This is a genomic window from Mycobacterium sp. IDUB_9 (assembly GCF_055419505.1).
Window position 1 is genome coordinate 168,781 of the sequence record NZ_JBVAXU010000005.1, and the last position, 113,568, is coordinate 282,348.

General features: G+C 67.1%; 111 protein-coding genes and 1 tRNA gene (1 of these 112 only partly in view). 74 read left to right on the plus strand and 38 right to left on the minus strand.

Features of this window, described 5'->3' with window-relative positions; translation table 11 throughout:
• Positions 1–109: 109 nt before the first annotated feature.
• The 19 genes from mraZ (at position 110) to ACZY08_RS22095 (ending at position 21,406) form a co-directional block, all read left to right on the plus strand.
• Positions 110–538, plus strand: coding sequence for a division/cell wall cluster transcriptional repressor MraZ (gene mraZ, locus ACZY08_RS22005; RefSeq protein WP_463746742.1), 429 nt, complete (start codon positions 110–112; stop codon positions 536–538).
• On the plus strand, positions 516–1,703 hold the full coding sequence (gene rsmH, locus ACZY08_RS22010; RefSeq protein ID WP_463746743.1) for a 16S rRNA (cytosine(1402)-N(4))-methyltransferase RsmH: 1,188 nt from the start codon (positions 516–518) through the stop codon (positions 1,701–1,703). Before mraZ ends, rsmH begins: the two co-directional genes overlap by 23 nt.
• Positions 1,700–2,857, plus strand: coding sequence for a cell division protein FtsL (gene ftsL, locus ACZY08_RS22015; protein WP_463746744.1), 1,158 nt, complete (start codon positions 1,700–1,702; stop codon positions 2,855–2,857). The genes rsmH and ftsL overlap by 4 nt, the downstream gene beginning before the upstream one ends.
• A complete protein-coding gene (locus ACZY08_RS22020) occupies positions 2,854–4,782 on the plus strand; it encodes a peptidoglycan D,D-transpeptidase FtsI family protein (RefSeq protein WP_463746745.1) in 1,929 nt (642 codons plus the stop codon). Before ftsL ends, ACZY08_RS22020 begins: the two co-directional genes overlap by 4 nt.
• Before the next feature lie 52 nt (positions 4,783–4,834).
• On the plus strand, positions 4,835–6,376 hold the full coding sequence (locus ACZY08_RS22025) for a UDP-N-acetylmuramoyl-L-alanyl-D-glutamate--2,6-diaminopimelate ligase (protein WP_463746746.1): 1,542 nt from the start codon (positions 4,835–4,837) through the stop codon (positions 6,374–6,376).
• Positions 6,373–7,995, plus strand: a complete 1,623-nt coding sequence (locus ACZY08_RS22030; protein ID WP_463746747.1) for a UDP-N-acetylmuramoyl-tripeptide--D-alanyl-D-alanine ligase — start codon at positions 6,373–6,375, stop codon at positions 7,993–7,995. The genes ACZY08_RS22025 and ACZY08_RS22030 overlap by 4 nt, the downstream gene beginning before the upstream one ends.
• On the plus strand, positions 7,992–9,071 hold the full coding sequence (gene mraY, locus ACZY08_RS22035) for a phospho-N-acetylmuramoyl-pentapeptide-transferase (RefSeq protein WP_358023394.1): 1,080 nt from the start codon (positions 7,992–7,994) through the stop codon (positions 9,069–9,071). Before ACZY08_RS22030 ends, mraY begins: the two co-directional genes overlap by 4 nt.
• Position 9,072: 1 nt before the next feature.
• A complete protein-coding gene (gene murD, locus ACZY08_RS22040) occupies positions 9,073–10,563 on the plus strand; it encodes a UDP-N-acetylmuramoyl-L-alanine--D-glutamate ligase (RefSeq protein ID WP_463746748.1) in 1,491 nt (496 codons plus the stop codon).
• 5 nt (positions 10,564–10,568) lie between these two features.
• Positions 10,569–12,194 (plus strand): putative lipid II flippase FtsW, encoded by a 1,626-nt coding sequence (gene ftsW, locus ACZY08_RS22045; RefSeq protein WP_463746749.1) that lies wholly within the window; start codon positions 10,569–10,571, stop codon positions 12,192–12,194.
• Positions 12,191–13,381 carry an undecaprenyldiphospho-muramoylpentapeptide beta-N-acetylglucosaminyltransferase gene (murG, locus tag ACZY08_RS22050; protein ID WP_463746750.1) on the plus strand — a complete coding sequence of 397 codons (1,191 nt, stop codon included), beginning with the start codon at positions 12,191–12,193 and terminating at the stop codon, positions 13,379–13,381. Before ftsW ends, murG begins: the two co-directional genes overlap by 4 nt.
• Before the next feature lie 38 nt (positions 13,382–13,419).
• Entirely contained in the window at positions 13,420–14,838 is a 1,419-nt protein-coding gene (gene murC / locus ACZY08_RS22055; protein ID WP_463746918.1) for a UDP-N-acetylmuramate--L-alanine ligase, read from the plus strand.
• 167 nt (positions 14,839–15,005) lie between these two features.
• Positions 15,006–15,869, plus strand: coding sequence for a cell division protein FtsQ/DivIB (locus tag ACZY08_RS22060; protein WP_463746919.1), 864 nt, complete (start codon positions 15,006–15,008; stop codon positions 15,867–15,869).
• Positions 15,870–16,058: 189 nt separating this feature from the next.
• Positions 16,059–17,219, plus strand: a complete 1,161-nt coding sequence (ftsZ, locus tag ACZY08_RS22065) for a cell division protein FtsZ (RefSeq protein WP_358023374.1) — start codon at positions 16,059–16,061, stop codon at positions 17,217–17,219.
• Positions 17,220–17,253: 34 nt separating this feature from the next.
• A complete protein-coding gene (gene pgeF / locus ACZY08_RS22070; RefSeq protein WP_463746751.1) occupies positions 17,254–17,967 on the plus strand; it encodes a peptidoglycan editing factor PgeF in 714 nt (237 codons plus the stop codon).
• A 41-nt stretch (positions 17,968–18,008) separates the two neighbouring features.
• Positions 18,009–18,842, plus strand: coding sequence for a YggS family pyridoxal phosphate-dependent enzyme (locus ACZY08_RS22075; RefSeq protein ID WP_463746752.1), 834 nt, complete (start codon positions 18,009–18,011; stop codon positions 18,840–18,842).
• Positions 18,839–19,477, plus strand: coding sequence for a cell division protein SepF (locus ACZY08_RS22080; protein WP_463746753.1), 639 nt, complete (start codon positions 18,839–18,841; stop codon positions 19,475–19,477). Before ACZY08_RS22075 ends, ACZY08_RS22080 begins: the two co-directional genes overlap by 4 nt.
• Positions 19,478–19,652: 175 nt before the next feature.
• Positions 19,653–19,943: a YggT family protein gene (locus ACZY08_RS22085; protein WP_003880337.1), complete on the plus strand. Its 291-nt coding sequence runs from the start codon at positions 19,653–19,655 to the stop codon at positions 19,941–19,943.
• A gap of 207 nt (positions 19,944–20,150) precedes the next feature.
• Positions 20,151–20,975 (plus strand): DivIVA-like cell division protein Wag31, encoded by an 825-nt coding sequence (gene wag31 / locus ACZY08_RS22090; RefSeq protein ID WP_463746754.1) that lies wholly within the window; start codon positions 20,151–20,153, stop codon positions 20,973–20,975.
• A gap of 71 nt (positions 20,976–21,046) precedes the next feature.
• Positions 21,047–21,406: a hypothetical protein gene (locus ACZY08_RS22095; RefSeq protein ID WP_463746755.1), complete on the plus strand. Its 360-nt coding sequence runs from the start codon at positions 21,047–21,049 to the stop codon at positions 21,404–21,406.
• On the opposite strand, the gene ACZY08_RS22100 is transcribed toward ACZY08_RS22095, so the two are convergent.
• The 5 genes from ACZY08_RS22100 to ACZY08_RS22120 all read right to left on the minus strand — a co-directional run bounded on the left by ACZY08_RS22100 (position 21,403) and on the right by ACZY08_RS22120 (position 26,496).
• Positions 21,403–22,083, minus strand: a complete 681-nt coding sequence (locus ACZY08_RS22100) for a phosphoribosyltransferase (RefSeq protein WP_463746756.1) — start codon at positions 22,081–22,083, stop codon at positions 21,403–21,405. The genes ACZY08_RS22095 and ACZY08_RS22100 overlap by 4 nt on opposite strands.
• A 44-nt stretch (positions 22,084–22,127) precedes the next feature.
• A complete protein-coding gene (locus ACZY08_RS22105) occupies positions 22,128–22,850 on the minus strand; it encodes a type 1 glutamine amidotransferase (protein ID WP_463746757.1) in 723 nt (240 codons plus the stop codon).
• Positions 22,851–22,907: 57 nt separating this feature from the next.
• Positions 22,908–24,116 (minus strand): cytochrome P450, encoded by a 1,209-nt coding sequence (locus tag ACZY08_RS22110; RefSeq protein WP_463746758.1) that lies wholly within the window; start codon positions 24,114–24,116, stop codon positions 22,908–22,910.
• 114 nt (positions 24,117–24,230) lie between these two features.
• Positions 24,231–24,881: a response regulator gene (locus tag ACZY08_RS22115; RefSeq protein WP_463746759.1), complete on the minus strand. Its 651-nt coding sequence runs from the start codon at positions 24,879–24,881 to the stop codon at positions 24,231–24,233.
• On the minus strand, positions 24,874–26,496 hold the full coding sequence (locus ACZY08_RS22120; RefSeq protein ID WP_463746760.1) for a sensor histidine kinase: 1,623 nt from the start codon (positions 26,494–26,496) through the stop codon (positions 24,874–24,876). Before ACZY08_RS22120 ends, ACZY08_RS22115 begins: the two co-directional genes overlap by 8 nt.
• Before the next feature lie 67 nt (positions 26,497–26,563).
• On the opposite strand from ACZY08_RS22120, the gene ACZY08_RS22125 reads away from it, so the two are divergent.
• The 5 genes from ACZY08_RS22125 (at position 26,564) to ACZY08_RS22145 (ending at position 34,138) form a co-directional block, all read left to right on the plus strand.
• Positions 26,564–27,547 (plus strand): Bug family tripartite tricarboxylate transporter substrate binding protein, encoded by a 984-nt coding sequence (locus tag ACZY08_RS22125; protein WP_463746761.1) that lies wholly within the window; start codon positions 26,564–26,566, stop codon positions 27,545–27,547.
• Positions 27,544–28,029, plus strand: a complete 486-nt coding sequence (locus ACZY08_RS22130) for a tripartite tricarboxylate transporter TctB family protein (protein WP_463746762.1) — start codon at positions 27,544–27,546, stop codon at positions 28,027–28,029. Before ACZY08_RS22125 ends, ACZY08_RS22130 begins: the two co-directional genes overlap by 4 nt.
• Positions 28,030–29,571, plus strand: a complete 1,542-nt coding sequence (locus ACZY08_RS22135; protein ID WP_463746763.1) for a tripartite tricarboxylate transporter permease — start codon at positions 28,030–28,032, stop codon at positions 29,569–29,571. It abuts the gene before it with no gap.
• Entirely contained in the window at positions 29,568–29,957 is a 390-nt protein-coding gene (locus ACZY08_RS22140) for a universal stress protein (RefSeq protein WP_463746764.1), read from the plus strand. Before ACZY08_RS22135 ends, ACZY08_RS22140 begins: the two co-directional genes overlap by 4 nt.
• A 134-nt stretch (positions 29,958–30,091) precedes the next feature.
• Positions 30,092–34,138, plus strand: a complete 4,047-nt coding sequence (locus ACZY08_RS22145; protein ID WP_463746765.1) for a molybdopterin-dependent oxidoreductase — start codon at positions 30,092–30,094, stop codon at positions 34,136–34,138.
• Positions 34,139–34,159: 21 nt separating this feature from the next.
• Here the strand turns inward: ACZY08_RS22145 and ACZY08_RS22150 are convergent, their stop codons facing one another.
• The 3 genes from ACZY08_RS22150 to ACZY08_RS22160 all read right to left on the minus strand — a co-directional run bounded on the left by ACZY08_RS22150 (position 34,160) and on the right by ACZY08_RS22160 (position 39,877).
• Positions 34,160–36,760: a LuxR C-terminal-related transcriptional regulator gene (locus tag ACZY08_RS22150; protein ID WP_463746766.1), complete on the minus strand. Its 2,601-nt coding sequence runs from the start codon at positions 36,758–36,760 to the stop codon at positions 34,160–34,162.
• Between the two features lie 121 nt (positions 36,761–36,881).
• Entirely contained in the window at positions 36,882–38,000 is a 1,119-nt protein-coding gene (locus ACZY08_RS22155) for a catalase family protein (protein WP_463746920.1), read from the minus strand.
• A 29-nt stretch (positions 38,001–38,029) separates the two neighbouring features.
• Positions 38,030–39,877 carry a peroxidase family protein gene (locus ACZY08_RS22160; protein ID WP_463746767.1) on the minus strand — a complete coding sequence of 616 codons (1,848 nt, stop codon included), beginning with the start codon at positions 39,875–39,877 and terminating at the stop codon, positions 38,030–38,032.
• A gap of 211 nt (positions 39,878–40,088) precedes the next feature.
• Here ACZY08_RS22160 and ACZY08_RS22165 point away from each other — a divergent pair, with 211 nt between their 5' ends.
• Positions 40,089–41,921 carry a S8 family peptidase gene (locus tag ACZY08_RS22165; RefSeq protein WP_463746768.1) on the plus strand — a complete coding sequence of 611 codons (1,833 nt, stop codon included), beginning with the start codon at positions 40,089–40,091 and terminating at the stop codon, positions 41,919–41,921.
• 16 nt (positions 41,922–41,937) lie between these two features.
• Positions 41,938–43,287: an alpha/beta fold hydrolase gene (locus ACZY08_RS22170; protein WP_463746769.1), complete on the plus strand. Its 1,350-nt coding sequence runs from the start codon at positions 41,938–41,940 to the stop codon at positions 43,285–43,287.
• 5 nt (positions 43,288–43,292) lie between these two features.
• Here the strand turns inward: ACZY08_RS22170 and ACZY08_RS22175 are convergent.
• A tRNA-Leu gene (locus ACZY08_RS22175) sits at positions 43,293–43,378 on the minus strand.
• 87 nt (positions 43,379–43,465) lie between these two features.
• Here ACZY08_RS22175 and ACZY08_RS22180 point away from each other — a divergent pair.
• Positions 43,466–44,800, plus strand: a complete 1,335-nt coding sequence (locus ACZY08_RS22180) for a M20/M25/M40 family metallo-hydrolase (RefSeq protein WP_463746770.1) — start codon at positions 43,466–43,468, stop codon at positions 44,798–44,800.
• 27 nt (positions 44,801–44,827) lie between these two features.
• Positions 44,828–45,352, plus strand: coding sequence for a YbhB/YbcL family Raf kinase inhibitor-like protein (locus ACZY08_RS22185; RefSeq protein ID WP_463746771.1), 525 nt, complete (start codon positions 44,828–44,830; stop codon positions 45,350–45,352).
• A 56-nt stretch (positions 45,353–45,408) separates the two neighbouring features.
• On the opposite strand, the gene ACZY08_RS22190 is transcribed toward ACZY08_RS22185, so the two are convergent.
• Genes ACZY08_RS22190 through ACZY08_RS22200 form a run of 3 tightly spaced genes read right to left on the minus strand, consistent with a single transcriptional unit; the run spans position 45,409 to position 47,776 of the window.
• Positions 45,409–46,482, minus strand: a complete 1,074-nt coding sequence (locus ACZY08_RS22190) for a quinone-dependent dihydroorotate dehydrogenase (RefSeq protein WP_463746921.1) — start codon at positions 46,480–46,482, stop codon at positions 45,409–45,411.
• Positions 46,482–46,751 (minus strand): DUF5703 family protein, encoded by a 270-nt coding sequence (locus ACZY08_RS22195; RefSeq protein WP_463746772.1) that lies wholly within the window; start codon positions 46,749–46,751, stop codon positions 46,482–46,484. The genes ACZY08_RS22190 and ACZY08_RS22195 overlap by 1 nt, the downstream gene beginning before the upstream one ends.
• On the minus strand, positions 46,748–47,776 hold the full coding sequence (locus ACZY08_RS22200; RefSeq protein ID WP_463746773.1) for a YncE family protein: 1,029 nt from the start codon (positions 47,774–47,776) through the stop codon (positions 46,748–46,750). Before ACZY08_RS22200 ends, ACZY08_RS22195 begins: the two co-directional genes overlap by 4 nt.
• Positions 47,777–47,898: 122 nt before the next feature.
• Here ACZY08_RS22200 and ACZY08_RS22205 point away from each other — a divergent pair, with 122 nt between their 5' ends.
• The 5 genes from ACZY08_RS22205 to ACZY08_RS22225 are packed head-to-tail and all read left to right on the plus strand — an operon-like array spanning position 47,899 to position 51,250.
• On the plus strand, positions 47,899–48,210 hold the full coding sequence (locus ACZY08_RS22205) for a hypothetical protein (protein WP_463746774.1): 312 nt from the start codon (positions 47,899–47,901) through the stop codon (positions 48,208–48,210).
• Positions 48,211–48,265: 55 nt separating this feature from the next.
• Entirely contained in the window at positions 48,266–49,096 is an 831-nt protein-coding gene (locus tag ACZY08_RS22210) for an undecaprenyl-diphosphate phosphatase (protein ID WP_463746922.1), read from the plus strand.
• Between the two features lie 54 nt (positions 49,097–49,150).
• Positions 49,151–49,822, plus strand: coding sequence for a histidine phosphatase family protein (locus tag ACZY08_RS22215; RefSeq protein ID WP_463746775.1), 672 nt, complete (start codon positions 49,151–49,153; stop codon positions 49,820–49,822).
• Positions 49,823–49,857: 35 nt separating this feature from the next.
• Positions 49,858–50,445: a DUF3090 domain-containing protein gene (locus ACZY08_RS22220; RefSeq protein ID WP_463746776.1), complete on the plus strand. Its 588-nt coding sequence runs from the start codon at positions 49,858–49,860 to the stop codon at positions 50,443–50,445.
• Positions 50,429–51,250, plus strand: a complete 822-nt coding sequence (locus tag ACZY08_RS22225) for an SCO1664 family protein (protein ID WP_463746777.1) — start codon at positions 50,429–50,431, stop codon at positions 51,248–51,250. Before ACZY08_RS22220 ends, ACZY08_RS22225 begins: the two co-directional genes overlap by 17 nt.
• 7 nt (positions 51,251–51,257) lie before the next feature.
• Here the strand turns inward: ACZY08_RS22225 and ACZY08_RS22230 are convergent, their stop codons facing one another.
• Entirely contained in the window at positions 51,258–51,665 is a 408-nt protein-coding gene (locus ACZY08_RS22230; RefSeq protein ID WP_463746778.1) for a DUF2628 domain-containing protein, read from the minus strand.
• Between the two features lie 69 nt (positions 51,666–51,734).
• Between ACZY08_RS22230 and ACZY08_RS22235 the strand changes: the two genes are divergently transcribed.
• The 3 genes from ACZY08_RS22235 (at position 51,735) to ACZY08_RS22245 (ending at position 54,768) form a co-directional block, all read left to right on the plus strand.
• Positions 51,735–52,496, plus strand: coding sequence for a 3'(2'),5'-bisphosphate nucleotidase CysQ (locus tag ACZY08_RS22235; RefSeq protein WP_463746779.1), 762 nt, complete (start codon positions 51,735–51,737; stop codon positions 52,494–52,496).
• Positions 52,497–52,612: 116 nt separating this feature from the next.
• Complete coding sequence (mshC, locus tag ACZY08_RS22240; RefSeq protein WP_463746780.1) at positions 52,613–53,851, plus strand: cysteine--1-D-myo-inosityl 2-amino-2-deoxy-alpha-D-glucopyranoside ligase; 1,239 nt, start codon at positions 52,613–52,615, stop codon at positions 53,849–53,851.
• A 38-nt stretch (positions 53,852–53,889) separates the two neighbouring features.
• Entirely contained in the window at positions 53,890–54,768 is an 879-nt protein-coding gene (locus tag ACZY08_RS22245; protein WP_463746781.1) for an SDR family oxidoreductase, read from the plus strand.
• Between the two features lie 52 nt (positions 54,769–54,820).
• Here ACZY08_RS22245 and ACZY08_RS22250 read toward each other — a convergent pair whose 3' ends face one another.
• On the minus strand, positions 54,821–55,699 hold the full coding sequence (locus ACZY08_RS22250) for a PAC2 family protein (protein ID WP_463746782.1): 879 nt from the start codon (positions 55,697–55,699) through the stop codon (positions 54,821–54,823).
• Positions 55,700–55,800: 101 nt separating this feature from the next.
• On the opposite strand from ACZY08_RS22250, the gene ACZY08_RS22255 reads away from it, so the two are divergent.
• Entirely contained in the window at positions 55,801–55,953 is a 153-nt protein-coding gene (locus ACZY08_RS22255; protein WP_463746783.1) for a hypothetical protein, read from the plus strand.
• 109 nt (positions 55,954–56,062) lie between these two features.
• Complete coding sequence (gene metH / locus ACZY08_RS22260; protein WP_463746784.1) at positions 56,063–59,803, plus strand: methionine synthase; 3,741 nt, start codon at positions 56,063–56,065, stop codon at positions 59,801–59,803.
• Positions 59,804–59,859: 56 nt separating this feature from the next.
• Here the strand turns inward: metH and ACZY08_RS22265 are convergent, their stop codons facing one another.
• Complete coding sequence (locus ACZY08_RS22265) at positions 59,860–60,657, minus strand: SDR family oxidoreductase (protein WP_463746785.1); 798 nt, start codon at positions 60,655–60,657, stop codon at positions 59,860–59,862.
• A 45-nt stretch (positions 60,658–60,702) separates the two neighbouring features.
• Here ACZY08_RS22265 and ACZY08_RS22270 point away from each other — a divergent pair, with 45 nt between their 5' ends.
• The 6 genes from ACZY08_RS22270 (at position 60,703) to ACZY08_RS22295 (ending at position 66,137) form a co-directional block, all read left to right on the plus strand.
• Positions 60,703–61,386, plus strand: coding sequence for an HAD family hydrolase (locus ACZY08_RS22270; protein WP_463746786.1), 684 nt, complete (start codon positions 60,703–60,705; stop codon positions 61,384–61,386).
• Between the two features lie 100 nt (positions 61,387–61,486).
• Positions 61,487–62,962 (plus strand): sugar porter family MFS transporter, encoded by a 1,476-nt coding sequence (locus ACZY08_RS22275; RefSeq protein WP_463746787.1) that lies wholly within the window; start codon positions 61,487–61,489, stop codon positions 62,960–62,962.
• Between the two features lie 71 nt (positions 62,963–63,033).
• The gene (locus ACZY08_RS22280; RefSeq protein ID WP_039321463.1) at positions 63,034–63,315 is read left to right on the plus strand and encodes a phosphoribosyl-ATP diphosphatase; all 282 of its coding nucleotides are present in this window, start codon (positions 63,034–63,036) and stop codon (positions 63,313–63,315) included.
• Between the two features lie 15 nt (positions 63,316–63,330).
• On the plus strand, positions 63,331–64,185 hold the full coding sequence (gene hisG, locus ACZY08_RS22285; protein ID WP_463746923.1) for an ATP phosphoribosyltransferase: 855 nt from the start codon (positions 63,331–63,333) through the stop codon (positions 64,183–64,185).
• A gap of 89 nt (positions 64,186–64,274) precedes the next feature.
• Positions 64,275–64,757 carry a DUF4126 family protein gene (locus tag ACZY08_RS22290; RefSeq protein WP_463746788.1) on the plus strand — a complete coding sequence of 161 codons (483 nt, stop codon included), beginning with the start codon at positions 64,275–64,277 and terminating at the stop codon, positions 64,755–64,757.
• A 3-nt stretch (positions 64,758–64,760) separates the two neighbouring features.
• Positions 64,761–66,137: an FAD-containing oxidoreductase gene (locus ACZY08_RS22295; RefSeq protein ID WP_463746789.1), complete on the plus strand. Its 1,377-nt coding sequence runs from the start codon at positions 64,761–64,763 to the stop codon at positions 66,135–66,137.
• Here ACZY08_RS22295 and ACZY08_RS22300 read toward each other — a convergent pair.
• From ACZY08_RS22300 to ACZY08_RS22310, 3 genes are read right to left on the minus strand one after another with little or no spacing between them, the layout of a single operon-like run.
• Positions 66,103–66,735 carry a flavodoxin family protein gene (locus ACZY08_RS22300; protein WP_463746790.1) on the minus strand — a complete coding sequence of 211 codons (633 nt, stop codon included), beginning with the start codon at positions 66,733–66,735 and terminating at the stop codon, positions 66,103–66,105. The genes ACZY08_RS22295 and ACZY08_RS22300 overlap by 35 nt on opposite strands.
• Positions 66,736–66,746: 11 nt before the next feature.
• Positions 66,747–67,262 carry an SRPBCC family protein gene (locus ACZY08_RS22305; RefSeq protein ID WP_463746791.1) on the minus strand — a complete coding sequence of 172 codons (516 nt, stop codon included), beginning with the start codon at positions 67,260–67,262 and terminating at the stop codon, positions 66,747–66,749.
• Positions 67,259–67,576, minus strand: coding sequence for an ArsR/SmtB family transcription factor (locus ACZY08_RS22310; RefSeq protein ID WP_463746792.1), 318 nt, complete (start codon positions 67,574–67,576; stop codon positions 67,259–67,261). Before ACZY08_RS22310 ends, ACZY08_RS22305 begins: the two co-directional genes overlap by 4 nt.
• Positions 67,577–67,813: 237 nt before the next feature.
• On the opposite strand from ACZY08_RS22310, the gene ACZY08_RS22315 reads away from it, so the two are divergent.
• Complete coding sequence (locus ACZY08_RS22315) at positions 67,814–68,050, plus strand: hypothetical protein (protein ID WP_463746793.1); 237 nt, start codon at positions 67,814–67,816, stop codon at positions 68,048–68,050.
• On the opposite strand, the gene ACZY08_RS22320 is transcribed toward ACZY08_RS22315, so the two are convergent.
• The 3 genes from ACZY08_RS22320 to ACZY08_RS22330 are packed head-to-tail and all read right to left on the minus strand — an operon-like array spanning position 68,047 to position 70,180.
• Positions 68,047–68,562 carry a DinB family protein gene (locus ACZY08_RS22320; protein WP_463746794.1) on the minus strand — a complete coding sequence of 172 codons (516 nt, stop codon included), beginning with the start codon at positions 68,560–68,562 and terminating at the stop codon, positions 68,047–68,049. The two genes, ACZY08_RS22315 and ACZY08_RS22320, sit on opposite strands and share 4 nt — an antisense overlap.
• Entirely contained in the window at positions 68,559–69,356 is a 798-nt protein-coding gene (locus ACZY08_RS22325; RefSeq protein ID WP_463746795.1) for a thioesterase family protein, read from the minus strand. Before ACZY08_RS22325 ends, ACZY08_RS22320 begins: the two co-directional genes overlap by 4 nt.
• Positions 69,353–70,180 (minus strand): RecB family exonuclease, encoded by an 828-nt coding sequence (locus ACZY08_RS22330; RefSeq protein WP_463746796.1) that lies wholly within the window; start codon positions 70,178–70,180, stop codon positions 69,353–69,355. The genes ACZY08_RS22325 and ACZY08_RS22330 overlap by 4 nt, the downstream gene beginning before the upstream one ends.
• A gap of 85 nt (positions 70,181–70,265) precedes the next feature.
• Between ACZY08_RS22330 and ACZY08_RS22335 the strand changes: the two genes are divergently transcribed.
• Positions 70,266–71,126 carry a tRNA (adenine-N1)-methyltransferase gene (locus ACZY08_RS22335; protein ID WP_463746797.1) on the plus strand — a complete coding sequence of 287 codons (861 nt, stop codon included), beginning with the start codon at positions 70,266–70,268 and terminating at the stop codon, positions 71,124–71,126.
• 111 nt (positions 71,127–71,237) lie between these two features.
• Here the strand turns inward: ACZY08_RS22335 and ACZY08_RS22340 are convergent, their stop codons facing one another.
• Genes ACZY08_RS22340 through ACZY08_RS22350 form a run of 3 tightly spaced genes read right to left on the minus strand, consistent with a single transcriptional unit; the run spans position 71,238 to position 72,600 of the window.
• Positions 71,238–71,531, minus strand: coding sequence for a DUF503 domain-containing protein (locus ACZY08_RS22340; RefSeq protein WP_463746798.1), 294 nt, complete (start codon positions 71,529–71,531; stop codon positions 71,238–71,240).
• An 8-nt stretch (positions 71,532–71,539) separates the two neighbouring features.
• Positions 71,540–72,088 carry a lipoprotein LppK gene (gene lppK, locus ACZY08_RS22345; RefSeq protein ID WP_463746799.1) on the minus strand — a complete coding sequence of 183 codons (549 nt, stop codon included), beginning with the start codon at positions 72,086–72,088 and terminating at the stop codon, positions 71,540–71,542.
• 8 nt (positions 72,089–72,096) lie between these two features.
• Complete coding sequence (locus ACZY08_RS22350) at positions 72,097–72,600, minus strand: MTB12 family secreted protein (RefSeq protein ID WP_463746800.1); 504 nt, start codon at positions 72,598–72,600, stop codon at positions 72,097–72,099.
• A gap of 145 nt (positions 72,601–72,745) precedes the next feature.
• Here ACZY08_RS22350 and arc point away from each other — a divergent pair, with 145 nt between their 5' ends.
• Both arc and ACZY08_RS22360 read left to right on the plus strand, forming a co-directional pair.
• Positions 72,746–74,587 carry a proteasome ATPase gene (arc, locus tag ACZY08_RS22355; protein WP_463746801.1) on the plus strand — a complete coding sequence of 614 codons (1,842 nt, stop codon included), beginning with the start codon at positions 72,746–72,748 and terminating at the stop codon, positions 74,585–74,587.
• Between the two features lie 59 nt (positions 74,588–74,646).
• Positions 74,647–75,144: an adenosine-specific kinase gene (locus ACZY08_RS22360; RefSeq protein WP_463746802.1), complete on the plus strand. Its 498-nt coding sequence runs from the start codon at positions 74,647–74,649 to the stop codon at positions 75,142–75,144.
• A 4-nt stretch (positions 75,145–75,148) separates the two neighbouring features.
• On the opposite strand, the gene ACZY08_RS22365 is transcribed toward ACZY08_RS22360, so the two are convergent.
• Together ACZY08_RS22365 and ACZY08_RS22370 are read right to left on the minus strand one after the other, a co-directional pair.
• Positions 75,149–76,297 (minus strand): hypothetical protein, encoded by a 1,149-nt coding sequence (locus ACZY08_RS22365; RefSeq protein WP_463746803.1) that lies wholly within the window; start codon positions 76,295–76,297, stop codon positions 75,149–75,151.
• Positions 76,298–76,393: 96 nt separating this feature from the next.
• Positions 76,394–77,296 carry a LysR family transcriptional regulator gene (locus ACZY08_RS22370; protein WP_463746804.1) on the minus strand — a complete coding sequence of 301 codons (903 nt, stop codon included), beginning with the start codon at positions 77,294–77,296 and terminating at the stop codon, positions 76,394–76,396.
• Between the two features lie 73 nt (positions 77,297–77,369).
• Between ACZY08_RS22370 and ACZY08_RS22375 the strand changes: the two genes are divergently transcribed.
• The 9 genes from ACZY08_RS22375 to prcA all read left to right on the plus strand — a co-directional run bounded on the left by ACZY08_RS22375 (position 77,370) and on the right by prcA (position 85,434).
• Positions 77,370–78,308: a DMT family transporter gene (locus ACZY08_RS22375; RefSeq protein WP_463746805.1), complete on the plus strand. Its 939-nt coding sequence runs from the start codon at positions 77,370–77,372 to the stop codon at positions 78,306–78,308.
• Between the two features lie 473 nt (positions 78,309–78,781).
• Entirely contained in the window at positions 78,782–79,327 is a 546-nt protein-coding gene (gene ectA / locus ACZY08_RS22380; protein WP_463746806.1) for a diaminobutyrate acetyltransferase, read from the plus strand.
• 48 nt (positions 79,328–79,375) lie between these two features.
• Positions 79,376–80,662: a diaminobutyrate--2-oxoglutarate transaminase gene (ectB, locus tag ACZY08_RS22385; protein ID WP_463746807.1), complete on the plus strand. Its 1,287-nt coding sequence runs from the start codon at positions 79,376–79,378 to the stop codon at positions 80,660–80,662.
• A gap of 13 nt (positions 80,663–80,675) precedes the next feature.
• The gene (locus ACZY08_RS22390; RefSeq protein ID WP_463746808.1) at positions 80,676–81,068 is read left to right on the plus strand and encodes an ectoine synthase; all 393 of its coding nucleotides are present in this window, start codon (positions 80,676–80,678) and stop codon (positions 81,066–81,068) included.
• Positions 81,065–81,997 (plus strand): ectoine hydroxylase, encoded by a 933-nt coding sequence (thpD, locus tag ACZY08_RS22395; RefSeq protein WP_463746809.1) that lies wholly within the window; start codon positions 81,065–81,067, stop codon positions 81,995–81,997. Before ACZY08_RS22390 ends, thpD begins: the two co-directional genes overlap by 4 nt.
• Before the next feature lie 9 nt (positions 81,998–82,006).
• On the plus strand, positions 82,007–83,515 hold the full coding sequence (dop, locus tag ACZY08_RS22400; protein WP_463746810.1) for a depupylase/deamidase Dop: 1,509 nt from the start codon (positions 82,007–82,009) through the stop codon (positions 83,513–83,515).
• Positions 83,516–83,620: 105 nt separating this feature from the next.
• Entirely contained in the window at positions 83,621–83,815 is a 195-nt protein-coding gene (locus ACZY08_RS22405) for a ubiquitin-like protein Pup (RefSeq protein WP_019343292.1), read from the plus strand.
• A gap of 59 nt (positions 83,816–83,874) precedes the next feature.
• Positions 83,875–84,672: a proteasome subunit beta gene (gene prcB, locus ACZY08_RS22410; protein WP_463746811.1), complete on the plus strand. Its 798-nt coding sequence runs from the start codon at positions 83,875–83,877 to the stop codon at positions 84,670–84,672.
• Complete coding sequence (prcA, locus tag ACZY08_RS22415) at positions 84,673–85,434, plus strand: proteasome subunit alpha (protein WP_463746812.1); 762 nt, start codon at positions 84,673–84,675, stop codon at positions 85,432–85,434.
• On the opposite strand, the gene ACZY08_RS22420 is transcribed toward prcA, so the two are convergent.
• The gene (locus ACZY08_RS22420) at positions 85,423–86,133 is read right to left on the minus strand and encodes an SDR family NAD(P)-dependent oxidoreductase (protein WP_463746813.1); all 711 of its coding nucleotides are present in this window, start codon (positions 86,131–86,133) and stop codon (positions 85,423–85,425) included. The two genes, prcA and ACZY08_RS22420, sit on opposite strands and share 12 nt — an antisense overlap.
• 55 nt (positions 86,134–86,188) lie before the next feature.
• On the opposite strand from ACZY08_RS22420, the gene ACZY08_RS22425 reads away from it, so the two are divergent.
• Positions 86,189–86,818 carry a TetR/AcrR family transcriptional regulator gene (locus ACZY08_RS22425; RefSeq protein WP_463746814.1) on the plus strand — a complete coding sequence of 210 codons (630 nt, stop codon included), beginning with the start codon at positions 86,189–86,191 and terminating at the stop codon, positions 86,816–86,818.
• Here the strand turns inward: ACZY08_RS22425 and ACZY08_RS22430 are convergent.
• The gene (locus ACZY08_RS22430; RefSeq protein WP_463746815.1) at positions 86,747–87,184 is read right to left on the minus strand and encodes a hypothetical protein; all 438 of its coding nucleotides are present in this window, start codon (positions 87,182–87,184) and stop codon (positions 86,747–86,749) included. The genes ACZY08_RS22425 and ACZY08_RS22430 overlap by 72 nt on opposite strands.
• Before the next feature lie 81 nt (positions 87,185–87,265).
• Between ACZY08_RS22430 and ACZY08_RS22435 the strand changes: the two genes are divergently transcribed.
• Positions 87,266–87,949 carry a TetR/AcrR family transcriptional regulator gene (locus ACZY08_RS22435; protein WP_463746816.1) on the plus strand — a complete coding sequence of 228 codons (684 nt, stop codon included), beginning with the start codon at positions 87,266–87,268 and terminating at the stop codon, positions 87,947–87,949.
• Here ACZY08_RS22435 and ACZY08_RS22440 read toward each other — a convergent pair.
• The gene (locus ACZY08_RS22440) at positions 87,929–89,053 is read right to left on the minus strand and encodes a baeRF11 domain-containing protein (RefSeq protein WP_463746817.1); all 1,125 of its coding nucleotides are present in this window, start codon (positions 89,051–89,053) and stop codon (positions 87,929–87,931) included. The genes ACZY08_RS22435 and ACZY08_RS22440 overlap by 21 nt on opposite strands.
• Before the next feature lie 145 nt (positions 89,054–89,198).
• Between ACZY08_RS22440 and pafA the strand changes: the two genes are divergently transcribed.
• The 7 genes from pafA to ACZY08_RS22475 all read left to right on the plus strand — a co-directional run bounded on the left by pafA (position 89,199) and on the right by ACZY08_RS22475 (position 97,511).
• A complete protein-coding gene (gene pafA / locus ACZY08_RS22445; protein ID WP_208301349.1) occupies positions 89,199–90,557 on the plus strand; it encodes a Pup--protein ligase in 1,359 nt (452 codons plus the stop codon).
• Positions 90,558–90,575: 18 nt separating this feature from the next.
• Positions 90,576–91,565 (plus strand): helix-turn-helix transcriptional regulator, encoded by a 990-nt coding sequence (locus ACZY08_RS22450; protein WP_463746818.1) that lies wholly within the window; start codon positions 90,576–90,578, stop codon positions 91,563–91,565.
• Complete coding sequence (locus tag ACZY08_RS22455; RefSeq protein WP_463746819.1) at positions 91,562–92,551, plus strand: helix-turn-helix transcriptional regulator; 990 nt, start codon at positions 91,562–91,564, stop codon at positions 92,549–92,551. Before ACZY08_RS22450 ends, ACZY08_RS22455 begins: the two co-directional genes overlap by 4 nt.
• A gap of 30 nt (positions 92,552–92,581) precedes the next feature.
• Positions 92,582–92,842 carry a Sec-independent protein translocase subunit TatA gene (tatA, locus tag ACZY08_RS22460; RefSeq protein WP_463746820.1) on the plus strand — a complete coding sequence of 87 codons (261 nt, stop codon included), beginning with the start codon at positions 92,582–92,584 and terminating at the stop codon, positions 92,840–92,842.
• Between the two features lie 76 nt (positions 92,843–92,918).
• Positions 92,919–93,875 (plus strand): twin-arginine translocase subunit TatC, encoded by a 957-nt coding sequence (tatC, locus tag ACZY08_RS22465; RefSeq protein WP_463746821.1) that lies wholly within the window; start codon positions 92,919–92,921, stop codon positions 93,873–93,875.
• Positions 93,865–96,660, plus strand: coding sequence for a DEAD/DEAH box helicase (locus tag ACZY08_RS22470; RefSeq protein WP_463746822.1), 2,796 nt, complete (start codon positions 93,865–93,867; stop codon positions 96,658–96,660). Before tatC ends, ACZY08_RS22470 begins: the two co-directional genes overlap by 11 nt.
• 38 nt (positions 96,661–96,698) lie before the next feature.
• Positions 96,699–97,511 (plus strand): DUF4333 domain-containing protein, encoded by an 813-nt coding sequence (locus ACZY08_RS22475; protein WP_463746823.1) that lies wholly within the window; start codon positions 96,699–96,701, stop codon positions 97,509–97,511.
• Between the two features lie 142 nt (positions 97,512–97,653).
• Here ACZY08_RS22475 and ACZY08_RS22480 read toward each other — a convergent pair whose 3' ends face one another.
• Positions 97,654–98,637, minus strand: a complete 984-nt coding sequence (locus ACZY08_RS22480; protein ID WP_463746824.1) for a 5'-3' exonuclease — start codon at positions 98,635–98,637, stop codon at positions 97,654–97,656.
• Positions 98,634–99,509, minus strand: a complete 876-nt coding sequence (locus ACZY08_RS22485) for a hypothetical protein (protein ID WP_463746825.1) — start codon at positions 99,507–99,509, stop codon at positions 98,634–98,636. The genes ACZY08_RS22480 and ACZY08_RS22485 overlap by 4 nt, the downstream gene beginning before the upstream one ends.
• Before the next feature lie 52 nt (positions 99,510–99,561).
• Here ACZY08_RS22485 and ACZY08_RS22490 point away from each other — a divergent pair, with 52 nt between their 5' ends.
• Positions 99,562–100,689, plus strand: a complete 1,128-nt coding sequence (locus ACZY08_RS22490) for a M24 family metallopeptidase (RefSeq protein WP_463746826.1) — start codon at positions 99,562–99,564, stop codon at positions 100,687–100,689.
• Between the two features lie 12 nt (positions 100,690–100,701).
• Here the strand turns inward: ACZY08_RS22490 and ACZY08_RS22495 are convergent, their stop codons facing one another.
• Positions 100,702–101,181 (minus strand): TetR/AcrR family transcriptional regulator, encoded by a 480-nt coding sequence (locus ACZY08_RS22495; protein ID WP_463746827.1) that lies wholly within the window; start codon positions 101,179–101,181, stop codon positions 100,702–100,704.
• Between the two features lie 227 nt (positions 101,182–101,408).
• On the opposite strand from ACZY08_RS22495, the gene ACZY08_RS22500 reads away from it, so the two are divergent.
• Both ACZY08_RS22500 and ACZY08_RS22505 read left to right on the plus strand, forming a co-directional pair.
• Positions 101,409–102,989, plus strand: a complete 1,581-nt coding sequence (locus ACZY08_RS22500; RefSeq protein WP_463746828.1) for an LVIVD repeat-containing protein — start codon at positions 101,409–101,411, stop codon at positions 102,987–102,989.
• Positions 102,986–103,588: a DUF305 domain-containing protein gene (locus tag ACZY08_RS22505; protein ID WP_463746829.1), complete on the plus strand. Its 603-nt coding sequence runs from the start codon at positions 102,986–102,988 to the stop codon at positions 103,586–103,588. The genes ACZY08_RS22500 and ACZY08_RS22505 overlap by 4 nt, the downstream gene beginning before the upstream one ends.
• Here the strand turns inward: ACZY08_RS22505 and ACZY08_RS22510 are convergent.
• Entirely contained in the window at positions 103,585–104,010 is a 426-nt protein-coding gene (locus tag ACZY08_RS22510; RefSeq protein WP_463746830.1) for a F420-dependent biliverdin reductase, read from the minus strand. The two genes, ACZY08_RS22505 and ACZY08_RS22510, sit on opposite strands and share 4 nt — an antisense overlap.
• A 35-nt stretch (positions 104,011–104,045) precedes the next feature.
• Here ACZY08_RS22510 and ACZY08_RS22515 point away from each other — a divergent pair, with 35 nt between their 5' ends.
• From ACZY08_RS22515 to ACZY08_RS22535, 5 genes are all read left to right on the plus strand, one after another.
• A complete protein-coding gene (locus tag ACZY08_RS22515; protein ID WP_463746831.1) occupies positions 104,046–104,822 on the plus strand; it encodes an SDR family NAD(P)-dependent oxidoreductase in 777 nt (258 codons plus the stop codon).
• A gap of 64 nt (positions 104,823–104,886) precedes the next feature.
• A complete protein-coding gene (gene cbiE, locus ACZY08_RS22520) occupies positions 104,887–106,065 on the plus strand; it encodes a precorrin-6y C5,15-methyltransferase (decarboxylating) subunit CbiE (protein ID WP_463746832.1) in 1,179 nt (392 codons plus the stop codon).
• Positions 106,062–106,817 (plus strand): precorrin-4 C(11)-methyltransferase, encoded by a 756-nt coding sequence (gene cobM, locus ACZY08_RS22525; RefSeq protein ID WP_463746833.1) that lies wholly within the window; start codon positions 106,062–106,064, stop codon positions 106,815–106,817. Before cbiE ends, cobM begins: the two co-directional genes overlap by 4 nt.
• Entirely contained in the window at positions 106,817–107,557 is a 741-nt protein-coding gene (locus tag ACZY08_RS22530; RefSeq protein WP_463746834.1) for a cobalt-precorrin-6A reductase, read from the plus strand. Before cobM ends, ACZY08_RS22530 begins: the two co-directional genes overlap by 1 nt.
• A gap of 19 nt (positions 107,558–107,576) precedes the next feature.
• Positions 107,577–109,118: an adenylate/guanylate cyclase domain-containing protein gene (locus ACZY08_RS22535; protein ID WP_463746835.1), complete on the plus strand. Its 1,542-nt coding sequence runs from the start codon at positions 107,577–107,579 to the stop codon at positions 109,116–109,118.
• A 10-nt stretch (positions 109,119–109,128) separates the two neighbouring features.
• Here the strand turns inward: ACZY08_RS22535 and ACZY08_RS22540 are convergent, their stop codons facing one another.
• The 5 genes from ACZY08_RS22540 to cobG all read right to left on the minus strand — a co-directional run.
• The gene (locus ACZY08_RS22540; RefSeq protein ID WP_463746836.1) at positions 109,129–110,190 is read right to left on the minus strand and encodes a phosphotransferase family protein; all 1,062 of its coding nucleotides are present in this window, start codon (positions 110,188–110,190) and stop codon (positions 109,129–109,131) included.
• Positions 110,187–110,843, minus strand: coding sequence for a TetR/AcrR family transcriptional regulator (locus tag ACZY08_RS22545; protein ID WP_463746837.1), 657 nt, complete (start codon positions 110,841–110,843; stop codon positions 110,187–110,189). Before ACZY08_RS22545 ends, ACZY08_RS22540 begins: the two co-directional genes overlap by 4 nt.
• Before the next feature lie 95 nt (positions 110,844–110,938).
• A complete protein-coding gene (locus ACZY08_RS22550; protein WP_463746838.1) occupies positions 110,939–112,483 on the minus strand; it encodes a precorrin-2 C(20)-methyltransferase in 1,545 nt (514 codons plus the stop codon).
• Complete coding sequence (locus ACZY08_RS22555) at positions 112,480–113,106, minus strand: precorrin-8X methylmutase (RefSeq protein ID WP_036451160.1); 627 nt, start codon at positions 113,104–113,106, stop codon at positions 112,480–112,482. Before ACZY08_RS22555 ends, ACZY08_RS22550 begins: the two co-directional genes overlap by 4 nt.
• A 9-nt stretch (positions 113,107–113,115) precedes the next feature.
• Positions 113,116–113,568, minus strand: partial view of a precorrin-3B synthase gene (gene cobG / locus ACZY08_RS22560; protein WP_463746839.1) — the 3' end only. 666 nt of this gene lie beyond the right edge of the window; only the last 453 of its 1,119 coding nucleotides appear in the window; its start codon lies beyond the right edge, outside the window — the gene reads right to left on this strand; it ends in the stop codon at positions 113,116–113,118.

Here is a 113,568-nt window from a genome sequence, read left to right on the forward strand (position 1 = left end):
GTAAAGTGGCGGCCAACGGGGAAATCGGAGCCCCGTTCGGAGGGCAGAAAGCCTGGCCTGGATCTCACAAGCGACTCGGGATCCGAACCGGGTGGCGGGAGGTGTCCAGATGTTTCTGGGTACCTACACGCCCAAGCTCGACGACAAGGGGCGGCTCACGCTGCCCGCCAAGTTCCGCGACGTACTGGCAGGAGGGTTGATGGTCACGAAGAGTCAAGATCACAGCCTGGCCGTGTACCCGCGGGACGAGTTCGAGGAACGCGCACGCAAAGCGGTGGAGGAGGCCAAGGCGCATCCGGAACGTCGCGCGCAGTTGCGGGTATTCGCCGCGGCCGCCGACGAACAGCGCCCGGACAGTCAGGGTCGGATCACCCTGTCGGCGGATCACCGTCGCTACGCAAACCTGTCCAAGGAATGTGTGGTCATCGGGTCGGTCGACTACCTGGAGATCTGGGATGCCGACGCGTGGCAGTCCTACCAGCAGACCCACGAAGAAAACTTCTCCGCGGCCACCGATGAAACTCGTGACGTTCTCTGATGGTGCCGCTGATACGGCCCGTCAACCGGCGGCCGGCCTGGACTTAGCCCGTGCAGCGAGGCCTCTGCCCGAATTGGCCCTGGCGTACTTCCCCGACGCCAGGTCCGTTAATTCGGTCAGAGACCCCGGTGCAGGGGCCATTCCGAGCGGAGGTGTTTCAGCGGTGCCAGATTCCCCAGATCAGTCCGACTCCCGGGGCCACGGCCACATCCCGGTTCTGCTCGACCGCTGCGTCGAGTTGCTGGCCCCCGCGCTCACCCGTCACCACACCGACGGGACGGACGCAGTGTTGGTGGACGCCACGCTCGGCGCGGGCGGCCACTCCGAACGCTTTCTGACCGACTTTCCCGGTCTCCACGTGATCGGCCTGGACCGTGACCCCAACGCGCTCGGCATCGCCGGTGCCCGCCTGGCGCCGTTCGGTGACCGGATGCGGCCGGTGCGGACCCGCTATGACGGAATCGCCGGGGCGATCGCGGAATCCGGCTTCACCCGAATCGACGGCGTGCTGTTCGACCTGGGCGTTTCCTCGATGCAGCTCGATCAGACCGAACGCGGCTTCTCCTACTCGACGGACGCGCCGCTGGACATGCGGATGGATCCCGACGCGCCGTTGACGGCCGCGGACATCCTCAACACCTACGACGCCAAGTCGATCGCGCGGATTCTGCGTGACTTCGGCGAGGAGCGCTTCGCCGGCCGCATTGCCGACAAGGTCGTCAAACGGCGTGCACTGCAACCATTTTCGACAACCCGTGAGCTGGTGGAGCTGCTCTACGAGGCGATCCCGGCACCGGCCCGCCGTACCGGAGGGCATCCGGGTAAGCGCACCTTCCAGGCGCTGCGGGTGGCGGTCAACAGCGAACTGGATTCGCTGCGCGTCGCACTGCCTGCCGCGCTTGCCGCGCTGACCGACGGCGGACGGATCGTGGTGATGTCGTATCAGTCGCTGGAGGATCGGATAGTCAAGCAGGCGTTCGCCGCGGCGACGGCATCGCGGACCCCACCCGGCCTGCCCATCGAACTACCCGGCCATGAACCCGAATTCGTCACGTTGACCCGCGGAGCCGAGAAGGCCCGCCAAGTCGAGATCGATCGCAATCCGCGTAGCGCTCCGGTGCGGCTGCGGGCACTGGAAAAGGTTGGGGGAGAGGGCAACTCATGAAGGTCAAACGGCCCGAACAGCTGCGCGAGGCAGACCGCAGGCGTCCGGTGCGTCAACCCGCGCGAGGTGGCGGGCGGCGCACCGATCAGGCCCCGCCGCGCAAGCGGCGGCCTGGTTCCGAACAGCGGCCCGCGCGTACGGCACCGAATGCCGGGCCGATTCAGCGGCCGGGCACCCGTCCGGCCCGGCCCAAGAGTGCCAGCCAGGCCAAGGCACGGGCGAAGGCCCGTAAAGCCAAGGCTCCGAAGGTAGTCCGTCCGCCACTGCGGGTTCGGCTGAGGGAACGTCTGCTGGTCCGGCTAGCCTCGATCGAGCTGAACCCGCGCGTGCTGGTCTCCCGTGTCCCGTTCGTCGTGTTGGTGATCGCGGCGCTGGGTCTGGGACTCGCGGTCACGCTGTGGCTGTCGACCGGTTCGGCCGAGCGGTCCTACCAATTGGGCCATGCCCGCCAGGTCAATCAGGGCCTGCTGCAACAGAAAGAAGCGCTGGAACGTGATGTGCTCGAGGCGCAGGCCGCACCGGCGCTGGCCGAGTCTGCCCGCAATCTGGGAATGATCCCGTCGCGCGATACCGCACACCTGGTGCAGGATGCTGCCGGCAACTGGACCGTCGTCGGCACCCCCAAGCCGGCCGAAGGGGTGCCTCCACCCCCGTTGAACACCCCGCTGCCCGAGGAAGCCCCGCCGGCCCCGCCCGCGGCCCCGGCTCCGCGGGTGGTCGATCCGCGGGAGCTGACGGTACGGACGCCGCGCCCGGGTTCCCTTGCTATTCCGGGTATCCCGGTCCCGCCGGCCGACGCACCTCATGGTGTGCCGGGAGCCGTTCCGCCGGTGCCGGGGCCGGTCCTACCGGGACCGACTGCGCCGGCACCGAACGTTCTCGCGATGCCGGCGCCCTTGGCAGCGCCCGCGCCGGTTGACACAGCGCAGCTTGCACCGCAACAGATCACCGATCCGACGCACATGCCCACCGCCGGCGTGCCGACCGCGCCCGGACCGGTCCTGCCGGAACCGGCCGTGCCTGCACCGGTCGCGCAGGCACTTGCCGCTCCGGCCCCAGGCCCCGCCGTTCCGCTGGAGCAGTTCAGCCCACCGGCGGCCCCGGCGGCACATGTCCCGGCTGCCGGCGTCAACGCGCAGGCGCCGGCCGCATGAGCCGCCGCCCGGGCCGCCAGGGTCAGTCGCCCAAGCCGCAGCGGGCCAAGAAGGCCTCGCCTGGTCCAGGGCATGAGGCCCGCGACCGCCGTACGCGGGTTGCTGCCGCCGAAACAGGCTTGCGCAGCTCGTCGTTCGTGTTCCGGCATCGCACCGGGAACCTCGTCATGCTCGCGGTGTTGGTGATCGCGGCGGTGCAGCTGTTCACGCTCCAGGTGCCCAGGGCGGCGGGCCTGCGCGCCGAAGCGGCCAGCCAGCTCAAGGTCACCGACGTGAACCCGGCAATGCGAGGCAGCATCGTCGACCGCAATGACGACAAGCTGGCGTTCACCATCGAGGCCAAGGCGCTGACATTCCAGCCGGTCCGGGTCCGCAAGCAGCTCGCCGAGGCCAAGGCCAAATCCAGTGAGGCGCCGGACCCGGATCGCCGGCTCTCGGACATCGCCAAGGAGATCGCCACCCGGCTGGACAACCGGCCGGACGCCAAGACGGTGCTCAAGAAGCTCAAGAGCAACGAGACTTTCGTGTATCTGGCCCGCGCGGTGGATCCCGCGATCGCCGGCGCCATCATGGACAAGTTCCCCGAAGTCGGTGCCGAGCGCCAGGATCTGCGCCAGTACCCGGGAGGTTCGCTGGCCGCCAATATCGTCGGCGGCATCGACTGGGACGGTCACGGCCTGCTGGGACTGGAGGATTCGCTCGACGCGGTGCTGGCCGGCTCCGACGGTTCGGTCACCTATGACCGGGGTTCGGACGGTGTGGTCATCCCGGGCAGCTACCGAAACCGGCACGACGCGGTCAACGGCTCCAATGTGCAGCTGACCCTCGATGACGACATCCAGTACTACGTCCAGCAGCAGGTGCAGCAGGCCAAGGACGCCTCGGGCGCCAAGAATGTCTCGGCGGTGGTGCTCGACGCGAAATCCGGTGAAGTACTGGCGATGTCGAACGACAACACGTTCGACCCGAGCCAGGATCTCGGTCGGCAGGACAGTCGGCAGATGGGCAACCTGCCGGTGTCCTCACCGTTCGAGCCCGGCTCGGTGAACAAGATCATCACGGCCTCCGCCGCGATCGAGTACGGTCTGGCCAATCCGGACGAGGTGCTGCAGGTACCCGGATCGATCGACATGGGCGGCGTCACCGTCCGCGACGCGTGGAACCACGGCGTGATGCCGTACACGATGACCGGCGTGTTCGGGAAGTCGTCCAACGTGGGCACCCTGATGTTGGCCCAGCGCGTGGGCCCGGATCGGTTCTACGACATGGTGCGCCGGTTCGGGCTGGGTCAGCGCACCGGCGTCGGCCTGCCGGGCGAGAGCTCGGGTCTGGTGCCGCCCGTGGATCAGTGGTCGGGCAGCTCGTTCTCCAACCTGCCCATCGGACAGGGTCTTTCGATGACGCTGCTGCAGATGACCGGGATGTACCAGACGATCGCCAACGACGGGGTGCGCATGCCGCCGCGGATCATCAAGTCCACGATTGCCCCCGATGGCACCCGGACCGATGAGCCACGGCCCGAAGGGGTTCGGGTGGTCACACCGGAGACCGCCCGCACGGTCCGCAACATGTTCCGCGCCATCGTCCAGCGTGATCCCATGGGCGCGCAGCAGGGGACCGGCCCGCAGGCCGGGGTCGAGGGCTACCAGATCGCCGGCAAGACCGGTACGGCGCAGCAGATCAATCCGGCGTGCGGCTGCTACTACGACGACGTCTACTGGATCACCTTCGCCGGCTTGGCGCCTGCCGATGATCCGCGCTATGTCGTCGGCATCATGATGGACGCACCGCACCGCGCCGCGGACGGCTCACCGGGATCCTCGGCGGCACCGTTGTTCCACAACATCGCCTCGTGGCTGCTGCAACGCCACAACGTCCCGTTGTCGGCCGATCCGGGGCCGCGGTTGACGCTGCAGGCGACCTGACCGCGATAGTCGTGGGTGGTGCGGTCGGCGGACCGCAGATGGGTACTGTGGCATGGCCATGAAGCTGCGTCCCAGCCGTCCCGCCGGCCAATACCTCGTGCCGCTCGCCGAACAGGTCCAAGCGGTGTCCGCCACCGGAAATCCCCTGCCGGAACTTCGGGTGACAGGAGTGACGCTGCGCGGCCAGGATGCCCGGCCCGGGGATCTGTTCGCCGCGCTGCCGGGATCAGCGGTACACGGCGCGCGTTACGCGGCCGACGCGGTCGCCGCCGGTGCGGCGGCGGTGCTCACCGATGCTGACGGTGCCGCGGATCTGGGTGACCTCGACGTCCCGGTCCTGATCCATCCCGACCCTCGTTCGGTGCTCGGTGAGGTGGCGGCCGAGGTGTACGGGCGGCCGTCGGAGCAGCTGAGGGTCATCGGGGTGACCGGAACCTCGGGTAAGACCACCACGACGTATCTCGCCGAGGCGGGGCTCCGGGCTGCCGGCCGGGTGGCCGGACTGATCGGCACAGTGGGCGTGCGCATCGCCGGACGCGATGTGCCGAGCGCGCTGACCACGCCCGAGGCGCCGGACCTCCAGGCGTTGTTGGCTGTGATGGTCGAGAGTGGTGTCGACACCGTCGTGATGGAGGTGTCGAGCCATGCGCTGACGCTGGGCCGTGTCGACGGGATCGTCTTCGCGCTCGGTGGGTTCACCAACCTGTCGCGCGACCACCTGGATTTCCATCCGACGATGCAGGACTACTTCGAGGCCAAAGCCGGTCTGTTCGATCCCGGGTCGCGCAACCATGCCGCCGCCGCGGTGATCTGTGTCGACGACGAGGCGGGGGCGGCGATGGCCGGCCGCGCCGAGAAGGTGACGACCGTCAGCGCCGCGGGCGTGCCGGCCGACTGGCAGGTGCGCAACGTCTCGGCGGTCGGCGTCGGGTCCCAGGAGTTCACCCTCGTAGATCCGGCCGGGTCGGCTCACGAGATTCGGATCGGGCTGACCGGTGCCTACAACGTCGCCAATGCGGCGCTGGCGATCGCACTACTGGACGGCGCCGGGGTGTCGCCCGAGGAGGCGGCTCCGGGACTGCGCACGGCGACCGTGCCCGGGCGGCTGCAGCCGATCGACCGCGGGCAGCAGTTCCTGGCACTGGTCGATTACGCGCACAAGCCCGGCGCTCTGCAGGCGGTGCTGGAGACGCTACGTGCGGCGGGGCAGGGCCGCATCGGGGTCGTGTTCGGGGCCGGCGGCAACCGGGATACGGGCAAGCGAGCTCCGATGGGGCGGGTGGCGGCCGAACTGGCTGATCTCGTCGTCGTCACCGACGACAATCCCCGCGACGAGGACCCCGCACTGATCCGCGCGGCGATCATGGCCGGGGCCGCCGAAGCGCAGGCGGGCGCCGAGGTCGTGGAAGTCGCCGACCGGCGGGCGGCGATCGACCGCGCGGTGGCCTGGGCCGGGCCCGGCGACATCGTGCTGATCGCCGGCAAGGGGCACGAGAGCGGCCAGACCGGGGGCGGCCACACCAGGCCGTTCGATGACCGTGACGAGTTGGCGGCGGCGCTGGAGGCACGTAAGGAAGGGGAGCCGGGCACGTGATCGAGATGACCATCGCCAGGATCGCCGAGATCGTCGGTGGCGAGTTGGCCGACATCAGCGCCGAAGAGGCGGCCGCCACCACCGTCACGGGCACCGTCGAATTCGACTCCCGCGCGATCGGCCCCGGCGGATTGTTCCTGGCGCTGCCAGGTGCCCGATCCGACGGCCATGACTTCGCGGCGAGGGCGGTCGAGTCCGGGGCCGTGGCGGTGCTGGCCGCCCGCCCGGTCGGGGTGCCCGCAGTCGTCGTCAAGCCCGAACCGGGTGCGGCTGACGCCGATTCTGGCGCTTTGGAATTCGACACCGACGGCTCCGGTGCGGCAGTCCTGGCCGCCCTGGCCGCGCTGGCAGCTGCGGTGGCAGCTGAGCTGGTCGCCGAGGGGCTGACGATCATCGGTGTGACGGGATCCTCGGGCAAGACCTCGACCAAGGATCTGCTGGCCGCGGTGCTGGACCCGCTCGGGCAGGTGATCGCGCCGCCGGGCTCGTTCAACAACGAGCTGGGTCATCCGTGGACCGTGCTGCGCGCGACACCCGAGACCGATTACCTGATCCTGGAGATGTCGGCCCGGCATCCCGGCAATATCGCCGCCCTGGCAGCCATTGCCCCGCCCCAGATCGCGGTGGTGCTCAACGTCGGCACCGCGCACCTCGGCGAGTTCGGCTCGCGCGAGGCAATTGCGAATACCAAAGCCGAGTTGCCGCAAGCTGTTCCGGATTCGGGCGTGGTGATCCTCAACGTCGACGACACCGCGGTCGCGGCCATGGCCGGTAAGACCGCGGCCCGCGTCGTGCGCGTGTCACGTGAGCCCGGCTCCGAGGTCGACGTGTGGGCAGGTCCGGTGGCCCTCGATGAGCTGGCCCGCCCGCGGTTCACGCTGCACGCGGGCGGAGGGGAAACTGAGGTGGCGCTCGCGGTGCACGGTGATCACCAGGTCGGCAATGCGTTGTGTGCGGCCGCGGTCGCGCTGCAATGCGGCGCCGGCCTGGAACAGGTGGCGACGGCGCTGGCGGGCGCCGGCCCCGTCTCGCGGCACCGGATGCAGGTCGCTACCCGCGCCGACGGTGTGACGGTGATCAACGACGCCTACAACGCCAACCCGGATTCGATGCGCGCCGGTCTCAAGGCGCTGGCCTGGATGGCCCGCAAGAACGCCGGTGACCTGCAGGGAAAGCGCCGTAGCTGGGCGGTGCTGGGGGAGATGGCCGAACTCGGTGACGACGCGATAACCGAGCACGACGCCATCGGACGGTTCGCGGTGCGCTTAGATGTGTCTCGGTTAATCGTCGTCGGAACCGGGAGGACTATGAACGCCATGCATCACGGCGCGGTGATGGAGGGTTCGTGGGGATCTGAGTCCACGATGGTCGACGACGTCGATGCCGCGCTGGCCCTGCTGGAGGCTGAGCTGGAGCCCGGGGACGTGGTGCTCGTGAAGGCATCCAACTCAGTGGGGTTGGGTGCGCTGGCCGATGCGCTGGTTGCCGCTGAGGCTGGATCGCCGTCTCCGACGGCAGAAGCCGGATCGCCGTCTCCGACGGCAGAAGCCGGATCGCCGTCTCCGACGGCAGAAGCCGGATCGCCGTCTCCGACGGAAATGGGGAACGCCGACCGATGAAGCTCATCCTGATCGCCGTCGGTATCGCACTGACGGTCTCGATCCTGCTCACCCCGGCACTGATCCGGTTGTTCACCAAGCGCGGGCTGGGGCACGAGATCCGTGAGGACGGACCGGCCAGCCACGCGAAGAAGCGCGGGACGCCGTCGATGGGTGGCGTGGCGATCGTGGCCGGCATCTGGGCGGGCTACCTGGGCACCCATCTCGTCGGGGTGGCGCTCGGCGGTGACGGTCCGTCGGCTTCGGGGCTGTTGGTGCTGGGGCTGGCCACGATGCTCGGCCTGGTCGGCTTCGTCGACGACCTGATCAAGTTGCGTCGTTCGCGCAACCTGGGTCTGAACAAGACCGCCAAGACAGTCGGCCAGCTGACCGCTGCGGTGCTGTTCGGTGTGCTGGCCCTGCAGTTCCGCAACGGCGACGGTCTGACCCCGGGCAGCCCGGAGCTGTCCTATGTCCGCGAGATCGCCACGGTGACGCTGGCGTCATGGGTATTCGTGTTGTTCTGCGTCGTGATCGTCAGTGCCTGGTCGAACGCGGTGAACTTCACCGACGGCCTGGACGGGTTGGCGGCGGGTGCCATGGCGATGGTGACCGCGGCCTACGTGTTGATCACGTTCTGGCAGTACCGAAATGCCTGCGCCACGGCGCCGGGTCTGGGCTGCTACAACGTGCGGGACCCGCTGGACCTGGCGATCATCGCGGCCGCGACCGCGGGCGCATGTATCGGCTTCCTGTGGTGGAACGCGGCGCCGGCCAAGATCTTCATGGGTGACACCGGTTCGCTGGCCTTGGGTGGCATCATCGCCGGGCTGTCGGTGACCAGCCGCACCGAGATCCTCGCGGTCGTTCTGGGCGCACTGTTCGTGGCCGAGGTGACCTCGGTGGTGGTGCAGATCCTGGCGTTCCGTACGACGGGTCGCCGGGTGTTCCGGATGGCGCCGTTCCATCACCATTTCGAGTTGGTGGGTTGGGCCGAGACCACGGTCATCATCAGGTTCTGGCTGCTGACGGCGATCGCCTGTGGTCTGGGCGTGGCCCTGTTCTACAGCGAGTGGCTCACCGCAGTCGGGGCCTGACGTGACCGGCCCATTCGGCGGCCGCGGCGGTGACGACGATCTCTCGCTGCTGACCCCGGGTGCCCCGGTGTTGGTGACCGGTGCGGGCGTGACCGGACGGGCGGTGCTGGCGGCGCTTGCCCCGCTGAACGTGGCTGCGACGCTGTGCGACGACAATGCCGAGGCCCTGCGTGCACTCGCCGGGCAGGGCACCGCTGTCATCGATCCGGCCGGGGCCATCGCCGCCATCGCCGACTATGCGCTGGTGGTCACCAGCCCGGGATTCCCGCCCACAGCTGCCGTTCTGGCCGCGGCGGCCGGGGCCGGGGTGCCGATCTGGGGCGATGTGGAGCTGGCCTGGCGCCTCGACGCCGCGGGCCGTTACGGTCCGACCCGGCGCTGGCTGGTGGTCACCGGAACCAACGGCAAGACCACCACCACGTCGATGCTGCACGAGATGCTGCTGGCCGATGGGCGTCGAAGCCTGTTGTGCGGCAACATCGGTGACCCGGTGCTGGCCGTTCTCGACCAGCCCGCGGAGTTGCTGGCGGTCGAGCTCTCCAGTTTTCAGCTGCACTGGGCTCCCTCGTTGCGCCCGGATGCCGGCGTAGTGCTCAATGTCGCCGAGGACCACCTGGACTGGCACGGTTCGATGGCCGGCTATGCCGCCGACAAGGCCCGGGCGCTGGCCGGTCGGGTGGCGGTGGTGGGGCTCGACGATCCGGTGGCCGCCGGTCTGTTGCCGGCCGCCGAGGCTCCGGTTCGGGTCGGATTCCGGTTGGGCGAACCGGCGGCGGGCGAACTCGGGGTGCGTGCCGGCAAGCTCGTCGATCGCGCGTTCGACGACGACGTCGAGTTGGCTGATGCCGCGACGATCGGTGTGGCCGGTCCGGTCGGGGTGCTCGATGCGTTGGCGGCCGCGGCGCTGGCCCGTGCGGTCGGTGTGGCCCCGGCTTCGATCGCGAGCGCGTTGGCCTCGTTCCAGGTGGGCAGGCACCGTGCTGAGCTGGTCGGGGAGTCCGACGGGGTGCGCTACGTCGATGATTCCAAGGCCACCAATCCGCATGCCGCGCAGGCCTCGATCACCGCATTCGACCGCGTGATCTGGATCGCTGGGGGCTTGCTGAAGGGCGCTTCGGTCGATGAATTGGTGCGTCACGTGGCGAATCGCCTGGTTGCTGTGGTGCTGATCGGGCAGGACCGGCAGATGGTTGCCGATGCGTTATCGCGACACGCCCCGGATGTCCCCGTTGTCGAGGTTGTGACGGGGGAGGATTCTGGGGTGCTTGAGACAAATGAGTCTATTGGTGATCATGTGACTCGTGTGATCCACGTCGGCGACCGTCCGGTCTCCGACGCGGTCATGGCGGCGGTCGTCGATGTCGCCCGCGGGCTGGCCGGTGCGGGTGACACCGTGTTGCTGGCCCCGGCAGGCGCGTCCTTCGATCAGTTCAGCGGCTACGGCCAGCGTGGCGATGCGTTCGCCGGCGCCGTCCGCGCCGCGATCGGGTAGCCGACGTGGCCGGCATCCTGGCCCGGCTGCGCCGCCGTGACGGTGACGCGACCGGTAAAACCTCCGATTCAGCCGCAGGCGGATCATCTGAGGCCGCACCCAGCTCGAAGGCCACGGCTGGATCGTCCGAGGCTCCGCGGACCCGGTTCGGCGCCTGGCTGGGCCGTCCGATGACCTCGTTCCACCTGATCATCGCGGTCACCGCACTGCTCACCACGCTCGGCCTGATCATGGTTCTCTCGGCATCGGGCGTGTATTCCTACGACTTCGACGGGTCGCCCTGGGCAGTGTTCGGCCGCCAGGTGATGTGGACGGGCGTCGGGCTGGTCGCGTTCTACGTGGCCCTGCGGATGCCGGTACGCACCCTGCGCCGGATCGCGTTCCCCGGGTTCGTCTTCACCATCGTGCTGCTGATCCTGGTGCTCATCCCCGGAATCGGCAAGGTGGCCAACGGCTCTCGCGGCTGGTTCGTCGTTGCCGGCTTCTCGATGCAGCCCTCGGAGCTGGCCAAGATCGCTTTCGCCATCTGGGGTGCGCACCTGCTGGCGGCCCGGCGTCTGGAGCGGGCGTCCTTGCGGGAGATGCTGATCCCGCTGGTGCCCGCCGCGGTGATCGCGCTGGCATTGATCGTCGCCCAGCCCGACCTCGGACAGACGGTCTCGTTGAGCATCATCCTGCTCGGTCTGCTGTGGTACGCGGGCCTCCCGCTGCGGGTGTTCCTGTCCTCGCTGCTGGCCGCGGTTCTGGCGGCCGGCGTGCTGGCGCTGTCCGCGGGCTACCGCTCCGACCGGGTGCAGTCCTGGCTCGACCCGGCGGCCGATTCACAGGGGATCGGATACCAGTCCCGGCAGGCCCGGTTCGCCCTGGCCAACGGGGGTATCTTCGGTGACGGGCTGGGCCAGGGGACGGCCAAGTGGAACTACCTGCCCAACGCCCACAACGACTTCATCTTCGCGATCATCGGCGAAGAGCTCGGATTCGTCGGCGCGCTGGGCCTGCTGGCCCTGTTCGGACTGTTCGCCTACACCGGGATGCGCATCGCGCGACGGTCGGCCGATCCATTCCTGCGTCTGCTGACGGCCACCACCACCCTCTGGGTGGTCGGTCAGATGTTCATCAACGTCGGCTACGTGGTGGGTCTCCTACCGGTCACCGGGCTGCAGCTGCCGCTGATCTCGGCCGGCGGATCTTCGCAAGCCACAACACTTCTGATGATGGGTCTGATCACCAACGCCGCGCGGCACGAACCCGAGGCCGTGGCGGCGCTGCGGGCCGGGCGCGACGACCGGGTGACCCGGCTGCTGCGGCTGCCGCTGCCCGAGCCCTACGTCCCCACCCGCCTTGAGGTTGCCCGCAACCGGCTGCACGATCGCCGGAAGTCGCCGTCGCGCGGTGCGGGGAAGCCCAACGGCAAGGCCGGCGCCAAGCCCACCGGTAAGCAGGCGGCCAAGCAGGCTCAGACAGGAGCCCGCCGCCGCGCACCCCATGGCGGTGACCGGCCGGTCCGCCGGTCCGGACGCGCCGCTGGTCAACAGCCGGGCGGAGGCGGGAAGTCCGCGGTCCGATATCCTGCAGGCCAGCGGAAACAGGGCCAACGGGCCCGGACTTTGGAAGGTCAGCGTTACGGGTGAGCGAGGGTAAGACGGGCCGCGGGCTATCTGGTCCATCGGGGCAGGAGCACAGCGCCCGGGCAATATCCGTGGTTCTGGCCGGTGGCGGCACGGCAGGTCACGTCGAACCGGCGATGGCGGTGGCCGACGCATTGCGTGAACTCGATCCACAGGTGCGGATCACTGCTCTCGGAACCGCCCGGGGGCTGGAAACCCGCCTCGTCCCGCAGCGCGGCTATGACCTGGAGCTGATCACCCCGGTGCCGCTGCCCCGCAAGCCGTCGGGAGATCTGGTGCGGTTGCCGCTGCGGGTGCGTGCCGCGATTCGCCAGACCCGTTCGGTGCTGGCTGGTGTGGAGGCCGATGTGGTGATCGGCTTCGGCGGGTATGTCGCGCTGCCTGCCTATCTCGCGGCGCGTGGTGGCTTCGGCATGCACGGGCGTCGGCGTGCCGTCCCGGTGGTGGTCCACGAGGCCAACGCCAGTGCCGGCCTGGCCAACCGGGTCGGCGCGGTGTCGGCCCGCCGGGTGCTCTCGGCGGTGCCCGAACCGGGGCTGCGCAAGGTCGAGGTGGTCGGGGTGCCGGTGCGGGCGGCGATCACGTCGCTGGACCGTGCGGCGTTGCGCGCCGAGGCCAGGGCGTACTTCGGATTCGCATCGGATGCCAAGGTGCTCTTGGTGTTCGGCGGTTCGCAGGGAGCGCAGTCGATCAACCGCGCGGTCTCGTCGGCTGCCGAAGCCCTTGGGACTGCCGGTGTTTCGGTGCTGCATGCGCACGGGCCGAAGAACACCCTTGATCTGCCGCCCGCTGCGCCGGGAACACCGCCGTATGTCGCGGTGCCGTACCTGGACCGGATGGATCTGGCCTATGCCGCAGCCGATCTGGCGATCTGCCGGTCCGGGGCGATGACGGTTGCCGAGGTGACCGCTGTCGGGCTACCCGCGGTGTACGTCCCGCTGCCGATCGGCAACGGTGAGCAGCGGCTCAACGCCCTGCCGGTCGTCTCGGCCGGTGGCGGCATCGTCGTCGACGACGCCAGGCTCGACGGTGGATTCGTGGCTGATACGGTCGCCGGCCTGATGACCGACGACGCACGGTTGGTGGCGATGACGGCCGCTGCCTCGTTGTCGGGCCATCCCGACGCCGCTCGGCGGGTGGCTCAGGTCGCCCTGGATGTCGCCCGCGCTCAACGAAAGAGGCTGCAGTGAACGGTAATTCACTTCCGGCTGAGCTGCAGCGAGTGCACATGGTCGGGATCGGGGGCGCCGGGATGTCGGGCGTGGCCCGGATCCTGCTGGACCGGGGCGGCCTGGTGTCCGGATCGGACGCCAAGGAGTCACGCGGTGTCGTGGCCCTGCGGGCCCGCGGCGCCGAGGTCACAATCGGTCATGACGCATCGTCGCTGGACCTGTTGCCGGGCGGGCCGACAGCGGTGGTGACCACCCACGCCGCGATCCCCAAGACCAATCCGGAACTGGTCGAGGCCCGACGCCGCGGAATCCCGGTGATTCTGCGCCCGGTGGTGCTGGCCAAGCTCATGGACGGCTACACCACGCTGATGGTGACGGGCACTCACGGCAAGACCACGACAACCTCGATGCTCATCGTGGCGTTGCAGCACAGCGGTTTCGACCCGTCGTTCGCGGTGGGCGGCGAACTGGGCGAGGCGGGCACCAACGCCCATCACGGCAGCGGGACATGCTTCGTCGCCGAGGCCGACGAGAGTGACGGCTCACTGCTGGAGTACACCCCGAATGTCGCGGTGGTCACCAACATCGAGGCCGACCACCTGGATTTCTTCGGCAGTGAGCAGGCCTACACCGCGGTGTTCTCCGCATTCGTCGATCGCATCGCACCCGGCGGCGCGCTCGTGGTGTGCACCGATGACCCGGGGGCTGCGGCGCTCGCCGAACACACCGACTCACTCGGGATCCGCGTGCTGCGCTACGGCAGCACGCCCGCCGGCGACCTGGCCGGCACCTTGCTGAGCTGGGAACAGCAGGGGACCGGGGCAGTGGCACATATCCAGCTCGCCGGTGAACCGCATCCGCGCGCGATCCGGCTTGCGGTACCCGGCCGGCACATGGCGCTCAACGCGCTCGGTGCGCTGTTGGCCGCCATCGAGGTGGGCGCGCCGGCGGAGGCCGTGCTCGACGGGCTCGCCGGGTTCGAGGGGGTACGGCGGCGGTTCGAGCTGGTCGGGTCACTCGGCGGCGTCCGGGTCTTTGACGACTATGCGCACCATCCCACCGAGGTACGGGCCACCCTCGAGGCTGCCAGGACGATAGTGGACCAGACCGGTGGCCGGGTCGTCGTCGCTTTCCAGCCGCACTTGTATTCGCGCACAGCGACTTTCGCAACAGAGTTCGGCGCGGCCCTCAGTGCTGCCGACGAGGTCTTCGTGCTCGATGTGTACGGCGCGCGTGAGCAGCCGCTGCCCGGTATCAGCGGTGCCACGGTCGCCGAGCATGTCAGCGCGCCGGTCACCTATGTCCCCGACTTCTCGGCGGTGGCCGCCGCAGTCGCCGCTTCGGCCCGCGGCGGTGACGTGGTGCTCACGATGGGTGCCGGTGACGTCACCATGCTGGGCAAGGAGATCGTGACCGAGCTCGGAATCAAGGCGAATCGCAGCGCACCGGGCAGTTCATCGACGGATTCGCCGTGACCGAAACGGGCCCCGGCGGTTCCGACGAAGCGGCCGAGGAAACCGTTCCGGTCGAATCCGGCCCGGTTCAGGAGGAACCCGGCCCGGCCGGGCCCGGCGAGCCCGCGGCCGGATCCGATGTGCCGCCCGCGGCCGGGCCTGATGTGCCGCCCGCGGCCGGATCCGATGTGCCGCCCGCGGCCGGGCCTGATGTGCCGCCCGCGGCAGAAGCCGACTATGAGGGCCCCCGCCGCCGCGCCCGCCGCGAGCGCGAGGAGCGCCGGCTTGCGCGCGACCGGGCCGTGGCGATCGAGCATGCCCGCCGCGAAGCCAAGCGTAAGGTGAACGGTCAACCTTCGGACGCGCCGAATGCGGTGGCCCGCAGCACTATTCGTGGCCTTAAGGTGCTGCTCTGGTCGGCATTGGCCAGTGTGGTCGCGGTGGCTTTGGGTCTGGTTCTGTACTTCACGCCTGCGATGTCGGCGCGCAATGTGGTGGTCAGCGGAGCGGCCGCTGTGCCGCAGGAGCAGGTGCTGGCGGCCGCCGCGGTGGCATCCGGCACGCCGCTGTTGCAGATCGACACGGACGCCGTCGCCGAGAGGGTGGCCCTGATCCGGCGGGTCGCCACCGCCCGGGTGCAACGCGAATATCCGTCGACCCTGCGGATCACGGTGGTCGAGCGGGTGCCGGTGGTCGTCAAGGATTACCCCGACGGCCCGCATCTGTTCGACCGCGACGGCGTCGACTTCGCCACCGAACCGCCGCCGCCGACGTTGCCGTATCTGGACGCCGACAATCCGGGCCCGGCCGATCCGGCCACCAAAGCTGCGCTCGAGGTGATGCTGGCGCTGCCGCCGGATGTGGTCGCGCAGGTGGGTCGGATCGCGGCGCCGTCGGTGGCCTCGATTGCGCTGACGCTGACCGACGGCCGGGTGGTGGTGTGGGGGACCAACGATCGGACCGACGAGAAAGCGCTGAAGCTGGCTGCCCTGCTGACCCAGCCGGGTCATACGTACGACGTGTCCAGCCCAGATCTGCCCACTGTCAAGTAGTTCGACGAAAAATTGCCGTGCGGCGCGTCGGCGCGCCTGCGGCGATCACCGCCGTCGGCCCCCTACCGTTCTGTTTGCGCAGAACTACTTGACATAACTCTAAGCCTATGGTTGAGGTTGAGGGTTTGCCCCGGGGAAGATTCGGCGCCAGGAACACTTTGAACACCCAACCTGGGAGGAAGACGAACCATGACCCCCCCGCATAACTACCTCGCGGTAATCAAGGTGGTTGGTATCGGCGGCGGCGGTGTCAACGCCGTCAACCGGATGATCGAACAGGGCCTCAAGGGCGTCGAGTTCATCGCCATCAATACCGACGCACAGGCACTGCTGATGAGTGACGCCGACGTCAAGCTCGACGTCGGCCGCGACTCGACCCGTGGGCTCGGCGCAGGTGCGGACCCCGAAGTGGGCCGCAAGGCTGCCGAGGACGCCAAGGACGACATCGAGGAGCTGCTGCGCGGCGCCGACATGGTGTTCGTCACCGCCGGTGAGGGTGGCGGCACCGGAACCGGTGGCGCACCCGTCGTCGCGTCGATCGCACGCAAGCTCGGTGCGCTCACCGTCGGCGTCGTGACGCGACCGTTCTCGTTCGAGGGCAAGCGCCGAAGTAACCAGGCCGAGAACGGTATTCAGACGCTGCGTGAGAGCTGCGACACGCTGATCGTGATCCCCAACGACCGGCTGTTGCAGATGGGTGACGCCGCAGTCTCGTTGATGGACGCGTTCCGTAGCGCTGACGAGGTGCTGCTCAACGGCGTCCAGGGCATCACCGATCTGATCACCACGCCCGGTCTGATCAACGTCGACTTCGCCGACGTCAAGGGTGTGATGAGCGGTGCGGGTACGGCGCTGATGGGCATCGGCTCGGCGCGTGGCGACGGCCGGGCGCTCAAGGCCGCCGAGATCGCGATCAACTCGCCGCTGCTGGAAGCCTCGATGGAAGGCGCACAGGGTGTGCTGCTCTCGGTGGCCGGTGGCAGTGACCTCGGCCTGTTCGAGATCAACGAGGCCGCCTCGCTGGTGCAGGACGCGGCCCATCCCGAGGCCAACATCATCTTCGGCACGGTGATCGACGACTCGCTCGGTGACGAGGTGCGGGTCACCGTCATCGCGGCCGGCTTCGACATGGCCGGGCCGAGTCGCAAGCCGGTGGTCAGCCCTAGCGCGGCGCCGACTCAACCGATCGCCTCGGCCCGCTCCGGCAAGGTGACGACGTCACTGTTCGAACCGACGGATGCGGTGAGCGTCCCGGCACACACGAATGGCGCCACCGTCAGTGTCGGTGGCGACGGAGACGGCGGGATCGCCGACGACGATGTCGACGTGCCGCCGTTCATGCGGCACTGAGCGGGGCCCGGCGGCCGGTTCGGATACTGGGATTGTGAGTGTTCGTATTCGGCGGGTGACGACAACCCGCGCCGGTGGTGTCTCGGCACCGCCCTTCGATTCGTTCAACCTCGGCGACCACGTCGGCGACAATCCGGGGGCCGTGGCCCAGAACCGGCGTCGCTTGGCTACCGCAGTCGGAGCCGATGCGCTGGTCTGGATGAACCAGGTGCACAGCGATCATGTCGTCACGGTGGACGGACCGCGCGACACCGCGGTCGAAAATGCTGACGCATTGGTGACGGCGACCCCGCGTTTGGCATTGGCTGTGGTGACCGCTGATTGTGTCCCGGTATTAATGGGCGATGCACATGCCGGGGTGATCGCCGCGGTCCATGCCGGACGGGTCGGCGCACAAAAGGGCATCGTCGTCCGGACGGTGGAGGCGATGCTGGCCGCCGGCGCACATGTCGGGGATATCTCGGTTCTGCTCGGGCCTGCGGTCAGCGGCGCCAACTACGAGGTACCCGAAGCGATGGCGGCCGAGGTGGAATCGGTCCTGCCGGGTGCTCGCACGACAACCTCGCGCGGCACGCCCGGCTTGGACCTGCGGGCCGGAATCTCCCGGCAGTTAAAGGATTTGGGTGTCACCGCGATCGACGTGGACCCCCGCTGCACGGTCGCCGACCGTGCGCTGTTCAGCCATCGCCGGGATGCACCGACCGGCCGCCTGGCGAGTGTGGTGTGGATGGAGCAGCGCCCCGGATGAAGCCTGGAACGAGCCCCCGATGAGCCTGGAGTGGGTGTGAGATGAGCACCGTGCAGCGCGGGCGTGACGTCGACCGGACAGCCCAGTTGACCGCCGCACTCGGTGCCGCGCGGGCGCGTCTGGCGCGGGCCGCAGAATCGGTCGGGCGAAATGTCAATGAAATTGAATTACTTCCGATCACGAAATACTTTCCGGCCTCCGATGTCATTATTCTCAACCAATTAGGGTGCTTCGCATTTGGTGAATCCCGCGAACAAGAGGCCGCCGAGAAAGTCGATTCTGTTCGGGCGGAATTAACGGACGTTCCGATTCGCTGGCACATGGTGGGGCGCATCCAGCGGAAGAAGGCGCGGGCTGTCGCGGGTTGGGCCCACACCGCGCACTCGGTCGACAGCATCCGCCTGCTGACCGCACTGGACCGGGCCGTGGGTGAGGCGCTGGCCGCCGGCACGCGGACTCAGCCGCTGCGCGTGTACATCCAGATCAGTCTCGACGGCGATACCGAACGTGGCGGCGTGGATGTGAATGCCCCCGACGAGGTCGACGAAATCTGTGGGTCAGCGAACTCCGCCGAAGCGTTGGAGTTCGCCGGTCTGATGGGAATCCCGCCGCTGGCATGGGATCCCGACGACGCGTTCGCGCGGTTGGCCGCCGAACGAGAGCGGGTGCAGCGCGACTACCAGCACCGGCTCGAACTGTCGGCGGGGATGTCCGGGGATCTCGAAAGTGCCGTCAAACATGGATCGACGTGTGTGCGTGTCGGAACCGCGCTCATGGGGCAACGCCCGCTAACGTCACCGGAAGTAGTCACACCAGTCACATCTTCATCACAGACACCACCACCCCCATCGTCAGCAGAAGGGTCGCCGAGATGAGCACACTGCACAAGGTCAAGGCCTACTTCGGGATGGCGCCGATGGAGGACTACGACGACGAGTACTACGAGGACGACGATCGAGGGGCGGCCCGCAGCTACGCCCGTCGCCCCCGTGACGAGCGTTTCGAAGAGGACAGCTACGGGTACGAGGGCCCCGAGTACGACGAGGGTCCGGCGTATCGGGGCGGTTATCCGGGTGGTTTCGCCGAGGAGCCGCGGTTTGACGCGCGGATGCGTGCCCCCCGCGAATTCGACCGTCCCTCACCACGTCTCGGTGCACTGTCCGGATCCACCCGGGGTGCGTTGGCGATGGATCCTCGCCGGATGGCAGAGCTGTTCGAGGCGGGCAGCCCGCTGGCGAAGATCACCACGCTGCGGCCCAAGGATTACAGCGAGGCCCGCACCATCGGTGAGCGGTTCCGCGACGGCACCCCGGTGATCATGGACCTGGTGTCGATGGACAACGCCGACGCCAAGCGCCTGGTCGACTTCGCCGCCGGTCTCGCGTTCGCATTGCGCGGCTCGTTCGACAAGGTGGCCACCAAGGTGTTCCTGCTGTCGCCGGCTGACGTCGACGTCAGTGCCGAGCAGCGGCGTCGGATCGCCGAGGCCGGCTTCTACGCATATCAGTAGAGCCGCGACGCCGCAGCTCCGTGGCGCCGCCGCGCACGCCCGATGCTCCGCAAGGGGCCCGGGTAGGCTGGCGGCGTCGCACTATCGGTTGACCACGTCTTCTGTGTGAGATGTGTCCGACCTACGGCGACCTGTATCCAATGTCACACATCCTGCTGTAGTGAGGTCGGCTCAGTTGTCGCTGTTCTTCGAAATTCTCGGTTTCGCGCTGTTCGTCTTCTGGCTGCTGCTCATCGCGCGCGTCGTCGTCGAGTTCATCCGGTCCTTCAGCCGCGACTGGCACCCCAAGGGGCTGACCGTCGTGGTCCTGGAGCTCATCATGACCGTGACCGATCCGCCGGTGAAACTTCTGCGACGGCTCATTCCCCAGCTCACGATAGGCGCCGTGCGCTTCGACCTGTCGATCATGGTGCTGCTGCTCGCGGCCTTCATCGGGATGCAATTGGCGTTCAGTGCGGCGATGTAGAACGTCATTGCGGGTCCGTGGGGGAGACTCGCTCTCGGCGTTTGCCGAATGGTCCACAATTGCGTAAGAAGATTGAAATTCGTTCTTAAAAATAGGCCTCCACTGCAACCGCCGGGTCTGGTGTGACAGGATGGACTCCAGTTGCGATCAAGCGAGGCTTTACACTTTGAGATCGGTTGACGGTCCAAGACTTCAAGGGGGCAGACAATGCCGCTCACACCAGCGGACGTCCATAACGTCGCGTTCAGCAAGCCGCCCATCGGCAAACGTGGCTACAACGAGGACGAGGTCGATGCCTTTCTCGATCTGGTTGAGAACGAGCTGACTCGGCTCATCGAGGAGAACGCCGACCTTCGGCAGCGCGTGTCCGAGCTCGATCAGGAGCTGGCATCGGCGCGGTCCGGAGCGGGCGGCTCGCAGTCCACTCAGTCCATCCCGCTCTACGAGCCGGAGCCCGAGCCCACCCCGGCCCCGCAGCCGGTGTACGAGGCCCCGGCGGCACCGGTGGCCCCTGCCGCGCCGCCCAGCGAGGACACCGCCGTACGTGCCGCCCGGGTGCTGAGCCTGGCGCAGGACACCGCTGACCGCCTGACCTCCACGGCCAAGGCCGAGTCGGACAAGCTGCTGTCGGATGCGCGGGCGCAGGCCGACGCCATGGTCAGCGACGCCCGAAAGACCGCCGAGACCACAGTCTCGGAGGCCCGCACCCGTGCCGATGCGATGTTGGCCGATGCGCAGACCCGTTCGGAGACGCAGCTGCGTCAGGCTCAGGAGAAGGCCGATGCTCTGCAGGCCGACGCCGAGCGCAAGCATTCCGAGATCATGGGCACGATCAATCAGCAGCGCACGGTCCTGGAGGGCCGCCTGGAGCAGCTGCGCACGTTCGAGCGTGAGTACCGGACACGTCTGAAGACGTACCTGGAGTCTCAGCTGGAGGAGCTGGGCCAGCGCGGTTCTGCCGCGCCGGTGGATTCCAGCGCCAACAACGACTCGGCGGGCGGTTTCAGCCAGTTCAACCGCGGTAACAACTAACCGCCAAGACGGACTTTCTCGCACTGTCGTGAACCGGCCCGAGCACGGGCCACCACACTTAGGGTTGAACGATGTTGATCATTGCGCTCGTGCTTGCCGTCATCGGCCTGGCCGCGCTGGTGACCGCCGTGGTCACCAGCAATGAGTTGATCGCCTGGGTCTGTATCGGTGCCAGCGTGATCGGCGTGCTGCTGCTGATCGTCGACGCGTTGCGGGAACGCTCGCGCGGCGCGAAGGCCGGCGACGATACCGTGGCCGCCGACGAGGCCAATGCCACCGAGACGACCGAGACCTTCGACGCGGTCGAGGCGCCCGTGGATTATCCCGACGAGTTGGTGGCCGAACCTGAATCGGACGTGGCGGTGGAGCCCGACGCCGCAGAGGTGGACGTCGAGGCCGACGACTCCGCCGAGAAGTACAACAAGAACTAACCCTCGCGGGGCTCCGTGGTGGGCTCTGCCAGCAGGCGGCGAACTTCGTCGTCGCTGACCTGGTGGAAGTCTGCGAACGCCTGGCCCACCGCTTCGAACTGGGGTGGGGTGCTGATGCACACCACGTCATCGGCCTCTTCCAAGAGCTGACTGCTTACCGTCGGCGGTCCGACCGGTACCGCCACCACGACCCGTCGGGCCGCCCGCACGGCACGGACCGCGGCCAGTATCGTGGCCCCGGTGGCGATGCCGTCGTCGACCAGGATCACTGTTCGATCGGTGAAGTCCGGCGTCGGGCGCCCGCCTCGATACGCTTGTTCGCGTCGCTCGATCTCGGCGGTCTCGTGCCGGATCGTCTCGACGATGGTGTCGTCGTCGATGCGGAGGCGGTTCACCAGCTCGTCGTTGATCACCAACCCGCCCCCCGAGGCCACCGCGCCCATGGCGAGTTCCTGCCACTGCGGCACGCCCAGCTTGCGGACCACGAAGACATCCAACGGGGCGTGCAGGTACGAGGCGACTTCCCGGGCGATCGGCACTCCGCCGCGGGCCAGGCCCAGAACGAGTACCTCGGGTCGGTCGCGGTAGGACACCAGCTGCTCGGCCAGGACCCGGCCGGCCTCGTGGCGGTCCTGGTAGGTGCGTTCCCTGCTCGCTCGCAGATTCCAGGCGTTCATCAGCATTGTGGCCGGCTGAAGCAATTGCACCGGCTGATGCCAGCCTACGTCGATGGTTGAGCCCGGACCACCCGACTGAGGAACCCCCGGACCAGCATGCGCAGCCGGGCTGCCGCGTCGTCGATGAATTCCGTTGTTTGCAAGCGTAATTCGTCGGGGCTGCGGCCGATGCCGGCTACGTCGCCGTCGCGGTCGTGGGCCAGCCAGATCTCCAGCAGCCCGGAGTCGAGTTCGGGATGAAACTGCAGCGCCAACGCCGTGCCCAGCACGAAGGCCTGCGAGGCAGCGGGCGTTCGGGCGATCTCGGTGGCACCGGGCGGAAGTGTCCAGCGGTCGAAATGCCACTGGAACCATCGGCCGCCGGGAACCAATTGCTCGTCATCGGTGGCGACGTCATACCAGCCCACCTCGGGCGCCGGCGACCTGGTGACCGATCCGCCGAGGGCCTGGGCGACGAGCTGTCCGCCGAAGCACACGCCGAGTACGCCGACGCCGGTGTCGACAGCCCGGCGCACCATGGCCATCTCGGCTCCGACCCAGCTGTTGCGCAGGGCCTCGTCGTACACCGCCCAGCGGGCGCCCAGCGGAACGATGACGTCATAGTCGGTCGGGTCGGGGAAGGTCTCCTCGCCGGCGGGATCGTCGTCCCGCTCGGGTGCAACGACGTCGAACGTGTCGATGTCGAATCCGCATTCGGTGAAGACGTCGGCCAGCATGGCCTCGGTGGCCGTGCTGTCGTTGCGCAGGAACAGAACCTTCGATGTCACGCCGTCATTATTTCGCCACCCGGTGCCGGCCGCATTTCAGGTCCAATTATTGGACCTTCAGGCGGCCTCGAAGATCAGCGGCAGTGACGCGGGGCCGGTGATCCCGGTCATCGGCTTCCACGGGGCACGTCCCTGGCACCGGGGATTGTGCAGCTTCCGCGTGAGCACGCGCAATGCCTCGGCGAGCTCGATCCTGGCCAGGTGTACCCCCAGGCAGTAGTGCAACCCACCGCCGAACGTCATCATGGCCGGCGGTCCGATGCGGTTGACGTCGAATTGTTCGGGTTCGTCATATACCTGTGGATCCCGGTTGGCCGCAGCGAAGTTCACCACCACCTGGGTTCCGGCCGGGACAGTGAGGCCGCCCAGTTCGGCGTCCTCGCGAGCGATCCGCACGCTGCTCAGTGCGATTGGTGTATGACGCAACAACTCGTCGACGAAAAGTGGTGCCATATCAGGATTCTCGGCCAGCATCAGCCACTGGTCAGGGTAGTCGCACAGCACCTGGACGGCCGCTGCGAGTTGATTGCGGGTGGTATCGGTACCGGCCAGTATGACGCCGCCGGCCAGCATCAGCAGCTCGGAATGGGTGAGGCGGTCACCGTCGACCTCCGCCCGGATCAGATCCGAGAGCAGATCGTCGGTGAGGCTGGAGTTCCGTCGCACCACCATGGCGTCGACGTAATCGTCGAGCCGCAGCCATGCCGCTTCGACCGTGTCGGCGTGGTCGCCGAGGTTCCAGCTGAACATCTTGAAGATGTCATCGGCCCACTGGGAGAACAGATGCCAGTCCTGGCGCGGGGCGCCGAGCAAGGCGCAGATCACCGGGATCGGATACTGCACCGCGATGTCGGCAACCACGTCGCAGTGTCCTTCGGACAGGTGCGGGTCCGTGAGTTCGGTGACGATGTCGACGCAGGTCTCCCGGAGCCGGTCGGCGCTGCGGGGTGCGAACGCCTTGGCCACCAGGCGGCGCAATCGGGCGTGTGAGTCGCCATCGACACCCAGCAGGCTGGTGTTCGCCCGGTCCCACAGCGGGCCGGAGGTGATGCCCTGCGCGGCCAGAAACACGCCCTTGGGGACCTCGAAGCGCGCATCGCGCAGGGTGGCGCGGACCAGGTCGTAGCTCAGCAACTCCGGACCGTGCGGCCCCATCGCGATCGGGCCTTGGGCGCGGGCCTGCGCGATCAGCCGGTGTACTGCCTCCGGGTCGGTCTCGTGCTCGTAGTCGAGCTGGGGAAGGTCGGCATCGGTTACCAGAGTCATGACGGCCTCCGCGTGATCGGGCGAGAACCTGCTGATAGTGATGCTGGTCCGGTTGACCCCGCGGGTCGTGAGTAGCGGGCTACCTCAGTTCGATTCCGGACACCGGCCGAGCCTTCACCTTGCCCGGTAGCGCCGTTCGGGCCTGCCGGTGCCGTACTGCAACCGCAGCTCCAAACTGCCGGTGCTCAGGAAGTACTCGAGGTAGCGCCGTGCGCTGACGCGTGAAATGCCCACCAGCTCAGCACATTCCATCGCCGAAACCTCGCCCGCGGTGCGTACCGCGGCCATGACGAGCCGCCCGGTCTCGGCGCCGAGCCCTTTGGGCAGGACAACCGCCGAGCCGCCGAACAGCGCGTCGATGGTCGATTGATCGGCACCCCCGGCCCTCGCCAGCGCCTCAGCGCGGGCGGCGAAAGCCGCCAACTTCGTCTGCAACTGATCGAAGTCGAACGGTTTGACCAGATAATCGGCGGCTCCGCCGTCCAACGCACCCCGTACCGTGTCGAGTTCACGGGCTGCGGTGACCATGATGACGCCCACGCGGTTGCCCTGGGCACGCAGCCGCCGGAGCACCTCGAGCCCGGTCATGTCCGGCAGATAGACGTCGAGCAGGATCAGATCGGGGCGCAGCTCGGCCGCTGCTGCCAGGGCGTCGGTTCCGTTGCGGGCCACTCCGACCGGGCGATACCCGTCGACGCGCTCGACGAAGCGGCGGTGGATCTCGGCCACCATGAAGTCGTCGTCGACCACCAGTACGTCACGCATACAGCCTCACCACGAACAGGGCTCCGCCACCCGGGGCGTCGGTGACCTCGACGTCGCCGCCGTGCTGGGCCGTCACCAGGCGCACCAGTGCCAGTCCGATGCCTCTCCCGCCGGGCACCTCGGCCTTGGAGGTGACACCACGGGAGAAGATGGTCTCCCGAAGGTGTTCGGGCACGCCGGGTCCGGAGTCCGACACCGCCAGCGTCAGCCCGGCCGAATCGTCGATGCGCACATCCACCCGGGCGGCCGGTGAGCCTACCGACACGTCGACGGCGTTGTCGATCAGGTTGCCCAGCAACGTGATCACGTCGGTGGCCAGGGCCGGGTCGAGTGCCTTGAGGTGGCTGTCGTCGGTCAGGCCGAGGGTGACTCCGCTCTCGGCGGCCAGGGACGTCTTGGCGATCAGCAGCGCGGCCACCGCCGGGTCTGAAACATGGTGGGTCACCGCGTCGTTGATCTCGGCTCGGCGCCGGGTCAGGGTGCCCACCAGAGCGCGGACGGCGTCGAATTCGCCCAACTGGGTCAGCCCGGAGATGGTGTGCAGCTGATTGGAGAACTCGTGGGTCTGGGCCCGCAGCGTGTCGGTCACGCTCCGGTGTGAGGACAGTTGAGCCTGGAGTGCGGCGAGCTCGGTGCTGTCGCGCATGGTGGTCACCGTACCGATCCGTTGCCCCTGGCTGCGGGCGGCGCGGCGGTTGAGTGCCAACACCCGCGTGCGCGTGGTGATCACCACGTCGGATTCGTCGGCGCGAGTTCCCTCACCGGACAACAGGAATGCGACCACCGCCGGTTCGAGGCCGACGGCGTCGGCCCGGCGGCCCACCGCATCCGCGCCGATGCCCAGGAGATCGGATGCGCTGTCGTTGATCACGGTGATGACTCCGTGGTTGTTCACCGCCACGACACCTTCACGGATGCTGTGCAGCAGCGCTTCTCGGTGATCGGCCAGGTCGGCGATCTCCGCGATGTCCAGGCCACGGGTATGACGGTTGATTCGGCGCGACAACAACCACGATGCCAGCATCCCGAGCGTCGCACCCAGCCCGAGGTAGATCAGCAGACGCTCACCGGCCCCGCCCAACAACTCCCACAGCGACGGGTAAGGCTCGCCGACCGAGACGATCGCCAGCACTGCGCCGTCGACGGCCAGGATGGGCACCTGTCCCACCAAGCGGCGTGTGCCGTCGACGTCGGTATCGCCGGACCAGGCACGACCCTCGTCGGCCCGGCTGCTGCTCAGGTCGAGTCGCCGGCCGATACGGTCCGGGTCCGTCGACACCCGCACATTCCCGGCGGGATCGGTGATCTCGGCCCGGCCGGCACCGGACAGTGCCACCGCGCGCTCCACCTCCGGTGCCAGCACCGAAGCGGCCAACGGGTCGTCGTAGCGGTCCCGGACGATCGGCGTCGACGCCACGTTCTCGGCGACCGCGATCATCCGTTGCCCGCGGACATCACGGAATTCCCGGGTGGATTGCGTCACCGACACCGCGGCCACCGCGATCAGCACCACCGCGACCACCAGAAGCTGGAACACCAGGAAGCGCGCGGCCAGGCTGCCATTGGGCAGCAACCACGCCCGTGCCCGCGGTGAATCCGCGCTTGGTGAACTCAACGAACAAAACTTCCTTTGCGTCCGAATAGGTGACCTGCGTCACGTCATGGGTCCAGTATTGCTGACCATGAGGTTTCGACGACTAGGTGCCGGGCTGATGGTGGCCGTTGTCGCGCTGATGCCGGTGACGGCCTGCGGCGTTACCCGCGGCGACGATTCCCGGAGCCTGCATCGGCTGCGCATGATGGTGCCCAACAGTCCGGGCGGCGGCTACGACCTGACCGCGCGCACCGCGGTGAAGATCATGGAGGACACCGACATCACCGGGCGCATCGAGGTGTTCAACGTCATCGGCGCCGGTGGGACCGTGGCGATGGCCCGGCTGATGAACGAAAAGGGCAACGACGACCTCATGATGATGATGGGGCTCGGCGTGGTGGGCGCCGTTTACACCAACGGTTCCTCGGCGCGTGCCTCGGACGCCACCGCACTGGCCAAGATGGTCGAGGAGCAGGAAGGCATTCTGGTGCCGGGGGATTCGCCGTTCCGCACCATCGGTGACCTGGTCTCGGCGTGGAAGTCCGATCCGGCGAAGGTCACCATCGGCGGCGGGTCCTCACCGGGCGGCCCCGATCACCTGTTCCCGATGGAAACCGCACGCGCTGTGGGCGTCGACCCGCGCAAGGTCAACTACATCACCTACGACGGCGGCGGTGATCTGCTGACGGCCCTGCTGGGCAAGAAGATTGCGGCGGGCACCACCGGGCTCGGCGAGTTCGTCGACCAGATCGAGGCCGGGCAGGTTCGGGTGCTGGCGGTATCGGGTGCCAAACGTGTGGAGGGGATCGATGCGCCGACCCTGACCGAGGCCGGTGTCGACCTCACGTTCACCAACTGGCGCGGAATACTGGCGCCGCCAGGCGTTTCCGGTGAGGCCAAGGATGCGATGGTCCGGGCACTGGCCGACCTGCACGGCACCGACCAGTGGCGTGACGCGCTCGTCAAGAACGGCTGGACCGACGCGTTCAGCACCGGCGCGGAATTCGAACAGTTCCTGCGCGATCAGGACAACCGCGTCTCGTCGACGCTGAGCGAATTGGGGTTGTTGTGAAGGTCGACAAGGCCCAGTATCTGGTCTGCGCAGTCCTGGTGGCCGTGGGCACGTTCCTGATCTATGACGCGCTCACGCTGACCGGGGGATTCGCCAAGGTCGACCCCGTTGGGCCGCGGGCGTTTCCGCTTGGCATCGGGATCGTCCTGATCGCGCTCGCGATCGTTCTGGCGATCGCGATCCCGCGCGGATCGGTCGGCGAGGCGGACGCCGGCGAGGATGTCGACCCGAACATGCCGGGGGACTGGCGCACCGTCGGATTGCTGGTCGGACTGTTCGTGCTGGTGATCGTCGGAGTCAAGCCGCTGGGCTGGGCCATCATGGGAGCACTGCTGTTCGCCGGGGCGGCAACGATTCTCGGCAATCGCCACTACCTGCGAAACCTGGCGATCGGCACGGTGCTGTCGGTTGCGAGCTTCTACGCGTTCTACTCCGGGCTCGGAATCCCGCTGCCCGCAGGCATTCTGGACGGGATTCTGTGAATGGGTAACTTCGAATGGTTGCTGCAGGGATTCGCCGAGGCGGCCACTCCCATGAACCTGCTGTACGCGGTGATCGGGGTGCTGCTGGGCACCGCGGTCGGGGTGCTGCCGGGTATCGGCCCGGCCATGACGGTGGCCCTGCTGCTGCCGGTGACCTACAACGTCAGCCCCAGCGCAGCGTTCATCATGTTCGCCGGGATCTTCTACGGTGGGATGTACGGCGGGTCGACCACGTCGATCCTGCTGAACACGCCCGGTGAATCGTCGTCGGTGATCACCGCGATCGAGGGCAACAAGATGGCCAAGGCCGGCCGGGCCGCCCAGGCCCTGGCCACCGCCGCCATCGGCTCGTTCGTCGCCGGCGCCATCGGCACCGCACTGCTGGCCGCGTTCGCACCGCCGATCTCGCGGTTCGCGGTGACTCTCGGCGCGCCCTCGTACCTGGCGATCATGCTGTTCGCTCTGGTCGCGGTCACCGCGGTGCTCGGCTCCTCCAAGTTGCGCGGGGCGATCTCACTGTTTCTCGGACTGGCGATCGGTGTCGTCGGCATCGACTTCCTGACCGGGCAGCCACGCGCCACCTTCGGCCTGCCGCAGCTGTCCGACGGCATCGACATCGTGGTGATCGCGGTGGCGATCTTCGCCCTCGGGGAGGCACTCTGGGTGGCGGCGCACCTGCGCCGCCGGCCTGCCGATGTGATCCCGGTGGGGCGGCCGTGGATGAGCCGCCAGGACTTCGCCCGGTCCTGGAAGCCGTGGCTGCGCGGTACCGCCTACGGGTTCCCGTTCGGAGCGCTGCCGGCCGGTGGCGCCGAGTTGCCGACGTTCCTGTCCTACATCACCGAGAAGCGGCTGTCGAAGCATCCGGAGGAGTTCGGCAAGGGCGCCATCGAGGGTGTCGCCGGGCCGGAGGCGGCCAACAACGCGTCGGCGGCGGGAACGCTGGTGCCGATGCTGTCGCTCGGTCTGCCCACCAACGCCACCGCCGCGGTGATGCTGACCGCCTTCGTTTCCTACGGAATTCAGCCGGGGCCAACGCTTTTCGAGAAGGAACCATTGCTGATCTGGACACTGATCGCCAGCCTGTTCATCGGCAACTTCCTGCTACTGGTCCTCAACCTGCCGTTGGCGCCGCTGTGGGCCAAGCTGCTGCGCACCCCGCGGCCCTACCTGTACGCGGGCATCCTGTTCTTCGCCACGCTGGGGGCACTGGCCGTCAACGTACAGCCGCTGGATCTGGTCCTGCTGTTGGTGTTCGGGCTGCTGGGTTTGATGATGCGCCGATTCGGATTGCCGGTGCTGCCGTTGATCATCGGGGTGATCCTGGGTCCGCGCATCGAGCGGCAACTGCGCCAGAGCCTGCAACTCGGCGGCGGTGACTGGACGAGCTTGTTCACTGAGCCCGTCGCGATCGTCACCTACGTACTCATGGCGATCCTGTTGCTGGCGCCGCTGGTGCTCAAGCTGATGCACCGTAGTGAGGAGACGTTGTTGATCGTCGAAGATGATGCGGATCAGCAGCAGAAGGCGGCCCGACAATGATTGTCATCGGCTACACCGCTGACGCGTTCGGTATTGCCGCGCTCGAGCACGGCATCGCCGAGGCCGCCTTGCGGGGCACCGGACTGCTGGTGGTCAACGCGACCGCGGGTGAGTCCTACGTGGATGCCCGGTTCGCCCGTTCCGGTCAGGTCCACGATGTCGAGGAGCGGTTGCGGGAGAGCGGCGTGCCATTCGAGTTGCGTCAGCCGGTGGGTGTCGACGCGGCGACCGAATTGCTCGATGCGATGGACGCGCCCGAGGCCGAGTTGCTGGTGATCGGTATCCGGCATCGCAGCCCGGTGGGCAAGCTGTTGCTCGGCAGTGTGTCGCAACAATTGCTGCTGGAATGCCCGAAACCGGTGCTCGCAGTCAAGCCCGCTGGCTGAGCCCCGGCCGCGAGAGGCGGCGTGACCTGGGAAAATCAACCTCACGGGAGCCGCTCACCCTCGGTGAGGATCAGTTTTCGTCCCGATAACGTCGCCGGAAAGATCCGACAACACCCTCACCGCACGATGGGGGCATGGCAGACGGCGCGGGCCCGGACACGACACTGCGGACGGCGTGTTCGTACTGTGGCGTCGGCTGCGGCATCGAGGTCACCACCAGGGTCGACGACGGCCGTACGGTGATCGCGCGGGTCAGCGGTGACAAGCTGCACCCCACGAATTTCGGGCGGCTGTGCACCAAGGGGGCGATGCACGCCGAGATGATGGCCGCCGACGACGACCGGCTCACGTCCGCTTTGCTGCGGCCCTCCCGTTCCGATGAACTGCTGCCGACGCCGGTGGACGACGCGGTAGCCGAGGCCGGACGCCGACTGCGGGCCGTCGTGGACGAGCACGGACCCGACGCCGTCGCACTCTATGTGTCCGGCCAGATGACGCTGGAGGCGCAGTATCTGGCCACCAAGCTCGCCAAGGGCTTCCTGCGTACGGTGCACATCGAATCGAATTCACGGTTGTGCATGGCGAGCGCGGGCACCGGATACAAGCAGTCGCTCGGCGCCGATGGGCCGCCCGGTTCCTACACCGACTTCGACCGGGCCGACCTGTTCTTCGTCACCGGTGCCAATATGGCCGACTGCCATCCGATCCTGTTCCTGCGCATGGCCGATCGGCTCAAGGCCGGCGCCAAACTGATCGTGGTGGATCCGCGCCGGACCGCAACGGCCGAACGGGCCGATCTGTTCCTGCAGATCAAGCCGGGTACCGATCTGGCGTTGCTCAACGGCCTGCTGCACCTGCTGGTGGCTCGCGGCGATATCGACGAGGAGTTCATCGCCGAGCACACCACGGGTTGGGAGGCGATGCCGGAATTCCTGGTGGACTACCCACCGGCCCGGGTCGCCGAGATCACCGGAATCCCCGAAGCCGACATCCGCACCGCGGCAGCGATGATCGCCGAGGCCGGGGAGTGGATGAGCTGCTGGACCATGGGGCTCAACCAGAGCACACACGGAACGTGGAACACCAACGCCATCTGCAACCTGCATCTCGCCACCGGCGCCATCTGCCGTCCCGGCAGTGGCCCCATGTCGTTGACGGGTCAGCCCAACGCCATGGGCGGCCGCGAAATGGGGTACATGGGTCCGGGTCTGCCCGGCCAGCGGTCGGTACTCGCCGCCGATGACCGAGCCTTCGTCGAGACCCAGTGGGACGTCGAACCCGGCACCATCCGCTCGGAGGTGGGTCCCGGAACTGTCGGCATGTTCGAGCAGATGGAGCAGGGCCTGATCAAGGCCTGCTGGATCATCTGCACGAATCCCGTTGCCAGCGTGGCCAACCGCAAGTCCGTGATCAACGGTCTGGAGTCCGCCGAGCTGGTCGTCGTCCAGGATGCCTACCGTTCCACGGCCACCAATCACTACGCCGACATCCTGCTGCCGGCGGCATTGTGGGCGGAATCCGAAGGCGTCATGGTCAATTCGGAGCGCAATCTGACCCTGCTTTCCCCGTCGGTCACCCCGCTGGGGCAGGCCCGGCCGGACTGGCAGCTGATCTGCCAGGTGGCCGCGCACCTGGGCTTCGCCGCACATTTCGATTACTCCTCGGCGGAAGAGATTTTCGACGAGATCCGCCGGTTCGCCAATCCGAAGACCGGATACGACCTGCGCGGCGCCAGCTATGAGAGGTTGCGCCAGACGCCGTTGCAGTGGCCGGTTCCAGCAGTCGAGGGATCCGGTGGCGGCGACCGGCACCCGATCCGCTACCTCAACGACGGCGTGAGCCAGGACCTGTTCGTCGACGCCGACGGGCACCGGCCCCAGCTCGCCTTCGCGACCCCGTCGCGGCGAGCCGTCTTTCACGCCCGCCCGCACATGGATGCCGCGGAGCTGCCCGACGACGACTATCCGATGGTGCTCAACACCGGGCGGCTGCAACACCAATGGCACACGATGACCAAGACCGGAAAGGTGGACAAGCTCAACAAGCTCAACCCCGCGCCGTTCGTCGAAATCCATCCGCTGGACGCGCTGGACCTCGACATCGTCGAGGGGCAGCCGGTCGAGTTGACGTCCCGGCGCGGTCGCGCGGTGCTGCCTGCGGTGCTGTCCGACCGGGTGCGGCCCGGCAACTGCTTCGCGCCGTTCCACTGGAACGACGAACACGGCGAGTACCTCACCGTCAACGCCGTGACCAACGACGCCGTCGACCACGATTCACTACAGCCGGAGTTCAAGGTGTGTGCAGTCAGCCTGCGCCCGGTCCGGTCGATCGACGGCACACCCGCGTTGCATCCGCTGGCGGCCGAGATGGGACTGAGTGCTACGCACAAGCCTGCGCTGAGCCAGGATGAAAAGGTATATCTGGCCGGCTTTTTCACCGGCCTTCCCGATGAACCCGTAGGTGTGCCGGTGCTTCCGGGCGCGGCACCGGTCAGTGCCAAGGTACGGCTGTGGGTGGATGGGGTACTGGCCGGACGCTATTCGCGGGCCGGTGACGGTGAGCCAGACGCGCGGTCCCTCCCCGGTGGGCCGCTGGTGTTGTGGGCCTCACAGACCGGCACCGCCGAAGAGTTTGCGGCGGGCGTGGCGGGCCGCATCGCCGGGGCGTCATTGGTGAACATGGACGAACTGGCGCTGGCCGACCTGGCCGCCGCGCGCGACATCCTGGTTGTCACCAGTACGTTCGGCGATGGCGGGCCACCCGACAACGGTGCCGACTTCTGGAGCCGGCTGCAGGGGCCAGGCGCTCCGCAGTTGCACGGGCTTCGCTACGCGGTGCTCGGCATCGGGGACAAGTCGTACGACAACTTCTGCGGACACGCCAAATCTCTGGATCAGCGGTTGGCCGATCTGGGTGCCACCAAGCTGCTCGACCGCACCGACTGCGAGGCCTACGACGACGAACCGATGCGGTGCTGGGCCGATGCGGTCACCACGGCGCTCACTGGTGCGCCACCCGTCCCCACGGTCGTCGGCGGCGGCATCCGCACTGTCATCCCCACCGAGCCGGACGAATTCACCAGGGCCAAGCCGATTCTGGCCGCACTGGCGCGCAACGAGCGGCTGACGACGCCGACCGCGGCCAAGGAGGTGCGTCAGTTCGGCTTCGACATCTCCGAGTACGACGTGAGTTATTCGGTGGGTGACTCACTGGGCGTCTATGCCGGCAACGATCCTGCTGTGGTCGACTCCTGGCTGGCGGCGACCGCGCTCAACCCGGACTCGGTGATCGAGGTCGACGGTGTCGAGCAGTCGTTGCGCGATGCTCTCATCTCGTCGTACGACATCTGCCGGGTTACGCCCGACCTGTTGCGGTTCGTCGCTGACTCCTGCACCGACCGATCTGCGGCCAAGATCCTGCGCAATTCCGGTGAGCGGCGCAGCAATTGGTTGCGGAACCGCAACGGTCTCGATGTCGTGACCGAGTTCGCGGTGCACGCCGAACCCGAAGAATGGCAGGACGTCCTGGTTCGGTTGACCCCGCGCAACTACTCGATCTCGTCGAGCCCGCTGGTCAGTCCGCACGAGGTTCAGCTGACGGTGTCGGTGGTGCGCTACCGCGGCCCCGGCGGCGCGGCGCGCGGTGGGGTGTGTTCGACGTTCATGGCCGACCGTGCTGCGGCCGCACCGGTGTTCCTGCAGCGGTCACCGCATTTCCGTCCGCCCGAAGAGGCAGGCACGCCGATGATCATGGTCGGCCCGGGTACCGGCGTGGCGCCCTTCCGGGGATTCCTGCAGGAGCGCCGGGCGCTGGGCCACGGCGGCCGCAACTGGCTGTTCTTCGGCGATCAGCACCGCCGCGAGAACTTCTACTATCGAGACGAATTTGAGGAGATGGCTGCTGATGGATTCTTAAACAGGTTGGATCTGGCATTCTCCCGCGATCAGGCGGACCGGGTGTACGTGCAGCACAAGATGCTGGACCGTGGGGCCGATCTGTGGCGCTGGCTGGACGACGGCGCCCACTTCTACGTCTGCGGCGACGCCGCCCGCATGGCCAAGGACGTGGACGCCACGCTGACCACGATCCTGCGCACCCACGGGGGGATGTCCGAGGACGCCGCGCGTGACTACAAGCGGGAGCTGGTCGCCCAGAAGCGGTACGTGCGCGACGTGTATTGAGCTCCGCTCATTGGGCTCGCGTCATTGGGCCAAGTCGTTCCAGACGATCTTGGCGAGCTCGTCACGGTCGGCCACCCCGAGCTTGATGCAAGCGCGGTAGATGTGGCCCTCCACGGTGCGGACCGAGACTGTCAGTCGTTCGGCGATGTCGCGGTTCGACAATCCCTGGGCAACCAGACCGGCCACCTCGCGTTCGCGCCCGGTCACCGGCAGGGGCCGGGCGGCCGATCGAATCGCCGGGGTGGCGGCACCCCCGCACTTGGACGCCAATTGCAGTGCGTGCGCGGCAGATTCGGTGCTGTTTCGGCGGTGTCCGGCCTTGTCGTGCAGGGGCACCGCCTGGGCGGCGGAGTCTGCCGCCGAGAGCAGCAGGCCCGCCTCCTCAAATGCACCGGCCACCTTGTCCAGTGCGTTCGGGTCGGCGGCGGCCACTGCGGCGGCGTGCCGGGCGTACAGGGCGGGCAGCGGGCCGTCCGCCCTGTCGACGAGGTCCTGTAGGCGACGGGTGACACTGCGGTCGCCGAAGCGTGCCGCGCTGTGCAGCGCCTCGGCCTCGACCGCGTACTGGCCGGAGGAATGTGCCGCATCGGCGGCTGCCCGGGCCAGGTCGATCGCCGAGCGGTGCCCGCCCTTGGCGGCGGCCAGCCAGGCCTTGGCGAGCATCCGGAGGGGCTCGTGCAGCGCCATGAATTCGCCCGAGTGCTCCTTGGCGTCCTCCAGTACCCGTTCGGCCTCGGCGGGGTTACCCACCCCGGCGTAGGCGCGGGCCAGTAGCAGCCGGCCGGGGAGCTGCCAGGGCAGAGAGCTCTCGGCGTTCAGCGCGGCCAGTGCCTGTTCGATGGCCAGGATGGAATCGCGGAAGCGGCCACGGTGGGTAGCGGCGACGCCTTCCATGATCTTGGCGATCGCCCAGCCGGCGAACTGACCGGCCGAGGAGAATTCGGCGTACTCGGTGGCCCGCCGCTGGGCCAGGTCGAGTTGGCCGGTGTACGCGAGGGCCAGCACCTCGCCGTAGAAGACCATGATCCGGACCATGCCGTCGGTGGTCTTGCGCTCTGCGCGGCATCGCGATGCGATCGGCAGGAAATCGTTTCCCCGGCCCACCAGCGGCATCGACAAGCCGGCGGCGAATGCCGCGAAATCCACGGCCTGCCGCGGCGCCTCGGGGTTCGCCAGGATCCGTTCGGCGATTTCGAGCCCTTCGGGGATCTTGTTCTGGTGCACGGCCATGCCAGCGCCGAACGCGTCGACGATCAGTCGGAGGGTCGGATGGGTAACCCGTTCCTGCAGCAGGGTGAGCACCTGGCCGGCGCGTGCCACCTCGCCCATGGACCAGAACAGGTTGGACAGCCGTGGAACGCCCCACTGCACGAGTTCCATCTCGTTGAGGTCAGCGGGGGAAAATTGTTCCAGGATGCTGTCGGCCTGTGCCGGATGGCCCTGCCATAGCAACGCGCGGGAAAGCAGCGCGGCCGCGCTCAGTCCACCGCCGTGCGCGAAGGCGGCACGCGCCAGCTTCTCGCCCAGCGGCAGGTTGGACAGGAACACCGCGTCCTTGGCCGCGGTGATCAGCAGTTCGATGTCGGTGCCCTGGTCGCTCTCGATGGCCAACTCGGCCAACTTGATTCGGCTGGCGGGCGAGTCGAGGTTGCGCTCGTGCAGGATCTTGGTGATCCGGCCCCGCAGCTTCCGGGCCGACGCGGTGCCGACCCGGCGGCGCACCGCCTCGCCGAACAGCGGGTGGCTGAAACGGACGTTGATCTGGCCGTCGTCGGCGACGATCCGGATCAGGCCGCGCATCTCGGCCGCATCGACCGCGTCCTCGCCGGCCAGTTCTGCCAGCGCATCGATATCGAGCGGTTCGCACAGCGACAGCAGCTTCAAAGCGTGCAGGACATCCTCGCCGGCATGCGCCAGACGTTCGTCGAGCAGCTCGACCAGCCCGGAGGGAATGACGGTGGGTCCGCGGAACTGCCACACCCCGTTGACCTTGGCCAGCGTGCCTGCGTCGACCGCGCCCTCGACCATGTTGCGCAGGAACAGTGGGTTGCCGCCGGAGGTCTCCCACATCACGTCGGCGCTGAGCCCCTCCAGCGTTCCGCCCAGGACGGTTTCGATCAGTGCGATGCTCTGCTGTTTGGTGAACGGGTGGAGTTCGAAGCGCTGGAGGTAGCCGTCCTTCCACAGCGAGGTGACGGCATCGGGGACCGGCTCACCACTACGCACGGTGGCCACCACGTGGCCCGAGCGCTCCACGGCGATCTGGTGCAACAGCGTCGCCGACAACTGGTCCAGCAGATGCGCATCGTCGATCCCGACGATGGTGTCGCCGTCGGCCACAAGCGATTCGCGTGCCGATCCGATGAGGGCGATGGGGTCGCGTGATCCCGATGACGACACCCAGTGGGCGAATGCGCCGAGCGGGATGCTGCGTGACGATTCGGTGCACGCGGCCCAGTGCACCTTGCGGCTCAACGATGCGGTGACCGTGCGCGCCAGCGTGGTCTTGCCGACGCCGGCGGCTCCGACGAGCACGACTCCGCAGCTGTCCGTCCCGCTGAGGGCGGCCCGAATGGCCTCGTGCTCGACGGGCCGGTCCAAAAGCTGCCACTGACCAGGCATGAATCCTGAGTCTAGGGGCACCGGGCCCGGAACGGTGCCGAACAGAGGGTCGACGGGGCGTTTCGCGTCGGCCTCAGCGGCGAATGTTCTTCCCATTGCAAGTATTTCCCGTTCGCTCGGGTCAATCCGGAAGTTCGGCGATATCGGTGGGCTCGTGCCGGTCGATGTGATTCATCTTGTGCCGGAAGTCGCTCGATGCTTCGTATACCTTGAGCTTCAGCCGGTTGATGGACCCCAGCGGCCGGTGGGCCTCCAGGCCGCGCCACGAGTTGAACGACAGCACGTCGTCGCCATACGCACGGCGTAACGCGCTGTACGGGTTCTGCTGGGGGAACACCACCTTGGCCACTGGCAGGTACGGGGATGACTTCCAGGGTTTCGTGGCGTCCTCGATCGGCATCTTGTCCTTGTCGAGACACAGTTGCACGCTGAATGTGTACTCCGCGGAGTGTTTTTCGAAGAATGCCATGATCAGATCGCGGTGCTCGTCCTGACCGGGATTGCGCGGAAGGGTCTGATCGGCAAGCGCTTTGGCCTCCGGCGAGGTCGGTTCGTATTTGAAGCGGGCCACGTAGTCGCCGTACCGGATCGGGGCGGAGGAGTAGAACGTCTCGCCCAGGATGGGACGGTTGGGCGCGGCGAACACGGCCAGGTTCTCCGGTATCGGCAGGCGGATCTTCTTGAGCGCGCCGAGCAGTTCGCTCACCGCCCACAGCGTGCCGTCGGACAGCCGGGCCAGCAGAGTGGCGCTCAGCATCCCCAGCTTGCGGTACGCGTGGGCGTCGGCGAACAGGAATTCCTCGTGGGTGACGAGCACGAAGTCCTGCGTGACATTGTGTTCGTCCTTCGGGTCCTTCATCGCGCGCTCGCCGTGCACGCCGATGGCCTTGATGCCGAGTCCGCGCACGCCGCGGTTCTTGTCGCTGCGCAGTACCCCCGAGGTGGTCGAGATGCGGGCGATCACCGGGTAGCTGCGCGCTGCGGCGAACATCCCCTGGGCGAGTACCTCGGGGAGGTCGGGATTGACGATGAGTTCGCCGCGCAGGACGGCGTGGCTCTTGGCATGCGCGTCACGCAGCCCGTGCTTGAACTTCTTGTAGGCCCGTTCGTTGTTCTTGTGCAGCGACTTGATGATCTTCTCGATGTCCTGGGCCTCGCCCGCCTTGGGCTGCTCGAGGTCGTCGCGGTAGGGAACCGGGTTGAGGCTCTCGGCGATGCGGCGTACGTCGGCGGTGGACATGGCTGCGGTCATGCGGATGCCTTTCTGATTCAGCGGGGTGCTGCGACTTTCCAGGGGGCAAACGGGTTGGCCACACCGGACAGGGCGGGGGCCAGTTCGGGGAAGTGGCGCAACAGCACCGAGCGCATGTCGTTGTCGCGAACCCACTTCATGCCGGCAACGGTGTACGTCTCGTCACGGAAGTCGGTGGTGAAGAAGCGGTCGCTTTCCAGGCGGCGGGTGGCCATCAGGATGAAGACCCGGAATGCGGTGTCGCTGAATCCGAATCCGGGTGGTTTGGGCTCGGCGTACAGGCCGATCACCAGGTCGACGAGGTCTACGTCGTCGTCGTAGATCTCGCGCAACTCGGCGGCCAGCGCGGAGTCACCGGTCAGCTCCTCGAACGTCTGCACCGGCTTGAGTCGGAACAGCTTCCGGAACTCGTTGTAGCGCGGGACACCTCGTTCCCGGCACCGGATCAGGTCGATCGTGGCCAGGTCGATCAGGGTGCCGTCGACGCGGTGCATGTGCTGCAGGTGCCGCGGGAAGTTGTGCAGCGACAACGCCCCGGGATGGGCGCGGCCGAAGGAGTAGAACAGGTCGGCCATCGGGCTTTCGCTCAGCCGGGCACGCACATTGAGCACCGACAGTTCGGGTAGTTCGTGCCGTGCGGTGACGCGGTCGTCGGCCAGCGAGCGGAAGGTGAACTCGTCGGGGATCAACGGGTGCATCCGGTACACCGCGACGAACTCCTCGGTCAACGAATACGGAACACCGTGATGGGTGGTCGGTGAGCCGGGGATGCCGTACAACAACGGGCTGCTGCTGAGGCGTCCGGAGCTTCGTCGGAGCCGGGGTCCCAGCTTGTTGCCCAGCAGCCCGAACCAGTTGATGCGCATGGCCGTCACCGTCGTCGGGTGCGCGATGATGGCCGGCGTCCAGTCCACGGTGTGGATCTTGGCCATCAATGCGGAATTGACCAGCCGTGCCTTGTCGTAGAGCTGTTGGCCGGTCAGATAGGGGTACACCTGCGCCAGCCGGTCGCAGATGGCGTTGTGCTCGCGCATGAACAGCGAGTGCAGCAGGGCCAGGCCCACCCAGAAGTTCCCCGCGGTGCCGGTGAGGTCGGCGGTGTCCTCGACGTCGGGTGGCACCAGGCCGGACTCGTCGATGCGCAGCTTGCCGCCCTCGGGTGCGCGCAGCGCACTGGCGAATGCGGGTGTGGTGCCGTAGATCTGGGAGGCATCCCACCAGTGCGACTCCTGGGTGACGAAGGTGGGCGGGCCGGCCGGACTGGGGTGCGGGTCGGGCGGGGTGCGCTCGACGTGCATCGGCCGCAGCGGCCACGGATCATCGTCGTGCAGCGGCACCACCCAGGGCTGGGTGGTGACCGAGCCATGGGCGAACCAATCGTGTACCTCGAACTGAATCCACGCTGCGGCCAGGAGGTTCAGTGTGGTCGCGGGCTGAAAAATGTCACGGGTCAGCAAGGTGCGACTGATCAGCCGCGGGTTGGGGTCGAGCAACCGCTGGGCGGATTCCGGGCGGGAGTGTTCGGGTGGGACGTTGCGGCCGAACCGGCAACCGACGGCACCCATCCGCGGGTCGTTCAGGTCGTTGTAGGAACCGTCGCGGGTACGGGCGCCCAGATAGTTGCCCACGCCCGCCGGACCGGCCGGCGGGATCGGGGCGGGTTCGGCGGCATACAGATTCGACGTTCGCAGCTGATGGCGCAGTCCGATCAGGACGACCAGCCCGATCGCCCTGGGCAGTCGGGCCCAGCCGACCGTCTGGTCGATCTGCTGGGCGACCCGGGCCGCGAGGGTGGCCGTCAACGATCGCGACCAGGACCAGACAGCAGCGACGAACGCTGGTGCCTGTCTTGCCGTGGTCACCATTCGTTGTTTCCCTCCGGCCGCTATATCGAGCCTGTCGGCCACGATTGTTGTGCACGGAAGCAGAAATGACATGAGTAGTGGGCTACTCGATCCGATCCGTGAGGTTCCTCCGCCTTTCGAGTAGTCGAATACGCGTGTGTGCATGGCTCGGCTGAGCGACGATCAATCGACGCAGGAAAACCTGGAGTGGCTGAGTATTCCGAGGAGCGTGGTGAGTTCAACGGGGGAAGTCTGGGCAGATCGGGTGCTCAGTGCACTGGGGGAGCTGGATCAGGCCGGCAGAACCGCGGACATGACACTGCTGACCGAGACGGTCGCCGCCAAATTCGCGTCGAGATTCGATGAGCGCGACCGGCAGTATGAGAACGACAAACCGTACTGGCACAACCGTGTTCACGACGCGGTCGCCGGACTGCGCCGGAGGAGGCTGGTTGCCGCGAAGGCGCCGAAGACCACAAGGGTGCAATTGACCGATACCGGTCGTGCCGCTGTTGCGGGTGCCCGCGAACGGGCCGAGGCCGTGACCGAGCCGGCGGTGCGGGGCGTGGCTCCCTCGGATGCACCACCACCACAGGTCGGGACTCCCGAACCACCCAAACGCGACCCGGTTCTGGCCGGGGTGGTGACCGCGCCCCTGCGCACGGCGATGGCGCGGGAGGGTGCCGCCACGCCCATACCGATCATGGTCGAGCTCAACCTCACCTTTCAGCCGTCGGTGGCGGCCGCGATCGAGAGGGTCGAACGGCTGTGGGAGATGGTGGGCGGGGCGGGTACTCCGGTGCCGCTGGCCGATCAGTTCATGGCCGGCGATCTCACGTCGGACCAGATCAAATCGCTCGTGTCCGCCGATGCCGTCCCGCAGACCTGGGCTCAGCGGGCGGTCTACCGGATCTGGCCGGACTTCGAGGTGCACCCGCAGATCGACGCCTCCTCGACCACCATCAAGGCCGTCGCGGCGCAGCGGTCGTTCGCCAGCTTCGGCGAGGGGATCGTCTGGGCCGTGGTTGATTCCGGTATCGACGAGACGCATGCGCACTTCGCGGAGTACCAGAACGTGCGTGATCCGTCGGTCATCGATCTACACCACGACTTCACCGGAGGTGACGCTCCGCTGACCGACACCGACGGGCACGGCACGCACGTGGCCGGGATCATCGCCGGGGGTTTGGTGGGCCGCAAGCCCGCGGACGTCGTGGTGGTCGAGAAACGGCTCAATGACCCTGAGCGCGGCGGTGATCCGATCACCGCGCCGCGGACCGTCGCTGATCCGGACCGCTTGGCGGGCATGGCACCCAAGGCCAAGCTGGTGAGCCTCAAGGTGCTCGGGCCCGGGGACCAGACCTCGCGGGTGAGCCGGGTGATGCAGGCACTGGCCTACGTCCGGAAGCTCAACGCCGGAAGTGAGCGGGTGCCGCGGATACACGGCGTGAACCTCAGCCTCGGATACGAGTTCGATGCCGAGTGGTACGCCTGCGGGCAGAGCCCGATGTGTATCGAGGTCGACAAGACCGTGCGCTCGGGCGTGGTGGTGGTAGTGGCCGCGGGCAATTCCGGCTACGTGTCACTGAATACGGCCTTCGACAAGGATTCGGTGAAGTTCACCGCGGACATGACGATCAACGATCCGGGCAACACGGAGAGCGCGATCACCGTCGGTTCCACGCACCGCAGTTCTCCGCACACCTTTGGTGTCTCGTACTTCTCCTCCCGCGGCCCCACCGGCGACGGGCGACGTAAGCCAGACCTGGTCGCACCGGGTGAGCGCATCACCTCGGCCGCGGCCGGGGAGCGCCGGGAGGCCGTGACCAACCAGATCGACGTCGAGCCGGGCGTGCCGGTGTACGTCGAGGAAAGCGGCACCAGCATGGCCGCCCCGCATGTGTCCGGTGCGATCGCGGCGTTCCTGTCGGTGCAGCGCGAGTTCGTCAGTGAACCCGAGGCCGTCAAACGCATCTTCGTCGAATCGGCGACCTCCCTGAACCGCGACCCCGCCTTCCAAGGCAGTGGGATGGTCGATCTCATGCGTGCACTGCAGTCCGTCTGACCTGAAAGGAACTCCGATGACCAACGATGTGGCAGGACGGATCTGGCGGTTGGTGTTCGACGCCGAGGGTGATCCCGAGCCGGCGGTGCTCGCCGATCTCAAGGCCCGGATCGGCGCCGCGGGGCTGACCGATCTGATCATCTTCTCCCACGGCTGGAACAACGACGAAGCGGCCGCGGCGTCGTTGTACGAGCGGTGGTTCGGTCTGTTGGCACCACAACTCGACCCGGCCCGCGCGGTCGGCTTCGTCGGTTTGCGGTGGCCGTCGCAACTCTGGCGTGACGAGCCGATCCCGGACTTTTCCGGGCCGGCGGTGCATGACGATGGGGGCGCGGCCGCCCTCGGTGACGAGGTGGAGGTGGTGCCGGCTGGTCCGGCGACCATCGATCCGGCCCAGCTCGACGAGCTCAAGGACCTGTTTCCGGACGGCAAGGAGCAGTTGGACACGATCGCCGGTCTGCTGGCGGTGCCGCCGAGCAGCGACCGCCTACCGGAGCTGCTCGATGCGCTGCGCGCGTTCAGCGCCGCCACCCAGACCGGGTTCAACGACGGTGAGGTCGCCGCCCCGGACGCAGGGCCGGGGATGCTCGACGGACATCAGGACCCGGAACAGTTGTTCACCACCTTCGCTGACGAATTGGCCTCTGCCGGTGTGGAATTCGATGAAGTTGGGGGCGGGGGAGCGGCTGGCCTCGGTGACATCGCCGGGCGGCTGTGGCACGGCGCCAAGGAGGCGCTGCGCCAGCTGAGCTACTGGAAGATGAAGAACCGTGCCGGGGTGGTGGGCCGGCGCGGGCTGGGCCCCGTCATCGATGCGCTGCACACCGATTTCCCCGAGCTGCGGATTCATCTGGTCGGACACAGTTTCGGGGCCCGTGTGGTGTCCTACGCCATCGCGGGGATGAGTGAGGTCCAGCCCTCACCCGTCAAAGCGGTGACCCTGCTGCAGGGCGCGTACTCCCGCTTCACCTTCACCGATCGGTTGCCGTTCCGGAAGGGTGCGGGCGAGCTGGCGGGTCTCCTCGACCGGATCGACGGCCCGCTGACGGTCTGCTTCTCCAGTCATGACCGGGCGCTCGGCACGTTCTATCCGCTGGCCTCGGCTGCGGCGGGCGAGGACGCGGCCGGGGCCGACGATCCTCTGTTCCGCTGGCGGGCCATGGGATCGCACGGGGCGTACAACTCGGCGACCCAGACTCTGGGCGCCAAGGGCACGAGCTATCCGTTCCAGTCCGGTCAGATTCTGAATCTGAATTCGTCAGACGTGGTGGCCAAGGATGACGGCCCGTCGGGTGCGCACAGCGACATCTTCCACGAAGAATTGTGTTGGGTTGCCGCCGCTGCCGGGAAATTGAACCCGGCTTAGTTGGGTGTCCGAGGGGGGACTTGAACCCCCACGCCCGTTAATAGGGCACTAGCACCTCAAGCTAGCGCGTCTGCCATTCCGCCACTCGGACTTGCCAACCACTCGGGGTTGGGCGCCTAAGGTTATCGGATTGAGTGGCCCAGACCCAAACCGGTGTTGCAGTGGTACGAATGTGACTGTGACTGTCCCCGCCTCCAGCGCGGACGAGGTGGTCGATCTCGTCAGTGCGCTCATCCGATTCGACACGTCCAATACAGGTGACCCGGCCACCACCAAGCCTGAGGCGGACTGTGCCCACTGGGTGGCCGAGCAGCTGCAGGAGGTCGGCTACACCACCGAATACGTCGAGGCAGGGGCCCCCGGCCGTGGCAATGTCTTCGCCCGGTTACCCGGCGCGGACTCCACTCGCGGCGCACTGATGATCCATGGTCATCTCGACGTCGTCCCGGCCGAGCCCGCCGATTGGAGCGTGCACCCGTTCTCGGGTGCGGTGAAGGACGGTTACGTCTGGGGCCGCGGCGCGGTCGACATGAAGGACATGGTCGGGATGACCATCGCGGTGGCCCGGCATTTCAAGCGGTCGGGCATCGTCCCGCCTCGCGACCTGGTGTTCGCTTTCGTCTCCGATGAGGAACACGGTGGCACCTACGGCGCCAACTGGCTGGTGGACAACCGGCCCGACCTGTTCGAGGGCGTCACCGAGGCGATCGGTGAGGTGGGCGGGTTCTCCCTGACCGTGCCACGCAAGGACGGCGGGGAGCGTCGGCTCTACCTGATCGAGACTGCTGAAAAGACCGTGTCCTGGATGCGGCTGACGGCCCGGGGCCGGGCCGGCCACGGTTCGATGGTGCACGACGACAACGCCGTGACGGCCATCGCCGGTGCGGTGGACCGGCTGGGTCGTCACCAGTTCCCGCTGGTGCTCAACCCGGCCGTGGAACAGTTCCTCACCGCGGTGGCCGAGGAGACCGGCTACGACTTCGACGTGAACTCGCCGGACCTCGACGGCACCATCGCCAAACTCGGCGGCGTGGCCCGGATCGTATCGGCCACCCTGCGCGACACAGCCAACCCGACCATGCTCAAGGCCGGCTACAAGGCCAACGTGATCCCCGCCTCGGCCGAGGCCGTGATCGACTGCCGGGTGCTGCCGGGCCGCATGGAGGCTTTCGAGCGTGAGGTCGACGAGCTGATCGGTCCGGATGTCACCCGCAGCTGGGAGCGGGACCTGCCGTCGTACGAGACTACGTTCGACGGTGATCTGGTGGACGCGATGAACGCGGCGATCCTGGCGATGGATCCCGAGGCCCGCACCGTGCCCTACATGATGTCGGGTGGAACCGATGCGAAGTCGTTCCAGCGGTTGGGGATTCGCTGCTTCGGGTTCGCGCCCCTGCGGTTGCCACCGGAGCTGGACTTCGCGGCGCTGTTCCACGGTGTCGACGAGCGGGTACCCGTGGATGCGCTGCACTTCGGTGCGGGCGTTCTGGAACACTTTTTGCGGAACTGCTGACTGTACGAGTCACGACGAGAGGGAACCATGAGCACATCTCCGTACGACAGCCTGCCGAAGCTGCCGACGTTCACCCTGACCTCCGAGTCGGTGAGCGATGGCGAGCCGCTGGCCAATGACCAGGTCAGCGGGATCATGGGGGCCGGCGGTTCGGATATCTCGCCGCAGCTGAGCTGGTCGGGCTTCCCTGCCGAGACCAAGAGCTTCGCGGTCACCGTGTATGACCCCGACGCGCCGACCGCTTCGGGCTTCTGGCACTGGGCGGTGGCCGACCTGCCCGCCACGGTGACCGAGCTGCCGGCCGGCGCCGGCGGCGGCGGCGATCTGCCCGGTGGGGCGGTCACGCTGGCCAACGACGCCAGCGCCAAGCGCTACATCGGTGCGGCCCCGCCTGCCGGCCACGGCCCGCACCGGTACTACATCGCCGTGCATGCTCTGCCGGTCGAATCGCTGGGTCTGCCCGACGGCGCGACACCGGCGTACCTGGGCTTCAACCTGTTCGGCCAGGCGATCGCCCGCGCCGTCATCCACGGAACCTACGAGCAGAAGTAACTTTCCTCTGCCGAGCAGGCGTAAAACTGCCCAAAAACAAGTGAAATAGGGCAGTTTTACGTCTGCTCGCGATGGGTGGCCGAACCCACCGCGTCGGTCAGCGACGCGAATCCTCCGGCATGCAGCCGCTCGGCGATGCCGTCGTGGATTTGTTTGGCCCACAATCCGCCGCCGTAGATAAACCCGGTGTAGCCCTGCAGCAGGGTGGCTCCCGAGGTGATCCGCTCCCATGCGTCGTCGGCGGTTTCGATGCCGCCGACGCTGATCAGTACGAGCTTGTCACCCACCCGGCGGTACAGCTGACGCAGCACTTCGATGGACCGTTGCGCCACGGGGCGTCCCGAGATGCCGCCGGTACCCAGATCGGCGACACCGGGTGTGGCCAGCCCGTCGCGGGACACTGTGGTATTGGTGGCGACGATGCCCGCCAACCCCAATTCGACTGCCAGGTCGGCGATTTCGTCGATGTCGGCATCGGAGAGGTCGGGGGCGATCTTGACCAGCACCGGCTTGTTGGTCTCGGCTTTGACGGCGGCCAGGATCGGCCGCAGCGACTCCACCGCTTGCAGGTCCCGCAGGCCCGGGGTGTTGGGGGAGCTGACGTTGACGACGACGTAGGCGGCCAGTGCACTGACCAGTCTGGTGCTCTCGGCGTAGTCGGCCACCGCGTCGTGTGGCGGGGTGACCTTGGTCTTGCCGATGTTCACCCCGATCGGCACATCGGGGGTGTGCCGGGCCAGCTGGATCGCCAACGCCCCAGCGCCCTCGTTGTTGAATCCCATCCGGTTGAGCAGCGCGTGGTCGTCGGGCAGCCGGAACAGCCGCGGTTCCGGGTTGCCCGGTTGGGGTTGCGCCGTGACGGTGCCGACCTCGGCATAGCCGAAGCCGAGCGCTCCCCAGATCTCCAGCCCGCGGCCGTCCTTGTCGAAGCCGGCCGCCAGACCCATCGGGCCGCCGAACCGCACCCCGAACACCGTGCTGGCCAGGGCCGGGTCGGTGGGGGCCAGCCGCTTCGCCAGCGCGCGACGCAGGATGACCGGCCCGGTGACGGTGCGTAACAATGCGAACACCCACATGTGGATGCGTTCGGGGGGCACGAGGAACAGTGCCCGCCGCAGGGCCGCATACATCACAGCGAAGGCGCCTGGGGTGTGCCTGGCATGGATGACGCGGATTTCTTGCGGCGCAACAGCACCCGTCGGCTCCCATCGGTATAGGCCCGCACCCGGGTCAGTTCCCAGCCGCGGTACTCGGCCTCGATCGACAAGCGGATCGAGGCGCTGATCCTGGTGACATCGGGCGGTAGCCGCAACGGTATCCACTCGTATTCTTCGGAACGGTCTTCGGCGACGACCTTGTCCCACCCCGGCGGCATGCGGCCCTGCTGGATGGCGGTCATCGGCGACCCGATGCGCTGCCGATCACCTGGACACCCGCTCCCGACCCCGACACCACATAGAGAGTGTCGGTCTTATCGTCGAAGGCCACGGAGTTCGGTTGCTGCACGGTTCGATAACGCACCTTTTCCACCGGTATGCCGGTGGAGAGATCGTAACCAATCACGGTATTTGCCGCGGTCTGCGACACCCAGGCCAGCTGGTCGGATCCGGCCAGACCGTAGGGGGCGGCGGGTACCGGGTAACGCTGCCGCATGATCAAGGGGTCTGCACCGAACACGAGTAGCTCGTCACCGCGGGTGTCGGCGACCAGGACCCGGCCGTGCGCATCGGCGGCCATGGTGGTGGCGCCTTCGCCGGCCCGCAGTGCCTGTGCGGCGCTGGTGCCGTCGGCGTTGACGGCAGTCACCGAGGTTTGCCCTCGGTCCAGAACCACCGCGGTGTTTCCTTGTGTGACAAGCGAATCCACTCGGGCGAAGATCTTGAGCCGGGCAGCCACGGTGTGGTCACCGCCCAATGTGTAGACCGCTCCGTCGGCACTGCCCAGAACCGGATTGCCGTCGGCGCGCAATGCGATCGCGGTGAAGTCGACGCCCTGGGCGCCGTCCACGTCGATTTTGCTGGCCTTGGCGTCGGTCAGGTCGACCCGGAAGTATCCGCCCCTGGTGGACGCCAGGACATCGCCCTTGCCGTCGACGCTGAGCGCGGTGGCCGCGGGCATCAGTGTCACCTCGCGCGGCGGTCGTTTGCCCGTCACCAGGGTCAGGGTCGACTGGCCTTCGGACGTGGGGGTCAGGACGGCCAGGGTGCCGGTTGCTGGATCGAATACCGCACTCACAGCGTGCCCGCGTAATTGTCGGATCTCACCGTCCGGTGGGGCAGTGACCGGCGGCGAAACTGCGGCCTGAGCGGGCTCGATGGTCGGCGGCGGGGTGTCGGCGGGGTCGGACGTGCAGCCCGCGGTGATCAGCAGGGCCAGCGCAACGAGGCCGGCGCGAACTGGCTGACCTGCAAGGATTGGGCGCAACGGAAGGCTCTCGGTCGAGGCGGATGGTCGGTGACGTGCAGGAATCCAGTCTAGGCATGGCTCTCGATCGGAAATGGTGGCGTCTGCAACCATCGCGGCATAAGTAGAGGTATGGTTCGATCATGACCCTCGCCGCAGACCGGGAACTGGGTAACCGAGAGTTTGCTATGGAGGATATTTCCACTGGTGTACACGCCAGTGGGTTTGGCCAAGTTGGCGATGGCCGGAGTTTTTCTTTCCACATCGAACGTCAGCAACTCGTGATCGAGGTCTACCGTCCGCGGCTGTCCGGACCGGTTCCGGTCGAGGACGACGTGGTGGCCATGGCCACCCGCAAACTGACCGATATCGACCTGTCTGATGAGCGCACCCTGTCGGCAACCGTCCGGGACGCGGTCGCCGGCGCGCAGCCGGTTTCGCGCGCCGCTCGCTGACGCATCTCACTGCCCGTCTCACGGTACGGTCGTCGTCGTGACTGACGTCGGTGCCATGTCCTGGCTGCAAGTGGTTGTGTTGTCGATTGTCCAGGGGCTCACCGAGTTTCTGCCGGTCTCGTCCTCGGGGCACCTCGCGATCACCTCCCGGGTGTTCTTCGACGACGACGCAGGCGCCTCGTTCACAGCAGTCACCCAGCTGGGCACCGAGCTTGCGGTGCTGGTGTACTTCGCGCGCGACATCGGACGGATCATCAAGGCCTGGTTTTCCGGGCTGTTCAATGCCGCACACCGGTCCCCCGACTACTGGCTGGGCTGGTGGGTGATCATCGGCAGCATTCCGATCGGGGTGTTCGGCCTGCTGTTCAAGGACGAAATCCGCACCGGCGCCCGCAATCTGTGGCTGGTGGCCACGGCGCTGATCGTGTTCTCGGCGGTGATCGCCGCGGCCGAGTACTACGGCAGGCAGGTCCGCCGGGTTGAGCAGCTGACCTGGCGCGACGGCATCGTGGTCGGCCTGGCCCAGTGTCTGGCACTGGTGCCGGGGGTGTCGCGTTCCGGTGCGACCATCAGCGCCGGCCTGTTCCTCGGGATGGAACGCGAGCTGGCCGCCCGGTTCGGTTTCCTGCTGGCGATTCCGGCGGTCTTCGCCTCCGGCATCTTCTCCCTGCCCGATGCGTTTCATCCGGTCGGGGAGGGGATGAGCGCCACGGGGGTCCAGCTGCTGGTGGCCACGGTGATCGCGTTCATCGTCGGCCTCGCGGCGATCGCCTGGTTCCTGAAATTCCTGGTGTCGCACAGCATGTACTGGTTTGTCGGCTATCGAGTGGTGCTGGGCGCAGTGGTACTGGCCCTGCTGGCTACCGGGGTGGTTGCCGCGCAATGATCCCGACAGTGAAAGCTGACCTATGACCGACGACTGCCGGCGCGAGGAGCCCAAATGACCGTGATCCTGCTGAGGCACGGCCGCTCGACCTCGAACACCGCACACACCCTGGCGGGCCGGAGCGAGGGCGTCGACCTCGACGAGCGCGGTGCCGAACAGGCCAGCGGCCTGGTGGCGCGTGTCGGGGAGTTACCGGTGACCGCGATCGTGCACTCGCCGCTGTTGCGTTGCGCCCGCACGGTGGCGCCGCTGGCCGAGGCGCTGGCTTTACAGCCGATCGTCGATGAGCGGCTCACCGAGGTGGATTACGGCAGCTGGACCGGGCGCGCCATCGGTGAACTGGTGAAGGAACCCCTGTGGTCGGTGGTCCAGCAGCAGCCCAGTGCGGCGGTGTTTCCTGAGGGCGAGGGCCTGGCCCAGGTTCAGGCCCGGGCGGTCGCTGCCGTGCGGGAACGCGACCGCGCGTTGGCCGAAGAGCACAACGCCGATGTGTTGTGGCTGGCCTGCACGCACGGCGACGTGATCAAGGCGGTGCTCGCCGACGCGTTGGGTGTGCACCTGGACGGGTTCCAGCGCATCACCGCCGACCCGGCATCGATGAGCGTGATCCGCTACACCGAACTGCGCCCATTCGTCATGCACATCAACCACACCGGTACGCAATTGAGCGCCGGACTGGCCGCCAAACCCGCGACCGACGCCGTGGTCGGTGGGTCCACCAACTGACCCGCGGTACCGCTACCGGTATTTTGGAAGGTGCCATGTCCCGCGCAATTCACGTCTTCCGTACTCCCGACCGTTTTGTGGCCGGGACGGTCGGCCAACCCGGCAACCGCACTTTTTACCTGCAGGCTGTCCACGACAAACGAGTGATCTCGGTGATCCTGGAGAAGCAGCAGGTCGCGGTGCTGGCCGAGCGTATCGCCGCCCTGTTGACCGAGATCAATCGCCGCTTCGGCACGCCGATCCCGCCGGACACCGGTGAAGTCAGTGACCTGCTGCCGCTGGTCACCCCGGTCGATGCCGAGTTTCGAGTGGGGACGATGGGGCTGGGCTGGGATTCGGAAGCGCAGACCGTCGTGGTGGAACTGCTGGCGGTCTCCGAGGGCGAGTTCGACGCCTCGGTCGTGCTGGACGACGCCGAGGACGGCCCCGACGCCGTGCGGGTGTTTCTCTCCCCGGAATCGGCCCGGGAGTTCGCCACCCGATCCAACCGGGTGATCTCGGCCGGACGCCCGCCCTGTCCGTTGTGCGAGGAACCGCTGGATCCCGATGGCCACATCTGCGTGCGCACCAACGGTTATCGGCGCGGTGAGGTGGCCGGATCCGAAGATGACGCAGAAACCTAGCATCGATCCTGACGGCGCGGTCCTCGCCGACGGCGAGTTGACGGTGATCGGCCGCATCCGGTCGGCCAGCAACGCCACCTTCCTGTGTGAGGCCAACCTGGGTGCGCGGCAGGTGCACTGCGTATACAAGCCGATCCGGGGCGAGGCGCCGCTGTGGGATTTTCCCGACGGCACGCTTGCCGGCCGCGAGCTCGGCGCCTACCTGGTTTCGGCCGCCTTGGGGTGGAACATCGTGCCCCACACCATTATTCGTGACGGCCCGGCCGGTCCGGGAATGCTGCAGCTGTGGGTAGACCAGCCCGGCGATCAGGTGGGGGACGAGCCGGATTCGGGCCCCGATCTGGTGGACCTGCTGCCGGCCGGACACCTCCCGCCGGGTTTCCTGCCGATCCTGCAGGCCTACGACTACGCCGGCGACGAGGTGACGCTGGTGCATGCCGACGATCCCCGACTGTTCCGGATGGCGGTGTTCGACGTGCTCATCAACAACGCCGACCGCAAGGGCGGTCACATCCTGGCCGGGCTCGACGGCGGCGTGTACGGCGTGGACCACGGGGTGAGCCTGCACGTCGAGGACAAGCTGCGGACCGTGCTGTGGGGCTGGGCCGGCAAGCCCGTCGACGACGAAACTCTGGCCGACGTCACCACGCTGCGTGACGCGTTCAGTGACCTGGCAGAGCAGTTGTGCGCACACATCACCGACACGGAGATCGCCGCGCTGCGGTCCAGAATTGTTGGCCTACTGAACAATCCGGTGATGCCGACACCCGATCGGCACCGGCCGATCCCGTGGCCGGCCTTCTAACCGGGCCCTAGCGGGCGCGCCCGAACCCCTCGAACGGATTCCAGGACTGGCTGCCGCGGACGATGTGCAGGTAGTAGGCGTAGTTGGCGGTGGACATCGCCAGTGCCCCGACACCGAAGCCGACGGCCCGGCCGATCGAGTCGCTGACGTCGAGCACCACCAGCACCGCCGCCACCGCGATCGTCAACGCCAGCAGCGCCAATCCCTTGCGCCACATGCCTTTGACGAAGAAGTAGATCGGTCCGAACAGGAACGCCAGGATGTTCGACGTGAGCCGCAGCTTGGCCATGAAGCTGAGATTGCGGTACGCGGCCTTGGCCTCGGGGCTTGCGCTCGGCAGCCCGTAGGTTCCGAAGAAATCGAACTTCCAGCGCCACGAGTCGGACAGGTTGTCGACTGGGGTCTGCTCGGTCATGCAGCTGACCTTAATGGCACAACGGGCCCCGCCAGTACGCCAATGCGAAGCGCCACCGATACTTGTCGGGTGCACTCGACCGACGCCGACCTGGCTGCCGCAGTGGCCAAGGAGGCCGGCGAGCTGTTGCTGGCCGTACGCGAGGAGGTCGGTTACTACGACCCCTACTACCTCGGCGACGAGGGGGACCGGCGGTCCAACGCGCTGATCCTGGACCGGCTGGCGAAGGCTCGTCCCGGCGATTCCGTGCTCAGCGAGGAGGCGGTCGACGACCTGGCCCGCGTCGACGCCGACCGGGTGTGGATCGTCGATCCCGTCGACGGCACGCATGAGTTCTCGCTGCCCGGGCGAGAGGACTGGGCCGTACACATCGCCCTGTGGCAGCGCTCGGTCGGCGTCGACGGCGGTCTGTCGGATGCCGTGGTGGGTCTGCCCGCCCGCGGTGAGGTGTACCGCAGCGATACCGTGAGCCCGCCCCCACCGCGCCGCGACGGTCCGCTGTTGATCACCGCGAGTTCGAATCGACCCCCCGCGGTGCTGTGGCGGATGCGCGAGCAGCTCGATTTCCGGATGGTGCGCATCGGCTCGGCCGGCGCCAAGGCGATGGCCGTGGTGCGCGGTGACGTCGATGCCTACATCCACGCCGGCGGACAGTGGGAATGGGATTCGGCCGCACCTGCGGGTGTGGTGCTGGCCGCGGGCCTCCACGCGTCCCGCCTCGACGGCTCGGAGCTGCGCTACAACAGGGCTGACCCGTACTTGCCGGATTTCCTGATGTGCCGTAAAGAGCTGGCACCGATCCTGTTGGAGGCGATCGGCGTGGCCCGATGAGCCATCTCCGCTGCGATCCGGGAATGGAATCGTCGGCGGCATTGTCTGACTTGGGAGAACTATGCGGGACCGACCGGCGGGAGGCCGTCCTGAGCGAGCACCTTAGAGTCGAAGCCATGCAATCGTGGTCGGCACCGTCAATTCCGGTGCTGGAAGGGCATGGTCCGCAACTGCGGCTGTACGACAGTGCCGACCGGCAGGTACGGCCGGTCACCCCGGGGCCGACGGCCACCATGTACGTGTGTGGCATCACCCCGTACGACGCCACCCATCTGGGCCACGCCGCCACCTACCTGACCTTCGATCTGGTGCACCGGCTGTGGCTGGATGCCGGGCACACCGTGCACTACGTGCAGAACGTGACCGATGTGGATGATCCGCTGTTCGAGCGGGCCGACCGCGACGGCATCGACTGGCGCGACCTCGGTGACCGTGAAACCCAGCTCTTCCGCGAGGACATGACGGCCCTGCGGGTGCTGCCCCCGCACGACTATGTGGCCGCCACCGAGACCATCTCCGAGGTGGTCGAGTTGGTGGAGAAGATGCTGGCCTCGGGTGCGGCCTACGTCGTCGACGACGCCCGGTACCCCGATGTGTACTACCGCGCCGATGCCACCGCGCAGTTCGGCTACGAGTCGGGCTATGACCGCGAGACCATGCTGCGGCTCTTCGGCGAGCGGGGCGGCGATCCCGATCGCGCGGGCAAGAGCGACGAGTTGGATGCCCTGCTGTGGCGCGCCGAACGGCCCGGTGAGCCCAGCTGGCCGTCACCGTTCGGAGCGGGCCGGCCGGGCTGGCACGTGGAGTGCTCGGCGATCGCGCTCACCCGCATCGGCTCGGAATTGGACATCCAGGGTGGCGGCAGCGATCTGATCTTCCCGCACCACGAGTTCTCCGCCGCACATGCCGAATCAGTCACGGGGGAGCGGAGATTCGCTCGCCACTACGTGCACGCCGGCATGATCGGCTGGGACGGGCACAAGATGAGCAAGAGCCGCGGCAACCTGGTGCTGGTGTCCCGGTTGCGTACGCAGGGCGTCGATCCGTCGGCCATCAGGCTCGGCCTGTTCGCCGAGCATTACCGCAGTGACAGGTTCTGGAGCGACGCGGTACTGGAGGCGGCCAACGCCCGGCTGAACCAGTGGCGCGCCGCCACGGCCCTGCCCGCCGGTCCTGATGCGACCGACGTGGTGGCCCGGGTGCGTCAGTACCTCGCCGACGATCTGAACACCCCGAAAGCTCTTGCCGCACTGGATGGTTGGTGTACCGATGCGCTGGCCTACGGCGGCCACGACACCGCTTCGCCACAGCAGGTTGCCGCTACCGTGGATGCGCTGCTCGGCGTCGAACTCTAGGCCTCGTCGCGCGCGCCCCGGTGCGGTACGTTGCGGCAATGGGTTCAGTGAACGGGAAAGTCGTCTTCATCACCGGCGGTGCGCGCGGGATCGGTGCCGAGGTGGCCCGCCGGCTGCGGCGCCGGGGCGCCAAGCTGGTGCTCACCGACCTCGATGAGGCGCCGTTGAGCGCGCTGGCTGCTGAACTCGGTGCGGAGCACGTACTGACGGCACTGGCCGACGTGCGCGATCTGGCCGCCATGCAGAAGGCCGCTGATGCCGCCGTCGAGCGGTTCGGCGGCATCGACATCGTGATGGCCAACGCCGGCATCGCCAGCTTCGGTTCGGTCATGCAGGTGGACCCCGAGGCGTTCAAGCGGGTCATCGACATCAACGTGACGGGTGTGTTCAACACCGTGCGGGCCGCCCTCCCATCCGTCATCGAGCGCCGCGGGTACGTGCTGGTGGTGTCCTCGCTCGCCGCGTTCACCTCGGCACCTGGGCTGGCCGCCTATCACGCCTCCAAAGCCGGTGCCGAGTACTTCGCCAACACGCTGCGCCTCGAGGTGGCCCATCGCGGCGTCGACGTCGGCTCGGCGCACATGAGCTGGATCGACACTCCGCTGGTGCAGGATGCCAAGTCGGACTTGTCGGCCTTCCAGGAAATGCTGTCCAAGCTGCCCCCGCCGCTGAACCGGACCACCACCGTCGATGCCTGCGGTGCGGCCTTCGTCAAGGGCATCGAGGGACGCAAGAAGCGCATCTACAGCCCGGAATGGGTCGGGGTGTTCCGGTGGATCCGGCCGTTCGTCACCACGCCGCTGGCCGAACGCGACATCCGCAAGTTCACTCCGGCACTGTTGCCGAAACTCGACGCCGAGGCCGCCGCACTCGGCCGCTCGACCAGCGCCCGCATCGAGGCCCTGGAAGAGAAGTAGTCAGCGGCACCAGCTGGACAGGCCGCTCAGCGGCGCCAGCTGGACAGGCCGCTCAGCGGCCGCGACGCCGCAGGTAGCGCTCGAACTCCGCGGCCAGCGCGTCGCCGTCGATCTTGCCGAGCGCCTCGTGCATGTCGACCTCGGCGTCGCCGCGCTGTTCGAGGGAGGCGACGTACTCGGCGATCTCCTCGTCCTCGGCCGTCATCTCGGTGACGGCCTGCTCCCACTCCTCGGCTGCCGCCGGCAGGTCGGCCAACGGCACCTCGACGTCCAGCACATCCTCGACTCGGCGTAGCAGGGCCACCGTGGCCTTGGGGCTGGGTGGCTGCGACACGTAGTGCGGAACCGCGGCCCAGAAGGTTACGGCCGGGATGCCGGCCTGCACGCACGCGTCCTGGAACACCCCGGCAATCCCTGTCGGACCTTCGTAGCGAGTCTCTTCCAGCCCGAAAAGCTTCGCCGAATCGGCCGAATACGCCGAGCCCGACACGGGCACAGGCCGCGTGTGTGGGGTGTCGGCGAGTAGGGCGCCGAGGATCACCACGGTCTGCACGTTGAGTTTGTCCGCGATGGCCAGCAACTCGGCGCAGAAGGTGCGCCAGCGCATGTTGGGTTCGACGCCGTGCATCAACACGACGTCGCGGTTGCTGCCCGGGGGACGACAGTACGAGATCCGCATCGACGGCCATTCGAGTTCCCGCGTGACGCCGTCGACCTGGCGGATCACCGGACGGTTCACCTGATAGTCGTAGTACGACTCGTCGTCGATCTCGACGATCGGTTGGGCTTCCCAGATCGCATCCAGGTGGTCCAGCGCGTCACTGGCCGCGTCGCCGGCATCATTCCAGCCCTCGAAGGCAACCACGATGGTGGCGTCCTTCAATTCGGGCAGGTTCATCGGCCGGCCGGCGTTCGGATACGACGGTGTCACACCTTCAGCCTAAGCCTTGGACGGTGCCGATGAGCCCGTTGTGCGCGCGGGTCGCCACGGCACCGAACAGCGGCATTTGATAGACCGACTACCCTGTTTATGTGGCTGCCTCTGACAAGAAGGCCTACGACACCGAGCTGCTCGACACCGTGTCGCAGCGCGTGGTAGTGGGCGAAGGGCACGCGTCGGCCAGCGTGTCGAGTCGATCGCAGCGACGAGTTGGGCGTCCATACGTCGATCGGGTGACGACGTAGACTCTTCTGGTCGAGAGGCGTTGCAACGGTTACCGGGGGCCTTGGGTCCATTTGGTATCCGCCACGCTCGGCAGAGTCAAGGACGCCTTCCGTTACGGAAGGAGTGCACGTGAACGCCGCCCCATCGAACACCTTTGAGCCGAACATCCGCCCGGACTGCACCGACGCACTGACGGCAGCTCTGCGCCAGCGGATCATGGTGATCGACGGCGCGATGGGGACGGCGATCCAGCGGGACCGGCCGGACGAGGCCGGTTACCGCGGCGAGCGGTTCAAGGACTGGCCGAGCGATCTTCAGGGCAACAACGATCTGCTGAACCTGACGCAGCCGCACATCATCGAGGCGATCCATCGCGAGTACCTGGAGGCGGACGCCGACATCCTGGAGACCAACACGTTCAACGCGACCGCGGTCTCGCTCTCCGACTACGACATGGCCGACCTGAGCTACGAGGTGAACTACGCCGGCGCGGCTCTGGCCCGTAAGGCCTGCGACGAGTTCAGCACGCCGGACAAGCCGCGCTACGTCGCAGGCGCACTCGGCCCGACGACGCGGACCGCGTCCATCTCGCCGGACGTCAACGACCCCGGAGCCCGCAACATCTCCTACGACCAGCTGGTGGCCGCCTATCGCGAAGCTGCCGGCGGCCTGGTCGACGGCGGTTCCGATCTCATCATCATCGAGACGATCTTCGACACGCTGAACGCCAAGGCCGCGGTGTTCGCCCTCGAGACGCTGTTCGAGGACCGTGGACGCCGCTGGCCGGTGATCATCTCGGGCACCATCACCGATGCTTCCGGGCGAACGCTGTCCGGTCAGGTCACCGAGGCGTTCTGGAACTCGATCCGGCACGCCAATCCGATTGCGGTGGGGCTGAACTGCGCACTCGGCGCGCCCGAGATGAGGCCATACATCGCCGAGATGTCACGCATCGCGGACACCTTCGTCTCCTGCTACCCGAACGCCGGCCTGCCCAACGCCTTCGCCGAGTACGACGAGTCCCCGGAGAGCCAGGCCTCCTACATCGCCGAGTTCGCCGAGGCCGGCCTGATCAACCTGGCCGGTGGGTGCTGCGGAACGACGCCGGCGCACATCGCGAAGATCGCCAAGGTCGTAGAGGGCAAGCCGCCGCGTGAGGTGCCCGAGATCGAGGTCGCCACACGTTTGGCCGGCCTGGAGCCGCTCAACATCACCAAGGACTCCCTGTTCGTCAACATCGGTGAGCGCACCAACATCACCGGATCCGCCCGGTTCCGCAACCTGATCAAGGCCGAGGACTACGACACCGCGCTGTCGGTCGCCCTACAGCAGGTCGAGGTCGGTGCGCAGGTCATCGACATCAACATGGACGAGGGCATGATCGACGGCGTCGCCGCGATGGACCGGTTCACCAAGCTGATCGCGGCCGAGCCGGATATCAGCCGCGTCCCGGTGATGATCGACTCCTCCAAGTGGGAGGTCATCGAAACCGGCCTGAAGAACGTCCAGGGCAAGCCGATCGTCAACTCGATCTCCATGAAGGAGGGCGAGGAGAAGTTCATCCGTGAGGCACGGCTGTGCCGCAAGTACGGCGCCGCCGTCGTCGTGATGGCCTTCGACGAACAAGGGCAGGCCGACAACCTGGAGCGCCGCAAGGAAATCTGCGGGCGCGCCTACCGGATCCTGACCGAAGAGGTCGGCTTCCCGGCCGAGGACATCATCTTCGACCCGAACTGCTTCGCACTGGCGACGGGTATCGAGGAGCACGCGACGTACGGGATCGACTTCATCGAGGCCTGCGCCTGGATCAAGGAGAACCTTCCCGGGGTGCACATCTCCGGCGGTATCTCGAACGTGTCGTTCTCGTTCCGGGGCAACAACCCCGTCCGCGAGGCGATCCACGCGGTGTTCCTGTTCCACGCCATCAAGGCCGGCCTTGACATGGGCATCGTCAACGCCGGCGCGCTGGTGCCCTACGACTCGATCGACCCCGAGCTGCGGGATCGGATCGAGGACGTCGTCCTGAACCGGCGCCCCGACGCGGCCGAGAGGCTCCTGGAGATCGCCGAACGGTTCAATAAGTCGGAGAAATCCGATGATCCGGCAGCAGCCGAGTGGCGATCTCTCCCGGTCCGTGAACGCATCACCCATGCCCTGGTCAAGGGCATCGACGCCGACGTCGAGACCGACACCGAGGAACTGCGGGCCGAGATCGCCGTCGCCGGTGGCCGCCCGATCGAGGTGATCGAGGGGCCGCTGATGGACGGCATGAACGTCGTCGGCGACCTCTTCGGCGCAGGCAAGATGTTCCTGCCCCAGGTCGTGAAGTCGGCCCGGGTCATGAAGAAGGCGGTGGCCTACCTGCTGCCCTACATCGAGGCCGAGAAGCAGCCCGGCGATGCCGACAGAAGCAACGGCACCATCGTGATGGCGACGGTCAAGGGCGACGTCCACGACATCGGCAAGAACATCGTCGGGGTCGTGCTGCAGTGCAACAACTACACCGTGATCGATCTCGGTGTGATGGTGCCCGCCCAGAAGATCCTGGACGCGGCGCACGAACACAATGCCGACATCATCGGGCTGTCCGGCCTGATCACCCCGTCCCTGGACGAGATGGTCAACTTTGCCGTCGAGATGGAACGCCAGGGGCTGGAGATCCCGCTGCTGATCGGTGGGGCGACCACCTCGCGCGCCCACACGGCCGTGAAGATCTCGCCGCGTCGTAGCGGTCCGGTGGTCTGGGTCAAGGACGCTTCCCGCTCGGTGCCGGTCGCCGCCGCGCTGCTCGACGACAAGCAGCGTCCGGCCCTGCTGGAGGCCACCGAGAAGGATTACGCATCGCTTCGCGAACGGCACGCGCAGAAGAACGAGCGGCCGATGCTGACGTTGGAGAAGGCCCGCGCCAACCGGACGCCGATCGAGTGGGACGGCTACACCCCGCCGGTGCCCGCCATCGGGACGCGAGTTCGGGAATTCCAGGACTATGACCTCGCCGAACTGCGGGAGTACATCGACTGGCAGCCGTTCTTCAACGCCTGGGAGATGAAGGGCCGCTTCCCCGACATCCTCAACAACCCGGCCACCGGCGAGACGGCCCGCAAGCTGTACGACGATGCCCAGGAAATGCTCGACAGCCTGATCAAGGAAAAGTGGCTGACGGCCAACGGGGTGATCGGGTTCTTCCCGGCCAACGCGGTCGGCGACGATGTCGAGGTGTACACCGACGAGACCCGTACCGAGGTGCTGACCACGTTGCACAACCTGCGCCAGCAGGGTGAGCACCGAGCCGGCATCCCGAACCGGTCGTTGGGTGACTACATTGCGCCCAGAGAAACCGGGGTCCCGGACTATATCGGCGCGTTCGCCGTCACCGCCGGACTCGGCAGCCAGGACAAGATCATGGAGTTCAAGGCAGCCCTCGACGATTACAGCGCCATCCTGCTGGAGTCGATCGCCGACCGGCTCGCCGAGGCGTTCGCCGAACGGATGCACCAACGAGTTCGCAAGGAGTTCTGGGGATACCAGCCCGACGAGCAGCTGGACAACGATGCACTCATCGGCGAGAAGTACGTCGGAATCCGCCCCGCCCCGGGCTACCCGGCCTGCCCCGAGCACACCGAGAAGGCGACGCTGTGGGAGTTGATGGACGTCAAGGCGCGGACCGGTATCGAGCTCACGGAGTCGATGGCGATGTGGCCCGGCGCTGCCGTCAGCGGCTGGTACTTCTCTCACCCACAGTCGCAGTACTTCGTCGTCGGCCGGGTGGCCCAGGACCAGGTCGCCGACTACGCGAAGCGCAAGGGCTGGACCCTGCAGGAGGCCGAACGCTGGCTCAGCTCCAACCTCGCCTACAACCCGGAGGACTGACCGAGCCGAAACCGGTTGAGCCGGAACAGGCTCCAGTTCTGGCTCAACCAGGGTGGCTAAATGAACAGGCTCCGGTTGCGGGCTGCCCACTGGGCGATCGATTCCGCCGTAGTGCCCGTCAACTGCGCCACGTTGTCATTGGCGGTCTGGGGCTCCAGGTAGCCATCGAAGAGGTCGAGATACCAGTACGCACCATCACCCATGACGGGGCGCAACAGATCTTCCGCCTCGCCGCGGGTGCACCGCTGCATGTCGACGGGCATTCCGATGCCCGCGCCGATCTGGCGGGCGATGTCGGCGCGAGACAGCGCGACTGGGCCGGTCAGTTCATACATTGCGCCGACGTGGGCATCCCGCGGCGCCGCCAGCAGGTGAGCGGCCACCCGGGCGATGTCATCCATCGACACCGGCGACTGGACGTACTCCGGACTGACATCGCGGACTGTGCCGGTCTTGACCTGCGGGCCCCACATCGCGAAGTTCTCGCAGAACTCGCCGGGGCCGAGCTGGGTGTGCGCCAGTCCGGAGGCAGAGATCGCGTCGGCGTGGTCCGACCAATGCGCCCCGCCGGACAGCGCCACCACGTACTGCACGCCTGCCTGCGCCATAAGCTCGAGTGTCGGGCCGACGGTCGCGGGGAACGGGGCAAGATACACGCATTCGACACCTTCGAACGCGGCCGGTAGCGTCTCCGGGCGCCCCAGGTATCCGGTGATTGCTGTCACAGATTCGGGCAGCGCCGCCTTCGCCGGCTTTGCGGTCAATGCGCGGATGTTGTGGGCACCCAACGTGATCAGTTGATCCACGACGCGTCTGCCGATGTTTCCTGTGGCTCCTGTCACCAATACCGTCATGCTCCCACGCTATCGACGCCGTCCGACAATGCGAGAATGGTCGCCATGCGTGCTGTGCTCTGGGATATGGACGGCACGCTCGTCGACTCCGAAAAGCTGTGGGACATCGCCATGCACGCGCTGTACGCGCGGATGGGTGGAGTGTTGACTGCGGAGGTAAGGGAATCGACCGTCGGCGGCTCCGCCGAGAGCGTGATGCGCATCGTCTACGACGATCTGGGACTGGAGCCCCACCCTGCCGCAATGGCCGAATCGGCGGACTGGCTGCACGACTACACCGGTGAGCTGTTCGAGCAGGGACTGCCGTGGCGTCCCGGCGCCAAAGAGCTGCTCGACGGCCTCACAGTCGCCGGGATTCCGATGGCGCTGGTGACCAACACCCGTCGCGGACTCACCGAGCGGGCCCTGAAAAGTATTGGTAGCCATTACTTCACGGTGAGCGTCTGCGGTGACGAGGTGGACCGGGCCAAGCCCGCACCGGATCCCTACCTGCGGGCCGCTCACCTGCTCGGGGTGCCCGTGGAGCACTGTCTGGCCGTGGAGGATTCGGTCACCGGAACGGCGTCGGCCGAAGCCGCCGGTTGCCCGGTGTTGGTGGTACCCAACGATGTCGAGGTCCCAGCGGGGGCGCGGCGCAGGCATGCCGAGACCCTCGGTGCGCTCGATGTCTCCGCCCTGCGGACGATCCACGCCGAGCTGGCGGAGGACACGGACGTCCGCAGCGCCTGACCCGCGCCTCGAATCCAGCTGCCGGATATGACCCTGGCTGCGGGTGTGCTGTGCCAAGGTGATGGTGACCAGTCACGCAAATGGTGCGGAGGGGCACGGTATGTCACACGGTCCGGTAGGTGACGGCACTCCTGCAGTTCACGGCGACGACTATTACTCGTCCGGACGCAGTGCCGTGCGTATCGCCTCGGTGGCTGCGCTCGGTGGGTTGTTGTTCGGCTATGACAGCGCAGTCATCAACGGTGCGGTGGACGCCATCCAGAAGCATTTCCTCATCGATAACAAGATCCTGGGCTTCGCGGTGGCCTCGGCGTTGCTCGGTGCGGCCGTAGGTGCGCTGACGGCGGGCCGGATAGCCGACCGGATCGGCCGGATCGCGGTGATGAAGATCGCCGCAGTGCTGTTTTTCGTCAGCGCGATCGGCACCGGGCTGGCTCCCAGCGTCTGGGTGGTGGTGTTGTTCCGCGTCGTCGGCGGCATCGGCGTCGGCATCGCGTCGGTGATCGCCCCGGCGTACATCGCCGAAACGTCGCCTCCGGGCATCCGCGGCCGGTTGGGATCTCTGCAACAGCTGGCGATTGTCTCGGGCATCTTCCTGGCCCTGAGTATCGATGCGCTGCTGGCTCACATCGCCGGGGACGCCACCAAGGAACTGTGGCTGAACATGGAGGCTTGGCGGTGGATGTTCCTGTTGATGACGATTCCCGCCGTCGTGTACGGCATGCTGACCTTCACGATTCCCGAATCGCCGCGGTATCTGGTTGCCACACACCGGATTCCCGAGGCCCGCAAGGTGCTGTCGCGCCTGCTCGGGGAGAAGAACCTGGAGATCACCCTCGGCCGGATCCAGGACACGCTCCAGCAGGAGAAACCGGCGGCGTGGCGCGATCTGCGCAAACCGGCCGGCGGTGTCTACGGCATCGTCTGGGTGGGCCTCGGGCTGTCGGTGTTTCAGCAGTTCGTCGGCATCAACGTGATCTTCTACTACTCGAATGTCTTGTGGCAGGCCGTCGGATTCGACGAGAGCTCGTCGTTCGTCATCACCGTCATCACCTCGGTGACCAACATCGTGACCACGTTGATCGCGATCGCGTTGATCGACAAGGTCGGCCGCAAGCCGCTGCTGTTGATCGGTTCGGTGGGAATGGCGGTGACACTGGGCACGATGGCCGTGCTCTTCGGGACCGCCCAGACGCATGAGGTGCTCAACAAGTCGACCGGTCTGATGGAGCAGCAACCGTTCCTCGGTGGGATCACCGGGCCGATCGCGCTGATCGCGGCCAATCTGTTCGTGGTGGCCTTCGGCATGTCCTGGGGTCCGGTGGTGTGGGTACTGCTCGGTGAGATGTTCCCCAACCGCATCCGGGCGGCAGCCCTGGGCCTGGCCGCCGCTGGGCAGTGGGCAGCGAACTGGTTGATCACCGTGTCGTTCCCGGAACTGCGCAACTTCCTGGGCGCGGCGTACGGCTTCTATGCCATCTGCGCGGTCCTGTCGTTCCTGTTCGTATGGCGCTGGGTCGAGGAGACCAAGGGCAAGAATCTCGAGGACATGCACGCCAACGCGTTGAGTGCCTAGCGGTAAACGGCTGGCCGGCGACGGATTCGCTCACCCTTCTACCGAACCCCACAAAGGGACCCTCTCCGAGCATGAAACAATTCGTGCCTGTGAAGACCTTCGAGGCCCTGTTTGCCGAACTCAGCGACAAAGCGCGCACCAGACCCGCCGGTAGCGGCACGGTCGCTGCCCTTGACGCCGGCGTCCATGGGCTCGGCAAGAAGATCCTGGAGGAGGCCGGCGAGGTGTGGCTGGCCGCCGAGCACGAGAGCGACGAGTCGCTCGCCGAGGAGGTCAGCCAGTTGCTGTACTGGACGCAGGTGCTGATGATCTCCCGGGGTCTCACCCTCGACGACGTCTACCGGAAGTTGTGAGCCGTGGCCGATCAGTTGTTGCGCGTCGCGGTGCCCAACAAGGGCTCGCTCAGCGAAGCGGCCGGCGAGATCCTCGCCGAGGCCGGGTACCGGCGCCGGCGTGACCCCAAGGACCTGACTGTCGTCGACCCGGTCAACAACGTCGAGTTCTTCTTTCTGCGTCCCAAGGACATCGCGATCTACGTGGGCTCGGGTCAGCTCGATCTGGGCATCACCGGGCGGGACCTGGCTGCCGACTCCGACGCCCCGGTGCGTGAGCGCCTGTCACTGGGCTTCGGCAACTCCACTTTCCGCTATGCCGGCCCGGCCGGCCGGGAGTGGAGCCCGCAGGACCTGGCGGGCAAGCGGATCGCCACCTCGTTTCCCAACCTGGTGCGCAAGGATCTTGCGGCGCAGGGGATCGAGGCCTCGGTGATTCGGCTGGACGGCGCGGTCGAGATCTCGATTCAGCTCGGGGTTGCGGACGTGATCGCCGACGTGGTCGGCTCGGGCCGAACTCTCGGGCTGCACGGCCTGGTGGCATTCGGTGCGCCGCTGTGTGACTCGGAGGCCGTGCTGATCGAACGTGACGGTGCCGAGGGCGATGACAACGCATCGGCGCGCGATCAGCTGACGGCGCGCGTTCAGGGCGTGGTGTTCGGCCAGCAGTATCTGATGCTGGATTACGACTGCCCGCGTGCGGTTTTGGAGCAGGCCACCGCGGTGACGCCGGGGCTGGAGTCACCGACCATCGCGCCGCTGGCCGATCCGGACTGGGTGGCCGTACGGGCGTTGGTACCGCGACGCGACGTCAACGCCATCATGGATGAGATCTCCGCGATCGGCGCCAAAGCGATACTCGCATCGGATATTCGGTTCTGCCGTTTCTGACGGGCGGATACCGCGCTCCTTGATCGGCGCGTGCCGCGGCGCATTGCGTGTTAGCGTCCGGGTGACAATTCCAGGCCTCGGAGGTCGCCGTGACGCATTTTCTGGTTCTTTTGTTGGCTCTTTTCATCGGCGTGGTGGCCGGATTGCGGGCATTCACCGCTCCGGCCGCGGTGGCGTGGGCCGCTGCATTGAATTGGATCAACCTCGACGGCACCTGGGTTCAGTGGTTGGCGCACCCGGTCACGGTCACTGTGCTGACAATTCTGGCTGTGGTGGAGTTGGTTACCGATCAGCTGCCGCGCACGCCGAGCCGTAAGACCCCGGTGCAGTTCATCGCCCGCCTGATCACCGGCGCCTTCGCCGGTGCGGTGATCGGCACCGCGTGGGGCTTCACGTACACCGCGGTCGGTGCGGCGCTCGTCGGCGCGGTGATCGGCACGCTCGGCGGTTACGAGGCACGAAAGCGCTTGGTCGCCCGCAACGATGGTCACGATCTGCCCGTCGCGCTCTTCGAGGATGCGGTCGCCGTGCTCGGCGGTTTCGCCATCGCAGCCCTGACCTCGATCCTCTAACCCATGGCGTCCGCGCAGAGTTTCGACGCAATCGTCATCGGCGCGGGGCAGGCCGGGCCGCCGTTGGCGGGCCGGTTGACCGCGGCGGGGCAGACCGTCGCGGTGATCGAACGCAAGCTCGTGGGCGGCACCTGCGTCAACTACGGCTGCATCCCCACCAAAACCCTTGTGGCCAGCGCACATGCCGCGCATCTGGCGCGACGTGGCGCTGATTTCGGCATCGGCACAGGCGAAGTCGCGGTTGACATGGCCAAGGTCAAGGCCCGCAAGGATGCGATCATGCTGGCCGACCGCCACGGTGTCGAGGATTGGCTCGAGGGGATGAACGGCGCGACGCTTTTCCGCGGCCATGCCCGTTTCGTGGACCCGCACACCATCGACGTCGACGGCGAATTGCTGCGGGCCGATCGAATCTTCCTCAATGTCGGTGGCCGCGCGGTGGTTCCGGATTTTCCCGGTCTGGACGGCATCGATTACCTGACCAATGTCGGGATCTTGGACCTCGACGAAGTGCCGGAACACCTGGTGATCGTGGGCGGTAGTTACATCGCGCTGGAGTTCGCGCAGATGTACCGCCGGTTCGGTGCCAGGGTCACGGTGATCGAGAAGGGTGCGCGCCTGACCTCCCGCGAGGACGAGGATGTGTCGGCCACCATCGCCGACATTCTGCGGGCCGAGGGCATCGAGGTCGTGCTGAACGCCACCGGAATCCGGTTCGCCGCGCAGGACGGCGGTTTCGAGGTGACGCCGCGCGCCGGCGCCGATCCGATCACCGGTACGCACCTGCTGCTCGCGGTGGGTCGCTTACCGAACACCGACGATCTCGGGTTGGAGAACGCCGGCGTGGACCTCGACGGTCGCGGTTATGTCGTGGTCGACGATCAGTTGCGCACCACGGCCGAGCACATCTGGGCGATGGGGGATTGCAACGGCAAGGGCGCGTTCACCCACACGTCCTACAACGACTTCGAGATCGTTGCCGCCAATCTGCTCGACGACGACCCGCGTCGCGTGAGCGATCGCGTCACCACCTATGCGCTCTACATCGATCCGCCGCTGGGCCGCGCCGGGATGACCGTCGATCAGGTACGCAAATCCGGTCGAAAAGCGTTGGTGGGCAAGCGTCCGATGACCAGGGTCGGCCGGGCGGTGGAGAAGGGCGAGACCCAGGGCTTCATGAAGGTGGTCGTGGATGCCGAGACCGAGGAGATTCTGGGGGTGGCGATCCTCGGTGTCGGCGGCGACGAGGTGGTGCATTCCCTTCTCGATGTCATGACGGCGAAACTGCCCTACACGGCGATTTCGCGCACCATGCACATCCACCCGACCGTCAGCGAGCTGGTGCCTACGATGCTGCAGGAGCTGAAACCGCTGGACTGAACGTGCGGCCGATGTTGAGCTGGCGCGTCACCAGTGCGACACGCTGCCCGAGGTGGCGGCACGTGCGCACATCGGAGGGATGCACCTGATCGGGGTTGGCGTCCACGTTCGTCTGGGCCCCGGCGCCCAGGAAGAAGCCGAGCCGGTTGAGGTCGTCCTCGCTGCTGAACGAGGTGTTCCAACCGGTTCTCAAACCCAGGTTCACCCAGTGCATGTGGTGCTGGGCGGCGAAGACCACCAGTGAACTGAGTGTGTTGAGCTTGTCGCCGCTCTTACCTCCGGAGTTCGTGAAGCCGCCGGCCACCTTGTCACGCCAGGTGCCGTCCATGCACCGCTGGCCGGTTTTCTCGGCGAACGCCTGAAAACCCGCCGACACGTTCCCCATGTAGGTGGGGCTGCCGAAGATCATGGCGTCGACGTTGTCCAGCAGGTCCCAATCCTCGTCGGTCATGGTCTCGACGTGCATGACGGTGACGTCGGCGCCGCCGTCGCGAGCACCCGCCGCGACGGCATCGGCCAGGGTTGACGTGTGGCCGAATCCGGAGTGGTGAACCACTGCGACGGTGGGGGCAGCGATGTCAGTTCCATTGTGTGGCATGTTGTTTCCTTCTATCGGTTCCATTGGGTGCCGAGCATCTGGGCGACTTCCTGATAGCGCTGGGTCCAGCCGGGCAGCTGGTGCCCGCCCAGATGCGCCTCGAGCCGGTCCAGATAGGCGTGGGTGCCGGGGTGAAAGCCTTGACCGTCGGAGACCGTGAGTCCGCGATGGCTGAACCGCAGCAGGGTGCCGTCGCCGTCGGGGATGAGCTCGTAACGCACGACTCCGGGTTCAGGGGCCGACAGTACGGCCTGGCTCCATTCGTGCTCGAAAACCCTTGGCGGGTCCCATACCCGGATCCGCCCGGTCATCGTCTTCTGCTGCGGCGGAATCGGCGGTGAATGCGGAATCATCTCGATCGAGCCGCCCTCACGGGCGTCGATGGTCGTTTCGCCCATCCACTGACTGCGCTGTTCGGGATCGGTGATGGCGGCCCATACCGCGTCGACGGGATAGGGCAGCCGCCGCTCGAAGTTCAGAGCGGCCCGGTCGCCCTCGACGGTGAGTTTGCCTTCGCGGCTGGTCATTTCGTCTCCTTATGGGTCGCTTTGAGATGACGCTCCAGGGCGTCGAGGTGATCGGTCCAGTAGCGGCGGTACCGTTCGATCCACTCGTCGATCTGCACCAGGCCATCGGCGCGCAACGCGTAGATGCGGCGCTGCGCATCTGGCCGTACCTCGACCAACCCGACTTCCCGCAACACCCGTAGGTGCCGCGACACGGTGGGCTGGGTCAGCTCAGGGAGGGTGGCCACCAGCTCGCCTGCGGTGCGTTCACCGTCGACGAGGGCGTCGAGCAATGCGCGCCGACTGGGTTCGGCTATCGCCTCGAACACGTCCATGGTGTCAAGTATTGCATTAGGTCTATATAGACGCAAGGGCATATATGAGTCGGGTGGCATGTTGCCGAGATTGCACATGGGATCAGGAGTTCTCGAGATTGGCGACCCTGAACGCAATCTCGACAGCCCGCAGGCTGCATCGACGGGGTGCTCCGGCACGAGCCTTGCGACCACGCCCAGTCGGCCTAAAATGGGCAGAGTCGGGGTGCTCGCTTGAGGCTATGCCGGAGGTGGGGTGTGATCCGATTGAAGAATCTGGGAAAGTTGGCCGCCGGACTCGGCGTGGTGGCGGTGCCGATCAGTGTCGCGGTTGCCGGTGCGGGGTCGGCATCGGCTGATCCGGGCCTGTGTGTCAGTGGCCCATACGGTTTCGCGCATGCCTGCGTGGACACGCCCGGCTGGTACAACGGTTGGTATGACGGTCCGCGTTGGCGTGGCGGTTGGGACGGCGACCGTTGGGGCGAAGACGATTAGTCGGTGCGGGTAGACGCGCGCAGCATGCGCAACTGACCGATCTCCGCAGCGTTCTTCGTCAGCTCGACGTTCAACCACAACACCATGTCGGCCAACGACCGGCCGGAATCCGGGCCCCACGGAAACGCCGCGGGGCCAAGGAGATCCGTGTCGGTCAGCGAGTCCAGTACGTCGCTCCACCGTGCACTGAGCACCCTGATCCGCTGCACCGAGGCCGCAGGGCCAGGCCAGTCGATCTCCGAGTGCGGAACTGGGGGCCGGCCGTCGACATGGGCCAGGGCGGTCGACCACCAGAAAATCATGTGCCAGGTGAGCCAGCCGATGGTCGGAACCGGAATCGGATCAGGTTCGGTGTCAGCCCAGTCCGGCCACCACCGACCTGAAGAATCCTCGTGCACCGTCCACACCAATGGGCCGGGCTCCCACAGGTGATCACCCTCGGACAGCGCCGACAGGTGCAGGTCGGTCAGCGCCCAGGCCAGGTCGAACTGCCGACGCAACGCAGCGATCACGACGCCCGCATCACCAGCAGGGTCTGTGCCGAAGTGCCGATAAACCCTTGGCGGTCAAAGATTTCCGCAGTGGTGGCGCCGACACCGTCCGGACCGATCGAGCCACGGGCACGCACCGCGAAGTCCGAGCCCTCCGGAAGCCGGTGCAGATGCACCGAGGTATCGGTGTTCATGAAGATGAACTTCTCCGGATCCAGCGCCGCGCCAATACCGTTGGCCGAATCCACCACGAGCGCGAGGCGCTGCAGGGCCGTCGTCTCCTCGTCGTCGACCACCGGCGTCAACGGACTCATCCACGCCACGGCGGCCTCGCCCTCGGCAGTCCGCTGCCGCCGCCACGTCACGCTTTCCAGATAGCCGGGCACGCCTTGCCAGTTGTGTGCCACGTCGGCGGCCGAGCCCTCCACCAACGGCGGGAAGCGGTCGGTGACCACGTCACTGGTGTCGCTGGGTGCCAGCAGCCAGGCCGTCACCCGCGCCACCGCCCGCCAGGTGCCGTCGGGCCGGGCCGCCTCCATCTCCGACGCGACCATGGAGATACGTGAGCCCGGCCGGTCCACCCACGCCCGAACCCGCACCGGCGCAACGGGAATCGCGCCGAGGATGTCGAGCGTCAACCGTCCCACGCGCAGACCGGAGTCCGCGGTCAACTCCTCGATGGCCTTGGTCAACAGTGCCAGCGGCGGCGAGCCGTGCTGAATGGCCGGATCCCAGTTGCTCCGGGTATCCGCGGTGGATTCGAACAATTGATACTCACCATCGGAACCGAGCCGATGGTAGTGACACCCGATCATGCAGCTCCTGATTCTGGCCACCCCGGATAGGGCGGTGGGGTGCCGCCGAACGCCGGGCACAAACTCTGATGCGCGCACCACGAGCACAACCGTGACGGGTTGGGCCGGAAGTCGCCGGTGGCCCCGGCAGCCTGGATGGCTTTCCAGATCGCCATCAGGGTGCGCTCGAACCGCAGCAGCTCGTCATGCTCGGGGGAGTAGTCGAGCACCTGACCGTCGGCCAGATACAACAGCCGAAGCCGGGACGGCATCACCCCACGCGAGCGCAGCAACGCGACGGCGTAGAACTTCATCTGGAACATCGCCTTGAACTCGGCCTGTGCCCGCGCCTCGGGCGGGGCCTTGCCGGTCTTGTAATCGACGACGCGCAACTCTCCCGACGGCGCCACATCGATCCGGTCGACGAATCCGCGCAACAGCGTGCCGTCGGCGAGTTCGACCTCGAGACGGTGTTCGCAGCACTGCGGATCGAACCGGGTCGGATCCTCCAGCCGGTAGTACCCCGACAACAGCGCCCTGGCCTCGGCGAGCAACGTGGTCGGATACTCGGTGTCGGCCAGCTCGGGCTCGGCGGCGACGACTTGCTCCCACGCCGGCTCGACCAGCGTCAGCGCGGTGTCGTGCACTCGCTCGGCTGCGGGAAGCCCGTACAGCTGCTCCAACGCGGCGTGCACCAGCGAACCGCGCAGCTGGGCGGTGGACCGGGGCTCGGGCAGCCGGTCGATGGCGCGGAACCGGTAAAGCAGGGGGCACTGTTTGAAATCGCCGGCCCGAGACGGTGACAGCGCCGGGCGGCGCGGCGTCGGGGCCGGTTCCTCACTCACATCCGTAAGCCTAGGACCGGGCACCGACAAAGTTGCAGAACCCCGGGCACCCGGCCGGGTACGGGTACTGGCAGGCTGGACGCCCGTGGCAGGGAAGAGACCGACCGGACCGTTTGCCGTTGGCGACCGGGTGCAACTCACCGACGCCAAGGGCCGGCGCTACACGATGGTGCTCAACCCCGGCGGTGAGTTCCACACCCATCGCGGCATCATCGCCTTCGACAACGTGATCGGGCTGCCGGAAGGCAGCGTGGTCAAATCCACCAACGGCGACCAGTTCCTGGTGCTGCGACCGCTCCTGGTCGATTACGTGATGTCGATGCCGCGCGGTGCGCAGGTGATCTATCCCAAGGACGCCGCACAGATCGTCCACGAGGGTGACATCTTCCCGGGCGCCCGGGTGTTGGAGGCCGGTGCCGGGTCCGGCGCACTGACCTGCTCGCTGCTGCGGGCGGTCGGCCCCGAGGGCCGCGTGACGTCCTACGAGATCCGTGACGATCACGCCCCGACCGCCGAACGCAACGTCATCACATTCTTCGGTGAGCGCCCGGAGAACTGGGATCTGGTGATCGCCGACCTCGCCGACTACGACGGCCCGGAGATGGACCGCGTGGTCCTGGACATGCTGGCGCCCTGGGAGGTGCTGCCCGCGGTCTCCAAGGCACTGGTCGCCGGTGGTGTGCTGATGGTCTACGTGGCCACCGTCACCCAGCTGTCGCGGGTTGTGGAGGCGCTTCGCGAGCAGCAGTGCTGGACCGAACCGCGGGCCTGGGAAAGCATGCAGCGCGGCTGGCATGTGGTGGGTCTGGCCGTCCGCCCGGAACACAACATGCGCGGCCACACCGCTTTTCTGGTCAGCGCGCGCAAATTGGCGCCGGGTGCGGTTGCGCCGGTCCCGCTGCGCAAGAAACGTCAGCTCGCCGCCGGGCCCGAGTCCAGCGTCTGACGGCCCATCGGCCGGCGTCGCTTTCTGCACCGCGGTTGCTCTGAGGCCTGGATGACCACCCTCACGTCGAAAACGGCGCGCGTGGCACCGCGGAATCGAGCGTCTGACGGCTCAGTCATCGCTGTGGTGCAAGCCCCTTCGGGCGGAGAGTAATTCGAGCTCGGGTCGGCTTGCGACCATCCGTTCGGCGGCATCGAGCACGTCGACCACGTGGGCACGGTCGGCGGCGACGACTCCGACGCCGATGCCGGCGCGGCGGTGCAGGTCCTGGGCGCCGGATTCGGCTGCCGACACCGCGAGCTTCCGGTGCAACTCGGCGATCACCGGACGGATGACCGAGCGCTTCTGTTTGAGCGAGTGCACATCACCGAGCAGCAGGTCGAACTCCAGCCAGCCGATCCACATGGCCCGGCTCAGCGGGGTGGAGTCGGCGCGGGCGGCGTAGATGCTTCGGCGCCGGCGCCCATCACCAGCAACAGGTCGGCGGTGTGCCGGGTCAGCTGCCAGCCGTCGCCGTGCGGGGTGAATTCCATCGGGAAGCTGAAATCGCGCGCCGAGTTCTCACCGCCCGCGGTGACGTTGACGGTTGCCACCACGTTCTTCGGCTCGGTCTGCGACCACGCCAGATCGGTGGCCTGGAAGGTCAGCGGGGTGAACCCGTTGTCGGCCAGCGCGCGACCGAACTTGTCCAGCGCTGCGGCGTCATCGGCCGTGCCCTGTTCCACCAGGATGACCTTGTCGGCGCCGGGGACGTTCACGTCGGCCAGCCGGTCCAGCACGCCGGTCAGCGCTTCGGGGGCAGGCAGCGGCGCGGCGGGCGGGACCTGCGGCACGGTCGTGGATTGCACGCTGGTCGTGGGGTGCGAAGTCTTGGCCGGATGCTCGCCACTACTGCACCCGCATAGCCCAAGTGCCGCCACGATCGTGGCGGCACTCAGGACAGCGATACGGCTGCGGTTCAATTACCTACTCAGCCGACAGAGGACAGCAGGTTCAGGGCCGATCCCTTGGAGATCTGCCAGCCGGTGGGGCTCGGGCCGGCCACGAACTGGATGTTCTGGGTGGCGGTGCCGCCGGTGGCCGAGGTTGCGGTCACGTCGGCGAACGCCACGCCGCCCTGATCATCGATATTGGCGATGTCGAAGGTCAGCGGGAACTTCCCTTCCGCAGCGGCCTTGCTGAACGCGCGGTCCGCGGCGATGCTCTCGATACGGCCGATGCCCCCCTGGATGTAGGAGGCCTTGCCGCTGAACGAGCCGCCGTTGGAGAGCGCCTGCAAGGTCTGCACCAGTGGCGTTGCCAGATCCGGCGCCGGGGTGGCCGGCAGAGGCGCGTCGAACACGACCGGCTGGATCGCCGGGGCGGTCGACATGCCGCTGGATGCAATAGATGTCACACCCGCCGCTGCTCCGCTCACCACAGCGGCGGCAGCAGCTGCGGTGATAAAGCCGGTAACGAGGGTTTTCAAGGCCACGATTGTCCTTTCGATCGGACCAACTGAATTAAGAGGCTAACAGTCGTGCTGGTGTGTCTCGTTCCTAGAGCGCACACAATGGCTGAATCGCCGGTAGCGTTGAAGTTGTTACTGCACCAACTTACGGTGCGGGAGGGAGCGCAATATGAGTGAGTCAGAGCGTTCGGACGGCCATGCCGAGAGTTTCTCGGCCGGCCACTCGCAACCCATGTCCAACGATGAGGCCGCCGAGCTGGAATCGCTGCGTCGTGAGGCTGCGGTTCTCCGTGAGCAACTGGAGAATGCGGTAGGGCCCCAGAGCGGACTGCGCAGTGCCCGTGACGTCCACCAGCTTGAGGCGCGGATCGACTCGCTCGCGTCGCGCAACGCGAAGCTCATGGACACACTCAAAGAGGCCCGCCAGCAACTGCTCGCCCTGCGCGAGGAGGTGGACCGGCTGGGCCAGCCGCCCAGCGGCTACGGCGTGCTGCTGGGCACCCATGAGGACGACACCGTCGATGTGTTCACGTCCGGGCGCAAGATGCGACTCACCTGCTCGCCGAACATCGAGACCTCCTCGCTCAAGCAGGGCCAGACGGTCCGGCTCAACGAGGCGCTCACCGTGGTCGAGGCCGGCAACTTCGAGGCCGTCGGCGAGATCAGCACGTTGCGCGAAATCCTGTCCGACGGCCACCGGGCACTGGTCGTGGGTCATGCCGACGAGGAGCGCATCGTGTGGCTGGCCGAGCCCCTGGTCGCCGCCGAGGATCTGCCCGACCTTCCTGACGCCAGGCAAGACGATGACCGGCCCCGCAAACTGCGTCCCGGCGATTCCCTGCTGGTCGACACCAAGGCCGGATACGCCTTCGAGCGCATTCCGAAGGCCGAGGTCGAGGATCTGGTGCTCGAAGAGGTGCCCGACGTCAGCTACAGCGACATCGGCGGCCTGGGCCGGCAGATCGAGCAGATCCGCGACGCCGTGGAGCTGCCGTTCCTGCACAAGGAGCTCTACCGCGAGTACTCGCTGCGTCCGCCGAAGGGAGTGCTCCTCTACGGCCCGCCCGGTTGCGGTAAGACGCTGATCGCCAAGGCCGTGGCGAACTCGCTGGCCAAGAAGATGGCCGAGGTTCGTGGCGACGACGCGCGTGAGGCGAAGAGTTACTTCCTCAACATCAAGGGCCCCGAGCTGCTGAACAAGTTCGTCGGTGAGACCGAACGTCACATCCGGCTCATCTTCCAACGCGCTCGCGAGAAGGCCTCCGAGGGCACCCCGGTGATCGTGTTCTTCGACGAGATGGACTCCATCTTCCGTACCCGCGGCACCGGTGTCAGCTCGGATGTCGAGACAACTGTTGTGCCGCAGCTGCTTTCGGAGATCGACGGTGTGGAGGGGCTGGAGAACGTCATCGTCATCGGCGCTTCCAACCGCGAGGACATGATCGACCCTGCGATCCTGCGGCCCGGCCGCCTGGACGTCAAGATCAAGATCGAGCGGCCCGACGCCGAGTCGGCACAGGACATCTTCTCGAAGTACCTGACCGAGGCGCTGCCGGTGCACGCCGACGACCTCGCCGAGTTCGGCGACGACCGCTCGCTGACGATCAAGACGATGATCGAGAAGGTCGTGGACCGGATGTACGCCGAGATCGACGACAACCGGTTCCTGGAGGTCACCTACGCCAACGGTGACAAGGAAGTCATGTACTTCAAGGACTTCAACTCCGGTGCCATGATCCAGAACGTCGTCGACCGGGCGAAGAAGAACGCGATCAAGGCCGTGCTGGAGACCGGTCAGCCCGGCCTGCGTATCCAGCATCTGCTGGATTCCATCGTCGACGAGTTCGCGGAGAACGAGGACCTGCCCAACACCACCAATCCCGATGACTGGGCCCGTATCTCGGGCAAGAAGGGCGAGCGGATCGTCTACATCCGCACGCTCGTCACCGGGAAGAGCTCGAGTGCGAGCCGTGCCATCGACACCGAGTCGAACCTGGGCCAGTACCTGTAACCGCAGAACCTGCGGGCGAATCGGCCCCGGCCGGGCGGTGACGGTGGCAGCATGACGGTGTGACCACACCGTCGCTGTCGTGGGACGTGGTGTCCGTCGACAAGCCGGATGACCTCAACGTCGTCATCGGGCAGGCGCACTTCATCAAGACGGCCGACGACCTGCACGAGGCCATGGTGGGAGTCAGCCCGTCGTTGCGGTTCGGGCTGGCCTTCTGTGAGGCGTCCGGTCCACGATTGGTCCGGCGCAGCGGCAATGATCCCGATCTGGTCGAGTTGGCGGTGCGCAATGCGCTGGCGATCGCCGCCGGGCACACCTTCGTGATCTTCCTGCGCGAGGGATTTCCGGTGAACGTCCTGAATCCGATCAAAGGGGTCCCGGAGGTCTGCTCGATCTTCTGTGCCACCGCAAATCCGGTCGAGGTGCTGGTTGCCGTCACTCCGCTCGGCCGCGGCATCGCGGGCGTGATCGACGGACAGTCGCCGCTGGGCGTCGAATCCGATGACGACGTTGCGGCCCGGCGGGATCTGTTGCGCGCGATCGGCTACAAGCTCTGACGGGTCAGGATTCGGCCGTGTGCGTGCGGTAGCGGTCGCGGGCCACCAGCGTGAGTCGCAGATCGTCGAGCAGCGGGTCGAGGAACCGGGTCCGCTGCTCGGCGTCGGATACCGCCCGGGCGCTGAGGTACATGAACGTCAAGGCGGTCAGGAACATGGTGGTCTGGATCAGCGCCTGGGGTACCGGGAAAGTCATCCCCAGCAGCTGGCCGTCGGGTGATCCGTTGCGGGTCCAGGCGGCCAGCAGTTCCGGGCTGAGCAGGATCAGCCCCAGCACGAAGAAAATCAGCGCTGTCACGACCGCGACAGTGAGCACCTGGACGATCTGGGACAGCACGAGCGCAAACACCACGTTGACCCGTTCCGGTTTCGACAGATGCACTCGCCTCGGCCGGTCGGGCATGTCGGCGAACGGGGTGCCGGCCAGCCGCCGGGCGTCCTCGGGTTCCTTGGCGTCGGGCCGCAGAATCGGCCGTACCCGCTCCAGCGTGCTGGAGACCAGAAACACCGACGCGATCGCAAAGAGGAAGAGCAGCGCCAGCCAGAGCCTGGTCCGGCTCAAGGTGGACGCCATCAGCCAGACGTAGGTGTTGAAGAACACCAGTACGGTCAGCAGCACCACCGGCAGTGCCCGGACGAACAGGCTGCCGACCGATGCCAGATTGGAGATCGTCACCCGGGCCGCGAAACCCAGGATCGATCCGATTCCTGTTGCGGTGCAAAGTAAGACGATTGAAACGACCACCAATTCGATGATCAGGTTCACGCCGTCTCGCGTGGTCATACCGCCGTAGAACCCGCTCACCACGATCACCACACCGGCCACCGTCGATGCCGCGCCGGCCGCCCGTGCGGACGGTAGTCGAGAGACCGACCATCCGACCACGGCGGCGGTCGGCAACACCAGCAGCAATACCGCCAGCACGAACCACTCGGTGCGGGTCGGGGTGCCATCGATGTCGATGGTGTGCTTTCCGGTCAGGGCGACCACCAGCACGGAGCTCAGCATCACCCACGCGTAGGCGGCCAGAGCCGGAGCCGACCGCGCCCACACCGAACGGACCAAAGCACCCGGACGTAATACTGCAGGCAGTCCGTTGGCCAGGAACCAGCGTTCAGCCGCGATACGGTCAGGGGATCGTGAACTCGCCACGGCTCTCATCACGACTACTGCACCAAGCAATCACCGGTACGGCAAGCACCGGATGGTGACGGGCACAGCGTGTCGCGGCAAACCGCGTGCGGGCGGTCAGTTGGCCGCTGAGCCGATCTCCGCGGCGACAGCAGCCAGCTCATCGAGCACGACGGACACCGCGGGCCGCGCCACCGCACCCGCGCGGGTGACCGCCTCCACTCGGCGCGCCACCGATATGTCGGCGATCGGCAACCGCACCAACTCGCGCGCCAGCCTCACGTAGCGAGGCATCAGGGCGATACCGGTGCCCGCGTGCACCAGCTCCTCCACCACACGGAAGTCATTGATCCGCTGGATGATTCGCGGTCGAATGCCGGACAGGATGGTGATCGAATTCAGCACGTCGTCGACCATCAGCCCCCCTTCCACGCCGATCCAGCGTTCTTCGGCCAGATCGGTCAGCCGGACCTGATCGCGGCTCGCGAGATGATGCCCCGGCGAAAGGACGACATCCAGTGGTTCCCGTAGCAGCTGGGTCGCCTCGAAGCGTGGGCCCCACGGCGATGCGTCGCGTTCGTCGCGGTGCACCACCACGACATCGAAGTCGGCGAGTTGCGCCGGAGCCCGGGCGGCCGGAAGGTCGATGTCGCGCCCGAGTACCTGGACCCCGTGCTTGGCTGCCCGAAGGATCAACGGGGCCAACAACATTGCCGCGCCGGAGGGAAAGAACGACACGCTCACTGCGCCTCGGGGCGTGCTGCGGTAGGAGTCCATCTCGGCCCGGGCTCGGTCCAGGGCCGCCAACACGGTGTCGGCGTGCCCTACGAGCACCTGCCCGGCGTCGGTCAGGCGCACCCGCCTGCCGTCGGGTTCGATCAATGCCACGCCGGCCTCGCGTTGCAGGATCTTCAGCTGTTGGGAGACGGCCGAGGGTGTCATGGACAGCACCTGTGCCACTGCGGCGACTGTGCCGTGGTCGGCGAGCTCTCGCAACATCCGTAGGCGACCAGCATCCATGAAGCAATGCTACATATAATCGGTTAAAAGAGTAGCTTGACTGAACTATCGAGCAGGCTAGAGGCTGACCCGTATGGCCCGACGTTCTACCGACTCCTGCCTACTTGCCGTCGCGGTGGTGTGGGGATCGAGCTATCTGGTCACCAAGGAGATCGCCGCGCCCGACACGGTTTTCGCGCTGCTGGTGGTTCGATTCGCCCTTGCCGCAGCGGTGCTGGCTGTCGTCCTGTGCCGGCGCCTGGCGGGATTGACCCGCGGTGAGGTCGCTTCGGGTGCGGTCGGTGGAATCCTTCTGGCCGCGGTCTGTATCGCCGAAACCTTCGGCGTCACCGCGACATCGGCGTCCAATGCGGGACTGATCATGGCGCTGACCATCGTGGCCACACCCATGATCCAGGGCCATCGGGTCGCGCACCGCTTCTACCTGGCGGCAGCGCTCGCGGTGATCGGCTGCGCGATGCTGACCCAGTCCGGCGGTCTGACCGCCCCGCGGGCAGGCGACATGGTGATCGTCATCGCCGCCCTGTTGCGGGCGGTGCATGTCACCGTCATGGCGCGGATGTCGGCAGCGAATGAGATCGACTCGGCCCGAACCACTCTGGTGCAGCTGATCACCGTCGCCGCAGTGGCGCTCGCCCTGTGCGCGGCGTCCGGGCAGTCCGTGCCGGCGGTGGCCGCGGCGTACGGCGTAGCCGACTGGGCCCTGATCGGGTATCTGGTGTTGGCCTGCACGGTGTTCGCGTTCCTCGTGCAACTGCGGGCACTGGGCACGATCAGCCCGGCCCGGGTCAGTCTCCTGGTGGGCACCGAACCACTGTGGGCGGCCGTCGTCGGTGTGACGGTGGCCGATGATCCGGTCACCGGCGCCGGAATCGCCGGAGCCGTACTGGTGATCATCGGCACGATGTGGGGACGCATGATTCTCACCTCACCGGCCTCGGCGTTGCTCCGGCACCGGGTAGGCGTCACGCTCGGTCCCCAGCGCAGCGTTGCTGCGGTGATCTCGGAGTAGGCGAGGCGCCGCTACGGATCGCGTGGGGTTGCCCGTACAACGATAGGGCGACCAACGCCGAGGCGACGATTCGAGGGGAGCCCGCCGAGCGGGTTCGATCGGCTTTTGAAGATCGGCCGCACCCAGCGATTATTAAATTTCGATTTGAATTTCAGGGTGAAAAAGCGCGGAGAAATTTTCGAGTGTGCGTTCGGGTCCACCGGTCGGCCCCGCCGGGGGTACGGACGGGGCGGCGACGCCGAGGGTGGTACCCCCGCACCAATGTAACGATTCGATAACGGCGCTAACACTTTTCTGGAATTGACGAATGTCGCAGTTGTTGCAGGTCAAAGGCTGTGACTACAGACGGATTGGCGCTTCCGGGGCGGTGTCGGCGCTTGATCCGGGCAGGGCGGTGTGCTTACGTCGAAGGCACCGATGGCTTGAAACTGACGATGATCGCTGAGAAGTTCGGTGGTGACTTTTAACTCGATATGCGTGTTTTAGAAAGCGTTCCCGGGCGCCATTCCCGGGAAGAGTTCCTGCGCCAACCGCGGGGTACCGATGCGATTGGCATCCGTGACCTCGCCGAAGCTACCGGTGTGCTGGATCTGAATTCCACTTACGCCTATCTGCTGCTGGCAACCGATTTTGCTGCGACGTCAATCGTCGCCGAACGCGACGGTGACCTGCACGGATTCATCACGGGCTACCACCCGCCGCCGCGACCGGATGTCCTGTTCGTGTGGCAGGTCGCCGTGGCGCCGTCGGCGCAGGGCGGGGGACTGGCCAGCACGATGCTCGACGCGCTGGTGCACCGGGTTCGATCGCAGCGCGACGGACGCCCGGTCACCGTGGAAGCCACGGTCTCGCCCGGCAATGCCGCCTCACGCGCATTCTTCGGGGCCTTCGCGCGCCGGCATGGCGTGCCGCTCGTCGAAGACCCGCATTTCGGGTGCGACCTGCTGGATGCGGGCGGAGCACACGAAGATGAGCCGATCCTGCGGATGGGGCCGATCACCACACCGCTCTCTCGCTGAAATCAGTTATCTGATAACCATTTTGATCCACATTGGAAGGATTGTCCCTTGCTGCTGGCTACTACAGCACCCCTGACCGAATCTGACCTGCCCGACGTCTTCGGCACGGTTGAATCCGAGGTCCGCAGTTATTGCCGTGGCTGGCCCACCGTGATGAACAGCGCCGCGGGCTCCTGGGTGACCGACACCTCGGGACGCACCTATATCGACTTCTTCGCCGGGGCGGGGGCGCTGAACTACGGTCACAACAACCCCGCCCTCAAAGAGCCGTTGCTCCAATACCTTGCGTCCGACGGGATCGTGCACTCCCTGGACATGGCGACCGCTGCCAAGCAACGCTTCCTCGAGAGCTTCGAACGGCTCATCCTGCAGCCGCGCGGGCTCGATTACAAGGTGCAATTCCCCGGGCCGACGGGGGCCAACTCGGTGGAGGCGGCACTGAAGCTCGCCAGGAAGGTAACCGGTCGCGAGTCGGTTATCAGCTTCACCAACGCATTTCACGGCATGACGCTGGGCGCGTTGTCGGTCACCGGCAACTCGATGAAGCGGGCCGGCGCAGGTATCCCGTTGGTGCACGCCACCCCGATGCCCTACGACAACTACTTCGGTGGGGTCACCGAGGACTTCCAGTGGTTCGAGCGTGTGCTCGATGATTCGGGTAGTGGGCTCAACCGGCCCGCCGCGGTGATCGTCGAAACCGTCCAGGGCGAAGGCGGTCTCAACGTCGCACGGATCGAATGGCTGCGTGCCCTGGCCGAGTTGTGCCGCAAGCGCGACATCCTGCTGATCGTCGACGACGTCCAGATGGGATGCGGCCGCACCGGGCCGTTCTTCAGCTTCGAGGCCGCGGGCATCGTGCCCGATATCGTCACGATATCGAAGTCGGTCAGCGGATACGGGCTGCCGATGGCGCTCACGTTGTTCCGTCGCGATCTCGACGTGTGGACACCGGGGGAGCACAACGGCACGTTCCGTGGCCACAACCCCGCTTTCATCACCGCCACCGCGGCACTCGAGACATATTGGGAAAACGACGAATTCAGTGCCGAGACGGTCGCCAAGGGTGAGCTGGTCAGGGCTCGGCTGGAGGAGATCGCCGCGGCCCACGACGGAGTGACCGCCCGCGGCCGCGGGATGGCGCAGGGCATCAAATTCGACCAGGCGGACCTGGCCGGGCAGGTGTGCCGCGCCGCGTTCGACCGTGGCGCGCTGATAGAGACCAGTGGACCGTCCGACGAAGTGGTCAAACTTTTGCCGCCGCTGACCACTTCAGCCGCCGAATTGTCCGAGGGTCTCGACATTCTCGCGGAGTCCGTCGCAGTCACGCTGGCCTGAGGAGGCTTGAAACATGATCGTTCGCACCACAGCTGAGATCACCGGGACGGACCGCGATGTCGCCGACGGAACCTGGCGATCGAAGCGCATTCTCCTGGCCGGCGACGGTGTCGGGTTCTCGTTCCACGAGACCACCATCGAGTCCGGGTCGGTCAACGAGTTCCACTACCAGCACCACATCGAGGCGGTCTGGGTCATCGAGGGCACCGGCACGCTGACGGATCTGCAGACCGGCCAGCAGTACCCGCTCGCCGATGGGACCATGTACGTCCTCAACAACCATGACCGCCACCGGGTTACGTGCGACGAGCAGCTCCGGATGTTGTGCGTGTTCAATCCGCCGGTGACCGGGCGGGAGGTCCACGACGAGAACGGCGTCTACCCGGCGCCGCAGTCGGTCGCATGACGGCAGTCCAGCGAGAATCCGTCGGCGAATCGCGAACGGACTCGGCCGGTGTCGAGGATCGGTACCCGACCCGGCTCGACCACGCGATCGAGCCGATACCGCGCCAGGAGCCCGTGGTGTGGGGCGGTGTGGCTGACGGACCGTTGAGCCAGCATCACCTGGACGGTTTCTCCGAATACGGGTACCTCGTGGCGCCGGAGACCGTGTCGGATGACTGGCTGCCGCTGTTGCGGCACGAAATCGACCGGATCGCAGTAGATCTGGAGTCGGATGACCCACGGGTGATCCGTGAGCCGGGTGGCACGATCCGGTCGATCTTCGAACCGCACCTGCTCAGCGACCTGGTCGCACAGCTGGTCCGGCTCGACACGGTGTTACCGATCGCGCGGCAGCTCCTGGGCGGCGACGTCTACATCCACCAAGCCCGGATCAACCTCATGCCCGGTTTCACCGGGACAGGGTTCTACTGGCACTCCGACTTCGAGACCTGGCATGCCGAGGACGGCATGCCGGCGATCCGTGCCGTCTCGTGTTCGATCGCCCTGACCGAGAACTACCCGTACAACGGGTCGCTCATGGTCATCCCCGGCTCGCACCAGACGTTCTATCCCTGCGTCGGCGCCACGCCCGAGGACAACCACGGCACCTCCCTGGTCGCCCAGAACGTCGGCGTGCCCGATCAGACGACGTTGACCAAGGCCGTCGACGAGCACGACATCCACCAGTTCACCGGTCCTCCCGGCACTGCCCTGTGGTTCGACGCCAACCTGTTGCACGGCTCGGGGTCCAACATCACACCGCTGCCGAGGTCGAACGTCTTCCTGGTTTTCAACTCCGTCGACAACGCGCTGACGGAGCCGTTCGCCGCACCGCGGCGACGGCCCGAATACCTGGCGGCCCGGGGTCGGGGTGCACAGGCCGTCACCTAGGCTGGCCCCATGCAACGGATCATCGGAACAGAGGTCGAATACGGCATATCCTCGCCGTCAGATCCGACCGCCAATCCGATCCTGACCTCGACGCAGGCAGTGCTGGCGTACGCGGCAGCCGCCGGGATTCAGCGGGGCAAGCGCACCCGGTGGGACTACGAAGTCGAATCCCCGTTGCGGGACGCTCGCGGATTCGACCTGTCGCGGGCCTCCGGGCCGGCTCCGATCGTCGATGCCGACGAGGTCGGCGCGGCCAACATGATCCTCACCAACGGTGCCCGGCTGTACGTGGACCATGCCCACCCGGAGTACTCGGCGCCCGAGTGCACCGATCCGATGGATGCGGTGATCTGGGACAAGGCCGGTGAGCGCGTGATGGAGGCCGCGGCCCGCCATGTCGCCAGTGTGCCCGGCGCCGCCAAGCTCCAGCTCTACAAGAACAACATCGACAACAAAGGTGCGTCCTACGGTTCGCACGAGAACTACCTGATGAGCCGCCAGACTCCGTTCTCTGCGGTGATCGCCGGGTTCACGCCGTTCCTGGTGTCCCGTCAGGTGGTGACGGGTTCCGGCCGGGTCGGCATCGGACCGTCAGGGGACGATCCCGGCTTCCAGCTGTCGCAGCGGGCCGACTACATCGAGGTCGAGGTCGGCCTGGAGACCACGCTCAAGCGCGGCATCATCAATACCCGCGACGAGCCGCACGCCGACGCCGACAAGTACCGCCGGCTGCACGTCATCATCGGCGACGCCAACCTGGCCGAGACATCCACCTACCTCAAGGTCGGCACCAGCTCTCTGGTGCTCGACCTGATCGAGGAGGGCCCGCAGTTCGGGCTGGACCTGTCCGATCTGGCGCTGGCCCGGCCGGTGCATGCGGTGCACGTCATCAGCCGCGATCCGTCGCTGCGGGCCACGGTCGCGCTCGCCGACGGTCGGGAGATGACCGCGCTGGCGCTGCAACGGGTCTATCTGGACCGGGTGGCCAAACTGGTCGACATCAAGGACTCCGACCCGCGGGCTTCCCACGTCGTCGAGACCTGGGCCCATGTGCTGGACCTGCTCGAACGCGATCCGATGGAATGCGCCGAGATCCTGGACTGGCCCGCCAAGCTGCGGTTGCTGGAGGGGTTCCGCCAGCGCGAGAACCTCGGCTGGCAGGCGCCTCGGCTTCACCTGGTCGATCTGCAGTACTCCGACGTCCGGCTGGACAAGGGCCTGTACAACCGGTTGGTGGCGCGCGGTTCGATGAAGCGCCTGGTCACCGAACAGGAGGTGATCGACGCGGTGGACAATCCGCCGACCGACACCCGGGCATACTTCCGAGGCGAATGCCTGCGCCGTTTCGGCGCCGATATCGCCGCGGCCAGCTGGGACTCGGTGATCTTCGATCTCGGCGGGGATTCGCTCGTCCGGATTCCGACGCTCGAACCGCTGCGTGGAAGCAAGGCGCATGTCGGGGCCCTGCTGGACTCCGTGGACAGCGCCGCGGAACTCGTCGAGCAACTCACGAACTGACGATCTCGACCGGTGAGCTATCCCGGGCAATCCGGGTGCCGACCGGTACTGTGGAAGAACCGGTTGGGCGGTTAGCCCGGCCGATCACAATTGCAGGAGGCAGCGATGGCTCAAGAGCAGACCAAGCGTGGCGGTGGCGGCGGCGAGGATGAGGACCTCCCGGGTGCATCGGCCGCCGGCCAGGAGCGTCGCGAAAAGTTGGCCGAAGAGACCGACGATCTGCTCGATGAGATCGACGACGTGTTGGAAGAGAACGCAGAAGACTTCGTGCGCGCATACGTCCAAAAGGGCGGCCAGTGACCTGGCGCGAGAACCTGTCTCTGTCCCAACCAACCCTCTCCGGTACCCCCTCTGTAGCCATGGACCTGTCATCTTTCTCTGAGTTGTTGCGGCGGCAGGCCCCCGAGCTGTTGCCGGTGAACCGTGTCTCCGACGGCGCGATCAACCCGACGAACGTAGTGCCGCACGGGACGACCATCGTCGCGATCAAGTACCCCGGCGGGGTGCTGATCGCCGGTGATCGTCGCTCCACGCAGGGCAACATGATCGCCGGGCGCGATGTGCAGAAGGTGTACATCACCGACGAATACACGGCGACCGGCATCGCGGGTACCGCGGCCATCGCAGTGGAGTTTGCCCGGCTCTATGCCGTGGAGCTGGAGCACTACGAAAAGGTCGAAGGGGTGCCGCTGACGTTCCGCGGCAAGGTGAACCGGTTGGCGATCATGGTGCGGGGGAATCTCGGTGCCGCACTGCAGGGTTTCGTGGCGCTGCCACTGCTGGTGGGCTACGACGTCGACGCCGCCGACCCGCAGACCGCCGGGCGCATCGTGTCTTTCGACGCCGCCGGCGGGTGGAACATCGAGGAAGAGGGCTACCAGTCGGTGGGCTCGGGCTCGATCTTCGCCAAGTCCTCGATCAAGAAGCTGTACTCGCAAGCGGTCGACGCGGATTCGGCGCTGAAGGTGGCGATCGAGGCGCTCTATGACGCTGCCGACGACGACTCCGCCACCGGCGGACCCGATCTGGTGCGCGGCATCTATCCGACCGCGGTGACCCTCGGCGCCGGCGGGGCCGAGGAGATCGCTGAGGGACGCATCGCCGAGCTGGCCCGCGAGGTCATCGCGCGCCGGACCCGGACGGGCGGTGAGGGGTAAATGAGCTTCCCGTATTTCATCTCGCCCGAGCAGGCGATGCGTGAGCGCTCCGAATTGGCCCGCAAGGGCATTTCCCGAGGCCGCAGCGTGGTGGCGTTGGCGTACGACAGCGGCGTGCTGTTCGTCGCCGAGAATCCGTCGCGCTCCCTGCAGAAGGTCAGTGAGCTCTATGACCGGGTCGGCTTCGCCGCCGTCGGCCGGTTCAACGAGTTCGACAATCTGCGGCGCGGCGGCATCCAGTTCGCCGACACCCGCGGCTACGCATATGACCGTCGGGACGTGACCGGTCGCCAGCTGGCCAATGTCTACGCGCAGACTCTCGGCACGATCTTCACCGAGCAGGCCAAGCCCTACGAGGTCGAGCTGTGCGTGGCCGAGGTCGCGCACTATGGCGAGACGAAGGCCCCGGAGTTGTACCGGATCACCTATGACGGGTCGATTGCTGACGAGCCGCACTTCGTCGTGATGGGCGGCACCACGGAGCCGATCATCGCCGCGCTGAACGAGTCGTACGCGGAGAACGCCGATCTGGCCGCTGCGATCAAGATCGCGGTGGAGGCGCTGGGCGCGAGCGGTAATGGATCCGAGGCACGCGCTCTGGGTCCGGCGACACTCGAAGTCGCCGTGCTCGATGCCACCCGGCCGCGCCGGTGTTTCCGCCGGATCACCGGTGCCGCGCTGGAAGCGCTTCTGCCTGAAGCGGTTTCGGACAAGACGGCCGATGCTGAGCCGTCGGTGAAGCCGAAGAAATCAGGTAAGTAGGTTGACCACCGCTTCGGCCTCGGTGCCGTCGCGGTAGAGCCGCCACGTGAGGTCCGCCAATTCGTCGGGATCGATCGTCGGTAGATCACCCGCGCCCGCCATCGCCTGGTAGATGTCGCCGCGCTCGATCAGGCCGCCGATGGTTACCGTCCCGGCGTACACGCCTGTGGGCGCAAGCGCGGCGTGCAGCGTGACTGCGTAGTTGCGCAGCGCCGCCGCCGCCAGGGCGAGCCCGCCGAGCGGGGGCATCGGCACGACACTGCTCAGCCCGCCGGCGAACAGCAATCCTCCGCTGCCGCGCTGTTGCATCTCGGGAAGCAGTTGGGCGGCAAAGTCGACCGCGGGTACGACGCTGTCGAGCGCGGCTTTCGCGCCTGCGGCGTCGAGACCGGTGATGTCGTCGGTGGGTGCCGATTCAAACGCGGCGGGACCGTAGTAGCCGACGTCGATCCGGCCGAACCGGGCGCGGGCAGCGTCGATGGCACTGCGCAGCTGATCGGGTCGGGATGCGTCGGCCACATAGGCGGCCGCCTCGATTCCGTTGTCGGCCAGTGCCTCCAGGTAACCCGAATGCCGTCGTGATGAACGCGAAATCAGTGCTACGCGGTACCCCTCGGCGCCGAACCGCTGCGCGACGGAAAGACCGAGACCGGGGCCGACGCCGAGTGCCAGCAGGACGGGAGAAGAAGTTGAGGTCATGCTCAACTTAATAACACAAGTTGAGTGTGCCCTCAACTTCGATATGCTGAACGGCATGGCGGCAATGCGTGCGGATGCGGTCCGTAACCGGGACCGGTTGATGGCCGCGGCCGCGGATCTCTTCACCGAGCGCGGCGTCGACGTACCGCTCGACGAGATCGCCCGACGGGCCGGCGTGAGCATCGGCACGCTCTACAACCACTTCCCGAACCGCGGCACACTCCTGGATGTCGTGCTGTCCGATCGTTTGGCCGTCATCGATCGGTTGGCGCAGCAGGCGCTCGGCGATGCCGACCCGTGGCGGGGGTTCACCGGATTCCTCGACAGCCTGTTCGCGATGCAGGCCTCGGACCGCAGCATCAACGACGCGGTGGCCCGAAACCCGGTCGGCGCTGTCGACGTCGCGGGCGAATGTGGCCGTGCCGGTGGGCTTCTCGAGGCCGTGGTGGGCCGGGCCAGGGAGGCCGGGGTGCTCCGCGCCGACTTCGGGGCGGATGACCTGTCCACGCTGATGTGGGCCATGTCGAAGGTGATCGCGATGGCCGACGGCGACGATGCCGTGTGGCGGCGCCACCTCGGTTTTGTACTGGACGGGCTGAGGAGCCCGGCCGGCTCACCGTCCGTCGGTGTCCTCGGGGCGCCAGCCGACATAGGTGAACCACAGTCCCATCGCGGTCAGCAGTAGGAAGAAGCAACGTGCGGCGATCAGCAGCCCGGCGCTGGTCACAGTTGCATCGGCACCGGACTCGATGGCAGACGGGATGGCCATCATGGCTGCCCCGCGCAGTGCGACGAACCAGCCGAACAACGAGATCAGCACGGCGGTCACGCTGTACCAGTACTGGTGGAAGGCGATCACGACCAGCCCCATCAGCAGCATGGCGGCCCCGAGGATCCAGGGCAGAGTCCCGCTGGTGAACAGGTCGCCGAGCAGGTTCTGAAGGCTGGGCAGCCGGATCGCGATGATGACGGTGGCGATGGCGACGAAGGGGCCGAGGACTCTGGCGAACGCGCGGGTGCGTTGCCGGGCCTGCGGTGTGGGTTGCGGCATGTGCGGCTCCTGATTAATAAACCGACTGACGGTCTATTTTTAGGCTAGACTCGGTCCACGTCCAACGTCAACGGAGGATTCGTGGCACGTCAGGTGAACCCCACCGAATACGCCGTTCGGCGTCGCGACATTCTCGATGCAGCACTGCGGTTGATGCACGACAAGGGCTACGAGGCGATGACCATCGAGGATCTTCTGGCCCAGCTGCAGATCTCGAAAGGGGCGCTCTACCACTACTTCCGGTCCAAGCGCGCCCTCCTCGAGGCCGTCATCGAGCAGATGGGAGAGAGTGCCACCGTCCGGTTGGCCCGCATCGTCGAGGACCCGCACCGCGGGGCACTCGACAAGATGCACGCCTACTTCGACGCATCGAGGGCATGGAAATCGGAGAGTGTCACCGAGGTGGCGACCCTGATCCGGTTGTGGCATGACGAGAACAATGCGCTGCTGCGGCAGAAGATGACCCAGGGTTCGATGCGCACCACGGCGCCCATGCTGGAGTCGATCATCCGCCAGGGTTGCGCCGAAGGCGTCTTCGACACCGATTACCCGCACGAGGCCGCAGGCATCATCACCGGGATGGGACTACACCTGGCCGATGCGTTCATCGATGCGATCGAGGCGGACGGCGCCACGGGCTCCGACATCAGCGGGGCGAATGCCCAAAAGGTTGTGGGTGCCTACCTGCAGGCGTTCGAACGCATCCTCGGCGCGCCCGCCGGGTCACTGCACGCGTCGGCGTCCTCAGGCCAGGGGGAAACGTAGCTTCGCGACAGCGGTCTGGTTCCAGATGCCGGAGCTGATTTCGTCAGGCCGCACGGCGTAAGCCGCACCGCCTTTGTCGAGGACCGTCACCGCGACGCGGGACAGGACGTCATAGCCGGAATCGTCGTAGTGCAGCGCTCCGGTGGCTGCCTCGATCCGGCCCACCACATCGACGGTGAAGTTGTACACCAGCGTGTCCACCGCCCCGGCCGCCGCGGCCCGCGTGATGTCGCCGAGATCGGTGGCCACCAGCCCCTTGCCGATGTCGTCGCCCAACTCGTCGACCCACGCGCTGGCCTGCTCGGCGTTCAGGGCGGGCAGCGACTCCCGGATGGCGCCGTCGATCTGATCGGGCCGCAGCTGGTCTGCCGCGCCGGGCACCGCCACGATCTGGCGTTTGTGGTCGAGGCCGCGGTACATGTCGAGCAGCGGGCCGGTCGCGAACAGGTACAGCGGTCGCGTCGACGACGGATCGAGCTGTCCCAGTTCGCTGTCCACCGCATCGGCGACCCGCTTGGCGTACTGCTCGAGTAACACCTTCTTGCCCTCGTCACCGACCAGGCGCCGCACATGACCCCGGTCGCGGACGGTGGCGCGGTGGGTCGCATCGGCGACGTCGACGGCGTACTCGCCGGTGAGCTCCAACTCCTCGGCCCGCGTACTCGCGGTGGCCTGCCACAGGTTCCAGCCATCGGCGGACAGCGTCAGCGCGTAGGCGTCCTGCGGCGTGGTGACTGCCCGCACCAACTGGCCGATGTCGAAGTAACTGCCCACCTGCAGTTGGCTGTCCAGAGCGTTGGGCAGGACGTAGACCTCATGGAAGTCGTCGGCGATGAAGATGGCCACCGAACGGGACAGGCTCAGCCACAGTTCCGATTCGGCGATCTCGGTCCAGCGTGACCGCAGCTGTTCCTCCACGGCGTGCCGCGCCCCGGATTCGCGGATCGTGCGCAGTGCCCGGTCCACCGCGCTCTTCGCCGTCAGCACGCTCTTCTCCCGCTCGTCCGGTCCCGGTGCGGTTTCCGCATAGACCGTGATGGCGTTCTCGTGGGGCTCGCCAAGGCGGATCAGGTCGGCAACATCGGGTAGTTCATAGCGGGTCATCACCACTCCTTTGTGTCGATGCTTCTCCAACCCTATGCCTGCCAGGGGCGCTGACCAGGGTCAAAAGTCCGAGAAAGGTTGCGCCACGAACACGATGGACGAGCTTGCCCACCGTTACCGTCAGCCACCCCGTAAGCTCGATGGCGTGCAGCGACGAATCATGGGCATCGAGACAGAATTCGGTGTGACCTGCACGTTCCATGGCCATCGCCGGCTCAGTCCCGACGAGGTTGCCCGCTATCTGTTCCGGCGGGTCGTGTCGTGGGGCCGCAGTTCCAACGTGTTCCTTCGCAACGGCGCCCGGTTGTATCTGGATGTGGGCAGCCACCCGGAGTATGCGACGGCCGAGTGTGACAACCTGACCCAGCTGGTCACCCACGACCGCGCCGGTGAGCGCGTCCTGGAGGACCTGCTGATCGATGCCGAGCAGCGGCTCGCCGACGAGGGCATCGGCGGCGACATCTACCTGTTCAAGAACAACACCGACTCCGCGGGCAACTCCTACGGCTGCCACGAGAACTACCTGATCGTGCGGGCCGGTGAGTTCTCCCGGATCTCCGATGTGCTGCTGCCGTTCCTGGTCACGCGCCAACTCATCTGCGGTGCGGGCAAGGTGCTGCAGACACCGAAGGCCGCAGCCTTCTGCCTGAGCCAGCGCGCCGAGCACATCTGGGAGGGCGTCTCCAGCGCCACCACCCGCTCGCGGCCGATCATCAACACCCGCGACGAGCCGCACGCCGACGCCGAGAAGTACCGCCGGCTGCACGTCATCGTCGGCGACTCCAACATGTGCGAGTCCACCACCATGCTCAAGGTGGGCACCGCCTCGCTGGTGCTGGAGATGATCGAAGCCGGTGTCCCGTTCCGGGATTTCTCCCTGGACAACCCCATCCGCGCCATCCGTGAGGTCAGCCACGACCTGACCGGGCGGCGTCCGGTGCGGTTGGCGGGCGGGCGGCAGGCCAGCGCCCTCGACATCCAGCGCGAGTACTACAGCCGGGCCGTGGAGTATCTGCAGACCCGGGAACCGAGCACCCAGATCGAGCAGGTCGTCGATCTGTGGGGCCGCCAACTCGACGCGGTCGAGAGCCAGGATTTCGCGAAGGTCGACACCGAGATCGACTGGGTGATCAAGCGCAAATTGTTCCAGCGCTACCAGGACCGCTACAACATGGAGCTGTCCGATCCGAAGATCAGTCAGCTCGACCTCGCCTACCACGACATCAAGCGTGGTCGTGGCGTGTTCGACCTGTTGCAGCGCAAAGGTCTGGCCTCCCGGATCACCACCGACGAGGAGATCGACGCCGCGGTCAACACCCCGCCGCAGACCACCCGGGCCAAGTTGCGCGGCGAGTTCATCAGCGCCGCACAGGAAGCCGGGCGCGACTTCACCGTGGACTGGGTGCATCTCAAGCTCAACGACCAGGCTCAGCGCACCGTGCTGTGCAAGGATCCGTTCCGATCGGTCGACGAGCGGGTCAAGCGCCTGATCGCCAGCATGTGAGCTCTAAGCTTTCATCTCGTGGCGGTATCCAAAGTCGAGCGGTTGATAAATCTTGTCATCGCGTTGTTGTCCAGCGATCGGTTCCTGCCGGCCGACAAGATCCGCGGCATCGTCGCGGGCTATGAGGACAGTCCCACCGATGAGGCGTTCTCCCGGATGTTCGAGCGTGACAAGAACGAACTGCGCGACCTGGGAATCCCGCTGGAGACCGGGCGGGTTTCCAAGTTCGACGCGACCGAGGGCTACCGCATCAACCGCGACGAGTACGCGCTGCCCGCGGTCCAGTTGACGGGCGATGAGGTGGCGGCGGTCGCGGTGGCCACTCAACTGTGGCAGTCGCCCGAGTTGATCACTGCGACGCAGGGAGCACTGCTGAAGCTGCGTGCCGCGGGCGTGGATGTCGATGCCGACGGGGCCGGTGTGGCCATCGCCTCGACCGCAACGCTGCCCGGCCTGCGCGGCTCTGAAGAAGTGTTGCGAATCCTGTTGTCGGCGATCGATTCCGGGCACGCGGTGCAGTTCCGGCACCGCGCCTCGCGCAACGTGGAGCACACCAGCCGCAACGTCGAGCCGTGGGGCGTCGTCACCCATCGCGGCCGGTGGTATCTGGTCGGACACGACCGTGACCGCGACGACACCCGTACCTTTCGCCTTTCCCGTATCGATCCCGACGTGAGCACGGTCGGGCCGGCCTGCGCGGTGGCCAAACCCGACGAGGTGAACCTACGTGACATCGTCGCGCGTGCCGTGGCCGAACAACCGACCGGTGAACAGGCCAGGGTGTGGATCGCCGGCGGACGCGCCACCGCGCTGCGCCGTCAGGCGATCGAGACCGTGCCGCGCACGCTGGGCGGGCGCGCAGGGGAGGAGATCACCGTCGACATCGGAATGTCGGACCGGCTGGCCCGCGAGATCGCCGGCTACGGCGTCGACGCCGTCGCGCTGGAACCACCGTCATTGCGCGACGACGTGGTGAGCCGGTTGCGGGCGCAGGTGGAGCGGTCATGAGTCAGGTTTCCACCCGGTTGGTCCGGATGCTCAACATGGTGCCGTATTTCCAGGCCAACCCGAAGGTCACGCGTTCGGCGGCCGCGGCCGCCCTGGGGGTGACAGCCAAGCAGCTCGACGACGATCTGCGGCAGCTGTGGATGTGCGGGCTTCCCGGCTACAGTCCCGGCGATCTCATCGACTTCGACTTCGAAGGGGACACCGTCGAAGTCACCTTCAGCGCCGGTGTCGATCGCCCGCTGCGCCTGACGTCGACGGAGGCCACCGGCATCCTGGTGGCCCTGCGTTCGCTGGTCGACGTGCCCGGGATGGTGGACCCCGAGGCCGCTCGCAGCGCCATCGCCAAGATCGAATCGGCGGCGGGCAGCCAGCGCGCCGCTGTCGAGGAGAGCGTGCCCCAGGAAACCGGGACGGCCGCGGCGGTACGCGCCGCGGTGCGGGACGCCCGTGCGCTGACCCTGGAGTACTACTCGGCTTCGCGTGATTCGCTCACCACCCGCACGGTGGACCCGATCCGCGTCGTGCTCATCGGCGACAACAGCTACCTGGAGGCGTGGTGCCGCAGCGCCGAGGCGGTCCGGATGTTCCGGTTCGACCGGATCGTCGCGGCAGAGCGTCTCGCCGATCCCGCTGAGCCGCCGTCGCCGGCGGTGCAGGCCGGCATCGATACCTCGCTGTTCGATCCCGATACCGCCGACCCGTCGTTGCCGTCGGCAACTCTGCTGATCGACCCATCCGCGTCGTGGATGTTCGACTACTACCCGTTGCGGGTGGTCAATGAATTGCCCGACGGGGCGTGCGAAGCGGTGATGACGTACGCCTCGCCCGAGTGGATGGCGCGCTTCCTGCTCGGATTCGGTTCGGCGGTGCGGGTGTTGGCCCCACAGGAACTTGCGCAGCGGGTGCAGGAATCTGCCGGAGAGGCGTTGCGTGTCTATGACGCGGTGACGCCGCATGCGTACAACACCGACGGCACACGCGAGTAGACTCGGCACCGACGTCTGGAGGTAACCAAATTGGGTGGTCTACAACCCTGGCACTGGATCATTGTTATCGCGGTGTTCGTACTGCTTTTCGGTGCCAAGAAGCTGCCGGACGCCGCCCGGTCGCTCGGTAAGTCGATGCGGATTTTCAAGTCGGAGATCAAGGAGATGCAGTCGGATTCTTCAGCGTCTTCGGGTCCCACGGCCGACAACCCCCCGCCGGCGAAGCCGATAGCTTCCGAGCGGGTCGAGGCGCCTGCCCCGGAGCAGTCCCCGGATCGCCACACGGCCTGACCGGTCCGGCAGCCGATCGCGGTCATCGCCCCGCGATGCCGTGTCGCGTCTACGACCAGGCCTCTAGAACACGCCAGTGACCTCCGGATTCATCAAGAAGCTCGATCCACGTCGCCGCCGTTCGCGGGTCAACCCCGACGGCACGATGTCGTTGGTCGACCACCTGCACGAGTTGCGCAACCGTCTGTTGATGGCGGTGGCCGCCGTTCTGCTGACGACGATCTTCGGCTTCCTGTGGTACACCCACGGCTTCTTCGGCTTCCACAGCCTGGGGGAGTGGCTGCGCGGCCCGTACTGCGCGCTGCCCGACTCGGCGCGCGCGACGATCGCACCGGACGGCGAGTGCCGTCTGCTGGCCACCGGCCCGTTCGACCAGTTCATGCTGCGCCTCAAGGTGGCGTTGGCGGCCGGGCTCGTGCTGGCCTGCCCGGTGTGGCTCTACCAGCTATGGGCGTTCATCACGCCGGGCCTGTACAAGAAGGAACGCCGCTTCGCGATGGCGTTCGTGTGCGTCGGCGCCCTGTTGTTCATCACCGGCGCGATCCTGGCGTACGTGGTGCTGGCCACGGCCCTGGGCTTCCTGCTCTCCGTCGGCAGCGACGTGCAGGTCACTGCGCTGTCGGGTGACCAGTACTTCGGATTCCTGATCAACCTGCTGCTGGTGTTCGGCATCAGCTTCGAGTTCCCACTGTTGATCATCATGCTCAACCTGGTGGGCATGCTCAGCTATGAGCGGCTCAAGGCCTGGCGCCGCGGACTGATCTTCGGGTTGTTCGTGTTCGCGGCGTTCGCCACCCCCGGGTCGGACCCGTTCACGATGCTGGCACTGGCCGGCGCGCTCAGCCTCCTGTTGGAGTTCGCCATCCAGGTGGCGCGGATCAACGACAAGCGCAAGGCCCGGCGCGAGGCACTGGAGGTGCCCGAGGACGAGGCTGCGCCCATCCCGACGGTGGAACCCGTCGAACGGCCCGAACCTGTGACAGAACCGGATTTGGGTCCGTCACGGATCGGCATCGACGACGATGCCACCTGAACCAGGTGAGGGGACGGGCGTTGAGCTGACCAGGTTCACCGCCGAATACCCGTTCGCCCTCGATGATTTCCAGGTGCGTGCCTGCCGCGCGCTGGAGAGCGGGCACGGCGTCCTGGTGTGTGCGCCCACCGGGGCTGGTAAGACCGTGGTCGGTGAATTCGCGGTGCACCTGGCGCTGGCGGCCGGCGGAAAATGCTTCTACACCACGCCGATCAAGGCGCTGAGCAACCAGAAGCACAACGATCTGGTGACCCGCTACGGTGCGGACAAGATCGGGTTGCTGACCGGCGACCAGTCCATCAACGGCGACGCCGACATCGTGGTGATGACCACCGAAGTGCTGCGCAACATGCTGTATGCGAATTCACCTGCACTGCACGGACTTTCCTACGTCGTGATGGACGAGGTGCACTTCCTGGCCGACCGGATGCGCGGCGCGGTGTGGGAAGAGGTCATCCTGCACCTGCCCGAGGAGGTGCTGCTGGTCAGCCTGTCGGCCACTGTCAGCAACGCCGAGGAATTCGGTGGCTGGATCCAGACCGTCCGCGGCGACACCACCGTCGTCGTCGACGAACACCGGCCCGTCCCGCTGTCGCAGCACATGCTGGTCGGCCGGCGGTTGTTCGACCTGTTCGAGGGCGCCGGAAGCACTGACGGAGCCGCCCGGGCGGCGACATCAACCTTGGTAGACCCAGAGCTGTTGCGCCACATCAGTCATCGGCGCGAGGCGGACCGGCTGGCCGACTGGCAACCACGCGGGCGTGGCCGCGGAGGAGGTCGCCCGCAGCTGTACCGGCCGCCCAGCCGGCCGGACGTCATCGCCACCCTGGACGGCGCGGGGCTGCTGCCCGCCATCACCTTCGTGTTCTCGCGGGCCGGATGCGACGCGGCGGTCCAACAGTGCCTGCGTGCGCCACTGCGGCTCACCACTGACGAGGAACGCGGCCGGATCGCGGAGATCGTCGACCGACGCTGCGCCGATCTGGCCGAATCCGACCTGATCGTGCTCGATTACCACCAGTGGCGCGAAGGCCTGCTGCGTGGGCTCGCCGCCCACCACGCGGGCATGCTGCCGGTCTTCCGGCACACCGTGGAGGAACTTTTCACCGCGGGCCTGGTAAAGGCGGTGTTCGCTACCGAAACGCTGGCGCTGGGGATCAACATGCCCGCCCGCACCGTGGTGCTCGAGCGCCTGGTCAAGTTCAACGGCGAGCAGCATGTCCCGTTGACACCGGGCGAGTACACCCAGCTGACCGGGCGCGCCGGGCGTCGCGGCATCGATGTCGAAGGCCATGCCGTTGTGCTGTGGCGGCCCGACGACAGCAACGCCGAACCCGCCGAGGTCGCCGGCCTGGCTTCCACTCGAACCTTCCCGTTACGTAGCTCGTTCGCGCCGAGCTACAACATGACCATCAACCTGGTGCAGCAGATGGGGCCAGAACAGGCCCACAAACTGCTCGAACGTTCGTTCGCCCAGTACCAGGCAGACCGGTCGGTGGTCGGGTTGGTGCGCGGGATCGCGCGCGGCGAACGGATGATGGGCGAGCTGGCGACCGAATTCGGCGGTCCAGACGCGCCCATCCTCGACTACGTCCGGTTGCGGGCGAAGATCACTGAACGCGAGCGTGCGCAGTCGCGGGCCTCGCGCCTGCAGCGACGCAAGGCGGCCACCGATGCGTTGTCCGCGTTGCGCCGCGGCGACATCATCACCATCACCCAGGGGCGCCGCGGTGGACTGGCGGTGGTGCTGGAGCCTGCCCAGCGCGACAGTGACGACCCGAGACCGCTCGTGTTGACCGAACACCGTTGGGCCGGCCGGATTTCGTCCGCCGACTACTCAGGTGCCTCGGCCCCGCTGGGCGCGATGACGCTACCCAAGCGGGTGGAGCACCGGCAGCCGCGCGTACGCCGGGACCTGGCGTCGGCGTTGCGCTCGGCCGCAGCCGACCTGTCGTTGCCGTCGGTGCGGTCGGGCCGGCGCACCGGCGCCCCCGAACGTGACGTCGATCCCGAACTCGCCGGCCTGCGTGACGAGTTGCGTGATCATCCGGCCCACCAACTGCCAGATCGTGAAGCGCAGGCCCGGATCGCCGAACGGTATCTGCGCATCGAACGTGACAACGCCCAGATCCAGCAGAAGGTGAACGCGGCGACGAACTCACTGGCCCGCACCTTCGACCGGATCGTGGCGCTGCTCAGCGAACGCGGGTTCATAAAAGCGAACAACGACGGTGAACTCAAGCCGGATCTCAGCGTCACCGATGCCGGCCGGCTCCTGGCCCGCATCTACAGCGAGAGCGACCTGCTGGTGGCCGAATGCCTGCGTGCCGGGCTGTGGCAGGGCCTGCAGGCGGCAGAACTGGCGGCGGTGCTCTCGGCGGTGCTGTTCGAGTCCCGTGGGGATTCGGCGGGCGGTGTGTTGGGAGTCGACATTCCCACGGAGGGCCTGCGTCGCGCGCTGGCCCGTACCCGGCGGATGTCGGTGGACCTGCGCGGCGACGAACAGCGGCACCGGCTGGCCCCGGGGCGCGAACCCGACGAAGGATTCGTGACCGCGGTCTACCGCTGGGCCACCACCGGAGATCTGGCTGCCGCCCTGGCCGCCTCTGATGTGAACGGGTCGGGTTCGACGCTCTCGGCGGGCGATTTCGTGCGGTGGTGCCGCCAGGTCCTAGATTTGCTCGACCAAGTCCGTAATGCCGCGCCGCAATCCGCCCTGCGCAATACCGCGAAACGCGCTGTCAACGATGTTCGGCGCGGCGTTGTTGCTGTTGATGCGGGGTAGGGTGTCTGAGGCGACACAGAACAGGATCAAGGAGAACCATGAGCGGACCGCAGGGATCTGACCAGGGACAACAGTGGCCCGGTCAGCAGCCTGAGCCCGGAGCGGACCAGGCGTCGGGCGCCGAGGCATGGCAGCCGCCGACCCCCGCTTCCGAGGACCCCACGACCAACACTCCGGCCTGGCAGCCTCCGGCGTACACGCCGCAGCAGTACCCGTCCTACCCGCAGCAGCCGCAGGGCGTTCAGCAGCCGGATTATTCGCAGCCGCAACAGCCCCAGCAGCCGCAGTATCCCGGGCCTGATCAGTACGCCCAGCAGGCGTACCCGCAACCCGGCCAGCAGCCCCAGTACGGCCAGGTGCCCGGTTACGGGCAGCAGCCGCAGTACGGCCAGCCCGGCCAGCAGCCCCAGTACGGACAGCCCGGACAGCCGGGTCAGTTCGGTCAACCGGGCCAGTACGGCGCTCCCGGTCAGTTCGGTCAGTACGGCATCCCAGGTGCCGACCAGGGTTCCAAGGCTTCACTCGGGGTGATCGGCGGCGTTGTCGGCGGCGTGGTGGCGCTGTTGCTGATCATCCTGGCGGTGACCGCCTTCTGGCTACCCGGCTGGGCGGTCACGACCAAGCTCGACATCAACAAGGCCCAGAGCGGCGTCGAGCAGATCCTGACCGACAAGACCAACGGCTACGGCGCCACCAAGGTGACCGGTGTCAAGTGCAACGACGGCGAAAATCCGAAGGTCGAGAAGGATTCGACGTTCGACTGCGAGGTCACCATCGACGGCACCAAGCGCAAGGTGACGGTGACCTTCAAGGACGACAAGGGCACCTACGAGGTCGGTCGGCCCAAGTAGTCCTACCGGTCGCCACGTTGGTTTGGCCCGGCGCGTTGGCTGACTTCTCGCCGATTTCTACATGAGGGCAGCTCGCCGCGCCGTGAGCGACCCGCATGTAGAAAACGGCGCGTAAAGCCCGCGCGATGGGCAATGTCCGAGATCAGCCGGGCAGCCGGTCCAGGGCCGACTGCAATCGGCTGATCGACGAGGTCACCCCGTACGCCGCGGCCAGGTCGGCGACCCGGGCCGGATCGCCGGCGACCAGCGGCAATTGATCGGTCGCAGTGGTCATGGTCACCGGGGCATCGGTGGCCACCCGCACCACCGGCTCGGCCGCCGCCAGGTAGTCGGCCGCGGCCAGCAACTTGGCCCGGTGTGCTTTGGACAGTGAGGATTTCGGATCCTCGGTGGCCGCTTTGATGCCCTCCAAGGAGCCGAATCGGGCCAGCAGGGCCGCGGCCGTCTTCTCTCCGATGCCGGCTACACCGGGCAGTCCGTCGGACGGATCACCCCGCAGCAGGGCGAGCTCCGCATACGCGGGTCCGGCTCGGTCGACGGGCACCCCGTACAGCTCTGCGACTTCCTCCGGACCGTACTTCGTCGCCTTGGCCAGCCCTCGACCGATGTAGAGCACGCGCACGGCGGGGGCGGGCTCGTCACGTACCAGCTGCAGTAGGTCACGGTCGCCGCTGACCACCACGACCGGATCCCGCTGTTCACGTGTCGCCAGCGTGCCGAGCACGTCGTCGGCTTCGAACCCGGGCGCCCCGGCCGTCGCGATGCCGAAGGCGTCGAGCAGCTCGATGATCATGTCGACCTGCGGGGTGAGGTCGTCGGGAACCTCTTCGACGTAGAGGGTTCCATCAGGAGGAGGCCGCAGCCCGATGTCGGCCTCCGGCCGAGCGACCCGGTGCGCCTTGTACGAGGGCACCAGGTCGACCCGCCACTGTGGCCGCCAGTCGTCGTCGCGGCACACGACGAGCCGGCGCGGCCGTTCCCGGGTCACCAGAGTGGCAATCGAATCGAGGAACCCGCGCACCGCGTTCACCGGCCGGCCGTCGGGGGCCTTGATCGACGAGGGCACACCGAAGTACGACCGGAACCACATGCTGGCGCCGTCGAGCAGCAGAACCGGGTCGCTCACTGGATCCTCCCGAAGATGTATGAGGCGGCGGTGACGGCTTTGCCGCCGGCACCCTCGTCGTACAGGGTGGCCCTGACGGCGACGCTGCCGGCACCCGCGCTCCCGGCGCCGGTCAGTACCTGGGTGTCGACCCGGAACGGGCCGGCCTTGCCGCGCGCCAAGAACATCACGTGCGACGAAAGGCCTTGCAACGCAACGCTGTTTGTGGCCTCGACCGCGCTTTCCATGGCAGCCGTCTCCAGTATCACGAACTGCGGGCCGATGTGAAGGGCGGCGTCCGGTGAGGCCACCTCGACTGCCAGCTCCGGCAGCGCCCAGTGCCCGGCCCACGGTCCGCTGTCGCGCTTGCTGCCACCGAACACCTGCCACAGCGGCGGCAGATCCGGTCCGTCGACGACACCTATCGGGTCGACGGGCATCTTCTCCAGGCCCTCCGGTGGTGTGCCGATCGAGATGCCCTGGCCCTCGGTCAGTGCGATGACCCGGTCCGGATTGTCGGCGTCGACGATGACCGAGCGGCTATAGGCCAGTTGCCTGCCCTGTTTGAGGACCTCGGTGTCCACCCGGATGCGAGCCACATCCGTGGCCGGATCCAGGACCTGACAGGAATGGATGACCGGATTGGGCACGGCCTCCAGATCACTGACTCCGCCGCTGTCGGGAGAGGAGATACCGAGCACCGCAAGCAGCAATCCGCCCGCAGGGTTGCGCATGTCGCGACGCAACGTGACCGTGTCGTCGACCGGGCCCAGGTCCATCGAGGCATACGAGCGCCCGAGGTATCGATAACTGAGCAGGCCGCCCCAGCGCCTGCGCAGCTCAGTGGCATAGGCCTCGGGATCGTCGGTGAGATCACGGATGTCACGCAACATTCCAGCGACAGTAGCCGGTGGCGTCGGTGAGCTACGGACTAGCCTCGACGCCATGAGCGTCAGCCGATTCAGCACCGATGTCTACGCCCAACGGCTTTCCGCGGCGGCGTCCGCCGCGGCGGACGCCGGATTGACCGGTCTGGTCATCACCCCGGGCTATGACCTGCGGTACCTGGTGGGCTCCCGGGCGCAGACCTTCGAGCGGCTGACGGCGCTGGTGCTACCGGCCTCCGGCGACCCGACGATCGTGGTGCCGCGCCTGGAATTGGCGGCGCTGCGTGAGTCGGCGGTCACCGAACTCGGTGTGACGGTGCGCGATTGGGTGGACGGGCAGAACCCGTATCAGATGGTCTCCGACGCGCTCGGCGGGCCGGGAAGTGCCGTGGCGGTCACGGATGCCATGCCCGCCCTGCACCTGCTGCCCCTTGCCGACCTGCTCGGCGTGGTTCCGGTGCTGGCCACCGATGTGCTGCGCCGGCTGCGGATGATCAAGGACCCCGCCGAGATCGATGCGCTACGCAAGGCAGGTGCGGCGATCGACCGCGTGCACGCCCGGGTTCCCGAGTTCCTGGTGCCTGGCCGCACCGAGGCCGATGTGGCCGCTGACATCGCCGAAGCCATTGTCGCCGAAGGGCATTCAGAAGTTGCGTTCATCATCGTAGGCTCCGGCGCCAACGGTGCGGACCCGCATCACGAGTGCTCCGACCGTGAGTTGCGCGCCGGGGACATCGTCGTCGTCGACATCGGAGGTCCGTACGAGCCCGGCTACAACTCCGACTCCACCCGCACCTACAGCATCGGTGAGCCGGATCCGGAGGTGGCGCGTCGCTATGCGGTACTGCAGCGCGCGCAGCAGGCCGCCGTCGCGGCCGTGCGCCCCGGGGTGACCGCTGAGCAGATCGACGCGGCCGCGCGCGACGTGCTGGCGGCCGAGGGGCTGGCCGAGGCGTTCGTCCACCGCACCGGGCACGGCATCGGGCTGTCGGTGCACGAGGAGCCCTACATCGTGGCCGGTAACGATCTGCCCCTGGAGGTCGGGATGGCATTCAGCGTCGAGCCCGGCGTGTACTTCCCGGGCCACTGGGGCGCCCGTATCGAGGACATCGTCGTGGTCACCGAGGGCGGTGCGTTGTCGGTCAACAATCAGCCGCACGACCTCGTCGTCGTCCCGGTGGGCTAGGCGTACGCACCGCTATCCACGCTGCAGCAGGTGGCGGATCAGCTGGTCCAGGTGGTGGGCGTCGGTGATGACGGGGCTGCCGTGGATGAAGCTGGTCATGATGCCGCTGATGAAGGTGAGCACCACGACGGCACTTTCCTCGATCTGGGTGGCCGGCACGGTGGGATCGTCGTACCAGCGGGCGATGACTTCGCGTGCCCGGCTGTAGAACTGGACGCCGTAGGTCGCCATGATGGCCGCCAGGTCAGGGTCCCGGTGGGCGTGCAGGATCAGCTCGAACCGAGCCCTGGTGCGGGTCAGGTAGGGCTCGGTACCCGAGAGCATCACCAGCCGCGCGAGCCCCAGGGTGCCGCCGTATTGGCGCTCGAATCGATCGCTGCGCTCGTCCATCATCGACAGGTCACCGAGGTCGAGTTCGGTCAGGCGTTCCGCGACCCCGTGCAACAGGAGTTTGCGAGTACGGAAGTAGTACGACGTCGTTCCTGCCGGCAAACCCGCCTGCCTGTCCACCCGGGGATGGCTGAGTCCCCGTGCGCCTTCCGTGCTCAACAGCTCGATGGCGGCGTCGGCCAGGTCGGCGCGCCGCTTGGTCGGGTTGTACTTACGAGGTGCGCTGATGGCGCAATCCTAACCTTCCAGCTACCAACCGACGGGGAGGCGATCAGAGCAAATTCTCCATGAATATCCTCTAATGCCTTAGAGGATGTTAGGTTGCGGCGATGGGGGAGAACGACGGATTTCGTTGCGAGCGCTTCGGCGCCGGCACCTCGCCGGCCGGCCACAGCCACACCGCGGCGCTGCGGTGGGCGGCAGTGTGCGCGACCCTCCTGACTGTCCTCATCTGCGCCGCCTCGCCCGCCTGGGCAGGCCTGCCCCCGGGTTTCGACCCGAACAACGACGTCTGGTCAACCGCGGTGGCGGCGGCGACGTGTCGCCCGGGCGATCGTGTCGAGACCGGTCTGCAGGGTGAGGTGCCCGTCGGGGATCGCGATTCCCGACGCAGCACATTGGGCTACAACTGCAACATCGATCTGGTCGGCCAGTACCAGGGGCCCGGTGCCGGCTGGACCAGTGCGGCATACAAGAACTGCGTTTACATCGGTTCGACCTTCCCGCACACGGACGGGGTCCAGGTGGTCGATGTCTCCGATCCGGCGCATCCCCGTCCCACCGTGATGCTCGATCAACCCGCCATGGTCAACGGCACGTGGGAATCATTGAAGGTCAACGAAACCCGCGGTTTGCTGGCCGGGACCGGGGTGCCGTTTCTGTTCGGGCTCGGGTACATCTCCATCTACGACATCGCGACCGACTGCGCGCATCCCCGATTGCTCAACGAGGGCCGTGGATCGCTGCCCGGGGTGCGGATTCCGATGCTCACCCACGAAGGCGGGTTTTCGCCCGACGGCAACACATACTGGGCTTCCGGCCAGATCTGGGCCAGCGCTGTCGATGTCTCCGATCCGACCGACCCCGGGGTGGTGTGGAGCGCACCGGCGGGCTTCGCCAGCCACGGCATGGATTTCACCCCGGACGGCGACACCATGTTCATGTCCACCGCAGCCGGGCTGAACGTGCTGGACACCTCCGCCGTACAGGACCGAGCAGCACCGGGTACGACCATGCACCAGCTGTTACCCAGTCGCGGGTACAAACACTGGCATGACGGATTGATCAGCCAACACAGCATCTACGTCACCTACGACGGGGTGCCACACCTGTTCAACGTCGACGAGTTCGGCTCCGGTGGGGTCAAACTCTTCGACGCCTCCGATTTCTCCGACCTGAAGCTGCGCACCACCGTCAAACTAGACATCAACCTGCCGCAGAACCTCGACCGATGGGCCGCCAGCGCCTCCAGCAGCGGAGCCTTCGGTTATGAATCCCACTACTGCAGCGTCGACCGCCGGCAAGACCCCCAGGCGTTGGCGTGTGGGTGGGCGCAATCCGGGATCCGGGTATTCGACGTCCGCGATCCCGACAACGTCCACGAAATCGCCTACTTCAACCCACCGGCCCAGACCGGGAAGAACGACCAGCTCCCGAACTCTCAGCATGTGCGCTTCGGCGGCATCGTGGTGCCGCCGGCCAGCAGCGTCATCGCCGTGGCCCACGCCATCCTCAACGGCCAGATCAACGGCGATGACATCGTCCGCGACGGCCGGATCATCGGGCTGGACCTCTCGGCGGACTGGTGTATGTCCCCACCGGAATTCCGCGGCGATCTGCTGTACGTGACGTGCTCGGACAACGGCTTCATGACACTGCGCCTCGACCGGTCGGTGTACCCGCCACGATGACCGTCCGCCGCGCTCTTCGTGCCCTTGTGATGGCCGTCGTCGCCGCTGTGGCGGGTGCCGTCCTGTGCGCTGCGGTGATGGACCGCGACCACCCCCGGCCACCGGTCCTCTCGGCGCTGGAAATCGGCTTCGCCCAAGACATGACAGCGCACCACCAGCAGGCCGTCACGATGACCGACATGCTGGCCGCAGACGCTTCGCCGGAGGTCACGGCGCTCGCCGAACAGATCCGCTTCACCCAGCTCGTCGAAATCGGACAGATGACCGGCTGGCTTCAACTCGCCGGTGCGGCGCCGTCGTCCACCCAGCCGATGGCCTGGATGTCGGACGAAGGTACGGATCACCACGAGCACGCGACGGTCATGCCCGGTATGGCCACACCCGAGGATCTCGCCCGCCTGCAGCGCAGCACGGGCCCCGACAACGAGACGCAATTCCTGAAACTGATGACGCGCCACCATCAGGGCGGAATCACCATGGCGGGCTATGCATTTCAGCACAGCGATAACGACGCCGTACGCCGGGCCGCAAGCCTCATGGTCACCGAACAGACCGAAGAGATCCAGCTGATGACCCTGATGCTCGACGCGCCTGGCTAACCCTCGCTGCGGTCCAGAAGCTCCGAAGAACCCAGTACGCGTTCGATCCGTACCTCGATCACCACGCGACGGGGATTCACCCGCGGCGTGCGGTAGCGCTGGGCGTATCGCAGCTCGGCATCGCGGACCGCATCGGCTTCGCTGCGCACGGTGGACTTGCCCTCCAACGACAACCAGCGCGCGCCGTCGACCTGGCTGAGCACGGCGATCCCGCGCTCGTGCGCGTTCACCGCTTTCTGGGAGCCGCCGTTGGTGATGACCCGGGCGATGTGTGTCTTGGGATCGAACGTGAAACCCACCGCCACGACGTGCGGCGAGTTGTCCGAGCGCAGCGTGGTCAGCATGGCCAGGTGACGTTCGGTGAGAAACGCCAGTGCTTCGCTGGTGAGCTTGGTGGTTGCCTTGCCACGAGATGTAGCCATCGGGGTCCACGCTAGCGCAGGACATAATCGCTGCCATGGAGGACACAGCAGACACGGCCGGGTTTGCAGGCACGGATCCTCGTGTCGTGGTGATTTTCGGCGGCCGCAGCGAGATCGGTGTCGAACTCGCGGTGCGGCTCGCGGCCGGGGCGGTCATTGTGCTGGCCGCGCGTCGCGCCGACCACCTCGATGCGCAGGTCGCCGCGGTGCGGGCGGCCGGGGCCGCCGAGGTGCACACGTGCGAGTTCGACGCCGACGCCCTCACCGGCCACAGGGGTGTCATCGAGGCGATCGAAACCGCCCACGGTCCGATCGGTACAGCGGTGCTGGCGTTCGGGGTGCTGGGAGATCAGGACCGGGCCGAGGCCGACCCCGCTCACGCGGCGGCCGTCGTGCACACCGACTACGTGGCCCAGGTCAGCCTGCTCACCGTCCTCGCCCAGCGCATGCGCGCCGCGGACCGGGGGCGGCTCGTGGTGTTCTCCTCGATCGCGGGCGCCCGGGCCCGCCGCGCCAACTACGTCTACGGTTCGGCCAAGGCCGGCCTCGACTCGTTCGCCTCCGGCCTGGGCGACGCCCTGCACGGAACCGGCGTGCAACTGTTGATCGTGCGGCCCGGATTCGTGATCGGCCGGATGACCGAGGGCATGGAGCCGGCGCCGTTCTCGAGCACGCCGGCTCAGGTGGCCGATGCCACCGCCAAGGCGCTGGCCCGGGGCAAGAGTGCGGTGTGGGTGCCGTGGGTGATCCGACCGATGATCTTTGTGACGCGGTTTGTGCCGCGGCCGATCTGGCGCAGGATGCCGCGGTGATGAGCGCTTGCGCGAAGAACAGAGGGCAGATGAGCCGCTTGCGCGAAGAGAGAAGACTCCGGTGATGGGGTCGATCACCGTGGTCGGCATCGGCGCCGACGGGATGTCCGGGTTGTCGCAGACCTCGCGTGACGAGCTGGCGAGCGCCACCGTGGTGTATGGCTCGCCGCGGCAGTTGGAACTGCTCGACGACAGCGTGACGTCGGAGCGACGGGAATGGCCGTCGCCGATGCTGCCCGCGCTGCCGACGCTCTTCGGCGATGGCGACGTGCATGTGGTGGCGAGCGGGGACCCACTGCTGCACGGCATCGGCACGACGTTGATCCGGTTGTTCGGCGCGCAGCGGGTGCGGGTGCTGCCGCACGTGTCGAGTGTGACGCTGGCCTGTGCCCGGATGGGCTGGACGGTGCCCGACACCGAAGTGATCAGCCTGGTGACGGCCGAGCCGCACACCGCGGTGCGTCGCGGTGGCCAAGCGATCGTACTGTCCCGCGACGCGCAGACGCCCGCCACGCTGTCGCGTCTGCTCAGCGAATCCGGCCGGGGTGATTCGGAATTGACGGTCTTGGAGCAGTTGGGCGGGCCGGGGGAGCGCCGCCACGACGGCATCGCGGCAGACTGGGCTACCGCCGGTCCGGCCGGAATCGACGATCTCAACGTGGTGGCGGTGGCCTACCGGCCCGACGATCGCCGGGCACAGGCGTTGCCTGACGACGTGTTCGCCCACGATGGGCAGCTGACCAAGCAGTCCATCCGGGCGGTCACCCTGGCGGCTCTGGGGCCGCGTCCCGGGGAACTGCTGTGGGATGTCGGCTCAGGGTCGGGCAGTATCGCGATCGAATGGTCGCGCAGCGCACCGGGATGTGCGGCGGTGGCATTCGAACGCGATGCGCAGCGCCGCGACCGGATCCTCGGCAATGTCGCGGCCTTCGGGGTCCGGGTGGATGTACGGGGTGGCGCCCCTGATTCGTTCGACGGTGCGCCCGAGCCCGACGTCATCTTCATCGGCGGCGGCGTCACTCAACCCGGACTGCTGCAGGCGTGTTTCGACCGCCTGCCCTCAGGTGGGCGGCTGGTGGCCAATGCGGTCACGCTGGAGTCAGAAGCAGTTGTCGCGCAGTGGTATTCGAAGGAAGGCGGCGAGGTGCGGCGTTATCAGCACTACCAAGGCGGGGCGATCGGTGGGTTCACCGGCTGGCGCCCGGCGCTGCCCGTCACCCAGTGGGCGGTGGTGAAGCCATGACGGTGTACTTCATCGGCGCCGGCCCGGGCGCCGCCGATCTCATCACCGTGCGCGGCGCGCGACTCCTCGGCAGCTGCCCGGTGTGCCTGTACGCCGGGTCGATCATGCCCGACGACCTGTTGGCGCTGTGCCCGGCCGAGGCGAAGGTCGTCGACACCGGCCCGCTGAACCTGGACCAGATCATCGACCAATTGGTGGCCGCGGACAAGGCGGGCCTGGATGTGGCACGGCTGCATTCCGGTGATCCGTCGATCTACAGTGCGCTGGCCGAGCAGTGCCGGAGGCTGGACGAGCTGGGAATCACGTACGAGATCGTCCCCGGCGTACCGGCTTTCGCCGCTGTGGCGGCTGCACTGGGCCGCGAGCTCACCGTGCCCGGCGTCGCGCAGACCGTCACCCTGAGCCGGGTGGCCACGCTGTCCACGGCGATGCCCGAGGGTGAGGATCTCCGCACGTTGTCGGCCCCGGGAGCCACGTTGGTGCTGCACCTGGCCGCGGCCCAGATCGACCACATCGTGCCGCAACTCATCGACGGCGGATACCGACCCGAAACCCCTTGTGCCGTGGTGGCATTCGCCAGCTGGCCGCAGGAGATCGTGTTGCGCGGCACGCTCGCCGACATCGCCGCGCAGATGCATGCTGCCGCGGTGACCAAGACGGCGGTGATCGTCGTCGGTGATGTGCTTGCCGCCGAAGGGTTTTCCGACAGCTATTTGTACTCATCGGATCGACGTCGCGGGGCGACCCACTGATGAAAGTTCTGCTGCTCGGCGGCACCGGGGAGGCCCGAGCGCTGGCCGCGGTGCTGCACCCGCAGGTCGAGGTGATCAGTTCCCTGGCCGGCCGGGTTCCGGATCCGGCGCTGCCGGTCGGGCCGGTGCGCATCGGCGGGTTCGGCGGTGTGGCCGGTATGCGGCAATGGCTGATCGACGAACGCGCCGATGCCGTGGTCGACGCGACCCATCCGTTCGCGGCCACCATCACCGCACACGCGGCGCAGGTGTGCGCCGAACTTCAGCTGCCCCATCTGGTGCTGGCCCGGCCGGCCTGGGCGCCGGGAACCGCGATCGTGGTGGCATCGGACCGGGAAGCAGCCGAAACTGTGACGGCCAACGGCTATTCGCGAATATTTTTGACCACCGGACGGTCCGGGACAGCGGCCTTCAAAAACGTCGACGCCTGGTTTCTGATTCGTGCCGTCACCCCGCCCGACCCCGACACCCTGCCTGCCGATCACCAGTTGCTGCTGTCGCGCGGACCGTACGACTACGACGGGGAGTTGGCGTTGCTGCGCGAGCACCGTATCGATGCGCTGGTGACGAAGAACAGCGGCGGCGCAATGACCGAGCCCAAGCTGCGGGCCGCCGAGACGGCGGGGGTGGCGGTGGTGATGGTGGACCGGCCGCCGCTGCCGCCGGGGGTGCACACAGTGGCGACCGTCGAGGAAGCTGCAGGCTGGGTTCGGGTCAAAAGCGCAGGTTGCAGCACCTGACAGCAGTAGGCTCCAGATCGTGGCGGAGACGTCATACGCACCGTGCGGCGGTCTGAGTCTCGCCTATCAGGTATTCGGCGACGGACCCGTCGAGCTCGTCTATGCCGGGTCGTTCGTCAGCCACCTCGAGATGTTCTGGACCATGCCCGAGTTCGAGGCCTTCATGGAGCGGCTCTCCACGTTCTGCCGCGTCCTGCTGTTCGACAAGGCGGGTGTGGGTCTGTCGGATCCCGTCCCTCAGGTGCGCACGCTCGACGAGCGGGCAGCCGAGATCGAGGCGGTGATGGACGCCGCGGGATTCGGGCGTGCTGTGCTGTTCGGGTTGAGTGAAGGCGGCCCAGCGGCCATGTTGTTCGCGGCAACCCGGCCCGAACGCACCCGGGCGTTGATCCTCACCGGCACCTTCGCGTACTCCGGTATCACCGAGTGGGCCGATTTCGACCGTGACCCGTCGGAGCTGCACGCGCGGATCCTGACCGAGATGGGCGCGGAGTACACGCCCTCGACCGGGCAGCTCGACGATTTTCAGGAGTTCGGGCGCGCCAGCGGCTCGGCGTGGGGCACCGGTGCCGCACTCAAACGCTTGCTCCCGGCCGCTGGGTCGGTCCGCCAGCTCGGGATGATCGAGCGGATGAGCGCCAGCCCGGGTATGGCGCGCGCGACGCTCGAAGCGTTGTTCCGGATCGACGTCCGATCCATCCTGTCGACAATCACGACGCCCACCCTCGTCATCCATGCCACCGGTGACCTCGTGCCCATCCAGGGCGGGCGGTATCTCGCCGACCACATCCCGGGCGCGCGAATGCTCGAGGTGGACGGCACCGACCATGCTCCCTGGATCGCCAACCCCGACGAGATCACCAGCGAGATCGAGGAATTCCTCACCGGCTGCCATGCTGCACCGTCGCAGTCGCATCGCGCCCTGCGCACGGTGTTGTTCACCGACATGGTCGCCTCCACACAGCACGCCGCAGCCACCGGAGACGAACGCTGGCGTGCGGTGCTCCACCGGATGGGGGATATCACCGCCGACCTGACCGGTCGATTCGGCGGCATCGTGGTGAAGAACACCGGCGACGGATACCTCGCCACATTCGACGGTCCGACACCAGCCATTCGCTGCGCGGAGGCTCTACGCGATCAGACCGAGACCATGGCCATCGAGATTCGCGCCGCCGTCCACACCGGCGAATGCGAACTGCTGGACGGCGATATCGGGGGAATCGCGGTCCATATCGCGGCGCGCATCCTCGGGCAGGCCGGTGCGGGGGAGATTCTGGTGTCCAGCACCGTCCGCGATCTGGTGGTGGGCTCGGGAACCGGTTTCGAGGACCGCGGCGACGTCGAGCTGCGTGGCGTGCCGGGCACCTGGAGACTTCTGGCAGTCGATCGCCACGGCGCGCGGGCCGGGACAGCGGAGGCGGAACTGGCTTCGGTGCCGACCCCCGGGCCCAGGCCCACGATGCGCCGATCCGATCACGCGATGGCGGTGATGGCGAGGAGAGCGCCTCGGATCATGCGCGGGATCGCCCGGGTAACCCCCCGGGCCAACTTCACCTGACCCCCAAGGATCAGGCGTTGATCAGATCGAGTGTGCCGAGCTCCCGGATCGCCTGGCAGCCGCGCTGCGCCATCACGACCATCATGTCGTCGCCGCGCTCTGTGGAGTTGGCGAATGCGGTGCCGAGCACGGTGATAAGCGGCGCCTGCAGCATTCCCAGACGGTAATCCTGCCAACATGTTTCGCGGTCATATCCGGTGACGCCGTGCGTCAGCAGCCGGTCGTGGTAGGCGTCGACCAGGTCGGCTTCGGCGGCGGCCCGGACAGCGGGATCCAGGCTGGTCGCGGTGAAATACGACAGGTCACGGGCCGGAAGGCCGGAACCGAGGGTCTGCCAATCCACCACGGTGATCCGGGTGCGGTCGGGGTCGAACAGCATGTTGTCCAGGCGGTAGTCACCGTGGAGGATGGCGAACCGGTCCGGTTCCGCCAGCAGCCACGGGGTGACCACCGACATCGCCGCGCGCATGGTGTCCTGGTCCTCGGTGTCCAGGCGGGCGCCGATCTTGTCCAGCGTGATGTCGGCCGCCATCTTGGCGATATCCCCGAAGCCCTTGGCCGAGTCGGGTTCCGGCTTGGGCATGGCGATACCGGGGAAGTTCGCCCAGCGCGGGTCGGCCCAGGTCGGCCCATGGAGATCGGCGAGGGCCAACACGGCCAGCCTCGCCTCGGCCGGTGTGCATCCGGCGATCTGATCACCCTGCTCGGCCGGCGCCATATCTGCCAGTAGCAGGACGAAATCGGCTCCCTCGCCGGCGATCTCGCAATGGTGACAGTGCGGGGTCGGGATCTGCACGTGGTCGGCCACGTTGGTGTAGAAGGCGTGTTCGGAGCGGTAGCCGATGCTGACGCGGTCACGCACGGTCTCGTCCTGAGACGGCAGCTTCACCGCGAAGGTACCGGGCAGGCCGGCGTCGTCGCGGTAGGTGACCGATACCCGGTAGGTGGCACCGGTCTGGCCCGTGCCGATCGGCTCGGTCTGCACTGAATCCACTTCGGCACCAAGGATATTCGACAACCAACCGGCGGTGACCTCGGCGGGCCTGCTCGGGATGGACACCGCGGCCGTCATCGAGATTCTCCGGTTTCGCGGATCGTGCCGTAAATCGTGCCCATCCACATCGCTTCTGCACCTTCCAATAGTTGCCGGCGGGTCAGCGGCCCACCGACGATGATCCGTTCCACCAGACGATCGTTGAGTTCCATCAGCAGGCTGGCCAGCACCCGTGGCTCTGGGCCGTCGGGGGCACGTCCGGCGGCCCGGTCGGCGGCGATCACGGCGGCGACGGTGGGGACGAACGACTCTCGGGCCCCGTTCCACATGTCCCGGACGGCGCTGTTGGCTGCGCGGGCCTCCCACATGGCCTGGAACAGATAGCGGTGTTCCTCGGCGGTCCGCGCCACCGCCTCAAGCGTGTCGCGCACCCGGGATCGGGGCGGCGCAGCGGTGTTGGCCAGGATGGTGTTGGCCGCCAGCAGAGCTTCGTGCATCGGTTCGAGCAATGCGGCCACCGCGGCGGCCTTGTTCTCGAAATAGAAATAGAAGGCCGAGCGTCCCACCCCGGCCTCCCGGGCGACCTCGGCGATGTTGAGGGAGTCGAACCCGGTCTGCCTGAGGTGTTCGTCGAGTGCCGTCAGGATCGCGGTGCGGCGCTGATCGCTGCGTTGCGGTTGCCGACGGTCAACCGGTGACCGCGCGGGTGCGCCCTGTGGTGCCGTCGGCATGGTGGCCGGCCTCCCATTTTCAGAGGGTGTGACGCCGGACACTATCGGTCATTCTGACAGCAGTCAACAAAATTCGACGCAAGTCAGCGCTGAGGTCAGCCGGGGTATTGGCGCGGGGTGAACACCCGGTCCTCGGTGGCGTCGCCGGCGGCCGAACCGGTGTACCACTGCGTCTGCGACGAACCGACGATCAGCATGGTGCGCATATCCACCTGAGCCGGATCCAGATCGGCCAGTCGCACCACGGACACCCGCTCGCCGGGGCCGGCCTGGGCGCCGGAGACCGCACGTGCGACCACCACCGGGGTGCTCGGGTCGCGATGCTCCAGCAGCAACTCGCGCATGGCGCCCACCTGCCAGGTCCGCGACTTTGACGCCGGGTTGTAGATCGCCAGTGCCAGATCGGCCTTGGCTGCGGCGGTGAGACGCTCGGCGATCACGTCCCACGGCTTGAGCCGGTCGGACAGGGAGATCACCGCATAGTCGTGCCCGAGGGGGGCGCCGACCCGGCTGGCGACCGCTTGGGCCGCCGTCATCGCAGGGATCACCCGGACCTCTACGCCGGGCCACTGTTTGGCCTCTTCGAGTACCGCAGTCGCCATCGCGAAGACGCCGGGATCGCCCGACGAGACCACTGCGACGGTGCGGCCTTCCTGGGCCAGCTTGCAGGCCAGCTGGGCGCGGGCGGGCTCATCGGTGTTGTCGCTGGCGTGGTGATGCTGCCCGGCACGGGCTCCCACCCGATCGAGGTACGGGCCGTAACCGATCAGATCGGTGGCAGCGGACAGTTCGCGGCGGCTCTGCGGGGTCATCCAGTCCGAGTCACCCGGCCCGAGGCCCACGACCACCACACTGCCCTGCGATGAGGTGGACCGCGAACGCCCGGGCACCATCGCCAGTGAGAAGTACGGCACCTTGATCTCGTCGCCGGCTTCGCCGTCATCGCCGCCGACGTCGCGGGCCGGCGACACCCGTTGCCGATCGGTGCTGGCCCGCTCGACGTAGTACGCCTCATCCAGGCGTCCGGTCGACGACAACGCCTCGCGCACGCGGCTGTACGAGCGGCCCAGTTTCAGCACAACGGCCGCGTCGGTATCGGCCAGGCGGCGCTCCAGTTCCGCGGTGGGCAAGGTGCCCGGCAGGATCGTCAGCACGTCATCGCCTTGCACCAGTGGGGTACCGGTGGCAGCCGAGGCCGCGCTCACCGACGTGACGCCGGGAACGATGACGGCGTCGAACCGCTCGGTGAGGCGGGTGTGCATGTGCATGTAGGAGCTGTAGAACAGCGGATCACCCTCGGCCAGCAGTGCCACGTCGCGGCCGGCCTCCAGGTGTACGGCAATGCGGTCGGCGGCGGCGGCGTAGAAATCTTCCATTGCGCCGACGTAGCCGCCGGGATGCTCGGTGGTCTCGGTGGTGACGGGATACACGAGGTGTTCCTCGAGCTGGCCTTCCCGTAGATAAGGCTCGGCGATACCTCGGGCGATGCTCTTGCCGTGCCTGGCGCTGTGGTAGGCCACCACGTCGGCAGCACCGATCAGCCGGGCCGCCTTGACGGTCACGAGCTCCGGGTCGCCCGGGCCCAGCCCGACGCCGTAGAGGGTTCCGCGGGTTCCACGTTCTGTCGCCGTTGTACTCACTCGTGCTCACTCGCAATCGAATTGACGGCGGCCGCGGCCATGGCGCTGCCACCGCGCCGGCCGGTCACCACCAGATAGGACATGCCACGCGGGCGCTCGATCAGTTCCTGCTTGGATTGCGCCGACCCGACGAAACCGACCGGTCCGCCCAGCACCGCCGCCGGGACGGGCGCGCCCTCGTCGAGCAGTTCCAGCAGCCGGAACAGCGCCGTCGGCGCGTTGCCGATCGCCACTACCGCGCCACCGAGGCGGTCGGCCCACAAGTCGACGGCGGCCGCCGAGCGGGTGAATCCCAACTTCGCCGCCAACTCCGGGGCGCGGGGATCGGCGACCAGCGAGACGACCTCGTTGTCGGCGGGCAGACGAGATCGGGTGATCCCGGCCGCGACCATCGATGAATCGCACAGCACCGGGGCGCCGGCGGCGAGCGCGGCATGCGCCCTGGTCACGACATCGTCGGTGTAGGACACATGATCGGCGACATCCACCTGGCCGCAGGTATGGATCAGCCGGACGACCACCCGCGACACATCGTCGGGGAAGCGCGACAGGTTCGCCTCGGCGCGGATAGTCGCGAATGACTGCCGGTAGATCTCGGCGGCGTCACGGATGTAGTCGAGCACGCGCATACCCTACGGGGGCGCGATACGCAGCCGGTATCCGTCCTCGGTGGCGATCAGGACCTCGGCGGTGGCTGGCCTGCCGCAGGCCCGCTCGCAGCCGACGAAGTGGCGGTGCGCCTCTGTGGGGCTGCGGACCGCCTCGGCGGCGTCGGCACGCACATCGGTGGCGGATTTGGCACACCCGGGGCTGCCGGTACAGGCGCTGACCCGCAGCCACGGCGAGTTCTCGTCGAACACCAACCCCAGTGGTGCGAGCACGCGCAGGGACGCGTCCGCGACGCCGTCGGTGACGTCGCACACCAGCACCGAACGCCACGGGGTGATCACCAGCGGAGCCTCGATCGCGGCGAGGAATTGGGCGGTCCGGGCCTGCAGTACCCCCAGCGGCACGGCCGCTCCCAGTGTCACCCGCTCGTCGCGCTGCTCGATCCAGCCGACCGGCGGCGTCACTGTCGGTGGCCA

What these genes read in the sequence shown, in the direction of transcription:
- mraZ (WP_463746742.1), top strand. Translation starts at nt 110, where the DNA reads ATGTTTCTGGGTACCTACACGCCCAAGCTCGACGACAAGGGGCGGCTC.
- rsmH (WP_463746743.1), top strand. Translation starts at nt 516, where the DNA reads ATGAAACTCGTGACGTTCTCTGATGGTGCCGCTGATACGGCCCGTCAA.
- ftsL (WP_463746744.1), top strand. Translation starts at nt 1,700, where the DNA reads ATGAAGGTCAAACGGCCCGAACAGCTGCGCGAGGCAGACCGCAGGCGT.
- ACZY08_RS22020 (WP_463746745.1), top strand. Translation starts at nt 2,854, where the DNA reads ATGAGCCGCCGCCCGGGCCGCCAGGGTCAGTCGCCCAAGCCGCAGCGG.
- ACZY08_RS22025 (WP_463746746.1), top strand. Translation starts at nt 4,835, where the DNA reads ATGGCCATGAAGCTGCGTCCCAGCCGTCCCGCCGGCCAATACCTCGTG.
- mraY (WP_358023394.1), top strand. Translation starts at nt 7,992, where the DNA reads ATGAAGCTCATCCTGATCGCCGTCGGTATCGCACTGACGGTCTCGATC.
- murC (WP_463746918.1), top strand. Translation starts at nt 13,420, where the DNA reads ATGGTCGGGATCGGGGGCGCCGGGATGTCGGGCGTGGCCCGGATCCTG.
- ftsZ (WP_358023374.1), top strand. Translation starts at nt 16,059, where the DNA reads ATGACCCCCCCGCATAACTACCTCGCGGTAATCAAGGTGGTTGGTATC.
- ACZY08_RS22075 (WP_463746752.1), top strand. Translation starts at nt 18,009, where the DNA reads ATGAGCACCGTGCAGCGCGGGCGTGACGTCGACCGGACAGCCCAGTTG.
- ACZY08_RS22080 (WP_463746753.1), top strand. Translation starts at nt 18,839, where the DNA reads ATGAGCACACTGCACAAGGTCAAGGCCTACTTCGGGATGGCGCCGATG.
- wag31 (WP_463746754.1), top strand. Translation starts at nt 20,151, where the DNA reads ATGCCGCTCACACCAGCGGACGTCCATAACGTCGCGTTCAGCAAGCCG.
- ACZY08_RS22095 (WP_463746755.1), top strand. Translation starts at nt 21,047, where the DNA reads ATGTTGATCATTGCGCTCGTGCTTGCCGTCATCGGCCTGGCCGCGCTG.
- ACZY08_RS22100 (WP_463746756.1), bottom strand. Translation starts at nt 22,083, where the DNA reads ATGAACGCCTGGAATCTGCGAGCGAGCAGGGAACGCACCTACCAGGAC.
- ACZY08_RS22110 (WP_463746758.1), bottom strand. Translation starts at nt 24,116, where the DNA reads ATGACTCTGGTAACCGATGCCGACCTTCCCCAGCTCGACTACGAGCAC.
- ACZY08_RS22115 (WP_463746759.1), bottom strand. Translation starts at nt 24,881, where the DNA reads ATGCGTGACGTACTGGTGGTCGACGACGACTTCATGGTGGCCGAGATC.
- ACZY08_RS22125 (WP_463746761.1), top strand. Translation starts at nt 26,564, where the DNA reads ATGAGGTTTCGACGACTAGGTGCCGGGCTGATGGTGGCCGTTGTCGCG.
- ACZY08_RS22135 (WP_463746763.1), top strand. Translation starts at nt 28,030, where the DNA reads ATGGGTAACTTCGAATGGTTGCTGCAGGGATTCGCCGAGGCGGCCACT.
- ACZY08_RS22140 (WP_463746764.1), top strand. Translation starts at nt 29,568, where the DNA reads ATGATTGTCATCGGCTACACCGCTGACGCGTTCGGTATTGCCGCGCTC.
- ACZY08_RS22145 (WP_463746765.1), top strand. Translation starts at nt 30,092, where the DNA reads ATGGCAGACGGCGCGGGCCCGGACACGACACTGCGGACGGCGTGTTCG.
- ACZY08_RS22150 (WP_463746766.1), bottom strand. Translation starts at nt 36,760, where the DNA reads ATGCCTGGTCAGTGGCAGCTTTTGGACCGGCCCGTCGAGCACGAGGCC.
- ACZY08_RS22155 (WP_463746920.1), bottom strand. Translation starts at nt 38,000, where the DNA reads ATGTCCACCGCCGACGTACGCCGCATCGCCGAGAGCCTCAACCCGGTT.
- ACZY08_RS22160 (WP_463746767.1), bottom strand. Translation starts at nt 39,877, where the DNA reads ATGGTGACCACGGCAAGACAGGCACCAGCGTTCGTCGCTGCTGTCTGG.
- ACZY08_RS22170 (WP_463746769.1), top strand. Translation starts at nt 41,938, where the DNA reads ATGACCAACGATGTGGCAGGACGGATCTGGCGGTTGGTGTTCGACGCC.
- ACZY08_RS22185 (WP_463746771.1), top strand. Translation starts at nt 44,828, where the DNA reads ATGAGCACATCTCCGTACGACAGCCTGCCGAAGCTGCCGACGTTCACC.
- ACZY08_RS22190 (WP_463746921.1), bottom strand. Translation starts at nt 46,482, where the DNA reads ATGTATGCGGCCCTGCGGCGGGCACTGTTCCTCGTGCCCCCCGAACGC.
- ACZY08_RS22195 (WP_463746772.1), bottom strand. Translation starts at nt 46,751, where the DNA reads ATGACCGCCATCCAGCAGGGCCGCATGCCGCCGGGGTGGGACAAGGTC.
- ACZY08_RS22205 (WP_463746774.1), top strand. Translation starts at nt 47,899, where the DNA reads ATGACCCTCGCCGCAGACCGGGAACTGGGTAACCGAGAGTTTGCTATG.
- ACZY08_RS22210 (WP_463746922.1), top strand. Translation starts at nt 48,266, where the DNA reads ATGTCCTGGCTGCAAGTGGTTGTGTTGTCGATTGTCCAGGGGCTCACC.
- ACZY08_RS22215 (WP_463746775.1), top strand. Translation starts at nt 49,151, where the DNA reads ATGACCGTGATCCTGCTGAGGCACGGCCGCTCGACCTCGAACACCGCA.
- ACZY08_RS22220 (WP_463746776.1), top strand. Translation starts at nt 49,858, where the DNA reads ATGTCCCGCGCAATTCACGTCTTCCGTACTCCCGACCGTTTTGTGGCC.
- ACZY08_RS22225 (WP_463746777.1), top strand. Translation starts at nt 50,429, where the DNA reads ATGACGCAGAAACCTAGCATCGATCCTGACGGCGCGGTCCTCGCCGAC.
- ACZY08_RS22230 (WP_463746778.1), bottom strand. Translation starts at nt 51,665, where the DNA reads ATGACCGAGCAGACCCCAGTCGACAACCTGTCCGACTCGTGGCGCTGG.
- mshC (WP_463746780.1), top strand. Translation starts at nt 52,613, where the DNA reads ATGCAATCGTGGTCGGCACCGTCAATTCCGGTGCTGGAAGGGCATGGT.
- ACZY08_RS22245 (WP_463746781.1), top strand. Translation starts at nt 53,890, where the DNA reads ATGGGTTCAGTGAACGGGAAAGTCGTCTTCATCACCGGCGGTGCGCGC.
- ACZY08_RS22265 (WP_463746785.1), bottom strand. Translation starts at nt 60,657, where the DNA reads ATGACGGTATTGGTGACAGGAGCCACAGGAAACATCGGCAGACGCGTC.
- ACZY08_RS22270 (WP_463746786.1), top strand. Translation starts at nt 60,703, where the DNA reads ATGCGTGCTGTGCTCTGGGATATGGACGGCACGCTCGTCGACTCCGAA.
- ACZY08_RS22275 (WP_463746787.1), top strand. Translation starts at nt 61,487, where the DNA reads ATGTCACACGGTCCGGTAGGTGACGGCACTCCTGCAGTTCACGGCGAC.
- ACZY08_RS22280 (WP_039321463.1), top strand. Translation starts at nt 63,034, where the DNA reads ATGAAACAATTCGTGCCTGTGAAGACCTTCGAGGCCCTGTTTGCCGAA.
- ACZY08_RS22295 (WP_463746789.1), top strand. Translation starts at nt 64,761, where the DNA reads ATGGCGTCCGCGCAGAGTTTCGACGCAATCGTCATCGGCGCGGGGCAG.
- ACZY08_RS22300 (WP_463746790.1), bottom strand. Translation starts at nt 66,735, where the DNA reads ATGCCACACAATGGAACTGACATCGCTGCCCCCACCGTCGCAGTGGTT.
- ACZY08_RS22305 (WP_463746791.1), bottom strand. Translation starts at nt 67,262, where the DNA reads ATGACCAGCCGCGAAGGCAAACTCACCGTCGAGGGCGACCGGGCCGCT.
- ACZY08_RS22310 (WP_463746792.1), bottom strand. Translation starts at nt 67,576, where the DNA reads ATGGACGTGTTCGAGGCGATAGCCGAACCCAGTCGGCGCGCATTGCTC.
- ACZY08_RS22325 (WP_463746795.1), bottom strand. Translation starts at nt 69,356, where the DNA reads ATGATCGGGTGTCACTACCATCGGCTCGGTTCCGATGGTGAGTATCAA.
- ACZY08_RS22340 (WP_463746798.1), bottom strand. Translation starts at nt 71,531, where the DNA reads ATGTGGATCGGCTGGCTGGAGTTCGACCTGCTGCTCGGTGATGTGCAC.
- arc (WP_463746801.1), top strand. Translation starts at nt 72,746, where the DNA reads ATGAGTGAGTCAGAGCGTTCGGACGGCCATGCCGAGAGTTTCTCGGCC.
- ACZY08_RS22370 (WP_463746804.1), bottom strand. Translation starts at nt 77,296, where the DNA reads ATGGATGCTGGTCGCCTACGGATGTTGCGAGAGCTCGCCGACCACGGC.
- ACZY08_RS22375 (WP_463746805.1), top strand. Translation starts at nt 77,370, where the DNA reads ATGGCCCGACGTTCTACCGACTCCTGCCTACTTGCCGTCGCGGTGGTG.
- ectA (WP_463746806.1), top strand. Translation starts at nt 78,782, where the DNA reads ATGCGTGTTTTAGAAAGCGTTCCCGGGCGCCATTCCCGGGAAGAGTTC.
- ACZY08_RS22390 (WP_463746808.1), top strand. Translation starts at nt 80,676, where the DNA reads ATGATCGTTCGCACCACAGCTGAGATCACCGGGACGGACCGCGATGTC.
- thpD (WP_463746809.1), top strand. Translation starts at nt 81,065, where the DNA reads ATGACGGCAGTCCAGCGAGAATCCGTCGGCGAATCGCGAACGGACTCG.
- dop (WP_463746810.1), top strand. Translation starts at nt 82,007, where the DNA reads ATGCAACGGATCATCGGAACAGAGGTCGAATACGGCATATCCTCGCCG.
- ACZY08_RS22405 (WP_019343292.1), top strand. Translation starts at nt 83,621, where the DNA reads ATGGCTCAAGAGCAGACCAAGCGTGGCGGTGGCGGCGGCGAGGATGAG.
- prcB (WP_463746811.1), top strand. Translation starts at nt 83,875, where the DNA reads ATGGACCTGTCATCTTTCTCTGAGTTGTTGCGGCGGCAGGCCCCCGAG.
- prcA (WP_463746812.1), top strand. Translation starts at nt 84,673, where the DNA reads ATGAGCTTCCCGTATTTCATCTCGCCCGAGCAGGCGATGCGTGAGCGC.
- ACZY08_RS22420 (WP_463746813.1), bottom strand. Translation starts at nt 86,133, where the DNA reads ATGACCTCAACTTCTTCTCCCGTCCTGCTGGCACTCGGCGTCGGCCCC.
- ACZY08_RS22425 (WP_463746814.1), top strand. Translation starts at nt 86,189, where the DNA reads ATGGCGGCAATGCGTGCGGATGCGGTCCGTAACCGGGACCGGTTGATG.
- ACZY08_RS22430 (WP_463746815.1), bottom strand. Translation starts at nt 87,184, where the DNA reads ATGCCGCAACCCACACCGCAGGCCCGGCAACGCACCCGCGCGTTCGCC.
- ACZY08_RS22440 (WP_463746817.1), bottom strand. Translation starts at nt 89,053, where the DNA reads ATGACCCGCTATGAACTACCCGATGTTGCCGACCTGATCCGCCTTGGC.
- ACZY08_RS22455 (WP_463746819.1), top strand. Translation starts at nt 91,562, where the DNA reads ATGAGTCAGGTTTCCACCCGGTTGGTCCGGATGCTCAACATGGTGCCG.
- ACZY08_RS22470 (WP_463746822.1), top strand. Translation starts at nt 93,865, where the DNA reads ATGCCACCTGAACCAGGTGAGGGGACGGGCGTTGAGCTGACCAGGTTC.
- ACZY08_RS22475 (WP_463746823.1), top strand. Translation starts at nt 96,699, where the DNA reads ATGAGCGGACCGCAGGGATCTGACCAGGGACAACAGTGGCCCGGTCAG.
- ACZY08_RS22485 (WP_463746825.1), bottom strand. Translation starts at nt 99,509, where the DNA reads ATGTTGCGTGACATCCGTGATCTCACCGACGATCCCGAGGCCTATGCC.
- ACZY08_RS22490 (WP_463746826.1), top strand. Translation starts at nt 99,562, where the DNA reads ATGAGCGTCAGCCGATTCAGCACCGATGTCTACGCCCAACGGCTTTCC.
- ACZY08_RS22500 (WP_463746828.1), top strand. Translation starts at nt 101,409, where the DNA reads ATGGGGGAGAACGACGGATTTCGTTGCGAGCGCTTCGGCGCCGGCACC.
- ACZY08_RS22505 (WP_463746829.1), top strand. Translation starts at nt 102,986, where the DNA reads ATGACCGTCCGCCGCGCTCTTCGTGCCCTTGTGATGGCCGTCGTCGCC.
- ACZY08_RS22510 (WP_463746830.1), bottom strand. Translation starts at nt 104,010, where the DNA reads ATGGCTACATCTCGTGGCAAGGCAACCACCAAGCTCACCAGCGAAGCA.
- ACZY08_RS22515 (WP_463746831.1), top strand. Translation starts at nt 104,046, where the DNA reads ATGGAGGACACAGCAGACACGGCCGGGTTTGCAGGCACGGATCCTCGT.
- cbiE (WP_463746832.1), top strand. Translation starts at nt 104,887, where the DNA reads ATGGGGTCGATCACCGTGGTCGGCATCGGCGCCGACGGGATGTCCGGG.
- cobM (WP_463746833.1), top strand. Translation starts at nt 106,062, where the DNA reads ATGACGGTGTACTTCATCGGCGCCGGCCCGGGCGCCGCCGATCTCATC.
- ACZY08_RS22530 (WP_463746834.1), top strand. Translation starts at nt 106,817, where the DNA reads ATGAAAGTTCTGCTGCTCGGCGGCACCGGGGAGGCCCGAGCGCTGGCC.
- ACZY08_RS22540 (WP_463746836.1), bottom strand. Translation starts at nt 110,190, where the DNA reads ATGACGGCCGCGGTGTCCATCCCGAGCAGGCCCGCCGAGGTCACCGCC.
- ACZY08_RS22545 (WP_463746837.1), bottom strand. Translation starts at nt 110,843, where the DNA reads ATGCCGACGGCACCACAGGGCGCACCCGCGCGGTCACCGGTTGACCGT.